This is a genomic window from Paenibacillus sp. FSL K6-2393, assembly GCF_038002545.1.
Classification (GTDB): Bacteria; Bacillota; Bacilli; order Paenibacillales; family Paenibacillaceae; genus Paenibacillus.
Map to the genome: position 1 here is coordinate 230,685 of NZ_JBBOCU010000001.1, position 115,343 is coordinate 346,027.

103 protein-coding genes and 1 pseudogene (2 of these 104 cut by a window edge) are annotated in these 115,343 nt (G+C 47.6%); 72 read left to right on the plus strand and 32 right to left on the minus strand.

The window, feature by feature from the left end:
• On the minus strand, positions 1-590 hold the 5' portion of the coding sequence (locus MHI14_RS01015; RefSeq protein WP_341129721.1) for a 4'-phosphopantetheinyl transferase family protein. 94 nt of this gene lie to the left of the window's left edge; only the first 590 of its 684 coding nucleotides appear in the window; its start codon is at positions 588-590; its stop codon lies beyond the left edge, outside the window.
• A 63-nt stretch (positions 591-653) separates the two neighbouring features.
• Complete coding sequence (locus tag MHI14_RS01020; protein WP_249913061.1) at positions 654-1,526, minus strand: arylamine N-acetyltransferase family protein; 873 nt, start codon at positions 1,524-1,526, stop codon at positions 654-656.
• A gap of 288 nt (positions 1,527-1,814) precedes the next feature.
• On the opposite strand from MHI14_RS01020, the gene greA reads away from it, so the two are divergent.
• The 3 genes from greA (at position 1,815) to rlmN (ending at position 5,204) form a co-directional block, all read left to right on the plus strand.
• Positions 1,815-2,291, plus strand: a complete 477-nt coding sequence (gene greA / locus MHI14_RS01025) for a transcription elongation factor GreA (RefSeq protein WP_062836673.1) — start codon at positions 1,815-1,817, stop codon at positions 2,289-2,291.
• Between the two features lie 283 nt (positions 2,292-2,574).
• A complete protein-coding gene (locus MHI14_RS01030) occupies positions 2,575-3,930 on the plus strand; it encodes a sodium-dependent transporter (RefSeq protein ID WP_091035609.1) in 1,356 nt (451 codons plus the stop codon).
• Positions 3,931-4,109: 179 nt separating this feature from the next.
• A complete protein-coding gene (gene rlmN / locus MHI14_RS01035) occupies positions 4,110-5,204 on the plus strand; it encodes a 23S rRNA (adenine(2503)-C(2))-methyltransferase RlmN (protein WP_339238704.1) in 1,095 nt (364 codons plus the stop codon).
• Positions 5,205-5,371: 167 nt separating this feature from the next.
• On the opposite strand, the gene MHI14_RS01040 is transcribed toward rlmN, so the two are convergent.
• Positions 5,372-5,812: a GNAT family N-acetyltransferase gene (locus MHI14_RS01040; RefSeq protein ID WP_221820041.1), complete on the minus strand. Its 441-nt coding sequence runs from the start codon at positions 5,810-5,812 to the stop codon at positions 5,372-5,374.
• Positions 5,813-6,024: 212 nt separating this feature from the next.
• On the opposite strand from MHI14_RS01040, the gene MHI14_RS01045 reads away from it, so the two are divergent.
• The 5 genes from MHI14_RS01045 (at position 6,025) to MHI14_RS01065 (ending at position 10,995) form a co-directional block, all read left to right on the plus strand.
• Positions 6,025-6,465, plus strand: coding sequence for a MarR family winged helix-turn-helix transcriptional regulator (locus MHI14_RS01045; RefSeq protein WP_133386437.1), 441 nt, complete (start codon positions 6,025-6,027; stop codon positions 6,463-6,465).
• Positions 6,466-6,566: 101 nt separating this feature from the next.
• Positions 6,567-7,676 carry a glycosyl hydrolase family 8 gene (locus MHI14_RS01050; RefSeq protein ID WP_341129722.1) on the plus strand — a complete coding sequence of 370 codons (1,110 nt, stop codon included), beginning with the start codon at positions 6,567-6,569 and terminating at the stop codon, positions 7,674-7,676.
• Between the two features lie 112 nt (positions 7,677-7,788).
• Positions 7,789-8,664: a diguanylate cyclase domain-containing protein gene (locus tag MHI14_RS01055; protein ID WP_338589329.1), complete on the plus strand. Its 876-nt coding sequence runs from the start codon at positions 7,789-7,791 to the stop codon at positions 8,662-8,664.
• A gap of 160 nt (positions 8,665-8,824) precedes the next feature.
• Positions 8,825-10,120: a glycosyltransferase family 2 protein gene (locus MHI14_RS01060; protein WP_036612238.1), complete on the plus strand. Its 1,296-nt coding sequence runs from the start codon at positions 8,825-8,827 to the stop codon at positions 10,118-10,120.
• Between the two features lie 146 nt (positions 10,121-10,266).
• Positions 10,267-10,995, plus strand: a complete 729-nt coding sequence (locus tag MHI14_RS01065) for a class I SAM-dependent DNA methyltransferase (protein ID WP_341129723.1) — start codon at positions 10,267-10,269, stop codon at positions 10,993-10,995.
• A gap of 199 nt (positions 10,996-11,194) precedes the next feature.
• On the opposite strand, the gene MHI14_RS01070 is transcribed toward MHI14_RS01065, so the two are convergent.
• A complete protein-coding gene (locus MHI14_RS01070; protein WP_341129724.1) occupies positions 11,195-11,977 on the minus strand; it encodes an ABC transporter ATP-binding protein in 783 nt (260 codons plus the stop codon).
• 79 nt (positions 11,978-12,056) lie between these two features.
• The gene (locus MHI14_RS01075; protein WP_341129725.1) at positions 12,057-13,280 is read right to left on the minus strand and encodes an MFS transporter; all 1,224 of its coding nucleotides are present in this window, start codon (positions 13,278-13,280) and stop codon (positions 12,057-12,059) included.
• A gap of 117 nt (positions 13,281-13,397) precedes the next feature.
• Between MHI14_RS01075 and MHI14_RS01080 the strand changes: the two genes are divergently transcribed.
• From MHI14_RS01080 to MHI14_RS01110, 7 genes are all read left to right on the plus strand, one after another.
• Positions 13,398-14,201, plus strand: coding sequence for an AraC family transcriptional regulator (locus tag MHI14_RS01080; protein WP_341129726.1), 804 nt, complete (start codon positions 13,398-13,400; stop codon positions 14,199-14,201).
• Positions 14,202-14,556: 355 nt separating this feature from the next.
• Positions 14,557-15,474, plus strand: a complete 918-nt coding sequence (locus tag MHI14_RS01085) for an ABC transporter permease (RefSeq protein WP_240768206.1) — start codon at positions 14,557-14,559, stop codon at positions 15,472-15,474.
• Positions 15,475-15,503: 29 nt separating this feature from the next.
• Positions 15,504-16,385, plus strand: coding sequence for a carbohydrate ABC transporter permease (locus tag MHI14_RS01090; RefSeq protein ID WP_091035631.1), 882 nt, complete (start codon positions 15,504-15,506; stop codon positions 16,383-16,385).
• A gap of 66 nt (positions 16,386-16,451) precedes the next feature.
• Positions 16,452-18,047 carry an extracellular solute-binding protein gene (locus MHI14_RS01095; RefSeq protein WP_341129727.1) on the plus strand — a complete coding sequence of 532 codons (1,596 nt, stop codon included), beginning with the start codon at positions 16,452-16,454 and terminating at the stop codon, positions 18,045-18,047.
• A 39-nt stretch (positions 18,048-18,086) separates the two neighbouring features.
• Positions 18,087-19,064 (plus strand): LacI family DNA-binding transcriptional regulator, encoded by a 978-nt coding sequence (locus tag MHI14_RS01100; RefSeq protein WP_339311399.1) that lies wholly within the window; start codon positions 18,087-18,089, stop codon positions 19,062-19,064.
• Between the two features lie 26 nt (positions 19,065-19,090).
• Positions 19,091-20,203, plus strand: a complete 1,113-nt coding sequence (locus tag MHI14_RS01105) for a glycoside hydrolase family 88/105 protein (protein WP_339311397.1) — start codon at positions 19,091-19,093, stop codon at positions 20,201-20,203.
• Complete coding sequence (locus tag MHI14_RS01110) at positions 20,200-21,264, plus strand: pectinesterase family protein (RefSeq protein ID WP_133386293.1); 1,065 nt, start codon at positions 20,200-20,202, stop codon at positions 21,262-21,264. Before MHI14_RS01105 ends, MHI14_RS01110 begins: the two co-directional genes overlap by 4 nt.
• Before the next feature lie 141 nt (positions 21,265-21,405).
• Here MHI14_RS01110 and MHI14_RS01115 read toward each other — a convergent pair whose 3' ends face one another.
• The gene (locus tag MHI14_RS01115; RefSeq protein WP_133386292.1) at positions 21,406-21,606 is read right to left on the minus strand and encodes a hypothetical protein; all 201 of its coding nucleotides are present in this window, start codon (positions 21,604-21,606) and stop codon (positions 21,406-21,408) included.
• Positions 21,607-21,640: 34 nt separating this feature from the next.
• On the opposite strand from MHI14_RS01115, the gene MHI14_RS01120 reads away from it, so the two are divergent.
• Both MHI14_RS01120 and MHI14_RS01125 read left to right on the plus strand, forming a co-directional pair.
• Positions 21,641-23,212, plus strand: a complete 1,572-nt coding sequence (locus tag MHI14_RS01120; RefSeq protein ID WP_091035645.1) for a chitinase — start codon at positions 21,641-21,643, stop codon at positions 23,210-23,212.
• Positions 23,213-25,312 (plus strand): glycosyl hydrolase family 18 protein, encoded by a 2,100-nt coding sequence (locus tag MHI14_RS01125; RefSeq protein ID WP_341129728.1) that lies wholly within the window; start codon positions 23,213-23,215, stop codon positions 25,310-25,312.
• 160 nt (positions 25,313-25,472) lie between these two features.
• On the opposite strand, the gene MHI14_RS01130 is transcribed toward MHI14_RS01125, so the two are convergent.
• Both MHI14_RS01130 and MHI14_RS01135 read right to left on the minus strand, forming a co-directional pair.
• Positions 25,473-26,330 (minus strand): aldo/keto reductase, encoded by an 858-nt coding sequence (locus tag MHI14_RS01130; protein WP_341129729.1) that lies wholly within the window; start codon positions 26,328-26,330, stop codon positions 25,473-25,475.
• Between the two features lie 195 nt (positions 26,331-26,525).
• Entirely contained in the window at positions 26,526-27,740 is a 1,215-nt protein-coding gene (locus MHI14_RS01135) for an MFS transporter (protein WP_341129730.1), read from the minus strand.
• Positions 27,741-27,904: 164 nt separating this feature from the next.
• On the opposite strand from MHI14_RS01135, the gene MHI14_RS01140 reads away from it, so the two are divergent.
• From MHI14_RS01140 to MHI14_RS01150, 3 genes are all read left to right on the plus strand, one after another.
• Positions 27,905-28,300 (plus strand): winged helix-turn-helix transcriptional regulator, encoded by a 396-nt coding sequence (locus tag MHI14_RS01140; RefSeq protein WP_017691613.1) that lies wholly within the window; start codon positions 27,905-27,907, stop codon positions 28,298-28,300.
• Positions 28,297-28,974, plus strand: a complete 678-nt coding sequence (locus MHI14_RS01145) for a TIGR00266 family protein (RefSeq protein ID WP_017691614.1) — start codon at positions 28,297-28,299, stop codon at positions 28,972-28,974. Before MHI14_RS01140 ends, MHI14_RS01145 begins: the two co-directional genes overlap by 4 nt.
• A 134-nt stretch (positions 28,975-29,108) precedes the next feature.
• A complete protein-coding gene (locus MHI14_RS01150) occupies positions 29,109-29,570 on the plus strand; it encodes a MarR family winged helix-turn-helix transcriptional regulator (RefSeq protein WP_091035655.1) in 462 nt (153 codons plus the stop codon).
• A gap of 145 nt (positions 29,571-29,715) precedes the next feature.
• Here the strand turns inward: MHI14_RS01150 and MHI14_RS01155 are convergent, their stop codons facing one another.
• The gene (locus MHI14_RS01155) at positions 29,716-30,690 is read right to left on the minus strand and encodes an aldo/keto reductase (RefSeq protein WP_341129731.1); all 975 of its coding nucleotides are present in this window, start codon (positions 30,688-30,690) and stop codon (positions 29,716-29,718) included.
• A 112-nt stretch (positions 30,691-30,802) separates the two neighbouring features.
• On the opposite strand from MHI14_RS01155, the gene MHI14_RS01160 reads away from it, so the two are divergent.
• Positions 30,803-31,846 (plus strand): LCP family protein, encoded by a 1,044-nt coding sequence (locus tag MHI14_RS01160; RefSeq protein ID WP_341129732.1) that lies wholly within the window; start codon positions 30,803-30,805, stop codon positions 31,844-31,846.
• A 252-nt stretch (positions 31,847-32,098) separates the two neighbouring features.
• On the plus strand, positions 32,099-34,684 hold the full coding sequence (locus tag MHI14_RS01165; protein WP_341129733.1) for a DUF2339 domain-containing protein: 2,586 nt from the start codon (positions 32,099-32,101) through the stop codon (positions 34,682-34,684).
• 412 nt (positions 34,685-35,096) lie between these two features.
• Here MHI14_RS01165 and MHI14_RS01170 read toward each other — a convergent pair whose 3' ends face one another.
• On the minus strand, positions 35,097-35,252 hold the full coding sequence (locus tag MHI14_RS01170) for a hypothetical protein (RefSeq protein ID WP_165980318.1): 156 nt from the start codon (positions 35,250-35,252) through the stop codon (positions 35,097-35,099).
• A 233-nt stretch (positions 35,253-35,485) separates the two neighbouring features.
• On the opposite strand from MHI14_RS01170, the gene MHI14_RS01175 reads away from it, so the two are divergent.
• From MHI14_RS01175 to MHI14_RS01190, 4 genes are all read left to right on the plus strand, one after another.
• On the plus strand, positions 35,486-36,157 hold the full coding sequence (locus tag MHI14_RS01175) for an FHA domain-containing protein (RefSeq protein WP_133386282.1): 672 nt from the start codon (positions 35,486-35,488) through the stop codon (positions 36,155-36,157).
• Between the two features lie 26 nt (positions 36,158-36,183).
• Entirely contained in the window at positions 36,184-36,774 is a 591-nt protein-coding gene (locus MHI14_RS01180) for a class I SAM-dependent methyltransferase (RefSeq protein WP_133386281.1), read from the plus strand.
• 104 nt (positions 36,775-36,878) lie between these two features.
• A complete protein-coding gene (locus tag MHI14_RS01185; protein WP_133386280.1) occupies positions 36,879-37,343 on the plus strand; it encodes a MarR family transcriptional regulator in 465 nt (154 codons plus the stop codon).
• 154 nt (positions 37,344-37,497) lie between these two features.
• Positions 37,498-38,907 (plus strand): MDR family MFS transporter, encoded by a 1,410-nt coding sequence (locus tag MHI14_RS01190; RefSeq protein ID WP_133386279.1) that lies wholly within the window; start codon positions 37,498-37,500, stop codon positions 38,905-38,907.
• A 121-nt stretch (positions 38,908-39,028) separates the two neighbouring features.
• Here the strand turns inward: MHI14_RS01190 and MHI14_RS01195 are convergent, their stop codons facing one another.
• From MHI14_RS01195 to MHI14_RS01205, 3 genes are read right to left on the minus strand one after another with little or no spacing between them, the layout of a single operon-like run.
• Positions 39,029-41,332, minus strand: a complete 2,304-nt coding sequence (locus MHI14_RS01195; RefSeq protein WP_341129734.1) for a carbohydrate-binding domain-containing protein — start codon at positions 41,330-41,332, stop codon at positions 39,029-39,031.
• A 27-nt stretch (positions 41,333-41,359) separates the two neighbouring features.
• Positions 41,360-42,040, minus strand: coding sequence for a DUF4956 domain-containing protein (locus MHI14_RS01200; RefSeq protein WP_036612177.1), 681 nt, complete (start codon positions 42,038-42,040; stop codon positions 41,360-41,362).
• Complete coding sequence (locus MHI14_RS01205; RefSeq protein WP_047841086.1) at positions 42,033-42,851, minus strand: polyphosphate polymerase domain-containing protein; 819 nt, start codon at positions 42,849-42,851, stop codon at positions 42,033-42,035. The genes MHI14_RS01200 and MHI14_RS01205 overlap by 8 nt, the downstream gene beginning before the upstream one ends.
• Before the next feature lie 254 nt (positions 42,852-43,105).
• On the opposite strand from MHI14_RS01205, the gene MHI14_RS01210 reads away from it, so the two are divergent.
• The 3 genes from MHI14_RS01210 (at position 43,106) to MHI14_RS01220 (ending at position 45,523) form a co-directional block, all read left to right on the plus strand.
• On the plus strand, positions 43,106-43,783 hold the full coding sequence (locus tag MHI14_RS01210) for a response regulator transcription factor (RefSeq protein WP_036612327.1): 678 nt from the start codon (positions 43,106-43,108) through the stop codon (positions 43,781-43,783).
• Entirely contained in the window at positions 43,783-45,096 is a 1,314-nt protein-coding gene (locus tag MHI14_RS01215) for a sensor histidine kinase (RefSeq protein WP_341129735.1), read from the plus strand. Before MHI14_RS01210 ends, MHI14_RS01215 begins: the two co-directional genes overlap by 1 nt.
• A 115-nt stretch (positions 45,097-45,211) precedes the next feature.
• Positions 45,212-45,523 carry a hypothetical protein gene (locus tag MHI14_RS01220; RefSeq protein WP_091036528.1) on the plus strand — a complete coding sequence of 104 codons (312 nt, stop codon included), beginning with the start codon at positions 45,212-45,214 and terminating at the stop codon, positions 45,521-45,523.
• A gap of 619 nt (positions 45,524-46,142) precedes the next feature.
• Here MHI14_RS01220 and MHI14_RS01225 read toward each other — a convergent pair.
• Positions 46,143-46,910, minus strand: a complete 768-nt coding sequence (locus MHI14_RS01225) for an SDR family NAD(P)-dependent oxidoreductase (RefSeq protein ID WP_091012476.1) — start codon at positions 46,908-46,910, stop codon at positions 46,143-46,145.
• 196 nt (positions 46,911-47,106) lie between these two features.
• Between MHI14_RS01225 and MHI14_RS01230 the strand changes: the two genes are divergently transcribed.
• Positions 47,107-47,745, plus strand: coding sequence for a TetR/AcrR family transcriptional regulator (locus MHI14_RS01230; RefSeq protein ID WP_091035675.1), 639 nt, complete (start codon positions 47,107-47,109; stop codon positions 47,743-47,745).
• Between the two features lie 6 nt (positions 47,746-47,751).
• Here the strand turns inward: MHI14_RS01230 and cobA are convergent, their stop codons facing one another.
• From cobA to nirB, 4 genes are read right to left on the minus strand one after another with little or no spacing between them, the layout of a single operon-like run.
• Positions 47,752-48,522: a uroporphyrinogen-III C-methyltransferase gene (cobA, locus tag MHI14_RS01235; protein WP_339311366.1), complete on the minus strand. Its 771-nt coding sequence runs from the start codon at positions 48,520-48,522 to the stop codon at positions 47,752-47,754.
• A complete protein-coding gene (locus MHI14_RS01240; protein WP_341129736.1) occupies positions 48,519-49,400 on the minus strand; it encodes a formate/nitrite transporter family protein in 882 nt (293 codons plus the stop codon). Before MHI14_RS01240 ends, cobA begins: the two co-directional genes overlap by 4 nt.
• A gap of 37 nt (positions 49,401-49,437) precedes the next feature.
• Positions 49,438-49,755 (minus strand): nitrite reductase small subunit NirD, encoded by a 318-nt coding sequence (gene nirD, locus MHI14_RS01245; RefSeq protein ID WP_074092734.1) that lies wholly within the window; start codon positions 49,753-49,755, stop codon positions 49,438-49,440.
• Positions 49,756-49,771: 16 nt separating this feature from the next.
• A complete protein-coding gene (nirB, locus tag MHI14_RS01250; protein ID WP_091035683.1) occupies positions 49,772-52,213 on the minus strand; it encodes a nitrite reductase large subunit NirB in 2,442 nt (813 codons plus the stop codon).
• 590 nt (positions 52,214-52,803) lie between these two features.
• Between nirB and MHI14_RS01255 the strand changes: the two genes are divergently transcribed.
• A complete protein-coding gene (locus tag MHI14_RS01255; protein WP_091035686.1) occupies positions 52,804-53,397 on the plus strand; it encodes an ANTAR domain-containing response regulator in 594 nt (197 codons plus the stop codon).
• An 18-nt stretch (positions 53,398-53,415) separates the two neighbouring features.
• Positions 53,416-54,492 carry an anthranilate phosphoribosyltransferase gene (locus tag MHI14_RS01260; RefSeq protein ID WP_091035688.1) on the plus strand — a complete coding sequence of 359 codons (1,077 nt, stop codon included), beginning with the start codon at positions 53,416-53,418 and terminating at the stop codon, positions 54,490-54,492.
• Between the two features lie 41 nt (positions 54,493-54,533).
• On the opposite strand, the gene MHI14_RS01265 is transcribed toward MHI14_RS01260, so the two are convergent.
• Both MHI14_RS01265 and MHI14_RS01270 read right to left on the minus strand, forming a co-directional pair.
• Positions 54,534-55,046, minus strand: coding sequence for an acyl-CoA thioesterase (locus MHI14_RS01265; RefSeq protein WP_026081401.1), 513 nt, complete (start codon positions 55,044-55,046; stop codon positions 54,534-54,536).
• A gap of 210 nt (positions 55,047-55,256) precedes the next feature.
• Entirely contained in the window at positions 55,257-55,880 is a 624-nt protein-coding gene (locus MHI14_RS01270) for an acetate uptake transporter (protein ID WP_091012490.1), read from the minus strand.
• 435 nt (positions 55,881-56,315) lie between these two features.
• Here MHI14_RS01270 and MHI14_RS01275 point away from each other — a divergent pair, with 435 nt between their 5' ends.
• Positions 56,316-56,492 (plus strand): aspartyl-phosphate phosphatase Spo0E family protein, encoded by a 177-nt coding sequence (locus MHI14_RS01275; protein ID WP_017691636.1) that lies wholly within the window; start codon positions 56,316-56,318, stop codon positions 56,490-56,492.
• Between the two features lie 173 nt (positions 56,493-56,665).
• Here the strand turns inward: MHI14_RS01275 and MHI14_RS01280 are convergent, their stop codons facing one another.
• Positions 56,666-57,595 (minus strand): response regulator, encoded by a 930-nt coding sequence (locus MHI14_RS01280; protein ID WP_091035691.1) that lies wholly within the window; start codon positions 57,593-57,595, stop codon positions 56,666-56,668.
• 329 nt (positions 57,596-57,924) lie between these two features.
• On the opposite strand from MHI14_RS01280, the gene MHI14_RS01285 reads away from it, so the two are divergent.
• Positions 57,925-59,361 carry an alanine/glycine:cation symporter family protein gene (locus tag MHI14_RS01285; protein ID WP_076251914.1) on the plus strand — a complete coding sequence of 479 codons (1,437 nt, stop codon included), beginning with the start codon at positions 57,925-57,927 and terminating at the stop codon, positions 59,359-59,361.
• Positions 59,362-59,506: 145 nt separating this feature from the next.
• On the opposite strand, the gene MHI14_RS01290 is transcribed toward MHI14_RS01285, so the two are convergent.
• The gene (locus MHI14_RS01290) at positions 59,507-60,346 is read right to left on the minus strand and encodes a methyl-accepting chemotaxis protein (protein WP_091035693.1); all 840 of its coding nucleotides are present in this window, start codon (positions 60,344-60,346) and stop codon (positions 59,507-59,509) included.
• Positions 60,347-60,629: 283 nt separating this feature from the next.
• On the opposite strand from MHI14_RS01290, the gene MHI14_RS01295 reads away from it, so the two are divergent.
• Complete coding sequence (locus MHI14_RS01295; protein ID WP_091035696.1) at positions 60,630-61,322, plus strand: Crp/Fnr family transcriptional regulator; 693 nt, start codon at positions 60,630-60,632, stop codon at positions 61,320-61,322.
• 135 nt (positions 61,323-61,457) lie between these two features.
• On the opposite strand, the gene pepT is transcribed toward MHI14_RS01295, so the two are convergent.
• Positions 61,458-62,696 carry a peptidase T gene (pepT, locus tag MHI14_RS01300; RefSeq protein ID WP_091035698.1) on the minus strand — a complete coding sequence of 413 codons (1,239 nt, stop codon included), beginning with the start codon at positions 62,694-62,696 and terminating at the stop codon, positions 61,458-61,460.
• A gap of 488 nt (positions 62,697-63,184) precedes the next feature.
• Between pepT and MHI14_RS01305 the strand changes: the two genes are divergently transcribed.
• Both MHI14_RS01305 and MHI14_RS01310 read left to right on the plus strand, forming a co-directional pair.
• A complete protein-coding gene (locus tag MHI14_RS01305; protein WP_017691642.1) occupies positions 63,185-63,376 on the plus strand; it encodes a tautomerase family protein in 192 nt (63 codons plus the stop codon).
• 48 nt (positions 63,377-63,424) lie between these two features.
• Positions 63,425-64,459, plus strand: coding sequence for an NADH:flavin oxidoreductase/NADH oxidase (locus MHI14_RS01310; protein ID WP_017691643.1), 1,035 nt, complete (start codon positions 63,425-63,427; stop codon positions 64,457-64,459).
• 275 nt (positions 64,460-64,734) lie between these two features.
• On the opposite strand, the gene MHI14_RS01315 is transcribed toward MHI14_RS01310, so the two are convergent.
• On the minus strand, positions 64,735-65,502 hold the full coding sequence (locus tag MHI14_RS01315) for a class I SAM-dependent methyltransferase (RefSeq protein ID WP_091035705.1): 768 nt from the start codon (positions 65,500-65,502) through the stop codon (positions 64,735-64,737).
• A 228-nt stretch (positions 65,503-65,730) separates the two neighbouring features.
• Between MHI14_RS01315 and MHI14_RS01320 the strand changes: the two genes are divergently transcribed.
• The 8 genes and pseudogenes from MHI14_RS01320 to MHI14_RS01355 all read left to right on the plus strand — a co-directional run bounded on the left by MHI14_RS01320 (position 65,731) and on the right by MHI14_RS01355 (position 77,695).
• Positions 65,731-66,159, plus strand: coding sequence for an SRPBCC family protein (locus MHI14_RS01320; protein ID WP_256332370.1), 429 nt, complete (start codon positions 65,731-65,733; stop codon positions 66,157-66,159).
• A 240-nt stretch (positions 66,160-66,399) separates the two neighbouring features.
• A complete protein-coding gene (locus tag MHI14_RS01325) occupies positions 66,400-69,495 on the plus strand; it encodes a hybrid sensor histidine kinase/response regulator (RefSeq protein ID WP_091035710.1) in 3,096 nt (1,031 codons plus the stop codon).
• Positions 69,496-69,594: 99 nt separating this feature from the next.
• Entirely contained in the window at positions 69,595-70,758 is a 1,164-nt protein-coding gene (locus MHI14_RS01330; RefSeq protein ID WP_091035712.1) for a response regulator, read from the plus strand.
• A 36-nt stretch (positions 70,759-70,794) separates the two neighbouring features.
• Positions 70,795-72,141 (plus strand): cryptochrome/photolyase family protein, encoded by a 1,347-nt coding sequence (locus tag MHI14_RS01335; protein ID WP_091035715.1) that lies wholly within the window; start codon positions 70,795-70,797, stop codon positions 72,139-72,141.
• 281 nt (positions 72,142-72,422) lie between these two features.
• Positions 72,423-73,598: an acyltransferase gene (locus MHI14_RS01340; protein WP_091035717.1), complete on the plus strand. Its 1,176-nt coding sequence runs from the start codon at positions 72,423-72,425 to the stop codon at positions 73,596-73,598.
• 1,583 nt (positions 73,599-75,181) lie between these two features.
• Positions 75,182-75,625 (plus strand): annotated as a pseudogene (locus MHI14_RS01345) (HNH endonuclease); the annotation flags it as partial.
• A 292-nt stretch (positions 75,626-75,917) separates the two neighbouring features.
• On the plus strand, positions 75,918-76,553 hold the full coding sequence (locus tag MHI14_RS01350) for a TVP38/TMEM64 family protein (protein ID WP_240768203.1): 636 nt from the start codon (positions 75,918-75,920) through the stop codon (positions 76,551-76,553).
• A 62-nt stretch (positions 76,554-76,615) separates the two neighbouring features.
• Positions 76,616-77,695 carry a DUF1835 domain-containing protein gene (locus MHI14_RS01355; protein ID WP_341129737.1) on the plus strand — a complete coding sequence of 360 codons (1,080 nt, stop codon included), beginning with the start codon at positions 76,616-76,618 and terminating at the stop codon, positions 77,693-77,695.
• 273 nt (positions 77,696-77,968) lie between these two features.
• Here the strand turns inward: MHI14_RS01355 and MHI14_RS01360 are convergent, their stop codons facing one another.
• The gene (locus tag MHI14_RS01360; RefSeq protein WP_341129738.1) at positions 77,969-78,487 is read right to left on the minus strand and encodes a cupin domain-containing protein; all 519 of its coding nucleotides are present in this window, start codon (positions 78,485-78,487) and stop codon (positions 77,969-77,971) included.
• A gap of 152 nt (positions 78,488-78,639) precedes the next feature.
• Here MHI14_RS01360 and MHI14_RS01365 point away from each other — a divergent pair, with 152 nt between their 5' ends.
• The gene (locus MHI14_RS01365; RefSeq protein ID WP_289390646.1) at positions 78,640-79,641 is read left to right on the plus strand and encodes an NAD-dependent epimerase/dehydratase family protein; all 1,002 of its coding nucleotides are present in this window, start codon (positions 78,640-78,642) and stop codon (positions 79,639-79,641) included.
• Between the two features lie 166 nt (positions 79,642-79,807).
• On the opposite strand, the gene MHI14_RS01370 is transcribed toward MHI14_RS01365, so the two are convergent.
• Positions 79,808-79,981, minus strand: coding sequence for a CsbD family protein (locus MHI14_RS01370; RefSeq protein WP_017691655.1), 174 nt, complete (start codon positions 79,979-79,981; stop codon positions 79,808-79,810).
• Between the two features lie 682 nt (positions 79,982-80,663).
• Here MHI14_RS01370 and MHI14_RS01375 point away from each other — a divergent pair.
• The 11 genes from MHI14_RS01375 (at position 80,664) to MHI14_RS01425 (ending at position 91,772) form a co-directional block, all read left to right on the plus strand.
• Positions 80,664-81,110: a DUF1641 domain-containing protein gene (locus MHI14_RS01375; RefSeq protein WP_017691658.1), complete on the plus strand. Its 447-nt coding sequence runs from the start codon at positions 80,664-80,666 to the stop codon at positions 81,108-81,110.
• A gap of 24 nt (positions 81,111-81,134) precedes the next feature.
• Positions 81,135-82,316, plus strand: coding sequence for an NAD(P)/FAD-dependent oxidoreductase (locus tag MHI14_RS01380; RefSeq protein ID WP_036606574.1), 1,182 nt, complete (start codon positions 81,135-81,137; stop codon positions 82,314-82,316).
• Positions 82,317-82,633: 317 nt separating this feature from the next.
• Positions 82,634-83,278 carry an SDR family oxidoreductase gene (locus tag MHI14_RS01385; protein WP_127550365.1) on the plus strand — a complete coding sequence of 215 codons (645 nt, stop codon included), beginning with the start codon at positions 82,634-82,636 and terminating at the stop codon, positions 83,276-83,278.
• 55 nt (positions 83,279-83,333) lie between these two features.
• Entirely contained in the window at positions 83,334-84,089 is a 756-nt protein-coding gene (locus MHI14_RS01390) for a response regulator transcription factor (RefSeq protein WP_339311339.1), read from the plus strand.
• Entirely contained in the window at positions 84,086-85,462 is a 1,377-nt protein-coding gene (locus MHI14_RS01395) for a sensor histidine kinase (RefSeq protein WP_127550369.1), read from the plus strand. Before MHI14_RS01390 ends, MHI14_RS01395 begins: the two co-directional genes overlap by 4 nt.
• A gap of 78 nt (positions 85,463-85,540) precedes the next feature.
• Complete coding sequence (locus MHI14_RS01400; protein WP_338589214.1) at positions 85,541-86,341, plus strand: PepSY domain-containing protein; 801 nt, start codon at positions 85,541-85,543, stop codon at positions 86,339-86,341.
• Between the two features lie 242 nt (positions 86,342-86,583).
• Entirely contained in the window at positions 86,584-87,213 is a 630-nt protein-coding gene (locus tag MHI14_RS01405) for a PepSY domain-containing protein (RefSeq protein ID WP_341129739.1), read from the plus strand.
• A 144-nt stretch (positions 87,214-87,357) separates the two neighbouring features.
• Positions 87,358-87,540, plus strand: a complete 183-nt coding sequence (locus MHI14_RS01410; protein WP_249913732.1) for a hypothetical protein — start codon at positions 87,358-87,360, stop codon at positions 87,538-87,540.
• A gap of 34 nt (positions 87,541-87,574) precedes the next feature.
• On the plus strand, positions 87,575-89,083 hold the full coding sequence (locus MHI14_RS01415; RefSeq protein ID WP_445670320.1) for an RICIN domain-containing protein: 1,509 nt from the start codon (positions 87,575-87,577) through the stop codon (positions 89,081-89,083).
• Between the two features lie 234 nt (positions 89,084-89,317).
• Positions 89,318-90,103: an ABC transporter ATP-binding protein gene (locus tag MHI14_RS01420; RefSeq protein ID WP_047840868.1), complete on the plus strand. Its 786-nt coding sequence runs from the start codon at positions 89,318-89,320 to the stop codon at positions 90,101-90,103.
• Between the two features lies 1 nt (position 90,104).
• On the plus strand, positions 90,105-91,772 hold the full coding sequence (locus MHI14_RS01425) for a hypothetical protein (protein ID WP_091035745.1): 1,668 nt from the start codon (positions 90,105-90,107) through the stop codon (positions 91,770-91,772).
• 706 nt (positions 91,773-92,478) lie between these two features.
• Here the strand turns inward: MHI14_RS01425 and MHI14_RS01430 are convergent.
• Positions 92,479-93,693 (minus strand): Leu/Phe/Val dehydrogenase, encoded by a 1,215-nt coding sequence (locus MHI14_RS01430; protein ID WP_341129740.1) that lies wholly within the window; start codon positions 93,691-93,693, stop codon positions 92,479-92,481.
• A 346-nt stretch (positions 93,694-94,039) separates the two neighbouring features.
• Here MHI14_RS01430 and MHI14_RS01435 point away from each other — a divergent pair, with 346 nt between their 5' ends.
• From MHI14_RS01435 to MHI14_RS01445, 3 genes are all read left to right on the plus strand, one after another.
• Complete coding sequence (locus tag MHI14_RS01435) at positions 94,040-94,555, plus strand: DUF2179 domain-containing protein (RefSeq protein ID WP_036671622.1); 516 nt, start codon at positions 94,040-94,042, stop codon at positions 94,553-94,555.
• A gap of 289 nt (positions 94,556-94,844) precedes the next feature.
• Complete coding sequence (locus MHI14_RS01440) at positions 94,845-96,272, plus strand: pectate lyase family protein (RefSeq protein ID WP_127551518.1); 1,428 nt, start codon at positions 94,845-94,847, stop codon at positions 96,270-96,272.
• A gap of 509 nt (positions 96,273-96,781) precedes the next feature.
• Positions 96,782-97,270 (plus strand): hypothetical protein, encoded by a 489-nt coding sequence (locus tag MHI14_RS01445; protein ID WP_341129741.1) that lies wholly within the window; start codon positions 96,782-96,784, stop codon positions 97,268-97,270.
• A 62-nt stretch (positions 97,271-97,332) separates the two neighbouring features.
• Here the strand turns inward: MHI14_RS01445 and MHI14_RS01450 are convergent, their stop codons facing one another.
• The 3 genes from MHI14_RS01450 to MHI14_RS01460 all read right to left on the minus strand — a co-directional run bounded on the left by MHI14_RS01450 (position 97,333) and on the right by MHI14_RS01460 (position 100,932).
• Positions 97,333-98,421: a substrate-binding domain-containing protein gene (locus tag MHI14_RS01450; protein ID WP_341129742.1), complete on the minus strand. Its 1,089-nt coding sequence runs from the start codon at positions 98,419-98,421 to the stop codon at positions 97,333-97,335.
• Positions 98,422-98,560: 139 nt separating this feature from the next.
• Positions 98,561-99,745, minus strand: a complete 1,185-nt coding sequence (locus tag MHI14_RS01455; protein ID WP_133386249.1) for a glycoside hydrolase family 130 protein — start codon at positions 99,743-99,745, stop codon at positions 98,561-98,563.
• Positions 99,742-100,932 carry an AGE family epimerase/isomerase gene (locus tag MHI14_RS01460; RefSeq protein ID WP_341129743.1) on the minus strand — a complete coding sequence of 397 codons (1,191 nt, stop codon included), beginning with the start codon at positions 100,930-100,932 and terminating at the stop codon, positions 99,742-99,744. Before MHI14_RS01460 ends, MHI14_RS01455 begins: the two co-directional genes overlap by 4 nt.
• Before the next feature lie 412 nt (positions 100,933-101,344).
• Between MHI14_RS01460 and MHI14_RS01465 the strand changes: the two genes are divergently transcribed.
• From MHI14_RS01465 to nikE, 10 genes are all read left to right on the plus strand, one after another.
• On the plus strand, positions 101,345-102,658 hold the full coding sequence (locus tag MHI14_RS01465) for an ABC transporter substrate-binding protein (RefSeq protein WP_341129744.1): 1,314 nt from the start codon (positions 101,345-101,347) through the stop codon (positions 102,656-102,658).
• A 195-nt stretch (positions 102,659-102,853) separates the two neighbouring features.
• A complete protein-coding gene (locus MHI14_RS01470; RefSeq protein ID WP_017691677.1) occupies positions 102,854-103,741 on the plus strand; it encodes a carbohydrate ABC transporter permease in 888 nt (295 codons plus the stop codon).
• 2 nt (positions 103,742-103,743) lie between these two features.
• Positions 103,744-104,577, plus strand: coding sequence for a carbohydrate ABC transporter permease (locus tag MHI14_RS01475; RefSeq protein ID WP_341129745.1), 834 nt, complete (start codon positions 103,744-103,746; stop codon positions 104,575-104,577).
• Positions 104,578-104,599: 22 nt separating this feature from the next.
• The gene (locus tag MHI14_RS01480) at positions 104,600-105,637 is read left to right on the plus strand and encodes a glycoside hydrolase family 130 protein (protein ID WP_341129746.1); all 1,038 of its coding nucleotides are present in this window, start codon (positions 104,600-104,602) and stop codon (positions 105,635-105,637) included.
• Positions 105,638-105,709: 72 nt separating this feature from the next.
• Entirely contained in the window at positions 105,710-106,651 is a 942-nt protein-coding gene (locus MHI14_RS01485; protein ID WP_091035774.1) for a glycoside hydrolase family 113, read from the plus strand.
• A 294-nt stretch (positions 106,652-106,945) separates the two neighbouring features.
• Positions 106,946-108,580, plus strand: coding sequence for a nickel ABC transporter substrate-binding protein (nikA, locus tag MHI14_RS01490; protein WP_341129747.1), 1,635 nt, complete (start codon positions 106,946-106,948; stop codon positions 108,578-108,580).
• Between the two features lie 75 nt (positions 108,581-108,655).
• Positions 108,656-109,600, plus strand: a complete 945-nt coding sequence (gene nikB / locus MHI14_RS01495; RefSeq protein WP_289390631.1) for a nickel ABC transporter permease subunit NikB — start codon at positions 108,656-108,658, stop codon at positions 109,598-109,600.
• Positions 109,597-110,427: a nickel ABC transporter permease subunit NikC gene (gene nikC / locus MHI14_RS01500; RefSeq protein WP_036671611.1), complete on the plus strand. Its 831-nt coding sequence runs from the start codon at positions 109,597-109,599 to the stop codon at positions 110,425-110,427. Before nikB ends, nikC begins: the two co-directional genes overlap by 4 nt.
• Before the next feature lie 38 nt (positions 110,428-110,465).
• Complete coding sequence (gene nikD, locus MHI14_RS01505; protein ID WP_133386432.1) at positions 110,466-111,272, plus strand: nickel import ATP-binding protein NikD; 807 nt, start codon at positions 110,466-110,468, stop codon at positions 111,270-111,272.
• A 161-nt stretch (positions 111,273-111,433) separates the two neighbouring features.
• Positions 111,434-112,234 carry a nickel import ATP-binding protein NikE gene (gene nikE, locus MHI14_RS01510; protein WP_341129748.1) on the plus strand — a complete coding sequence of 267 codons (801 nt, stop codon included), beginning with the start codon at positions 111,434-111,436 and terminating at the stop codon, positions 112,232-112,234.
• 478 nt (positions 112,235-112,712) lie between these two features.
• Here the strand turns inward: nikE and MHI14_RS01515 are convergent, their stop codons facing one another.
• Together MHI14_RS01515 and MHI14_RS01520 are read right to left on the minus strand one after the other, a co-directional pair.
• Positions 112,713-113,291 carry an NAD(P)H-dependent oxidoreductase gene (locus MHI14_RS01515; protein WP_133386242.1) on the minus strand — a complete coding sequence of 193 codons (579 nt, stop codon included), beginning with the start codon at positions 113,289-113,291 and terminating at the stop codon, positions 112,713-112,715.
• A gap of 190 nt (positions 113,292-113,481) precedes the next feature.
• Positions 113,482-114,072, minus strand: a complete 591-nt coding sequence (locus MHI14_RS01520; protein ID WP_133386241.1) for a TetR/AcrR family transcriptional regulator — start codon at positions 114,070-114,072, stop codon at positions 113,482-113,484.
• 134 nt (positions 114,073-114,206) lie between these two features.
• Between MHI14_RS01520 and MHI14_RS01525 the strand changes: the two genes are divergently transcribed.
• Together MHI14_RS01525 and MHI14_RS01530 are read left to right on the plus strand one after the other, a co-directional pair.
• Positions 114,207-115,217: a phosphotransferase family protein gene (locus MHI14_RS01525; protein WP_341129749.1), complete on the plus strand. Its 1,011-nt coding sequence runs from the start codon at positions 114,207-114,209 to the stop codon at positions 115,215-115,217.
• An 18-nt stretch (positions 115,218-115,235) separates the two neighbouring features.
• A protein-coding gene (locus MHI14_RS01530; RefSeq protein ID WP_215078711.1) for a glycosyltransferase crosses the window boundary here: on the plus strand, positions 115,236-115,343 show its start. It continues 891 nt past the right edge of the window; only the first 108 of its 999 coding nucleotides appear in the window; it begins with the start codon at positions 115,236-115,238; the stop codon falls past the right edge of the window.

Genomic DNA, 115,343 nt, shown 5'->3' on the forward strand with positions numbered 1-115,343 from the left:
TCATCCAGTCGCTGACTGAGAAAGAGATATGTCCCGGCCTGCTCGCAATGCCAATCTTCCCGCTCATTGGGAAGGATGGCGAAGGAATCCAGTGGTATGGACAGGCCCATACCGACTGCCTTGATATAACTTTCCTTCAGCGTCCATAGACGGTAGAAGGTCTCCAGCCGCCGATTGTCAGGCTTGGCCGCCAAGAACTGGCTCTCCTTAGAAGAGAAGAAACGCTCTGCAATCTGCATGTCAATTGGAGCTATTTTTTCCACATCCACGCCCAGTTCATCTGTACTGCCGAAGATCAGAGCAATCCAATCACCAGAATGGGAGACGTTGAATTGTACATCCGAATAGTGACTGAGTGAAGGTTTGCCGTAGGAATTACGGGTAAAAGAAAGCTCAGCAGGTCTCAGTCCAGTTAACTTGCTCAAAGTCACACGAGTCAATATCTCTCCCAGCACGGAGCGATACGCGTCAGCCTGACGCACAAAACGCGAAGCCTGGGCACGTCGCTCGGCAGAAACATGCGACAGCAATTGGTTCCAGTTCGCCTCGGGCAATACTTCTGGAACTTGGAGTACACGAATAGTTATCATCATTAATCACCTGAGTACGTATTCGGCGTGGATCAATAACTTTCCTTTATATGGAACGGACTCTCATGCTTCTTGCGCTTGTTTCCATTCCGTATGTGCAGACTGCACTCGCTGCCACATATCCTGGCATTCCAGTTCGCTGTAATTCACCAAGGGTTCATGGAATATTTCAGTTAATACGTTACGCCACTCGGTATAATTCCGGATCTCTATTTTCTGGATTCCTTCCAAATCATGTGTTCGAAGCATACATCCACGTAGTTCATGACTACGGATCTCATCCCGCTGACGAAGCAAAAATGCGTTATGCCAAGGTGATTCGACCGTTTGACTGTAGAATTCATGTTTGGGAATGAACTCCCCCAGATCGTGGACTACCTCGGGAGCATAGTCGACTCCTGCACTTGGCCCATTTGGCTCGTACTCAAGCCGCCATCCCCCAGCCACAACAGATGATGGCATCAATTGGTACGTGAACGGAGCTGAACCATAGGTTCCATAACGAAGTGGCAGAGGTTCAAAGGGCATTCCGCCCAGACCTACATCTACAATCCAGCGCTCAACTGTCGGGTCAGCATCCGGCAGAAGGACGGACAGACCGAGATGGAATGAGTTCACACGGGGTTGTTCCCCATGAGGCTGTACTCCCCCGCGATGCCAATCAACCGTATAACCCAGCGAGCGGAGAAGAACACTAAATGCACCATTTAGATGAAAGCAGTAGCCACTACGTCCCTGTAATATAAGTTGAATCGATTCTTGAAGACTGATTCCCGCAGGACGACCTGCAAAAATATCGACCGTTTGCCAGGATAAATATTGGACATGTGCTCGCTGGAGTTCAAATAAGAATTCCAATGTAGGTTCCTTTATATGATCTATGCCGATCCGTTTCAGATAGGCCTGTATTTCAGTTGTATTCAATAGTTCAATCATTCAGATCACCTCACGTCATATAGTGGACTGCAGGCGATGGTTATAAAACTTCTGCTGCCCTGAGTTCATTGTAAAATTCAACGGGTGAAAACAACATGATCAGTTGAACCAATTGTAACGGTACAATTCATAGGATAACCTTGAAAATCATCTCAAGAGATGGACATGGTTTTGATCTCATTGAAATACAATATATGGATGAGCTATTTCTTTTTCTGGGGTATGCTAACCCTTTGGAGTGGATATAGGTTAGAATATAGATAGATAGCAGGATTAGGAGATGGAAAAATGGCTAATGATGAAGTGATTTTGACACAGGAAGGCTTGGAAAAGCTGGAGGACGAACTGAGGGATTTGAAGACGGTGAAGCGTAAGGAACTGGCTGAGCGTCTGAAACTCGCGATCAGTTACGGTGACCTGAAGGAAAATAGTGAGTATCATTCAGCCAAAGATGATCAGGCCTTTATGGAGACACGGATTTTGATTCTGGAGAAGATGTTGACAAAAGCAAGAGTCATCTCTTCAGACAATATAGACTCCAACAAAGTGAGCATTGGATCGACGGTGTTGCTTAATGACATTGAGTTCGCCGAGAAGATTGAATATAAAGTGGTTGGCCCTGCCGAGGCCGATGTTGCGGATAATAAAATTTCGTACGAGAGCCCGCTGGGCAAGGAATTGATGGGCAAAGAAGTGGGCAGCGTCATTCATGTCAATGCTCCGATGGGCGTTATCAAGTACGAGTTACTTCAAATCAAAGTGTAATTCAAAAAGAGAGGTGCTCCGCAGTCATCCAAGTGGCTGAGGGGACACCTCTTTTTGATTCTATTGGGCTTTGAACGGTTGGGAATAGGGATTTGTTGAAACTTCATACGGTTGGACTAACGGACTTTATCACATACTGTGTTTAAGGAACTTATGAGATGAAGATTTCCGTGTGTTTTATATGTAAAAAAATAACATTTCGACAAATTTCGAATTTCGAATGACCTGACAAGGTGAGTAGTATATAATTACGGGAAAACTTTAAAGTGATGGAGTAGATACGATGAATTTTAGTAAGCCTAATCTAGATCAAGACAACGCTGGCAAAGGAGAACGTTTCTCCCAAGCTGGATTTATCCTGGCGGCCATTGGTAGTTCGGTTGGTCTGGGCAACATGTGGAAATTCCCGTACATTACGGGTGAGAACGGAGGGGCTGCGTTTTTCCTGCTCTTCATCGTCTGTTTGCTGCTGATTGGTCTGCCGGTGCTACTGGCGGAACTTGCGATTGGTCGCAGTGGCAGAGGTAGTGCAGCTACGGCTTTTATCAAAGCAGGTGGACATAAGGGTTGGCTCGCGGCCGGTTTGCTGCAAGTATTGACGCCGTTTATCATCCTGTCCTTTTACGTCATTATTGCGGGCTGGACATTGCAATATGCAATTACGTCATTTAGTGGAACATTGTTCAACAATCCGGATTATGCCGGACAGTTCAATTCCTTCATAGGCGGTTATATGCCGATCGTGTGGCAACTGGTTTCAGTTCTGATCACAGGCTGGATTGTTGCCAAAGGCGTATCTAACGGAATCGAGAAGTTTAACAAGGTACTGATTCCAGCGATGTTGGTACTGCTCATTATCCTGATGATTCGTGCAGTTACATTGCCGGGTGCAGGAGCTGGGGTATCCTTCTTCCTGAATCCGGACTTCTCGCAGCTTACAACGGAATCCGCACTGGTTGCGCTTGGACATGCCTTCTTCTCCCTGTCACTGGGGATGGGTATTCTTGTAACCTACGGTTCGTATGTAGATAAAAATCAATCCCTCGGTGCGGCAACCGTCGCCGTCGGCGCGGGTGACCTGATCTATGCATTCATTGCGGGTCTGATCATCTTCCCAACAACATTCTCGTTTGGTATTGCACCGGACCAAGGACCGTCACTGATCTTTGTGGCACTTCCGGCGGCCTTCTCGGCGATGCCACTTGGCTTCTTGTTTGGCGGACTGTTCTTCATCCTGTTGGCTATTGCGGCATTGACGTCAGCAGTATCCTTGCTGGAAGTTCCGGTGAAATATTTCATGGAACGTTTGTCCTGGAGCCGCAGTCGTGCGGTATGGGTTATTTCGCTAGCGGTCTTCATCGTGGGACTTCCTTCGGTATTGTCGCTCGGCTTGCAGCCTGAATGGACGATTGGATCGAAGAGTGTGTTCGACTGGATGGACTTTGTAGCATCCAACATCCTGCTGCCTGTAGGTGGATTGCTTGTGACGATTTTTGCCGGATACTTCTGGAAAACGGCTGCGGAAGCTTCCGGCCTGCGTTCCGGATGGTTCCGGGTGTGGCTGTTCATGCTGCGTTACGTAGCTCCGATCCTGGTTCTGCTGGTTCTACTGCACACATCCGGTATCATTCACTTCTAATGGTGAAGGCCCGATAGGGTGAAATATGGTCTGTTGTGCAGATTTACCATGGATAAAACCTCTTGGAAGAAATGCAAAAGCCCTTGTTTTCCCTCGTCAATTTTGGGACAATACGGAGTAGAGGTTTTTTGGGTAGGACCGATAAGCCATATGCTTTTTTGCGAAAAGAGGATTATACAATGAACAAATCATCCATATATGGATTAACATTAGAGCAATTACGTTCCTGGCTGCCGGAACATGGGCAGAAGAAATCCCGTGCATCCCGGATCTGGGAATGGTTATATCAAGAGCGTGTACACGATTTCCCGGCGATGTCCGATGTCCGTCAAGAATGTCTGGATGTACTTTCCGAGCATTTCACAATGAACTCGCTGAGCGAACATGTGAAGCAGGAATCGGCAGATGGTACCGTGAAGTTTCTGCTTCGGATGCAGGACGGCAACCTGATTGAGACAGTATTGATGCGGCAAAAATACGGGCTTACCGTCTGTGTGACCACACAAGTGGGCTGTAACATTGGTTGCAGCTTCTGTGCGAGCGGTCTGATCAAGAAGAGCCGAGACCTGACCGCTGGAGAGATTGTGGAACAGATTATGCATGTGCAGCGACATCTGGATGCAGCGGGTCAAGACGAGCGGGTAACCAACGTCGTTGTGATGGGGATTGGCGAACCATTCGACAACTTCCAACACATGAGTGATTTCATCGAAGTCATCAAGGATCGCAAAGGATTGGCGCTGGCGGCGAAACGGATTACTGTGTCCACGAGTGGCCTTCCGGACAAGATCAAGGAATTTGCAGACAGTAGTCTGCAGGTTAACCTGGCAATCTCTCTGCATGCACCTAATAATGAACTGCGTACACACATCATGAAGATCAACCGGGCTTTCCCGATTGAGCAATTGATGGATGCAGTGGATTATTATCTGGCTACAACGAACAAACGCATCATGTTTGAGTACATCCTGTTACGTGATGTTAACGATCAACGTGAGCATGCCGCGGAGCTCGCTGAACTGTTGTCCAGTCGCAGAAGTATGGTCAGTGTGAATCTGATCCCATACAACCCGGTGGATGAGCACAGTCAGTATCAACGGAGTACAGAAGAATCGATTCTGGGTTTCTATGATACGCTCAAAAAGAACAACATCAACTCCACTGTACGTATGGAACATGGTACGGATATCGATGCTGCTTGCGGACAGTTGCGCAGTAAACAAATGAAGAACAACACTGCCGAATCAGAGCCAGATCGTCTGGCACTGGGATAAGATACAATGCGGAGCTGGCAAGTAAAGTTAGGATACTCGGTTGCTCTAATGGGTGCCTCTACGTGCCATTTACCGTTGTTGGGTTGCGAATGCGTTGCCTGGTCTTAATGCAAAACGCCTCTGTATATCACTGAGAAGTGATAACGGAGGCGTTTTTTGGAGTTTCATTATTTCAGTTTTTTGGTCATCAACAGATGGGGGATGCCGTCTTCCATAAATACTTCCGAAGCGGGTGCATATCCGAGACGTTCGTAGAACCCGGAAGCTTGTACCTGTGCATGCAGCTTCGCTTTCTCAAGTCCTTCGGCAACAGCCATCTGCTCCAGCTTGTCGATCAGCACACGGCCCAGGCCGTGTTTGCGGTAATCGAGCATGACGCAGATCCGTTCCAATTTGGCGACCTGTTCCACAATGCGCAGTCTGGAGGAAGCAGCAGGCACACCGTCTACGTAGAGCAGAATGTGGCGTGCCTCCGCGTCTAATGTATCATAAGCATCGAATTCATCCGCTGCGGGTACGCCTTGTTCTTCGACAAAAATAGCAGTTCGAATGGCGAAGCAGGCATCGAGCAATTCCTGATTATTAACTTCAACAATCGTTGTATTCATGAATGTTTCTCCTTTGGACGATAGTAATCATATCCGGGCATGATAAACTGGTATATAGCATAATCATTGCAGCCGTTCCATGTGAGTATCTTGGTTAAAATTTAATCCAAGTTAACTGTAGTTATATCACTATTTATGTTGTGAATGCAACAATTTTATAAAAGGGCGTGAGCGCATTGACTGATAAAAAAGAAGTGTTGCGTGAAATTGGCATGATTGCCCGCTGTCTGGATTCGATCAGCAATGTCGAATTTCAACATCTGAACTTGTCCCGAGGCCAATATCTGTATCTTTATCGCATATGTGAGAATCCGGGCATTATTCCCAACCAGCTGGCTGAACTAATCAAAGTAGATCGAACGACAGCGGCCAGAGCGATTAGCAAACTCGAATCCGATGGATTTATTGTCAAACAGTCGGCAATAGACAATAAGAAGAACAAGTTGTTATATCCGACAGAAGCTGGCCTGAAAGCATGGGAATTCATTCGTAAAGAGGGCGAGCATTCCGACCAGGTGACGCTGGACGGCTTTACGGATGAAGATATAGAGACCGCGGTTAAGCTTCTCCGCCGAATGCGCCACAACATCGAGGTAGACTGGAAATTTGTCAAAAAGGGCGGACGGCGGTCCTACATGGATATCTTAGAATGAACAATACCTCTATCCTTGACCCCTACATCCCAGACCCTAGCCGAACCGATCTCAAGGAGCAGAGTCATTATCTCACAATAGCAAAAATACAGGAGGGAATCATGAAGAGAATGAACCGGAAAACAGTAACGTGGTTGGTCATGTTGGTGGTCAGTATTGCAGCAGCGTTCATTATTTTCATGAAGGAGCGGTTCGTGATGAATGAATTATCCCCTACAGTATCCTTTGTCCAAGATCATATGACCAATCCCAATGGTTTACTTGCGTCCTATTTGCAGGATGCCACATCCGAAAAAGCGGATATCGTAGCAGGCAGAGAGGTTTTATCTGAATCACTTGGTCTTTGGATGCAATATGCTGTAGCCAAGAACGATCAGGCGTTATTTGAGCAAAGCTATGAGCTGCTGACGACCTATTTCCTCATGCCGCAAAAATATATTGCCTGGAAGCTGGATGCTGAGGGAAAATCTCACGTGACCACTAACGCGCTCGGTGATGATTTCCGAATTGTAGGTGCCTTATTAAAGGCAGCAGATCAATGGCAACAGGGAAGAGAAGCCAAACTGGCAACGGCCTCGGATATTTCCCGTACACTGACGCAGTCGGTTCAGAATAAAGGATATTATGTTGATTTTCACGATTTTGGCAACGGTTACTCCGCGGATATGTTAAGCCTGGTTTATGTGGATCTACCGTCTCTCCAATTAATGGAGAAGCATGAAATGCTGGAGCCGGGCACATATGCCAAGTACGAATCCATGTTGAAGAGTATGCCGGATGACGGGATATTTTATCCGAAAACATTCAATGTGGGGACGAAAGAGTATACATATGATGACACAGTGAATCTGATTGATCAGCTGATCGTAGCGAACCATCTAACTGCGACCAGCCGCAAACCGGACAAGCTCATTGCTTTTTTGAAAAAAGAATTCAATACCCGTCATCAGCTGCCGGGACAATATAAGCGTAGTACTCGCACACCTGCGGTATCTTACCAATCTCCATCCGTATATGGACTCGCGATACTGCTTGCGGTTCAATCAGGTGATCCAAAATGGGCGAAACAGCTGTATAAGCATATGATCAGCATGCGTAGTCTGGATGCCAGTTATCCAGGCGGATATGTATTTAGTGGAAACACACATATGTTTGATAACCTGTTTCCTTTGCTTGGGGAGACTGAATTACAAAAGTTACTTAAAAAGTAATAAAAATGTCGTTTAATATATTCAACTATGTGTTAACATAATGTTTGTCTATTCATGTCATATATTGTTTACTCGAAATATCACTAACCAATCTACTGGAGAGAAGAAACCTATGAGGAATAAAGCACCCATCCTTCGTATTGCATGGGGATATGCGAGTTTGATTGGATTAGCCGTAATCCAGCAGCTCGTTGTCTATCTTAAGATTTATATGAATCAGAGTTATACTACACTGGATGTGGTGTTTAGCATTGTGTCGCTTGCAGCGCTGATCCTGGGTTTTGTGATACCTGTCGGGGTATCTGTCGTCGCCGGATTTATCTATCTGGTCTCTTATTTTGTATGGCTTGTTACCTACGCGGATGTAAGTGTACTTACGTTCTCTTGGTGGCTGCTCATTCCAGCCAATGTGGCTGTGGCTGCTTTTATCAAGGCAAGTCTTGTGCGCAATGCGCGTGTCATGGAGCGTCTGCAGGAGCTTCAGGAGCGTAATCCGGAGATTGATCTGGATACCTCTCTGGGCAATAAGGATGCACTTGCGGATACGCTTGTTAAGCAAAGTAATCTAGCCAGACGTTATTCGGAGCAATATGGATTCAGCATGGCGATGTTCAAGATCGAGTTTTTGCCGTTGGTACTGGAATCTCTCGGTTCCGTACGTTATGCACAGTTCCTTCTTGAACTATCCACTACCATACAGAAGCAGATTCGGTTTGAGGATTATAAATTTTTTGTGGATCGAGGACGTTTTGTGATTATCTGTCCAATGACCAATGTGGAGTACTTGCCCATCCTGACACAACGGATCAAAAAAGCCATGATGGATCTGCAAATCATCGATAAAAAGGGAAATGAGTTGCAGACGGTTATTCGATCGGGTGCACTGGTATTCCAGAAGGAACAATTCAGTAAGTATGAGGATATCGATGCTGTTATTGCGGCACTGGAACGGAACACAGAGACAGATCTCATTGGTGAATACATCTAGATGCTATGGGGGAGGAGTATTTCTGTGAATTATTTAACATGGTTTGTTCCATTATGTATTGTAGTTAGCAGTTTCTTTGCCATTACGATTCTTATATTAACCTTTGCGACTCTTCGTTTTCGAGGGAAAATTAACAGGAAATATGATCGGAGGAAATTGAATGGCTGATTTCCTGCTGTTGATGTCCATCCTCAGTATTTGGATATCCGTCACCGAGTCGATTGTCATTATGGCTGGAGCTATCCGTTTCATTAACAAACAAGAAAAAAAGGGAATTCAAATTCCTGAAAGTATGGATGATTACCCCACTGTGACTGTCATGGTGCCTGCGCATAATGAAGGGGTAGTTATCGTGTCTACCGTTGAGCATATATTGCGTCTGAACTACCCTGAGCATAAAGTTCAAGTTATTGTTATTGCAGATAATTGTACAGATAATACAGCAGAGCGCCTGAAGGAACTCAAGGCCAAGACGAGTTATGCAGATCGTGACTTTACCATTCTGGAGCGTACCGGTACAGGTGGGAAGTCGGGAGCTTTGAATGATGGCCTTGAACTGGCGTGGGGAGAATGGATATGTATCTATGACGCAGATGCGGCGCCTGAGCGGAATGCATTAATGTTTTTGACACAAAAAGCATTGGAAAACCCGGAGAAGTATGGTGCTGTATTTGGTCGAAACAAAGCTCGTAATCGGGGTCAGAATTTTCTCTCCCGTTGCATTAATCTGGAACTTGTAACGGTCCAACGTGTTCACCATACGGGGCTATGGGAGTTATTCAAACTGGGCACGATTCCTGGTACGAACTATATTATCAAGGCAGCACTGATCCGTGAGATTGGTGGATGGGACCCTGATGCGATCACGGAAGATACGGCCGTGTCGTTTGATATTCTTACTCGGGGTCAGCTTATTGCATTAGCGCCACAAGCAGAGGCTTACCAGCAGGAACCTGAGCAATTATCGGTATATATGAAACAGCGCCAGCGCTGGTCCAAGGGAAATTACCAGGTTGTTATCGACAATGTGAAGCATTTATTTGACCGTACTAGCTGGAGAATTAAACTGCATGTTCTGTACTATGCTGCAAGTTATTTCTGGTTTATGATCGCTATTATTGTATCGGATATTATTTTTGTCTCGAATCTAGTGTATCAGGTTATTGCATTATTTAATCCGAATGTCATTTCTCCCTTCCAGTTCTCAGGGGATGTTTACGTGTATCTCGTAATAGCATGGGCATTAATGTACTACATTTATGTACTACAAATTAATCTCGCACTCTCAGCAGACATTGGGCAAAGCAATACGCAGAATTTTATTGTGGCCTGCCTCTCCTATTTCACATATGCCCAGTTATTTCTGGTCATATCCGTCAAAGCATTTATCTCGCTTATTGGAGATAAGCTATTCCGGAGAGAAACCAAATGGTACAAAACGCAGCGTTTTGGCTGAGAAACATCAACTTATAAACGAAGGGCTGTTTTCTGGATTCGTTCAGAAGGCAGTCTTTTTTACTATGGAAAGATTGGTTGGCATTATGTATACTCTTTCAGGCTGTACATATTGAACGTTGCATAAAGGAAACGGAGGCGTGTGGAATGGGCTACAGGGGACCTGAGTTTTACGATAATGAGGAAAACTTTGAGAAGTATATGGAACGCCGCCAGTGGCAGGAGAATGCCAATGATACGTTAGAGAAACCCGTTATGCTAGAGCTGATCGGAGACGTTGCGGGCAAGAGCATACTGGATCTTGGCTGCGGGGATGCGAGGTTTGGCGTAGAATTGCTCCGTTCTGGTCAAGAGGGTACAACTTACACGGGAGTTGAAGGTTCACTGAATATGGTGCGGGCAGCTAACGAATCGGTTAAAGGCACGAATGCACAGATTGAACAGGCATTCATGGAAGACTGGACCTATCCGGCAGGTACATACGATCTGGTTATATCCCGACTGGCTGTTCACTACATCGAGGATGTGGAGAGCCTATTCCACAAGATATATAACACGTTAAATGAAAATGGCACATTCATATTTTCGGTAGAACATCCTGTGATCACGTCCACACTGCAACCTTCCGGGACGCAAACGGATTGGGTGGTTGATCAGTATTTTGTAGAAGGATATCGTGAGCAGCAGTGGCTGGGCGGTTCTGTGAAAAAGATGCATCGTTCCATTGAATCGTACTTTATGGCATTGCAGCGGGCAGGGTTCCATGTAGAACATTTACGTGAGTCAGCACCACAACGTGCTTATTTTGTAAACGAGGAAACCTATCTGCGCAGGCAGCGTATTCCATTGTTTCTGTTCCTGGCAGCCCGGAAATAGATCGTGGAGAAGAATATAGATAAATAGAAGGACATAACTAAGTTATACTCATAAATTAGAAAGTTCTACACAGAAAACGGTGGATAACACTAGATATAGCAGTTAAAAGCCCGAAATCTATCCACATGTGGATAAGATATTGGGCTTTTACTGTTAAGTTTCTTCACCTATGTTACGTTTGCTGTGTATAACCCCGCAATTATGAATCCGCCGCTGCTCTGACATAGACACGATCCCCGTGCCGATCAACTTCCACAGGTGCCTCGAAGAAGTTACTCAGCACTTCGGTGTTCATCAGATTGTTAGTTAATCCGCTATGGACTATTTCACCCCGGCGAAGCAGGAGGCTGTGACTAAAGACAGGCAATATTTCCTCGGTATGATGGGTGACATAGATGAGTGATGGGGTATCTGGACGCTGTGATAATTCACGGATGCTCTCCAGCAATCGCTCTCTTGAGAACAGATCCAGTCCATTGCAAGGTTCGTCCAGAATGAGTACGCGCGGATTGGCCATCAGTGCTCGGGCAATAAGAAGTTTCTGTTTCTCCCCTTGAGAACAGGTACGATATTCCCGATCCCACAGGTGCTGACAGCCCAGCGTTTGCATCAATTGTTTTGCCTGTTCCAGATCATCATCTGACAGCTTGTCATACAGGCCAATGGTGGCGTGTTTACCACTGATCACGACATACTGTGTGCGATCCGTACCGTACAATTTCTCTTGCAGAGACGAACTGACCCAGCCGATGGATTTGCGGAGCTGCCTCAGATCCACATCACCATATTCATGGCCTAACACGGATATCTTGCCTTCAGTCGGCCAGAGATATCCGGTGACCATGTTCAGGAGTGTTGTTTTGCCGGAGCCATTCAGGCCAAGCAACGCCCAGTGTTCACCGTCTTTAACCTGCCAGCTTACATCGTTCAGCAGGGTAAGAGGTCCCCTTTTCCAAGTGACATGCTGTACATCAATTATCATGGGTTATTCCTTCCTTCTGTTATCCTCGATTGTCCTAGGTGTATTGTAGTCACAAAATCAGTGAGGTTTCAACGGGTTATCACGCTGTTCTTGGTTGATCCCTGCGCAAAAATACAGCACACACACCAAGCAGTGGCAAAAACGAACATAACTTGATAACAAACGCAATGCTGGTCACGTCAATTAAGGAACCTAACACAACCGAGCCCAGTCCAGCCATGCCAAACGACAGGCCAAAAAACAATCCGGATACCGTTCCAATATGACGAGGAAGCAATTCCTGTGCATAAACAATGATGACGCTGAAGCCGGACATCAGGATGAGTCCAATCATTCCGCATAATACCATGGACAAGACGGGTCCCGCATAAGGTAGCAACAGGGAAAACGGTGCAGTGCCTGCAATGGAGAACCAGATCATCGGTTTGCGTCCGTAGCGGTCAGCGAGTGGGCCGCCGAGCAAGGTTCCGACCATGCCTGCAAATTGCAAAATAAACAGACAGATCTGTGCTTGGGAGAGAGGCAAGTCATATGCATCGGCGTAATAGAAGGCGTAGTACCCGGTCATGCCTGCAATATATACGAATTTGGAGAACAGCAGCAGGATGAGGATACCCATGGTAAAAGCGATGAATCCTCTGCTCACAGGCCGAGTTACTGGCTCTGCGCCGCTTGATTTTAGAGGCTGCTGCTGACGAATGCGAGTCTCGGCAAGCTTGTCTCTGTACCAACGACTGACAAAAGACTGAATGAAGATGCCGATCAGGGCAAAGCCCATCAGCCATAGAAAACTACGCTGCCCATGTGGCAGCAGGGTGAAGGCGACCAGTAATGGAGCAATAGCCTGTCCTGTGTTGCCTCCCACCTGGAAGATCGACTGCGCCATTCCACGTCCACGGCCGGCTGCCATATGAGCCACGCGTGAGGATTCGGGGTGGAGGATGGATGAGCCTATGCCAATCAATGCTGCCGCAACAAGCAGCATCCATAACTCGGAAGACAAGGCTAAGCCGAGAACACCGATCAGGGAGAATAACATACCTCCGGGAAGCAGGATCGGCATTGGCTTGCGGTCTGACATATAACCGACCAGTGGCTGAAGGACGGATGCGGTAATATTCAGGGTGAAGGCAATCCAGCCCATCTGGGCGAAACTGAGCTGCATGGTCTGCTGGAATAGCGGGAATGCAGACGGAACGACTGTCTGCATCGCATCATTTAGCAGATGGGCGAAGCTGACTCCGGCGAGTGCCCAATTGGCGGAGGAGTTGATTTGCATTTTGCTTAAAGTGGCCTGAGCCATGGGAGATCACCTCGAATTATTTTTTTCAATGATAAAAGATGGGGGCAGATCGTGTCTTTGTGAAAAGTGCTTGGAAAGTGAGCACGATTTGCTATAATGTCTGCAGGTGAGCAAACGATGGAATTAAACATGACGCTAAATGGGTTGGAATTATGGAAAGCTACCGGAGGGTTTGCGAATGAGCCGCATGTACATGACGACTGGTATCAGCTAACGCTGCCGGTCAGAGGTCAATGTCATCTGGTACAGGAACGGCATGCATACCCGCTAAAAGCAGGCATAGGGATTATTGCTCATCCCCAGACTGAGCATTATTTTGAGATAGGGTCGGATTCGGCTGTCATTGTGATCAAGTTCCGTAAACCGCCATTAGGCAGTTTCGGAGGTGCGGAGTTAAGTGGGGAACGAGCTGAGTTTAGACCTACCCAGACATTTGATCCTGCTGAGATCAGCAGTCTGTTTCGAGGCTGGAATTCCATTTTGTTAGATGATGTGCCCGAAATGCTGCAAGTGCAGGAAACAGAACTGGCGATCGAAACGTATCTAAGACGTATGTTGACGGGGCAGGAAAATGAAAAAAGGACTGTAAATCCCGGTACATTCATTGACCCTCATCTCCAACGAGTGCTGGATTACATTCACAGTGCCTATACAGGCCCAATGGATATTGATTCGATGGCGATGGTCGCGCATCAGAGCCGGTATCATTTTATGCGTTCTTTTAAGGCTCTTACGGGAACAACACCGTATCAATATTTGCTGAATTTGCGCGTAGAAGAAGCGTCCAAGAGGCTTCGCCATACAACGGATTCAGTAACCACAATCAGTTATGAACTGGGATTTTCCAGCGTCAGTCAGTTTTACAGAGCCTTTCAGCGAGTGTATGTTATGACACCGATGGAATATCGGAATCACGTGTAGATTTTAACGGGCAGTCTCGCATATGCGAGACTGTATTTTGAATGTTATAACATGACACTGATTTTTGTTGTTGCCAAACGATGGAGACTTTGCTAAGATGGGAAAAAGTTTATGTAAGCGTATACATTTAAGTTAAAATTACAACGTTGTAATTATGGTTTTGAAAATTATTACAAAGACAGAACTATGGTGTGAGGAGGACTATTTCAAGTAATTATCTCGTTAGTACGCAGAATAATATAGGTTGTTACAAAATGTGAATGAGATGAATAACAAATACGTCAGTGAAATGACAGTTCTTTTTTATTTAAAAATTCAAACGTTGTAATTATATAGCGAAGGGGAGTGTTTCACGTTGAAAAAACGCATGTCCACGCTGTTCAGCCTGATCAGACGGGATAAGTATTTGCTACTGATGTTTTCGCCTATCTTTCTGTATTACCTCATCTTCATGTACCTTCCGATGCCTGGCGTGCTGTTGGCATTTCGTAATTTCTTGCCGGGGCAGGGCATGCTCAGCGGGGAGTGGGTGGGACTGCGCTGGTTCGAACAGTTTGTGAATTCCATTTACTTCTGGCGACTGCTGCGTAACACATTTCTGCTTGCCTTCCTGCCACTCCTGTTTGGTTTCTCTATTCCGATTTTATTCGCTGTCTGCATCGTAGAGATCAAGAACCGGACATTCAAGCGATTTGCCCAGACCGTTACGTACCTTCCTCACTTCATCTCCACTGTTGTTGTAGCCGGCATGATTATTAACTTCCTTTCACCAACAGACGGTATTGTGAACACCCTCATCGCGAGTCTTGGCATGGAAAAAGTGAACTTCATGATGGATGCCAGCTGGTTCCGCACCATCTTCACCAGTTCCGACATCTGGCAGAGCTTTGGCTTCAGCTCCATCATCTACATTGCAGCCATTATGGGGATCGACCCCGAGATGTATGATTCCGGCAAAATCGACGGCGTCAACAAATTCCAGGAGCTATGGCACCTGACCCTTCCCAGTATCAAACCAACCATTGTCATTCTTCTGCTTCTGTCGCTTGGCGGCATTATGAGTGTAGGTTTCGAGAAAGTATATCTGCTCTACAACGGAGCCACCTACGAAACGGCTGATGTCCTGTCCACCTATGTATACCGGATGGGGATTGAGGGCCAGAATTACGGCTTCGCCACAGCGGTCGGCTTGTTCAACTCCGTTATCACCTTTGTCCTTGTGTTTGCTGCCAATTCCATGACCCGCCGCCTGACCAAGATGTCACTCTGGTAAGACTATAACCCGGACCAAAGGAGATCTGTATGCAAAAATCGAGAAGTGACCGTTTGTTCTACGGATGTGTCTACCTGCTGACCATACTGGCGGTTGTTGTCACGTTGTATCCCTTTCTGTACGTCATTAGCATTTCATTCAGCTCGGTGGATGCCATCGACAAACAAAAAGTGGTATTGTGGCCCGTTGGATTTACCCTGTCAGGTTATCAAATGGTACTGCAATACAAGGAGTTATGGGTTTCGTTCTACAACACTCTCTGGTACACCGTGGTAGGCACACTGTTAAACATTGTGGCAACTTGTCTTGCCGCGTTTCCATTATCCAGACAGCAGTTTTTCTTACGTCGCAAGCTGAATTTTTTCATCGCTTTCACCATGTATTTCTCGGGTGGGCTCATTCCGGTCTACATGTTGATTACCTCGCTTGGGCTATACAATACCCGCTGGGTTATGGTGCTGCCTGTGCTGGTGATTACGTTTAACGTCATGATCTGCCGCTCAGCGTTCGAAGGTATTCCGAATGAAATATTCGAAAGTGCCAGTATAGACGGGGCCAACGAGATGACGATGCTGTATCGTCTGGCGGTTCCGATCATCAAGCCAACACTGGCTGTGCTCACGCTGTACTATGCGGTATTCCACTGGAACAACTTTTTCACGGCCCTATTATATCTGGGCAAACAGGATATGCAGCCCTTACAGATGTTCCTGCGAAGAGTGCTGATCATGGCTTCGCCGGAAGTGATGCAGAAGATGGGCGGCACGATGACATCCGGTGCGCTGGCGGTATCGACCCTTCAAGTTCGTTATGTATCCATTGTGGTCAGCATTCTGCCTATTGTTACGATCTACCCGTTTATCCAACGGTACTTCGTTAAGGGAATTACCCTCGGAGCCGTGAAAGGATAGCTTTTAAGCTTAGTGTCATGTCATTCAAGGGAGTTCAAAAGGGTTCATACCAAGGAGGAATGATGGATGAGATTTAAAGGGGCAGGAAGAAAAAGCGTAATGGCAGCGATACTGGCAATCAGCCTGGCAGGGTGCAGCGGCGGAACGGGAGCGGGAACTGATGCGGGAAGTACACCAACCAGTTCGGAACCTGCATTTAATTACACAGGTGCAGGACCGGTAACGGATCAGCCGGATGCCAAGTTGTCTGTTCTCGGCACCAATGCCTGGACGACCAATGTGGATCTGTCTACCGCCGCTATTGTGAAGAAAATCGAGAGCAATGCCGGCGTTACAGTAGACTGGGATCTGATTCCACCGCAAAACTATGCAGATGCCGTAAATCCGAGGCTGGCTGCCGGTACCGGCTTGCCCGATATCGTGTACCTGCCGGATCAGGATCAATTGATGAAGTACATCAATAGTGGCCTGTTTATCCCGATTGACGAGCTGGTAGAGAAGTACGGCGTGAATCTCAAAAAAATATATGAAAAGTCCCCTTCGGTTAAAGCCAGTTTAACAACGCCAGATGGTAAAATGTATTATATTCCGCAGCAAACGCTAACCCGCAACTACATGCCGGTATTTATGGTCAATGTGCGCTGGCTTGATAAGCTGGGATTAAGCGAGCCGACCACGCTGGATGAATTTACGGCGATGCTGCGCAAGTTCAAGACAGATGACCCGAACGGCAACGGAAAAGCTGATGAGATTCCGCTGTCCATGGAAGCCAAATTTGTGTCCATGGCCTTTGGCCCGGCATTTGGACTTGATCTGTCCAATCAGTTTTATGCAGACGATCAGGGCAAGGTACATTTCAGCTATTATGAGCCGGCGTACAAGGAGTACCTGACCTATCTGAACGGACTGTACAAGGAAGGTCTGCTTGGGGTGGATTATGCGAGCACCACGAGTGATCAGGTCACATCGCGCATCTCTCAGGATGTAACCGGCGCAACGTTTAATTTTAGCTGGTACATGTCGATGGTCTACAGCCCGTTGTTCAAGGATTACAATCCGGAAGAGCCAATCATCAAAGGCATTTTGCCACTAAAAGGACCGCATGGGGATCAGTTCTACATCGGTCGTACCCCGGTTAGCGGCATCTTCGGCATCACGCGGGACAGTAAAAATCCGGAGCTGGCTTTCCGCTTCCTGGATTATGCGGTAAGTGAGGAAGCACAGACGTATTATACGTGGGGCATCAAGGATGACACGTATACGGAAGAGAACGGCGTGAAGACATTTACGGACAAAGGCAAAGACAATGAATACATTCAGAAGCTCGGCATTGGTCCGGTGAATCTGCCGAACATCCAATCGACCGATTCTGCCGATTCCGTCGTAGCCCCTTGGCATGCAAAGATGGATAAAGAACTGGAGCCGTATGTGCGCGAACCGTTCCCATTTGTCTATGCGCTGCCAGATGAAGCGAGTGTGGAAAGCATGGCGATGCCTGACATCACCACATATGTGGAAGAGATGAACTTCAAGTTTATTAGCGGTGATGCCAGTCTGGACCAGTTTGACAGTTATATTGAGACGTTGAAGAAGATGAATATAGAGCAGGTTATTGCGGGCAGACAGGCACAATATGATCGTTATAAGGCTGCACAGAAATAGGAAATAGGGTTTCAGGCGTATGAGAGGTGTTGATTGATTTTGATAACCATTAAAGACATTGCCAAACTGGCGGGGGTGAGCTATAGCACGGTATCAAAGGCGCTGAATGATGATCCCCGAATCAAACCGGCAACAAAGCAGAAGGTGCTTGCGGTCGCTGAGAAACATCAGTATCGAAAAAACATGCTGGCCCGGCAACTCTCCACCGGCAGGAGCAACATTATCGGTTTTGTGCTGGATGAGCTGAGCAATCCGTTATTCTCAAACATCTCTGGCCGTCTGCACACCGAGCTGAAGAAGCGGGGATATCAGATGATCCTGGTTGTGGCGGATGATGGTGTGGATGTCTTCAGCCAGCTGCGCGTGGACGGATGTATTCTGTGGGACTATGCACTGGACAATCGGGAGATGTTCTGGAAAAAGTTCGCCACACTCAACATGCCATGTTTTGTGCTCGGTACAGATGAAGCCCCGAACTCTCCTTACATCAAGATTGATCGCAAAGAAGGGTTGTTCAAAGCAGTGGAGCATCTGAAATCGCTGGGCCACAGCCGAATCGGATTCATCGGCAACTCCCAGCACGTCAAGCTGGAGGGATATCGGGAAGCGTTGCACCGTACGGGTCTGGCTTTTAACGAAGACCATGTGCTGCCTGCGTATTCCTCTTGGGAGGATGGGTATTTTGCCATACGTAATCATGTGTTTGGACCGGAGTCGCCAACAGCTTTTATCGGACTGAACAATCTGGTCACCCGAGGGGCGCTCCGGGCTTTGCTTGAGGCAGGTTACAGTGTTCCACGCGATATCTCGTTAATTGGGTATGATGATCTGCCGGATATGCAGTATGCCGAAGTAGCCTTGACGACGATTGGCCCATCTCTGGATGAACTGGCTGTGCAGGCAGCAGAGTTGATTGTATCGTTAATCCGTGATGAACAGGTTGATGTTCCGGTAGTCATTCAGCCCAAGTTGAACCTTCGCAATTCAACAGCAGTTAGTCATACATCTATTAGGTGAGTACAACATTCAAGGAGGAATTGCTTATGCAGGTACAGACGCAGTTATCCTGGTCTGAGCGAATTGCAGCAACGATCATCCAGCAATGTGACGGGGACGGTTATCATGCGTTCCCTTCGGGACGATGGGCATACGTGGAAGGCATGACCTTGATGGCGATGGCACGAACCGGGCAGTATTATGGCAAGCAGGAGTATATTGATTTTATGAAAAAACATATGGACCTGTATATTCAGCCAGACGGTTCTATTGGCACGTATACTTTGGAAGAATATAATCTGGATCAGATTAATCAGGGGAAAAACCTGTTTGCATTACTGGATGGTGCTGAAGATCAGCGTTACGCAGAAGCGGCACATCTCTTGGCAGCACAGCTCGCGGGGCAACCCCGCACGTCGGAAGGCGGCTTCTGGCACAAAAAAATCTATCCATTCCAGATGTGGCTGGACGGCCTGTATATGTCCTCTCCCTTTCTGTCCGAGTATGCGAAGACATTTCATCAACCCGAGTTATGGGATGAAGTAGCACATCAGATTCTGCTGATCGAACGCCAGACCCGTGATCCGCGGACCGGGCTGCTCTATCATGGCTGGGATGAATCGAAGGAGCAGGTCTGGGCGGATTCATCGACAGGGTGCTCGCCACACTTCTGGAGCCGGGCGATGGGTTGGTATGCCATGGCGATTGTAGACAGCGTGGAGCATTTCCCCGTGAATCATCCAAAGCGCGGAACGATCATCGGTATCTTCGAACGGATGTGCCACGCTTTGGTACGCGTGCAGGAGCAGGAGAGTGGATTATGGTTCCAGGTGCTCGATCAGGGCTTCCGCAAAGGCAATTATCTGGAAGCATCCGGGTCAAGCATGTTTGTATATGCACTTGCGAAGGGTGTGCGGCTGAGATATCTTGAGCCGCATTTCAGAGCTGCGGCGGAGAAAGGATGGCAGGGACTTTCCTCCAGGCTAGTGGAGGAGACGGCTGACGGCGTTCGGTTAAACGGGATCTGTCATGGCGCAGGACTAAGTCTGGACCGGGATGGCTCGTACAGCTACTATGTAAGCGAAGCAGTTGTAAGCGATTCCTTTATGGGAATGGCTCCTCTCCTTCTGGCAGCGCTGGAAATGGAGCGATTGCCATGACGCAACAGAGATTACCAAATACAGCATTAGAATCATCGGCTCCCTGTCTGACGGTTGCTTCAGACGGGACGGGGGATTATGTGACGATCCAGGCTGCAGTTGATGCGCTGCCGGAGAATGGCATCGGAACCGTTCCAATTCGCGTGAAGGCTGGTGTATATCATGAGAAGCTGCATATGGAGAAGCCGGGCATCCACCTGATTGGTGAAGGGGCGGAGCAGACGATCATTACGTATGATGATCATGCACTCAAGAAGTTCCCGGATGGGTCGCCATATCATACGTTTCATTCCTATACGGCTTTCATTGGTGCTGATGATTTCACGGCAGAGGGGATTTCCTTCGTAAATGCTGCTGGGCCGGGCAAGCAAGTTGGTCAGGCGCTGGCCGTTTATGTGGATGGAGATCGGGCGGTATTTCGCCGCTGTCGTTTGATCGGTCACCAGGATACGATCTTCACCGGCCCGCTACCGGAGCAGCCCATGGATCGCAGTTACTTTGGCGGACCACGCGATGGTGCTGAGCGGCGCAAACTGCGGCAGTACTTCGAGGACTGTTACATCGAAGGTGATATCGATTTTATTTTTGGCTCGGCTACGGTGGTGTTTAAAGGCTGCGAGATCTTTACGAAGAATCGCCTGACTGAAGCGGAGGCTGCAGATGGACAAGTGAACGGTTGGATTACCGCAGCCTCTACGCCGGAGGATGTGCGTTACGGCTATGTGTTTCTGGACTGTGATCTGACCAGCAATGCACCGCCGCAGTCGGTGTATCTGGGCAGACCGTGGCGTCATCATGCCAAAGTCTGTTTTCTGAACTGCTGGATCGGCGCTCATGTGAAGCGGGAGGGATGGCACAACTGGAACAAGACAGATGCAGAGCAGACCGTTCAGTATGCGGAATACAACAGCGCAGGGCCTGGTGCCGGATGTGCTGCTGATCGTGTGGCTTGGGCCAAAATACTGACCGAACAGGAAGCGGCCGAGTACACTGTACCTCTGATTCTGTCCGGCGTGGATGGATGGCAGCCTTTGGAAGGGAGAGGGGAGCAGCGGCAGTAAGATACGCCCTCTTCTCTGCGCAATATCTAACACAGGTTTTCTTTCAAGTCTCCTAAGGAGTTGAAAGAAAACCTTTTTTGTGCGCTATATTACATTTTTCGCCCCCAATAGAACTATTTTATCCCTTATCTCTTTTGCATTTTACTGATTAAATACAGGGTGAGGATCTGTAAATTCCCTGTAAAATTTGGATGGTGCCTGCAAAAAGAGAACACGAGAGGGAAGGTCCATTTTGGTAAGGGAAGGGAGTGAAGTGACACGCAGCATCAGATGGCTGAATGAGGTTGGCTCTAATCGATCACAGATCAGATGCAGGTGGACTATTAAAGCTTTTGTTTGCAAGGTGAACGTATCCTTAGTACAGGAGGGATTTTGCTTGAATCAAGCTGTTCGATTCCGCCCGGTCATTACATTTGCTTTGGCATTTCTTCTACTTATTTCGTGGTTTGCACCGAGAGCCGATGCCGCCGCCCAGTGGCAGGCAGGCACCGCATACAAGAAAGGAGACCTCGTAACATATCAAAATAAAGATTATGAGTGTATTCAGGCCCACACGGCGTTGACCGGATGGGAGCCCTCTGTTGTGCCCGCGTTGTGGAAATACGTCGGGGAAGGTTCGGGAGGGGAAACGCCAACGCCAGATACGGCACCACCTTCTGTTCCTGCGGGTCTGACTTCATCCTCCATCACGGACACCTCCGTGAGTCTTTCCTGGAATGCATCCACGGATAATGTGGGCGTAGCGGGGTATGAGGTGTACCGGAACGGCGTTCTTGTGACAAGTACTTCAACTACAACAGCTGTAGTCACTGGACTGACAGCCAGCACGACTTATGCTTTTACGGTAAAAGCCAAAGATGCCGCAGGCAATATATCCGCTGCGAGCACCTCCCTCAGTGTGACAACTTCCAATGGATCTTCCAATCCGGGGCCAACCGGCAGCAAATGGCTGATTGGCTACTGGCACAACTTCGATAATGGTTCAACGAATATCAGACTTCGTAACGTATCAACAGCCTATGACGTCATTAATGTCTCCTTTGCCGAACCGATTTCACATGGCAGCGGAACGCTTGCTTTTACTCCATATAATGCAACGGTAGCCGAATTCAAATCCGATATTGTCTATCTACAAAGCCAGGGGAAAAAAGTACTTCTTTCCATGGGGGGAGCCAACGGTACCATTGAGCTCACCGACGCGACCAAGAGACAGCAATTCGAAGATTCGTTAAAATCAATCATTTCCACGTATGGTTTCAATGGTCTAGATATCGATCTGGAAGGAAGTTCCCTGTCTCTGAATGCAGGGGATACCGATTTCCGTAGTCCAACTACACCGAAAATTATTAACCTCATCCAAGGCGTGAAAGCGGTTAAGTCACACTTCGGCGCCAATTTCATCCTGACGGCTGCGCCGGAGACGGCCTATGTACAGGGTGGATATCTGAGCTACGGCGGTCCTTGGGGAGCTTACCTGCCAGTCATCCATGCCTTGCGTAATGACCTGACCCTGCTTCATGTGCAGCACTATAACACGGGCTCCATGGTGGGGCTGGATGGGCGCTCTTACGCTCAAGGAACAGCTGATTTCCATGTGGCTATGGCGGAGATGTTGCTTCAAGGCTTTCATGTAGGCGGTAGCACAGGCCCTTTCTTTAGCCCCTTACGACCGGACCAGATTGCCATCGGCGTACCGGCTTCCCAGCAGGCTGCGGGAGGTGGTTATACAACGCCTGCCGATCTGCAGAAGGCACTGAATTATCTAATCAAAGGTGTGTCATACGGCGGTTCCTACACTTTGCGCCAGTCTACGGGCTATGCGGGGATAAAAGGGATTATGACCTGGTCCATCAACTGGGACGCATATACAAATAACCAGTTTTCGAGCGCACATCGTCCGTTTCTGAACGGGCTGAGTACGCAAACGACAAAGGAGGTTGTGTATTAGATGATACATTTAAATAAACACACTGCTTTCAAGAAAACCGCAAAGTTTCTCCTGGGTCTATCCCTGTTCTTATCCGTCATTGTTCCTTCTTTTGTGCTCCAACCCGCTACGGCAGCAGCTGCAGATTCTTATAAAATTGTTGGTTACTACCCGTCCTGGGCTGCGTACGGGAGAAACTATAATGTAACGGATATCGACCCGACCAAAGTCACGCATATCAACTATGCTTTTGCCGATATTTGCTGGAACGGTATTCATGGAAATCCGGACCCTTCGGGCCCTAACCCGGTGACTTGGACATGTCAGAATGAGAAGAGCCAGACAATCAATGTACCGAATGGAACGATCGTGCTTGGCGATCCATGGATTGATACCGGCAAGACATTTGCAGGGGATACGTGGGATCAGCCCATTGCAGGTAATATCAATCAGCTTAACAAGTTGAAACAGATCAATCCTAATCTGAAGACAATCATCTCGGTGGGAGGATGGACGTGGTCCAATCGCTTCTCTGATGTAGCTGCGACTGCGGCAACGCGAGAGGTATTTGCAAACTCTGCCGTCGACTTCCTGCGGAAATACAATTTTGACGGGGTAGATCTCGACTGGGAGTATCCGGTATCAGGCGGACTTGATGGTAACAGCAAACGTCCTGAGGATAAGCAGAATTACACACTGCTTCTGAGCAAAATTCGTGAGAAGCTGGATGCTGCCGGAGCTGTGGACGGCAAGAAGTATCTGCTTACGATTGCAAGCGGTGCATCGACGACCTATGCTGCGAATACAGAGCTTGCCAATATAGCTGCCATCGTCGACTGGATTAACATTATGACATATGATTTTAACGGGGCTTGGCAAAAAGTCAGCGCGCATAACGCGCCGTTGAACTATGACCCTGCGGCTTCAGCTGCTGGGGTGCCGGATGCCAATACATTTAACGTAGCTGCCGGAGCGCAAGGGCATCTGAATGCTGGGGTACCGGCAGCCAAACTTGTGCTTGGTGTTCCATTCTACGGCCGCGGCTGGGATGGATGCGCACAGGCGGGCAATGGCCAGTATCAGACCTGCGCGGGAGGTTCTTCCGTTGGAACTTGGGAAGCAGGCTCCTTTGATTTCTATGATCTGGAGACCAATTACATTAACAAAAACGGGTACACGCGTTACTGGAATGACACGGCCAAGGTGCCATATCTCTATAATGCGACCAACAAGCGATTTATTAGCTATGACGATGCGGAGTCTATTGGATATAAAACCGCTTATATCAAAAGCAAAGGACTCGGCGGAGCGATGTTCTGGGAGCTTAGCGGTGACCGGAACAAAACACTTCAAAATAAACTGAAAGCCGATCTGCCTACCGGAGGTACAGTGCCTCCAGCAGATACGACGGCGCCAAGCGTACCCGGTAATGCCCGTTCGACAGGTGTGACGGCTACCTCGGTGACGCTGGCTTGGAATGCTTCAACAGATAATGTGGGTGTTACCGGTTATAACGTCTATAATGGCAATAATCTTGCAACATCCGTCACCGGAACGACAGCAACGATCAATGGACTTACCGCAGGTACTTCTTATACCTTCACGATCATTGCAAAAGATGCGGCAGGCAATCTGTCTGCAGCCAGTAATGTTGTAACCGTGAGCACTACGACTCAACCAGGAGGTGATACGCAGGCGCCAACTGCGCCAACGAACCTCGCATCAACCGCGCAAACAACATCCAGCATAACGCTGAGCTGGGCGGCATCCACGGATAATGTGGGTGTAACGGGTTATGATGTGTACAACGGAACGGCACTGGCGACATCCGTGACCGGAACAACAGCAACGATCAGTGGGCTTGTAGCGGATACCTCGTATACATTTACGGTAAAAGCAAAGGATGCGGCGGGTAATGGTTCTGCTGCGAGCAATGCGGTGACCGTGAAAACAACAGCAGGAACGACAAATCCGGGCATTTCCGCCTGGCAGGCGAATACAGCCTATACTGTAGGACAGCTGGTCACCTATAGCGGCAAGACGTATAAATGTTTGCAGGCCCACACTTCCTTGCCTGGGTGGGAACCATCCAATGTCCCTGCATTGTGGCAGATTCAATAGTTAAAAAATGGATTACCACATTTTGAATTGAAACGTGCAGTGTTAGCGGCTCTTGGCTAAAGTGAAGAGAATATAACAAAAAACCACCGGCTCCTGGTCCGGTGGTTTTTCGCTATGCTATGTCAATGTCAAACAAAGCAGCCTCCAAAAAGGCTATCTATTAGAAATCGAAGTTGTCCGGGTCAGGTCCAACGCGTACATCTTCGTTCAGAGCACTGATCTGATCCATCTCTTCATTTGAAAGTTCAAAGTCGAAGATGGAGGAGTTCTCGATAATCCGCTGTTCCTTAGTGGACTTTGGAATAGTAATGACTCCATTTTGCAGATCCCAACGCAGGATGACTTGTGCAACCGATTTGCCTTTGGCTGAAGCAATCGCCGTGAGCACTGGGTTGTCCAACAGCTGACCTTGCATCAGAGGCGACCAAGCTTCAAGCTGGATACCATGTTTTTCACAGAAAGCCTTAAGCTCAACCTGAGTCAGGCGAGGGTGGTATTCCACCTGATTGATCATCGGTTTCACTTTGGCATCCTGCATCAGGTCTTCGAGATGATGAATCTGGAAGTTGCTTACGCCAATGGCCTTAATGCGGCCAGCTGCGTACAGTTCCTCGATTGCTTTCCAGGCTGCTTTGTATTTGCCTGCCTTAGGCCAGTGAATCAGATACAGGTCCAGGTATTCCAGTCCCAGTTTGTTCAATGTGGTATCAAAAGCCGCAAGAGTCTCTTCATATCCGAGGTCTGCATTCCACACTTTAGATGTAACAAACAGTTCTTCGCGTTTCAGGTTGTTTTCTTGCAAAGCTTCTGCAATCGCTTGGCCAACACCGGCTTCATTTCCGTATATTGCAGCAGTATCAATGCTGCGGTAGCCATGTTTAATCGCATTTTTCACGGCTTCAATCAGTTCAGATCCTTCTTCTACCTTAAATACACCAAGTCCGAACCAAGGCATAGAAACACCGTTATGCAGAGTTACTGTGGATTGTAAATGTTGTGCGGTTTGAGCTGTTGTCATGAAATTTCCTCCTTAAAGTGTGTAAAAATCAGTGATTTTAAGCTGAATTTTCGTTTTTTCATCATACAAAATTAAATCATAGTAGATCAAATTGTATTCAACGTATATAGTATAATAAAATACAACGTGAAACCGGTTCCCCTCAAAGGCTGGAACTGATATATATAAGAGTGAGACCCATGGTCGGAATGGAACTTAGAACGAAACTTTCTCCATTTCGACTGATGCATGTTGATCCTTGCTTTCCAGCATTTTAGCCCATGCAGTCAGGATTACAGCTACGAGAACCATCAGGGCTCCGACCCATGTCGTGTGAATCAAACCAATGGAGTCATTGATCACTCCACCCAAATAGGCACCTATAGCGATCCCTGCATTAAATGCGGCGATGTTAAAGGCTGAGGCTACATCCTTGGCCTGTGGTGCATATCGTTCAGCCAAGGTTACAACGTACATCTGAAGACCAGGCACATTCATGAAGGCGAGCAGACCCATACCCATAATGGTGAGCAGTGCTGCCAACTTAAACGGGACGGTGAAGTACATCACGCCGAGAATGATGGTCTGAATGATGAACATGTAGAAGAGCGCCTTGAGCGGGTTGCGATTGGCTGCTCTGCCGCCGATGATGTTGCCAACAGCGATGGCTATTCCGTACAACAACAGAATGAACGCTACTGTTTTCTCAGAATAACCGCTAATATCATGCAACAACGGGGACAAATACGTAAACACAACAAATGTTCCTCCGTACCCAACAGCAGTGATGGCAAAAGCAAGCAGCAAGCGTCCACCTGTAACGAGCTTCAGCTGATCCCGAAATGCCGTCCGTGTTCCTCGCTTCAACGTGGATGGCACGAGTATCAGGTTTCCGATCATCGCAACGATGCCAACCACAACAATCAGGATAAAGGCAGCGCGCCAGCCCCAATGTTGGCCAATGAGTGTACCGAGAGGTACACCGGTTACTGTGGCAATGGTTAGACCGGAGAACATGATGGCAATGGCACTCGCCCTGCGGTTAGCAGGTACCAGATCCGCTGCAATGGTGGAACCGATGGACATGAACACCCCGTGTGCCAGAGCGGATACTACTCGTGCAATGAGTAACATGGTGATTCCCGTCGATAGTGCAGCCATCGTGTTACCCGCAATGAAGACAATCATGATGGCAAGCAGTAGCGTTTTGCGTGATATGGTAGACGTCAGTGAGGTCAGAACAGGAGCCCCAAAGGTAACGCCTAATGCATATAAAGTAACGGTCAGTCCCGCTGAAGTTACGGAAATGCCCAGGTCATCTGCAATGAGGGGCAGTAGCCCAACGCTGATAAATTCTGTGGTACCGATCGCGAAGGCACTAATGGCCAGTGCCAGCAGTGCCCACGTGCTGCGTTTTGAATCTTGTAACATTTCTTGCTCAACTCCCCCGAATGTAGATTTACGTACCGGCAAATGCTATTATGAGTTATTCGGTATAGATTGAATAGTACGTACTTTTTAGTACCCTACGTACTTTTTGGTGCCTATACAGCATGCGACGGATGTAATTCAATTCATCAGGGAGGAAGCAAGTTATGGTTAGAAAAAAATATAACATCTCGGTTGAAGCTACCTTAGAGGTGATCGGTGGCAAGTGGAAATGCGTCATTCTCTGTCATCTGACACATGGGAAAAGACGAACCAGTGATCTTAAGCGTATTATGCCCGCAATCACACAAAAAATGTTAACACAGCAACTGAGAGAGCTTGAAAACGACGGGATCGTGAATCGAATCGTATATAATCAGGTCCCTCCCAAAGTAGAATACGAATTGAGTGATTACGGGAGAAGTCTTGAACCGATTCTCAATGCGCTATGTAATTGGGGAGATCAACATATTGTGAAGGAATACGGAGACAAATCAGCAGTTCTGGAAGATAATGGACTCAATGATTTTAACTCTGACAATAGGGAGCTGGTGCAACCGTGAACTATGAGATTTTATATGATGGTGCTTTTGCGATGCTTAAGGTACATTTGCAGCGGGGAGAGCGGTTCAAGGCCGAGAGTGGTGCGATGGTCTCTATGACTCCTACGGTTGAACTGAAGGGTTCAGCAGAAGGTGGGATGTTTGCCGGGTTCGGTCGGATGCTGAGCGGGGAGAAGTTTTTCTTTCAGGAACTGACGGCTGCGGGCGGGTCGGCAGAGATTCTGCTCTCACCTTCCAGTATGGGCGATGTAGAAGCTGTTGAATTGGACGGTTCCTATTCACTCTATGTGCAGAAAGACGGATTTCTGGCAGGAACCGAGGGCATTCAGGTGAATACCAAAATGCAAAACCTGAAAAAAGGTCTCTTTTCGGGAGAAGGTTTCTTCATTATTGAGATCAGCGGACGTGGAACTGTATTTCTGTCTTCCTATGGTGCCATTCATGCGATTAATCTGGCAGCAGGTGAAGAAATGATCGTGGATAACGCCCATTTGGTGGCATGGCCTCATTATGTAGATTACCGTATTGAGAAAGCTTCACAGGGCTGGTTATCCAGTGTTACAAGTGGGGAAGGACTGGTATGTCGGTTCCGGGGAGAAGGAACCATTCTTATACAGAGCCGCAATCCTCAAGGATTCGGACAATGGGTGAAGCAGTTTATCCCTGCGCGCTAATTATTTTTTTGAGAAAGAACACACAGAGTTGCAACGGATATGTTTCCAACATCGTTATATGAATAATGGATTTACTTCATTGACTGACGGGTACATATTCTGTTGCATAAGGTCGCACATCATGGAGGTATGAGATGACAAGCTCACGGTATAAAAACGCACAAGAAAGCCCGGGATATCTGTTATGGCAGGTTACAGCCATGTGGCAAAAGGAAGTACGCAGGGTGCTGGAGCCCCTCGAACTGACACAACCTCAATTTGTATTGTTGCACGCCTGTTTGTGGCTCAATGAACACGATGAGGAAGGCAAAGGAGTTACTCAGGTTCAAATTGCTCAGTTTGCCAAGGTGGATGTTAACGTGACTTCTCAGGTTCTACGTGCGCTTGAAAAAAGGGGATTAATTACCCGCGCTCGTCATCAGACAGATACGCGTGCCAATATTATCACAACAACGGAAGAAGGAACCCGATTGGCTGTGGAGGGAATTCATCTGGTCGAGGAATCGGACAAGGCATTTTTCGAAACTTTGGATGATCGTAAGGAAGAGTATATGGAGATTATGCAAGAGTTTCTTCGCCAAAAAACAGAGAGTTGATCCGTAATATATCTTTTTTTAATGTATTAAACTACAGAATGTAGTGGAATTGGAAATTTTTCTGATTATTAATAATTATAGCACCTCTGCAAAAATCCAAATAGACCTCCTGACTTCATCTTGTCGGGAGGTCTATTTGGGTTGCTCAATCGATTCGGTAGGATGCAAACGGCTCGCGGCGACGGAAAGAGTCACTGATCTGGTCCAGATCGGCCAACAGCTCATCGGGCAGTGACATGTCCATACTAGCCAGATTATGCTCCAGCTGTTCGGTGCGTGTAGCGCCCACAATCACTGTGGATACAGCTGGACGTGTCAGTAGCCATGCGAGCGACAGCACACTCGGGGAGCATCCATATGAGGCAGCTTTAGCACTCACTTGTTCACTCAGTTGGATATTATGCTCCAGCAGGAAACGGTTGAAGGACGGATCGGTGTCTGCTCTGGAACCAGAAGGCACACTGGTCTGTCCGTTATATTTACCGGTCAGAATACCACCTGCCAGCGGGAAATACGGAATAATGCCTACACCCTGATCCAGACACATCGGTACCAGTTCCAACTCAGGCGTACGGTCTGCCAGGGAGTAGCTGGTTTGGGTGGAGATGTAGCGCACATAACCTTTCTGTTCACTGATACCTAAAGCTTTCATCAGCTCCCAAGCTGCATAGTTGGAGGCACCGATGTAACGGACTTTGCCGGAAGTGACCATATCATCCAGTGTGCGCAGTGTCTCATCCAGCGGTGTATGCGGATCAAAAGTATGGATCTGGTACAGATCCACATAATCCGTTTGCAGACGCCGCAGGCTATGTTCGAGCTCTTGTTGCAGATGGTAGCGGGAGGAACCCCGCCCATGAGGACCATCATGCCGGGGTAATCCGGCTTTGGTGGCAAGCACCGCGTTTTCCCGTCGACCTGTGAGAGCCTGTCCAATGATGCGTTCCGATTCCGTGCCTGCGTAGATATTGGCGGTATCGATAAAGTTGATGCCCTGATCCATCGCTGCATGAATAATGCGGGTAGAAGCTGCTTCATCCGCGCGTTTGCCAAACGCATTGGTGCCGAGCCCCAGTGCCGACACACGCAAACCACTATTGCCCAAACGTCGATATTCCATCTTTCATCGCTCCCTTTATGTAGATTTATGTAATGCAGATTATAACCTAATCTATTGAAAACGTGTTATTAATATAGTTAAATGATTCTAAGAACCCGTTATTAAAGGAGATATGATGGAAAACAGTGCTGCACATTTAACAAGACGGAAGCCCAAGAAACCGAAGAAGAAATGGAAGAAGCCATTGATCATCACCCTGAGTGTGCTGCTTGTGCTCGGAGGACTCGGATTTATGTATCACAAGCAACTCGTCGTGTTTGCCTTTAATATGTTCGCCTCAGCTCCAATAAAGGAAGCCTTGGATGATTCCTTTAAACCAGCTGGCGATAAGGATGCCCCTGTCGTGCAACATACGGACCCATTCTCGTTGCTGCTGCTCGGGATTGACCAACGCGATAACGAACCAAGCCGTTCGGATACGATCATCTATTCCGTCGTGCGTCCAGAAGACAATAAAGTGCTGCTGCTGTCTATTCCACGTGATTCCTACACCGAAATTGTCGGGCGGGATGTGAAGTCGAAGATCAACTCAGCGTACGCCCACGGTGAAGCCAAGATGGCGATGGATACGGTGGAGAAACTGCTGGGGAACAAAGTGGATTTCTATGCTGCGATTAACTTCAATGGGCTCAAGGACATTGTCGATGCGGTGGGCGGTGTTGAACTGCCGATCAAAAAGAATATTGAGAACAAGCTCAAAATTCATGAGAAGCTGTTTGTTGAAGCGAATAAACCGATCTATAGCGGCGAAGAAGCGCTTGGTTATGTGCGTTACCGAGAGGATTCCGATTTCAATCGGACGATGCGTCACCGGATTTTCCTAAGTGCTTTCATGAATCGTGCACTCGAAGTCAAAAATCTGACCAAGATCCCGGACGTAATTCAGATTGCCGGATCGAATTTTACAACCAACATGACCTCGGACTTTATCGTGAAATTTGCCGAGTCCTTATATATGAAAGATAGCATACCAGCGATCAGCAATTACATGCTGAAGGGTGAGGGTGCAACGCGCAGTGGCACATGGTACTACGATCTGTCGGAGGACGATCTGCAATATGTGCGTGGCATGATCGCCAGCTGGCTGGACCCGGATGCTACCGAGATTATTGAACCGGAGTCAGCGGACCAGGCAGATACACCTGATGCAGCATAAGCATCGATTCATGTGCAGGAGAAGCTTGCGTATCTCGCTAACAGCGAAAATGAATCAGAGATTGTGCCAATTGTACCTGTAATGCTCATATGATTAAAAGTCCGGAGAAGCGGTTGCTTCCCGGCTTTTTTGCGTTCGTGATCCTTCGGATGAAATATTGTACGGATATATCTAATGGTTAAACCTCTTTTTATGGCATATATATAGTAAAATATAGGGAAAAGATTAAACATCAACCAACGGAGGAAGCTCATGAAGGAGTTTAAGGATCGGCTTCAGCAGGTTCAGGAGCAGCAGAAACAGCTGGCGAAGGAGTATCAAGCCTTGCTCCAGGAATACCAGTCTGATGATCTGATCGTTCAGAATGAACAGTTACAGGAACAGTATGAAGCCCACAAGCTCAAGCTGCGCCAGCTTGAACTTCGCTCGCGCAAGATGGAAGAAGAGAATGCCCGTCTTCGTATGGCTTTATCTGAACAGATGCTGGATGAGAAGCTGAATCTGATCAGGGTATCGCGGGAGAAGATGGAGACCTATTTTCAAGGGAAAACAGCGGTACATAATGATCGAATTGCATTCCATGAACATCGAACCAAATCCAATCTGAACGCGCTGTACAACCAGGCCGCACAGGAGTTGCAAGAGGATTCCGATGAGGTAAAGGAGAGGATTGCTTACCTTGCGGCAGAGGTGAATGAGCGCATTGAATCGCACAGACGAGCCGTATGGGATAGAGAAGAGGCTCTGCGTGGGCACATGGAACGTGGATATGAGCATATGGCTGAGGAAGGGTTGAGCGAAGAGACTATTCAACGCCGGATCAAGCAGAATCGCATGGAGATGAAGATTGGACTCAACTGGATCAACAAAGTAGCCATCTTGCTCCTCATTTTGGGGGTTGGAGCAGCGTTTCAATACTCGTACTCGACCTGGTTCAATGACGAGATGAAGAGCGGAGCCTTTTTCCTGCTCGGTGCACTGATGCTTGCTGGAGGAGAGTTGCTGTTCCGCCGCAAAAGGCAGACGTTTGCGATGGGGCTGCTCGGCGGCGGGATCTCCGTGTTATTCGGGTCCATCTTCTATAGTTACTTTTTACTGCATATTATCGGGTTATATACGGGACTTGCCCTGTCTGTATTGGTATCGGCAATCTCCGTATTGTTGTCCCTTAGGTACCAGTCGAAGACCATCTGTTCATTGGGTCTGGTAGGCGGATATCTTCCGCTATTCTCGTATATGTTCTCGTTCGGGCTTGAGGGCACTGCTGTCTATGTAGCCATGATCTATCTGCTGCTCTTAAACGGCATTATTGTGTTCATTTCGTTTGGCAAACGGTGGCCGGTTGTGCACTATATCAGTTTCCTGTTCAACACACCATCCATGCTTATCCTCTTATGGCTGTCACCAAGTGAGAAGATTGGCATGTTGTATTCCATTGTGACGTTTGCATTATATCTGGGCATTACACTGGCGTATCCGTTCAAACACCGGATGAAGTTAACCTGGTGGGATTTCGCTCTACTCGCTATGAATACAAGCATTAGTTGTCTGATGTTATACGTGTTATTTGATGTGGCGAATTGGAATGATGCTCAGGGCTTGCTGGCGTTAATCTTCTGCGCGGTGTATCTGGGCCTCGCACGATTCGTTCAGCGTAATATGGCTCAGGAGAAACAGACGATTCTGCTCTTCTATGTCACTTCCCTGACCTTTGCCATTCTGATTATTCCGTTCCAGTTCGGGGCCAAGTGGTTATCGATGGGCTGGTTAATTGAAGGTGTTCTGTTGGTTATGCTTGGACATCTGAAACGGCTCAAGTCGGTGGAACGTGCCGGATGGGGCATTGTGCTTCTATGTCTAATCACTTTTGTGTACTACGATCTGCTGGCGTTATTCTTCATCGGGGAACGTTCTTACTTTATGTTAAAATACACCAGCATTACGCTGGGAACTTTGCTTATTACACTGTATTATGCCTGGGCAGTTCACAGCAACTCATCTTCCAGAGAGAGATTCAATTACAGCCCGCTGGAACTGGGTTTCCTGAACGGATTCAAGTATGTGACACTTGCGAATCTGTGGTTATACGTGCTTTATGAGTCGAATGAATTGTATACCAGAGCTGTCGATGGGACTTTCCTGTTATACATGTTCTACAAGTTACTCATGTTCGCAGCGCTCACCATTGCATTGGCCTATGGACTGAACAAGGTGAAGCTGCTGCATGATCGATACGTGCAGTGGTATACCACCTTCTTGCATGCTATTGGCTGCTGTATTGCACTGGCCGTAACCTTAACGATGCCAGCCCTTCAGCCGGAAGTTCAGCAGCATACAGCGGCAGAAATTGTTGGTTTACTGGTGCTGATTATCTTTAACGTAGGGGTATTCTTTGCAGGAAGGGATCTGCTGATAGCAGGTATCCGTGGGCAGTTCAAGAGCATTGAATGGTACCCGGTTATCGCAGGGGTATACCTGCTAGGGGTCATCACCGTATTCCTGACGATCCAGTTCCAGTGGGGTGATGTGGGGCTGATGTTCAGCCTGATCTATCTGCTGCTGGCGATTCTCTATATTGCCTATGGATTCCGAAGAAAATATGTCATGATTCGGCGTCTGGGCCTGGGTCTCACGTTGTTCACTACGGGTAAGATGGTTTTCTATGATGTGGGGATGCTTACCTCGGGCAGCAAAATCTTTGCCTATTTCAGCTTCGGCGTACTATTGCTTGGGATCTCTTACCTGTATCAGAAGGTGTCCAGCCGAATGGAGGAAATACAGTCCAGAGAGACAGCGAAGATTGGCGACGAACCGACTGTGCCGGAGGAAGAAGACTGACTTTGATTCTGAACGACCGAAGTTGCATTTGCGGTTATATGGGGAGGGATTCTTGAAATGGGATTCGATATGAAAATCATGCTTTGGCAACTGTTATGGCTTGCTGGCCCTGTAGCTCTTATCGTGTATGCGTGGAGGAAATTCGGTGTGAGAAAGAAACGGCGTTAAGGTGAGTGTGGATGTCCATTGTCCACTTCGTTTCGCTTTGGGAAATAAGTCGTTATCTCTGTTGATCGAACGGATAGACGATCTTGCGTGTAACATAGATTTTTTGGTTTGAAATAAGGCTCCGGGCTGCTGTGACCAGCAATCCGGGGCCTTATTGATCTGTTTTAATTTGGATTCGATCCCATAGCCTAATATGACATTCGTGAAACGTTTTGCGCAGAGATCGCGTTATAATAGAGTAGACTTAAGGTTGGATCTTCATTTGTAACCATGAGGTTTCGGAAGCCGATGTGCCTTTCAGTGATTCTCCGCCATCATCATTCATACGGGAGAGCACGGTTAATGTCATGGACAGGGCAAAGGCGAGCAATACGTATATGAAAATGTTTTTTTTGTTCATCAGAAGGTACCTCTCTTGTTGAATGAGCTAAAGTAGACATCCGGCCGTCATGAGAAAAAAAGCACAACGTCTGGTATAGTAGAGTGAGTAGAACCGAACTTCATTCGTTCCTGTATACCACTATATTGAACTATAGCGGTGCAAACAATGGAACAAATCTGATGAATTTATCATTATTGTTATGAAATGTTTATAGAGATCGAGTGAGTGATCATTGAAGGTGGGAGAATAACATGCGGGAGACGGCAAAAATCGTCATTCGTACGCCAGGACAGGAAAGTGACGGCTCATTCGCTTATGTAAGCCAGGGTCGCTCCATTACGGTGGGACGTTACACAGGCGGTAGTGAATTGGACTTGTCTGTTTATAATCAGATGATATCGAAGCGGCATTGCCGCATTCATTATGATGTACAGCAACAGTTATGGATCGAAGATCTGGATAGCAAAAATGGAACCGAACTGAACGGGCAGCGCCTCGTTCCCTATGAGAAATATCCGTTTAGTGAGGGAGACAGCCTGACGTTGGTCAACGGCCTGATCCAGCTTCGCGCTGAAGGTGATCTTGGAGAGACGAGGGAATATCGGTTGTCGGATCTGCTGGGTGAGGGCGTACGCTTGCAGGATCACCTGCAAACCGTGCAGATCGGTGAAGTGGAGATTCCGCTGTCCAAGAAGGAGTATCAGCTGTTCAAATTGCTGTATAGTCAACTGGACCATTTTGTGACCCGAGAGCAGATTGTGGCTCAGGTGTGGCCGGAGCGGAGCATGCTGGAGAGTGAAGCTGTAGGGATCGACGAGATTAACTCGCTCATCTATCGGACGAATCGTAAGCTGGGTGTACACTTTACCATCAAGTCCGTTTATAAAAAGGGTGTATATATGAAGTCTCATGTGCCAGAATGAATGAGTGATAACAAAGGGATGAGTTCATGTTCATCATTTACCTGATTCCATGGCTGATTCCATGGCTGATTGCCGTGGTGACATTGATCGGTGTCATATCCATCGTACTTGTCAGTTGGAAAAACGGGATTTCCCCGATGCCCACATCCGGCCGCGTCAGGCAGGTGGTCATTCAAGAGGTAAACCGCATTCCAGGGTACGGCGATGTGCTCGAAGCCGGCTCCGGATGGGGCACACTGGGAATGGATGTTGTAAGGCATTGCCCTGGTAAAAGGCTGACCGGGATTGAGAATTCTATCATTCCCTTATGGTCTTCCCAAATCATTGCCTATCTCAGTGTTCGCTTACGCCGAGCGAAGGGAAACAAGCACTCTCTCAAGGGCAGACTGCGCTTCATGCGCGGGGATATCTACACCAGTTCCTATGAACATGCGGATTGTGTGATCTGTTATCTGTTTCCGGGAGCGATGACCCGACTTCTGGACAAGTTCAGTCGGGAGCTTCCGCCGGGTGCCAAGGTGATTAGCGTCTGTTTTGCCCTGCCGGGCAAGGAACCGCTACGCACAATAACATGTCGAGATGCCCTACGTACCAAGGTGTATGTGTATGCTTTTTAATGAAGAAGCTTATGATTGGAGACAGGAGAAACCGGAGGAATGAGCCCCTCATGTTTCTGCTTTTTTTCAATGCATGTTATAACTCACGTGGGGTGTATATAGCTATGAATAAACAAGAACAAGTGACTGATCATTTCAGAGAATTATTTAATAAAATGGTCTGGATTAACAAGTCGAAGATGGAAGCCAGTCTTCGTGGTTATAAATCTTCCGAAGTTCATTGCATTGAATATATTGGAAAGAATATCGATCCCAATGTGACAAAGCTTGCAGAGTCGCTGTATATGACCAAGGGTGCCATAAGTAAATTGACGAAGAAACTTATCGAAAAAAAACTGATCGAAGTCTACCAGAAGCCGGAGAACAAGAAAGAAGTCTATTTCAGACTGACCGAGAAAGGGAACGTTGTATTCGGTATTCACGAGGAACTTCACCAAGAATTTCAAAAGCGGGATCAGGCTGTGTTTGAGCAGGTAACCGAAGCGCAATTGGAGGGCATGCTCAGGTTTATGGAGCAATACAGCAAACATTTGGACGCAGAGATAAAGAAACAGGGTTTGGACATTTAGATAAATGTGTGTAATGAAGGGTAACACAAAAAAGCAACTTACTCTAATCGAGGGTAGGTTGCTTTTTTATTTGAATAATTATTGTTGACAAGGAAACTAAAAAGAGTTACATTTTTTGTTGAATAGGAAACAATAATACAAAGAGGAGACACATATGACTAAAGAAAACGTCAAAACCACTGAATTACCAAAAGAGGTGCTCATTGCAGCCTGGGCTATAGCTCTTGGAGCCATTGCACCTTTGCTTGACTCTACCATGGTGAATATTGCCATAGATCAATTAACACATGATTTCAATACAACCTTGACCATTATTCAATGGGCCATTACAGGCTATATTCTCGCTCTTGCCATGGCAGTTCCCATCTCCGGTTGGCTTATGAACAAGTTTAATAGCAAGAAGATTTTCATTGGTGCTGTTATCCTATTTGGAGTGATTTCTATTTTAGTAGGTGTTAGCTGGAACATTTCGAGTTTTATCTTTTTCCGTTTACTTCAAGGGTTCAGCGCAGGGGTGATTACGACCCTCATGTTTACCCTCTTGGTGAAAACGGCAGGGAAAGATCACTTGGGAAAAGTGATGGCCATCGTAAGTACGCCTATGATCTTCGGCCCTATTCTGGGTCCGGTCCTTGGAGGATTCATCGTTCAGGTGGCATCCTGGCAATGGATTTTCTTCATTAACGTGTTTATCGTGTTGATTGCTGCGCCAGTAATGATGAAAACAATTCCTGACTTTGAACCTTTCAACAAAGAGAATAAGCTTGATCTGTTTGGCATTATTAATTTGTCTTCCATGAGCGGGGCTTTAATCTACGGGATAACGAGAGCTGCGGAACATGCTACGTTTAACAATAATGAAACGATCTTATGGGTGGGTATTGGTGTGGGTTTGGCTGTCATATATATGGCTTATAATCTCATTCGCAAGAATCAAACGGTCCTGCCCATGAGTTTGTTTACTTATAAAAGTTTTGCTGCTTCAAGCGCGGGCTTGTTTATGGCAAATATTGCTCTCATGGGCCCGATGTTAATCCTCCCGCTATTCTTTCAAAACTTTCGCCATTTTACGGCGATTGAAACAGCAGTTGCTCTTATCCCCCAAGGGGTTGGGATGCTTGTTACTCGGCCTTTACTTGGAAAAATGATTGATAAAATTGGACCCAAATATGTAGTGATTGTCAGTTTATTTCTTTCTCTCATTGGTTCAATTCCGCTTATTTTCATCTCTGATAAAACAAGTATGATCTGGATTTCCGTTATATTGTTAATTCGTGGTGCGAGTATTGGAGGGATTAGCCTGCCGTTAACAAGTGAAGCATACACTGGGCTTGATAGCACGCAGCTCCCCGAAGCGAGTGTGGGCATTAATATGATTGAGAATCTTGGTTCAAGCTTTGGCTCAGCTATTATCGCAACGGTTGTTGCAACGGTCATACAAGGGTTGCAACCAACGGTCATAAATGAGTTGAAAGGGTACCATGCCGGATTTCTATTATCCAGCGTTATTCTTGTAATTATTCTAATCCCTAGTTTGTATCTTACAAATAAAAGGAACGCATGAGGAACGCATGAACAGTTACTCATGTTCTTCCTGAAAAAATGAAAGCACTAGGTCCCGAATTCACTGTTATCGTGATTTCGGGACCTAGTGCTTCTAATTATAACTTAACTACAAATTATGATTATTTTGCAGAATCGGTAGTGCCTGTGCTGTCCGATGTTGTACCGGATTGCGAACGATTCCGTCCGCCTCCGAATCCGCCTTGTCCACCTCCACCAGGACCGCCCATACCTGTATTGGCTGTGGTTACACCAGATTCATTCACCCAAGTCACATTACTGGTCGATTGGAATGCAACCACCTGGGTTCCGCCACTGTAGGTACCGTCTGTGTAGAGTCCATCCACCGCTTTACCTGTAGACGTACCACCGGAGTAGATCACGTAGGAACCATCTTTTTTCAGATCCGGGGAGCTGACAACGACAGTTTGATAATCTTTTGCCGGAGCGAATGTCAGAATGTTGTTGCCTTCGCTATCTTGTACATGTACAAGTGTTCCAGCTTTTTGCGTTGCAGGGAATGTCATCACAATGGTATTTTGCGTAGACGCATCGGATGTTCCTTGTGCCATACCAGAGCTTCCGGCAGCCACGAGGTATCCACCGCTGATTTCAAATGTACCGTCATAATCCAATGCTCCGTTACCGTTATCCGTCGGTCCGTTCACAATAACCGTTCCGCCAGTCATATTAATGGAACCATTGGAATCCAGTCCGTCACCACCTGCGTTCACAGTGAGGAAGCCGCCGTTAATGTGGAACTCGTTATTGCTTGCTGCTGCACCACCCATACCGCCCGGTCCACGTCCTTGCTGATTAGCAGTTGTACCTTGGGATGCCTGATCGGTAGTTGATGTTGTACCTGTCGTTTCGGTTACAGAGATGTTCGATGTCGTTGTTGCATCGGTTGCTGTAGTAGCGCTACCTGTACTTGCCGTTGTATTCGCAGCTGTTTCCGTCTCGCCACCTGCAGCATTTACGCCATCATCGGATGCCGTTACATCTACATCCCCATCGTTCAGGGTGATGATTGCTCCTTCAAGTCCTTCATAACTCTTCGCAATCGTGATGGTTCCGCCGTTAATCGTCAGGGCCTGATCGGCATGAATGCCGTCATCACCAGATTCAATGTTGAATGTTCCGTCGTTAACTGTCACGTTATTGTTGCTGTGCAGGGAATCATCCATGGAATCTATGGTATACGTACCGCCATTAACCGTAAGATCTGTACCTGCTTTGAGTGCTTTGGCACTTGTGGACTCGGTTGCTGTTGTTGCTGTGTCAGCATCGGCATTAGAATCCGTTGTTGCTGTTGCATTGGCAGAGCTGGATGCTGCTGCGCCGTTTGTATTAGCACCTGCATTGGTACCGCCGTTATTAGGCATCTCCGGCATATCCGCAGGAGGTTCGCCATCTGGTGGTGTGCCCATATCGGTTGGAGGTGTGCCGCCACCCCATCCACCGCCACCGCCGCCAAATGGACCTTCTTCTACTTTGGCTGGTGCATTGGCGCTACCGCCGCCCGTTACAATGTTGTATGTGCCGCCATCTGCCACGAGTGCGGTTTCGGCTTGAATACCATCATTGCCACTTTGGATATCGAAGGTACCCCCTGCGATAGCAACGAAGCCTTTAGTGGTGTCCGTGTCATTGGTTGATTTAATACCGTCGCCTTCGGCTTCAATGGTAATGGTGCCCGCTTGAATTGCGACCATATCTTTACCTTTGATGCCGTCATCGGCTGCTTTGACGCTGATGCTACCACTAATGATTTTCAGATCATCCTTGCTCGTAATGCCTTCATTATAGTTACCTGTGACGGTCAATTGACCTGCACCATTGAATGTAAGATCTGCTTTGCTGAAGATTGCAGCATCGGGCTCGTCTGTCGTAGCATCGGCGTACACATATGTTTTACCATCGGAAACGGTATTCTTGGTTCCTTTTTCGAGCGTAATTACCGCTTTACCAGCCTTCTGAATATAGATCGCGGCACTGTCATTATCATGGATGGTAGCTCCGTTTAATACGAGATGTACGGTACCCTTATCGGCAACGTTGACCACGATCTGGCCATCCGTTAGCTCACCGCTAAGTACATAAGTGCCTGCTTCGGAGATGGTTACCGAACCATTCGCTGCTTTTGCGCCCGAACCGGTCACCGTTGCAGTTGTTCCGTTCAGCTTAATCGCTGTGGAATCTGCCTCACTCCAGCTAATATTGGTATCGTCAGCATCCAGAGAGACCAGATCCGCGTATTTTACAGAAGTTTGCTCGCTGACGGATACCGTTTTGGTTGTTCCTGTCGTTGATGTTGCGGCATTGGCCGTTGTGCTTGTGGTTGCTGGTGAACTGCATGCGGCGAGTAGGCTGGTAATCATGGCGATGGACCAAAGTTTGCTGCCTGTTATCATGTTTTTCTTCATATTAGATCGTTCCCTTCGAATTAAAAATTAATATTCCGTGGTTGGACTCATGGTTAACGAGATATCCAGGTTGCCGTTCCGTGTGCGGATCGCATCGAGGAATTCCTTTTGGCTAACACTTTCGTGAATGGTTACACTGTAGACCAGCTCATACAGACTGCCGAGTTCGGTCGTTCTGATTTTTTTCAAATCAAAAGGTACATTGAATGTATGGAACACTTCATTAAGTGCTTCTTCATAGCTCAAGTTTTCAGGGATGGTGACTTTTAGCGTTTTCAGCTGACTCTTCTTGCCGCCGAAGTTGAAGCGACTCAGGACAAACATCAGTACACACAGGATAATTGTGAACAGAACCGCGTATCCAAAAGCGCCTACACCACAGGCAAGACCGGAAGCCATCGTGAACAATACATAAGCAATGTCCTTTGGATCACCAGGGGCACTTCGGAATCGGATGATGGAGAAGGCACCTGCCAAGCTGAATGCTCGAGCGATGTTGCTGCCGATAAGCAGGATGATGATGGCGACAATGACGGGCAGGACAACCATCGTTAAGGTAAAGCTTTGCGAGTATGTGCTTTGGTTAGTCTTCATGTAGGTGAGGCTGATGACCAATCCGAGAATGATGGCAAGACCAATGGTAATGACTGCGTTGTTAAACGTCAGGTTGGTATCGGTTAGGGCTGAACTGAACAGTGAATCAAGCATATAGGACACGCTCTCTTTCTATAATCGTTTTATCTTGTTCTATGGATGGGTTGAAATCGGTACCTGGTACAAGGATGCGCTCCGTCTGGTAATTCAGGTTGGTTGTTCTCGCCAGATGTCTGAACTCGTTGCCGTATTTCGAAAATCCGGTGCGATATAGACCATGCTCACAGAGCAGTTGCGACAGCCATAGCGGAACGGTTTTCTCGGCTTTTACTTCCATCAGCCATCGACCGTCCTTCACCAGCGGTTCACCGTAATCGCCTTGTTCGAGCTTCAGATCATATCTGCGGCTACGAATGTTGGTGTCAAAGGTAATGCGGAGATCGCGGCTGTTCTTGTCGAAGAGCGCTTTGCGTTCGTATGCCAGATACACTTTCGGTTCCAGATCGTATACCCGAAGGAAATATTTGATCTCTTCGACAACTTGTTTGTTCATGTAATCGGCGAGCTCCGGCGCCTGTCCCGAACGGACGAATTCGTAAGCTTCATCCAGCTTCAAGGCGGTTCTGCGCTTGTTCACCAGGCCAAAGACTTTCTTTTTGATCTCCAGATATACTTTTGCGTTCTCTTCAGGTATTCCATAAGCCCGTAGTCTCAGCTTCTCCTTGTATTTTGGTTTGGAGAGACTGGCGCGAATCAGCGAATCCTGTGGAGTGTCGAAGTACAGGTTACTGATGGAGTAATACTCGTGTTTCTTGTTGTAGGCATCCAGCTCCATGTATTTCAGCAGGTCATTGTAGAAATGGGCGTACTGCTCATCCGTCAGAAGGTACTTGCTCTCATATCGGTTGAATACTTCAATCGCCATGTGGGACTCATTCCTTTCATTTGCGAGTTGTATGTTTTTTTCCATCGTGTATTGCTTCCATGTCTGTATCTTAGAGCCCCAACCTTGAATGAATCTTAAATGGTTTTACATTGCGTTAACATTTTTTTACCTTCCTATAATAGTGCGCATACACAAAATGAATTAAGATTGATTCAAGGTTTGATTGATAGAATAGGTGATATCATAAAGAGTTAATTGAAGACGAATAATTCAAGCAGAGGAATGAATAGAGCATGAGAATATTAATTGCGGAAGATGAGGTTCATTTGGCAGAGGCTGTATCGCAGATTTTGAAAAAAAACAACTACTCCGTGGACATGGTCCACGACGGCAGATCAGGACTCGATTATGCGCAGAGCGGCATCTACGACCTGTTACTACTCGACATCATGATGCCGGAGATGGACGGTATCACCGTCCTGAAGAAACTCCGCAGTGAAGGGAATCATACGCCTGTCATTCTGCTCACGGCCAAAGGTGAACTGTCAGACAAAGTCACAGGCCTCGATTATGGTGCCGATGATTATATCGCCAAGCCCTTTGCCACAGAGGAATTACTGGCAAGGATTCGTGCAGCCTTACGACGGAAGGGCGAAGTGGTCCCGGAGGATGGGTTGAAGTTTGGCGACATTGAGCTGAACACAACTCAGTTAAAGCTGAGTGTTCAGGGTAAGGAGATCAAGCTGAATCTGAAGGAGAATGAACTGCTGGAGCTGTTGATTGCCCGCAAACAGGCGATTACCTCCAAAGAGCAGATTATTGAGAAGTTATGGGGATTTGATTCGGAAGTGGAGTATAACAATGTGGAGGTGTACATCTCGTTTTTGCGCAAAAAATTAACCTTCCTGAACTCTGCTGTCCGCATTAACACGATTCGGGGTGTCGGGTATGTACTTGAGGTGACGTCCTGATGTTCAAGAAACTTCGAAATCGGTTCCTGATCGTGAATCTGGTGTCCATATCCATTATGATGCTGGTGGCATTTGCGACGATCTATACAATTACTTATCAGAATGTGCAGCGTGAGACAAATATGGAGCTCTACAAGGTGTCTGATTTCTATCACAGTCCTTATAATTCATCCAAGATGCCGCGCGGGGAAGGGCAGGGTTCCGGTACAGATTCGTTTCCCTCCGATGCCATGGGTGGTGATAATGGAGGACCGGGGGGTGATCCCAACTCACCACCGGCACGTTCCGTTTCGTTCATGATTAAGACGGATGATCAGTGGAAGATTACGGATACACATTCCCGATTTGATATGGAAGATACGTTCTATACCGAGGCGCTGCAAAAGGTTGACCAGAATAAAGTTGGTGATTCGGAACGGCAGACGGGGCAATTTGCGCTGGATGGAACGGACTGGGCCTATGTAGTTGATCCGAGCGGTGACGGGCATATGATCGTATTTATTGATGTGACGGCACAACAGGGCATTCTGACGAACCTGATTTATACATTTGCTGTTGTTGGACTGGTCATGTTGATTGTGATCTACTTCCTGAGCCGTTATTTTGCCAATCGTTCCATTGCACCAGTCAGAGAAGCGTTTGAGAAGCAAAAACAATTCATCGGTGATGCTTCACATGAGCTGAAGACACCTCTGGCGATCATCAATACCAATGCTGACGTACTGCTTGCGAATCAGGAGGATACTATAGCAAACCAGGCGAAGTGGCTGCACTATATCAAGTCGGAAACTGAGCGCATGACCGGACTTACGAATGATCTGCTCTATCTGACTCAGATGGATGACTCGCGCTCCACGATGATTCATGCGAAGTTTAATATGAGTGATGCGGTAGAAAGTATTATTTTGCCAATGGAGGCCGTTATTTTTGAGAAAAACATCTCCCTCGATTACAACATTGAGCCGAATCTTACGGTCCATGGGAATAGTGAGCAGATCAAACAGGTCATTCTGATCCTGCTTGATAATGCTGTGAAATATTCCGGTCCAAAAGGCGCCGTAAACGTCACCCTCCAGAAACAGAATAATGATGTCATGCTGGCCGTATCCAACACAGGTGAAGGCATTGCACCGGAACATCTGGATCGGATCTTCGATCGATTCTATCGTACGGATTCGTCAAGAGCCCGCAAACATGGTGGGCATGGTCTGGGGCTGGCGATTGCTCGTTCCATTGTGGATCAGCACAAAGGTGAGGTGTACGCTCGAAGTGTAGTCGGTGAGGGTGCTACATTTTACGTGCGGTTGTCGTAGGGGGGGAGTGATGAGCGGGCACCACACTAATCCTTCGCTCCCGCTCTATAATTGTTCTTCAGGCATAAGTTCTGCCTGTAGTGGGTTAACCTATGCTACAATGGCAACAGTATGTATGAATCAAGGAGATGAACTGAACGTGGCAGAAGCAAACGCAATTAATGAACAAGAAATGATGCAATATATTGCAGATAAAACAAAGGCAAGCCAAGCGAACATCGCTCTTGTGTTGAAGCATGAGCAAGCGTACATCAACAAGGCGCACGAAAATGCCAAAGGTAACGATGTGGATATTGACGGCGATGATCTGGCAGACTATATCCTTAGTCGCAAAGATGTGAAGCTGGATGAGTTGACCGTGGAAAGCATCCTGGATGCTGAGATGGACTACTTGATGGACAAGGGTCACGCGGGATACATCGATTAAGTTAAGCGTAGGCAAAATCTAACGAACCTGACACGACTTATTCGGGTATTTCTCGCTCGATTGGGAATGTAACGAATCTGAGATGTGTTATTCTCTGGATTTTAGGACTTTTCGATGCAATTGCAGCATTTCCGCGGAATTAGCGTGTTTGAGATTCGTTAGTTCGGGAAATAAGCGCTTTTTGCCGAAATAAGGTGCCTTAGGTTCGTTAGAGTAATCACAAGGTGCAACGAGGTGTTAAATGGCTGTTTCAAAAGTACATTTTCACAGATACAGCCTTATGCATGGCAAGTGTAGTACTATAAAAAAGACCTCAACTCCACAATACTGTGGTGTTGAGGCCTTTTTTAGATTGTAGCGACCAGGCATCCCTTCGGGAACACCTGTCGGTATAACTTTTCTAAGGATGGACTTGAAGTTCTATCGGACCGGATAACTATATCGGATCATTTGTCGAGTCTCGCTATGAGTACAGCTGGATGAGTGTTGACCTATCGGACAGCCTCATTGAGCTGTACTCATCTGTTTGCATCCGTTTTGCCTACAGTCATCCTTATTGGACATCGCTGTAAGGTGAGATTTTTAGGCAATCCCTATCAATCCTACCGTTTACAGCTTCTTATTGACCCATCATACCGCCATCTACGGTGTAGAGGGAAGCTGTTACATAGGATGCTTCTTCAGACAACAGGAAGTTCATTACCGCAGCAACTTCTTCCGGTTCACCGTAACGGCCCATTGGAATGGCAGATACCGTAGCAGATTGGTAATCTTCCACGTTGCCGGAGTTAGCTTCGATCTGACGCATCATACGGGTATTGATTGTGCCTGGCAATACAGCGTTAACCCGGATATTATAAGGTGCCAGTTCATTGGCAGCGGTACGCGTGAGGCCAACTACTGCATGTTTGGACATAATATATGGAGATACGGCAGGTGCACCCATCAGACCCGCGAGGGAAGAGGTATTTAGAATCGCACCGGATTTTTGTTTTTTCATAACCGGAATGACATTTTGCAGACCCAGGAATACCCCGCGAATGTTGACGTTATATACCGTATCCAGTGCTTCAACACTCAGGTCTTCGATCAGCCCTGTTGGACCTTCAATTCCGGCGTTGTTAGCAAAATAATCGATTCGGCCAAACGCATCCAATGCTTTTTGCACATAGTTTTTCACGTCTGCTTCTTGAGATACGTTCGCTTTTACTGCGATGACGTGCTCTTTGTCGAGGTTCAGATCAGTAATCGTCTGCTGGATGGCTTCTTCATTCAGGTCGACCAGAACTAGATTGATTTTGCGCTCTGCAAGGCGGCGTGCCAATTCTTTACCAATGCCTCCGGCTGCTCCTGTAATTACGGCTGTATGTGTATACGTTGTACTCATGATATATTCGCTCCTTATTCATTATTGGCAGGTATTTCTCAAAAAAAAGTTTCAACCTGTCGTCTATCTTTCCTGTCTCAATGTTAAGATATACATAGCAATGTGACAATAATCATTGACAGCGCATATGTCAGCTATCGGACAGAGGTGTAAGCGGTGTTTATTTATATTACAATAATGAACAAAGGAGGCGAGAATGTTGATCATTGAACATCCTCAGGATCGGAGAGCACGAAGAACACAGGATGCGATCATCGCTGCGGCGGTTTCTTTGATATTGGAGAAGGGAGCAGACGCTTTAACCATTCGGGATATTACGGAGCGGGCGGATTACAACCGTGGAACCTTTTATTTACATTTTCCCGGCAAACCGGAGTTGTTGCAGTTCATTCTGGATGATTTCATGCAGGGAGTGGGGCGAGCTTATGCAGAACCATACGCACAGCTCAAAGAAGTGGACATGACTGTATTGCTGCCATCCACGATGCCTGTATTCGAATATATTGAAGCCCATCAGGATATCTTTCGTGCATTAATAACGATGCATTCGGATATGGGTTCCCGGCTGTGCAATATGTTTAGAATGTATCTAACCGAAGATTTTGTATTGGTGACCGAGGATAGTGAGTGGACGATTAATTACGACATTATGTTAAGTTATCTGGTATCTGCTACGGTAGGTGTAATCATGCATTGGGCGGAGATTGGATTCAAGTATTCTGCGCATTATATGGGAGAGCAGCTTACGGCGCTGATTAACATCAAACCGACCCGTCTGCTGATTGAACCAGGGCAGAAGGGCCGGACTATTCACGAGCGTATGCTATTGGATTAAGTCAGATTATCCGGTCATGGAGGCGTTCGCGGCCTGTTGCATCTGAAGCAGCTGTTCGCGAATCAGGACCGACTCTCCGATCATGATCAATGCCGGGTTATTCACTTGATGTGACAGGGCGAGGGAATGGAGTTCGGCAAGTGTGCCGGTAATAATCCGTTCCTCCGAAGTGGTTCCTCGTTCGATTAAAGCCGCAGGAGTGTGTCCGCTTTTGCCATTGTGAAGCAATTCATGTTGGATCTGGGGCAGTTGGCTAATACCCATGTAGATGACCAGTGTGTCCACACTATGAGCGAGTAGATCCCAGCGAACCGATGATACACTTCCGTCACTGCCGGTTCCCGTAACACATGCGAAGGATGAAGCAACCCCGCGATGCGTTAACGGAATAAGGGAGGAAGCGGATGTACCTACAGCTGAAGTGATGCCAGGAATGATCTCAAATGCAATCCCTGCTTCCGCCAGCACAAGGGCTTCTTCACCGCCACGGCCAAAGATAAACGGATCGCCACCCTTGAGTCGTACAACTTGTTTGCCTTCCGCTGCATGGGCAGCAAGCATCCTTCCAATCATCTCCTGACTCATGGAGTGAAGGCCTGGCGCCTTGCCGCAGTAGATGCGGAGTGCTCCTTCACGAGCCTCAGCGAGCAATTGATCATTCACAAGCCGATCATACATAATGACATCTGCGGACTGAATGCGTTTCAGGGCTTTTACCGTAATCAGATCCGGATCTCCAGGACCAGCGCCAACAATACTAACCAGGCCCCGACTCATGATCGTGTCCCCAATTTCGTTGCAACATCGGAACTTGCCAATCCTGAACGACCACCCTGAATGGTTGCCAGTTTCGTCGATAGCTTCACCGGATTTCCCCAGTGGTGTGCAGCATATAGACCGAGGCCTGTAAATACAGCTCCGCCAATGAGGTTACCCAACAACACCGGGATCTGATTCCACAGCCACCAGTCAGCGATAGTAACCTGTGCGCCGAGCATCATGCCTGCCGGAATGACGAACATATTTACCACAGCATGCTCAAATCCTTGAGCGAAAAATATGGTAATGGGCAGCCACATCGCTACGATTTTGCCCAGTGTAGAAGTGGACGTCATTGCCATCACTGCCCCGAGTGTGACCATCCAGTTACATAGAATGGCTTTGATGATGACCAGTACAATGCCAGCCCCGCCCAAGTGCTGATATCCCAATGTTTTGGTTTCACTGGTCTGGATCAGCGTTTGTATTAGAGGGTTGCTCATATCCGTACCCATCTTGGTAATGGTCAGGCCGTATAACAGAGCATAGAATGCACATCCGAGCAGATGACCTGTGATCACCCAGAAATAATTTTGGAGCATATCCATCCATGTAATTCTACGTTTCAACACCGCGAGTGGAAGCATCGCAAAGTTTCCTGTCACCAATTCGAGACCCAGCAGAATAATGATGACAAATCCCGCCGGGAATATCAGTGCACCTGCCAAACCAACGGAAGTTTGAGATACAGCGGTATATGCCAGTGTGGTTGCAAAAGCAAGAATAGCCCCTGCCAGAAAACCGCGGATCAGCATCTGTACCCGATTCATTCTGGCTTTGCTCTCACCAGCTTCGACCATCGATTGCAGCACTTCTGCAGGTTTAACAAAATCCATAGCGCACGCCTCCTTGATGTCAGGGTATCTCTAGCCTTTAACCCGCAATTGTGATGTAGATTTCTCCGCTGTTGCCGTCCACTTCTGTTTTGTAGGTATTCAAGCAGCCTTCATCCGGCTCGTGTACCTTACCGTTACGCAGATCAATCTTCCAATCATGCAAAGGACAATGAACGGCTGTCCCGCATACCATACCCTCCGACAGTTTCCCGCCCTTGTGAGGGCAACGATTCTCGACGGCGTGCAGACTTCCGTCGCTCAGTTTGAAGACTGCAATTTCGGTATCCTGTATCAGGAAGGTCCGTGCTCCCTTTTCATCAATATCTGCAAGGTGTCCAATTCGGAATTTGTTCATCGCTGTTCCTCCTCTTCTAGTGGGTTACCGGCTCGGCACCGGACAGTGGGGTGAAGTTTTTGCGTAATTTCTCGTCTTGAATGATTTCTTTCCAAGGATCAACCGTGTGGCCCAGTGTAACTTCCAGACGTTCAACCAGAGCGAGACGTACATCCCGATCCGCCAATGCTTCCTTCACATGATCCAGACCTACCCGTTCAATCCAAGCCGCTGTTCTCTCATTCCATTTTGCATTCTCTCTATAATATTGCAGGTAAGAGTAAGTCCACTCTTCCACTTCCGCATCGGTCTTCACCGTACAGAGCAACTCGGCTGCACGAACCTTAACTCCGGCGTTACCGCCAACATGAATCTCCCAAGCACCATCAATGGCGACAACACCCAGATCCTTGATGGTCGCTTCAGCACAGTTCCGCGGACATCCGGAGACAGCGAGTTTCACTTTGGCTGGAGCTACCATCTTGTCGAGTTTTTTCTCCAGTCGAATCCCCATCTCGATGGAGTCCTGTGTACCGAATCGGCAGAATGTGTTGCCTACACAAGTTTTCACCGTACGCAGCGCCTTACCATAACCGAAACCGGAAGGCATATCGAGCTCTTCCCAGATCTTCGGCAGGTTCTCCTTCTGTACACCAAGCAGATCGAGTCGTTGTCCACCCGTGAATTTCACCAAAGGAACATCGTATTTCTCCGCGACAGTCGCAATCTTGATCAATTCCGCCGGGGAAGTGACACCACCATAGATCCGTGGAATAACGGAGTAGGTACCGTCCTTCTGGATGTTGGCGTGATAACGTTCATTGGTGAATTTGGATACACGCTCATCTGTGTATTCAGCCGGCCAGATCATACCGAGATAATAGTTGAGTGAAGGACGACACTTGGAACAACCTTCCGGCTCATTCCAACCGAGAACGTTCATAACTTCCTTCACGCTTTTGAGTCCCATTTCCTTGATCTGGGCAACAATCTCATCCCGATCATAGGAGGTGCAGCCACAGATGCCTTCTTTGGTCTGTTCGCCTACATTATCACCTGCGTAATACGTGAGCAGGTTTTCGATGATAGGCTTGCACCCACCGCAAGAAGCGGAGGCTTTGGTGCAGGATTTGATTGCACCGAGGGTGTTGCAGCCTTTGTTCAGAACGGCGTCCCCGATGGAAGCTTTGGTAACACCATTACAACCACACACGATCTCGTCATCCGGCATACTCGCCATGCGTTCTGCGACAGATGGACCCGAGCCTGAACCACCAGAGGGTACACCGAGCAAAATTTCTTTCTCCCGACCACTGATGTTCTCTCCACTCTTAATGAGAGAAAACAGCGATGCGCCATCCGTGGTATCCCCGAACAATACAGCTCCAATGAGCTGCCCATCCTTGATCACCATCTTTTTGTATACACCATCGACATCATCCTGAATACGAATGCTGCGAGTGTTCGCAGCGTCTTTGAATTGTCCGGCAGAGAATACGTCAACACCGGATACTTTCAGCTTGGTAGAAGTGACCGAACCTTCGTATCCTTCAGTTGTCGCGCCCGCAAGACGTTTAGCGAGTACCATACCTTGTTCATATAATGGAGCAACCAGTCCATAGGCAATACCGCGGTGTTCTGCACATTCGCCGACGGCAGAGATGCCAGGAATGCTGGTATGCATATAATCATCTACAATGACTCCACGATTCACATCGAGGCCGGTATTACGAGCCAGTTCAATCTGAGGGCGAATCCCGACAGCCATGACAACCAGATCTGCTTCAAGTACCGTTTGATCAGTGAAACGAATGGCTTTTACTCGATGTTTGCCTGTGATTTCTTCGGTATGTTTGTTCAAAAGGAACTTCATGCCTTGTTCTTCAAGCTCACGCTGGAGCATCAGGCCTGCCGGCAAATCCAGGTTCCGGTCCATCAGATGGCCGTTAATATGGATGACCGTGACGTCCATGCCCAGATTGAGCAGCCCCCGCGCTGCTTCCAGTCCTAGCAATCCGCCTCCAATGACGGCAGCTTTGCGATACTTTTGCGATGCTGCCATCATGGTCTCGCAGTCTTTAATATCGCGGAAACCGATCACGCCTTCTTTGTTAGCGCCGGGGAGCGGGAGGATGAACGCTTGTGAACCAGTTGCCATAATCAGCTCATCATAGGCTGCGCGTACACCATTTTGAGATACAACTTCCTTGCGCTTGGTATCGATCTGAACGACCGGATCACCCGGGTACACCCGAATGCCGTTATCTTCGTACCAGCTCCACTCATTGATTACGATATCTTCGATGGATGTTCCGCCAGCCAGTACAGAGGATAGCATGATCCGGTTGTAGTTGGGATGCGGCTCTGCGCCGAAGACTGTAATTTCATAAGCGTGCGGAGCAAGCTTAAGGATATGTTCAATTGTGCGGATTCCCGCCATGCCATTGCCGACCAGCACCAGTTTTTTCGTTGTACTCATTATGATTAGCCCCCTTAGGTCCATTCTGCAAACTGCCTCGAAACCTTGTCTCTAAAATCGAAAAAGCCTGTTATGCCTCGGAGGACTGCGCATATACATACGCATCCCTTGCTCCGAGATTGCAAAACAGGCTTCATTGCCGTTTCAACCAGCTACGCCGTTGTAACTGTGATCGATTCAAATATGGAGTTGTTATGGCTTAACTATAAAAGATTGATCTAACCATGTCAATATAGTTGACATAAAAAAGTATTTGAAATTTAAAGTTAATTATGTTTACATGAGTTTATTGGAATATCAAATGGACGACGACGTTTTACGCACATATCTTCATAAATTGAAGAATTTAACTGAATTTAGCATGCCTTATACAATAAATACTGTAGAAAAGGTGCCATGTGTATGGTGTCCCCCTTTTTTTATACAGTATGATGAGGCATGAAAAGATCATTCTAATGTTGAAATCAAGACGTATAATCATCACTACTTGGTTTTTTGTTAGGTAATATAACACGTTTATCGCTTTGATGTATTAACGTCTTAAATGTTGTGGACTCTGACTATACGCCATAGGGAGGGATTGATCCATCATGCGATCTTTATTGGTCATCCGTGTTCAACCAACGATAGCTGCCTCATCCGATGCAATCCCTCTGACACCGGAGAGGCTGCTGGGAGCAAACGGGTACCATGTACAGGTGGCGGGCAGTGAAACGGAAGCGTTGAAGCTGGCTCGGGCAGCGGAAGCGTCCATCTTGCATCTGTCGCTGGCTGATGTGGAGTACTGGGTGAACTGCCTGGGAAAGGGGAAGTCGGATTCCCCGTTGCTCTGGTGGTGCGCGCCAGATACGGCTTCTTCCTCCGCAGAATCCTGCGAGGTCGAAACTTCATTTGATGGAATACTTACACCATCCATGACCGGGCCTGAGATCCACTGGACTCTTCACTTTGCAGCTCGGCGTTACATGGAACGCAAACAGTGGGAGCAGGAACGGAAGCAGCTGCAATCCAGGCTGGAGGATCGGAAGTGGATTGATATGGCGAAGGCCATCCTTAGTGATCTGAAGCAGATCTCCGAGGCCGAAGCCTATGACCTGTTACGCAAGAAAGCGATGGATGAACGCAAACGGATGGTCGATGTAGCCACAGCGATTGTGAAGGCCCATCAACTGCTCCAGTCTTAATTGGAAGGAGGATTCTCCATGGATATGTCTCAGATACTCCGAGAGGTCGGACGTGGGAAACGAGGCTCACGTGATCTGAATTATACAGAGGCACTGACCGTAGCAGAGAAAATCCTGAAACAGGAGGTTTCCCCTGCCCAGACGGCCGCATTTCTAATGGCTGAACGAATGAAAATGGAAAACGTTGAGGAACTGGAAGCTTTTGTTCATGCATGTCGTAACAGTGCGGAACGTTTCTCTATATTTCAGGATGGATTGGACTGCGCGGGTCCTTATGATGGACGGACGAAGTCGTTCATGGCCACGTTTCCGGTTGCATTTGTACTCGCGGCGGCCGGGTTGCCGGTGACTTTGCACGGGAGTGATCCTTTACCACCCAAGTGGGGCGTCACGTTGTCGGTACTTTTGAAGGAAGTGGGTATTAATACACACAAGATGGATCGGGAAGATGCCCGGAGCGCTGCATTGCGTTCGGGTGTCATGTACGTGTCCTCCGAGGATTGGTGCGCACCTCTTCGTAAGCTTCGTCCGTTACGGGAAGAGTTGGGTTTTCGAACCGTGTTTAACACAGCAGAGAAACTGATTGATTATAACCATTCACCGTATTTGGTGTTTGGTGTGTTTCACAATACCTTTCTGGATCGGATTGCGAAGTTGCTCACCCGGTTTAACTATCGCCGTGCTTACGTTGTACAGGGGATGGAAGGTTCTGAGGATCTGTATATTGATCGGCCAACCCGCGTATACGCCGTGGAAGACGGTGATATGAAGCTGGAATTGGTTGATCCTGCAGCCTATGAACTGGATATGCCCGTGCCGGAACTGGTCTGGACGGCTGCGAAGCAGCTTGAAGTGGCGGAAAGTGTGTTAAGCGGTGAGGGTCATATTGCTTTTGTGAATCAGGTCTTGTTAAATGGAGGTTTCCGCTTGTACGCGGCGGGGCGTGTCAATTCCATCGAAGAGGGCATATACACTTGTCAGGGGTTGCTGGAGAGTGGTGCAGCGTATCGCATCTATCAGCAGTGGTGTGTCTCCATGGGTGGCGAACTGCCGGATAACAGAGCGGTGTCCATCTATCCGGCATCGTCCAGATAATGTGATGCCAGTGTTCAATCTTGTTATGGTTTAGCGTGTTTTTATTCCCAAGGATAAGTAACGGTCAGGAAGTCAGCGAATTTCTTGCTCTCTTCCCGCCGTTGTTTCCGCATGGCCGCCCGATCCGGAGCGGTCTCGTATAATTTCTTCTCTTCTTCCGTCTCCGGAATAATGCGAGGTACGATCAGTTTGCGATTATTTTCGTCCAGGGCCACAAAGGTCAGAAATGCCGTCGCCGCAATTTTCTTCTCTCCGGTCTTCAGATCCTCTCGAATCACCTTCACAAAAATCTCCATGGAACTTCGTCCTGTCCAGGACGCGAACGATTCAAGTGTAACGGAGTCTGTTGGGTTGATCGGGTACAGGAAATCGACAGAGTCGGTTGAAGCTGTTACAGTATTGACCCGACATAGCTTGGAAGCGGCGATGGATGCAATATCATCGATGTAGGACATAAGCTTGCCGCCGAATAGCGTATTATGATTGTTGACATCGGTTGGGAACACCCGTGCCGTCTTGAAACAACGTGTTTCGCGTACATATTTTTTCTCCACCTGATCCATCTCCGTTGGTTTCGGTATCTCTCTCATGTTTTTTCCTCCTGACAGTATGGCTGCTGTGACATTTCATTTCAGGTGTTGCAGGGTCTATTTCTGATCTATTATCCCTAGTATAGGTGTCGGTCAGATACATATTCAAATGAAGTTGGACTGCAAAAAAACCGCCAGGCGCGGACCGGCGCGCTGGCGGTTTACTGCTGTATATTAAGCCTTGGGTTTGAAAATGCCGGACGGTTTGCCGATCGGCAAGAACGCATAACCGAAGTGAGCATTCAGTACCGAAGCACCTGTACCATACAGGGACACAATTCCGATAGCCATTTCAGCGTATGCTGCAATAGTGTGGAAAATGTGAGGAGCTACGCCGAAAGCGTCAAAGGTCAAGCCAAGGAACAGGAAGTCAATCAGAATGAAGATGATAAGCAATACTTTATTCGCTTCAATCGCACCGATTGTCATGAACAGGGTGAATACAAGGTATCCGGCAAAAGCAAATCCGAGCTGCTTGCCATCGGCCTGTTCAGCGAGAGTGGAGCCAAATACGCCCATTTTGATCATCCAGTTGGCAGCCATGGCAAACCAGAAGAATGCGTACGCGCCAAAAGCTGTTGTGCCAAAGGTATTGTTGCGTTTGGAATCTTGAATACATGCGAATAGCTGGGCAAATGCACCCAGGAAGATCGCCCAAGGAATAGCGTAGCTAAGTCCATCCGTAATGCCAAGCTTTTGGGAAGAAGCGACCAGGGTTACGATAGCCAACCCAAATAATCCCATTGCGCTGGGATCGGCGTTAACAATTTTGACTTTAGTCTGTGAATCGGTCTGCATGGTGATGATAAGCCTCCAATAATATCAAATCAGGATCCATGGCCGTTGTTGGCCGTCCTCTAAATTACATCATTTGTATCCGCCGGGTCCGGACACACACATCGCCCTATTGTACCTGAATGACCCCGTTATGGAAAGGGATTTTATTACCTTTTGAACCAATAGACTTTTTGTTTTTTCAATATACACATTTACGACACAATCCGTTCTGGCCGTGAATGATGAGGCCAGACGCTAGAATCCAACTCTCGATAATACCACTAAAATTGCGTCATATCAGCCATTTTCGGATAAGCTCTTGTGTGATAAAATAATCTTTATCAAAAAATGGAGAAGAATACAAAACATCCTTGTCTCCTATGCCATATGTTAATCCAACTATAGATTGACAGGAAAAACTAAAATGGTTCACAGAATAAGGAGGTATCAGGGGTCATGGTTATGAGTTTGGATTTGAAAAATAAAATAGAGAAGGCCAGACATAACCTTCATATGCTGGTAGAGCATAACAAGGGTGGTCTTGGGCATCCCGATGTGATTCGGCAGTCTATGGCATTGGACGAATTGATTAATGAGTATAACCGAATTAGCCGAAACCATTCACGGGCCTGAACCCAAAGCGATTTTAATTTTATACACGGAACAAATCACATAGATTGTAACGCTTGATCGTACAGACGGGCATGAATATAGCCGGTGTGGACAGCCTCAGTTGAAGAGGCGGTATCCTACCGGCGTAATATTCATGCCCGTTTGTTTTTGCATCGTATCCATCATGCATCTGTTTAATGCAGCAATCGTTTGGCTTCCAAATATAACACCTGTACGAATTTTTTCGTATTAATGCGTGTCTGGGACAAGGAAGGCTCCACATTGTTTTGCAGCTCCAGCATTTTCTTGCGAATTTCGGTGAAATCGAAAAATTTGGATGCATAATTCTCGAACTTGGGATGTGTATAATCTGTTAATCCCAGAGAAACCACATGGCTCAGCGTCTGGAAGATGGCCCTGCGAACACGTTGTTCCGATGCCTTGATCTCCTTGTTCACCTCTGCGAGAGAGGCGTCTTCTCCCAGTTTACGTATCGCTACATTCTGGAAGATGTCTTTGAGGGATGGGAACGTATAGGGGGACAGCTTATGCTCATCTGTCTCTACCTGCTCCAGATATTCCAGCATGTCCAGCAGATCTCTGCTGCCTGCTTCGCCGATCATGCCCATCTCGGATAGCAGGAAATGTCCTGCTGTCGTGATTGTTTTGTCCGGAACCGGAGCTGCGGTACGTTCGATAGAATTCAAACTGGACAATCCCTGCAATGTCCGCTGAATATCTGCGATGGATTGCTGCATCCGAAGCCTTTCGCTCACCAGCCGCAGAACAGATAGAATCTCTAACCGGTTAATCGGCTTCGTAATATAATATTCAATGCCTAGTGAATAGGCTTCTCCGATCATATTTTTCGACTCGATCTGGGAGATCATGACGATCTTACCCTCGAACCTTCCTTCAAGCGCCCGCACGGTCTGAATCCCGTCTCGTTGTGGCATCAGCAGATCAATCAGCAGGACATCCACCTTATGCAATTCCAACAGTTCCGCGTGAATATGTGCTCCGTCCTCAGCTTCCCCGGCAATATCGCCAAGGCCTTCATCCTCAATAATATCCATCAACATGGAACGAACGCCAGGATCATCATCCACGATAAAATAACGCATGTCAGTCATTCCCTTTCTCTGCGAATGGTGTGATTGATAAATCTATGGTAAAGGCGGCTAACTCCGCCATGAACTCTCGTTCCAGTGTAATCGTTCCTTTCCTTCTTGCATAGAACCTGACATGTCAGGTTAAATGACAATGATTGGGCGATCAAAGCCCATTTTTAAAATAAATGTAGAAATTACATGTAGGTATTTGTCGATTTCCGTAGATGCCCTTGTAGTATAAGTAACATCCCGAAGTCTGGGGCTAGTGTTGTGCAGAATGGTACAAACTTTTCCCGTAACCATCTCTGTGCTTGAAATACACCATAAAAAGGGGCATACCGATGGAGCAAACAATACAAGATATTGTCGTCATTTTCAATGATTTTCTATGGTCCAAAGTGTTAATTATACTATTGGTAGTATGTGGTATATACTTCACCACCAAGACCCGATTCATGCAATTCCGCATGATTGGAGATATGGTGAAGGTGCTTCGAGAGCCAAAAAGCAAGGAACCAGGCAAAATTTCACCTTTTCAGGCGTTCTGTATTAGTATGGCGGCCCGTGTAGGTACAGGGAATATTACCGGTATCGCACTGGCTATTGCACTGGGTGGACCTGGGGCTATATTCTGGATGTGGATCATTGCAATAATCGGGTCAGCCTCCAGTTTTGTGGAGAGTACGTTGGCTCAGATCTATAAAGTGAAGGATAAGGGCGGATTCCGCGGGGGTCCGGCGTATTATATGGAACGTGGGCTGGGGAAGCGCTGGATGGGGATTTTATTTGCCATTCTCATTACACTTTCATTCGGGTTGGTCTTTAATGCGGTGCAATCGAATACGATTACTGTCGCATTTGAGAACTCATTTGGCACGGATCGGTTAACCGTGGGTATCATTATGGCTGTGATATTTGCAGGAATTATCATGGGCGGTGTCAAACGGATTGCAAAAGCATCGGAATACATCGTTGTTGTACTGGCCGTATTGTACATTGGGGTAGCGGCTTTTGTGGTGCTGGCGAATATTACCCAGCTTCCGGCCATGATTGCGTTGATCGTCAAAAATGCCTTCGGCATCGAACAGGTGGCTGGCGGAACGTTGGGCGCTGCACTGATGAACGGTGTGAAACGCGGATTGTTCTCCAATGAGGCGGGGATGGGTAGCGCCCCGAATGCTGCTGCAACGGCGGATACAACACATCCAGTGAAACAGGGACTTATCCAGGCATTTGGCGTGCTGACAGATACGTTAGTGATATGTACAAGCACTGCCATGATTATTTTGCTATCCGGGGTATACAAAGGTTCCAATCTGGGTGGCATTGAATTAACTCAGGCTGCATTAAGTGTACATATTGGTTCATGGGCATCGGGATTCCTGGCGGTTATGGTGTTCCTGTTTGCTTTCAGTACACTAATTGGAAATTATTACTATGGAGAAACCAACATTGAGTTTATCAAATCCAACAAAGTCTGGCTGTGGGTATACCGTATTTGCGTTATCGCGATGGTGGTGTTTGGTGCGGTAGCCAAAGTGCAGCTGGTATGGGATTTGGCTGACCTGTTCATGGGGCTCATGGTGGTGGTGAACCTGATTGCAATTCTGATGCTGTCCAAGGTGACTTTCGAAGCGTTGAAGGACTACAAGAAACAAAAGGCTGAAGGACGTGATCCCGTCTTTACCCGGGACCGAATTCATATTCCGGGTGAAGTGGAATGCTGGCAGTCGGAAGAAGAAGTTATTGGAGATAAATCAATACATGTAGCCAATTAAGATTTTATCTGAATGTAGTTGGTTATATAAAATGGACACAACAAACAACAGGACTTGGATTATCCATCATGGGCAACCCAAGTCCTGTTTGTTGCATATAAAATGTATCTTTGCACTAACAAATTTCATCAAAGATATATTTTGATTAATTTTTAACGGAATAACTGATCAGTTGTTCGGACAGAGCTTTCATTCGCTCGCCTGTTTCATTAAGCTGCTCAATCACATCCGTAAAGGAGGATACAAGCGTTGCTTGTTCCTGTGAAGAGGCTGCAATCTGGGAGACTTCAACTTCCATCTGTTTGATGACCTGTTGTACATCTCTCAGACTGGTATCGATATCACTTGTAGCTTGTTTGGCATCCACAGAGAGTTTGCGTACTTCGGAAGCAACCACTCCGAAGCCGGCACCGGCTTCACCAACGCGAGCGGCTTCAATAGCGGCATTCAGGCCAAGCAAGTTGGTTTGCTCAGAGATTTCACGAATGAACCCGGCTACTTTGTTGATTTGGGAAGAGTTCTGAACAGCAAGTCTTGTGTTCTGCAAGATCTGTTCACTGGTTGCTTGCAATTCTTCGGCATGAGCGGCGACATGTTGCACCATATCAACGAGGTTACCATTGATGGTTTGATTTTCTTGTATAATGTCTTCAAGTTGGTTCTGGTTAGACTGGTCGTAAGATACACAGAAAACAGCAACAACTTTTTGGTGATCATCAAAGATCGGAATGTTCAGAATATCCAGTTCGATACCATAAACTTCCTTGGAGAGAGTAGCGAGAGTAGCTTCTCTTCCGTTTTTTAAGATGGCAAAGTTTTGATACGATTCCAAGAGTGGCATTCCTTTTTCAAAACCAAGGTCAAACTTGTCGGTGGTAACAACCTCCAATACCTTTTCGTGATCATATACAGTTAAACTAGCTGGTTCTCTAAGGATCATGCTGATATAAGGCATTACTTTAAGCAGGGCATCTACAACGTTCATGGAAGAGGACCATCCTTTCAATATTTGAATGTATTATTTTTAACGATCTATGGAATGCTCTATCTTTCATCGGATAGAAATGGATTTTCGTGAACGGCATTTTGCATGAAAGAATGAACATTTTATGATTAAATTTTAAAATATTTCCCAGTTGAACTGTTTTACTGGATATAAGTGTTAGTTGTAACTATTTTTATATCAAGATATTTGTACGGATGTATATTAATTATGGGACATATGTCCTTTTGCATACGTTATATACGACAACGGAGGGGAAGTCGGAATGAAAGAAATCATGGACTTTGGACTTGTGCGGCAACTCGCTCGTGAGAATGGGTTGGATCAGGTGCTGGACGAGCCTGCACTCGCTGAGTTGCGACTACTTGAGGCTGCGAAGGGCGAGATGATATGTGCCAAAGGTGAACGACCCGAGCGATTGTATTTCCTCGTGCAGGGCAAGCTCAAGATCTATACCACCTTGCCTAACGGGAAGTCTCTGTTGCTTCGTTTCAGTACACCACTTGCGCTTGTGGGAGATTTGGAACTGGTGAATGGCAAGGAGGCTATGAATACGGTAGAGTCTGTGAGCAAAAGCCTGCTGCTGGGTATCAGCTACCGCGCTCTCCAGAATACGTATGCAGAGAACCCTAAGTTTCTTCACTTTATGCTCGGTCAAGTTACACACAAATTGTATACCTTTTCCAACCTGTCGAGTCTGAATATGTTATATCCGGTCGAGAGCCGATTTGCCAGCTATCTGTTGTCCACAATGGGCCAGGACGAGTCTTCTTCCGAAGAGATCCAGACCTCGAAGCTCACCGAACTGGCGGATATGCTGGGCACCAGCTATAGACATCTTAATAGAGTTGTTCAAGATCTGTGTAATCGAGATATTATTCGTAAAGTGCAGCGAAAGCTAGTGATCTGTGATCTGGAACAGTTGCGTGTCATCGCAGGAGGCAATATATATGAGTGATGGCATTTTAAAATAAAGACCAAGCCTGTTTATCTATGCGACATGACGCGACACAATAAAATACAATATGGCACAACAAAGAGCACCCTCCCGAATATACCAAGGGGTGCCCTTTTTACTCTGCATTTAAGTGAATTAGATATCTCCGCGTTGCTCGAACAATTGAGCGATCTCTATAATAACACGGGTGGCCTTCACCATATTGTCTACCGATACATATTCGAATTTACCGTGGTAGTTCTCACCACCAGTGAAGATATTTGGTGTTGGCATACCCATATAGGATAGCTGGGAACCATCTGTTCCTCCCCGGATGGGGCGAATAACAGGTTCGATGTCCAGTCGGGTCATGGCTTCATGGGCAATGTCGACGATCTGGCGTACGGGTTCAATTTTCTCGCGCATGTTATAGTACTGGTCATTCAATTCAATCGTGATGCTTTTCTCTCCATACTTGGTCTTCAGTTCGTTCGCGATATTCAATAGATTTGTTTTGCGCTCTTCAAACTTCGCCCGGTCGAAATCACGGATGATGTAACTCATCTTTGTCAGCTCAACATCACCCTCCAGAGACAACAGATGATAGAATCCATCATAACCGTCCGTGAATTCAGGAGCTTCCTCCACAGGCAGGCGTCGATTCAATTCCATCGCAATTTTCAGGGAGTTCACCATCTTATCCTTCGCAGTTCCAGGATGTACATTGGTGCCTCGTACGGTAATTTTAGCGGCAGCTGCGTTAAAGCTCTCGTATTCCAGCTCACCAAGTGGTCCACCGTCGACTGTGTAAGCATATTTGGCTCCAAAAGCAGCTACATCGAACTTGTGCGGTCCACGGCCAATCTCTTCATCCGGGGTAAAAGCAACCCGAATCTTACCGTGTTTCACTTCCGGGTGTTCAATCAGATAGGCCATCGCCGTAATGATCTCGGCAATGCCTGCCTTATTATCTGCACCAAGCAACGTTGTACCATCGGTTGTGATCAGGGTGTGGCCTTTATACTCGTGCAGCTCCGGGAAATCCTTGTTGGACAGTACTACATCCAGCTCCGAGTTCAGCACAATGTCAGCACCATCATAGTTATCGATAACCTGTGGTTTGACATTTTTGCCAGTAAAGTCGGTCGCTGTATCGAGGTGAGCCAGGAAACCAATTACAGGAACATCCTTGTCGGTATTGGATGGCAGTGTAGCCATGACATAACCATTCTCATCCATCGTCACATCTTGCAGACCAATGGAGGTACATTCTTCAACGAGCAGTTTGCCCAAGGCCAGTTGGCCGGGTGTGGAAGGGCAGGTCTCACTATTTTCATCGGATTGGGTATCCATTTGAACATAAGTACTCAGTCTTTGAATTAATACATCTTTCATCTATAATCGCTCCCTAGCTTGAGTAGTATATAAGTTGAGCTACTTGTTTTACACTGATCCACTACAGGCCAGAATAACCTTCTGATCGCTGTTATCCCCAGATTTTTTTGATCCACTTTTACAAAGGTGAAAATCTGAGGATAGCGTATGCTTTCGATGCAGCTTTCTTTCAGAAAGCTTTTAGGCGAAGTGTATGCTTTCGAAGTAGCTTTCTTGCAGAAAGCTTTTAGCTCCGCTTCTACAGGTTATTTCTGCCCTCTCCGTTATCGTGTAACCTTTAGTCACAACTTATGTAAATTGGGTATAGTAATTATTGTGGTTCTCTACGGTTATCATATCATGTTTTGCAGTCATTTCCAGAATGGGGCTGAACCGAAATATGAGGATGACTAGGTATCAAAAAGGGTACTAGGTCACAAAAATGTACGTACTTGTATTTCTGTAACTGAGGTTCATAATAAATGATGAAGAAAGGATGAGTCCTAGACATGCCATTTATCACTGTTAAGGTATTGGAAGGCAAGTCGGTTGAGCAGAAACGTCAGTTGATTGAACGTATGACTCAGGTGGCTTGTGAGACACTGGATGTTGATCCGAGCAAAGTCTTTATCTTCATTGAGGATTTGGAGAAGGACAATTACGGCAAGAACGGAAAACTGTTTTCGGACTTAGACAAATAAGTAAGGCTTCATATATATCATGATCATGGAACAGGAGATGTAGAATTAATGACTGAACAATTATTTTCCCCTTATCAATTCAAGAGTCTGCAATTAAATAACCGTGTCGTCATGGCACCGATGTGCCAATATTCTGTCACTGCGAAGGACGGCATTCCGAACGATTGGCATCAGGTTCACTATGTGAGCCGTGCGGTTGGAGGAACAGGACTGATTGTAATCGAGATGACCGATGTAGATCCGGATGGACGTATTACCGATAATGACTTGGGTATATGGTCAGATGAGCATGTGCCTGCCTTCACCAAACTTGTAGATGGAATCCATGCCTACGGCTCCAAAGTAGCTATTCAGATCGCACACGCCGGACGAAAAGCAGAGGATGCACCGCAGCCGGTTGCCCCATCGGTAGTTACATTCCCGGGAGAAAAGTACAAGGAACCACGCGCGTTAAGTACCGAAGAGGTAGAAGCTATGGTGCAGAAGTTCGCAGACGGTGTTCGCCGTGCAGTACAGGCTGGAGTGGATACTATTGAGCTGCACGGTGCACATGGATACCTGATCCACCAGTTCCATTCCCCGCTGATGAACCATCGTGAGGATGTATACGGCCAGGATCTGTCCCGTTTTGGCGTTGAAGTCATTCGGGCAGTGAAAAAAGAAATGCCAGCAGATATGCCGCTGATTTTGCGGATTTCGGCTGTAGAATACGCTGATGGTGGATACGACATCGACCACACGATTAATATTGCCCGTGCTTACCAAGATGCAGGTGTGGACATGTTCCATATCAGTTCAGGTGGCGAAGGTCCTTCTGGACAGCGGAAACCGGGGAACTATCCGGGGTATCAGGTACCATTTGCCCGTCGCTTCCGTGAAGAACTGAACGTTCCTGTAATCGCAGTGGGTATGCTGGAGGATGCAGCCTTGGCTCAGGCGGTGATTGGAAACGGTGATGCGGATCTGGTTGCCGTTGGCAGAGGTATGCTGCGTGATCCGTACTGGGCGAACCATGCCGCTCTGGAACTGGGTGTGAGTAAGGATCAAGCTGCCATTGCAGAGCAATATTCTCGTGGATACTAATTTGCTCTAAATTATACTTACACTTGCCACTCCGATGACAGAATAACCTTCCGATCGCTGTTATCCCCAGATTTTTTTGATTCACTTTTTCAAAGGTGGAAATCTGAGGATAAAGGCGAACGCTTTTCTTCTTCAGGCTATTTCTGTCCTCTGCGTTCTCGTGTAAATGTTTATTGCAAATCTTATATAGTAAAAAAAGGCCACAGCATGGGTTAAACCTCATGCTGTGGCCTGATTTTGGATATTGAGAAGCATATGCATCCAATTATCGATGACTACGTTCTTCGAGTTGCTTCGTATACGAATTTTTGATTGGACTGTGTAGGTGGCTGATTCGGGTTAAAGTCGGCGTATACTTTAATATCAGAGAAACCAATGTGTTCGAGAATTAGGCGTAACTCTTCTATGCCGTACCAACGCAGGGTAAGTTGTTGCAGCTCCGTAGCAACAAGAGCACCCTGATGCCATTGTTCGTAGCGAATTAGACTCACTTTGTACTGTTGAAGAAGGTTCACTTCAATGGTTGTCACTTCTACCGTGATCGTATCACCATCGGGTAATGGAACGGTTGATGTTTCTACAGAAGAGGGTTGTGTCACATCGGGCAGAAACAGATCAAACACGAGCTTGCCGCCAGGTTCTAAATGCTGAAATAGATTACGTAATACGCTAATCGATGCCTGTCTGTCTTGAATGAGGAGCAGAGAACCTCCGGGAATGATAATTGCCTCGTATCGATATGGAAGGTCAAGCTTCTCCAGATCGACAACGAACAGCTCAGGCATGGGTAATGCCCGCTCCATACAACGAGAAAGGCAAGAGTCAATCATATCCATTGAATAATCAATTCCATCCACCGTCAAGCCTGCTTCAAGCAAAGGAATGAGCACTCGGCCTGAACCAGACATGGCTTCAAGGATACGTCCTTTGCAGCGCTGAAGATAACGGAGATAAAATTCAATGTCTCCTCCCAAGGAGTGTCCCACAGGTTTCGTTAGATCATAAACGGCGGTGCATAATGGACCGTAATAACTGAATGACATAGTATAGGTGTCCCCCACATTTTGATATAATGAATTGCAAATGTGGAAGGGAAGTGAGCGGGATTATCCCTTCCGGCAACGGTTGGAAATGGATTTTTCAGAGCAGACTATCATAGGAATCACGCACCTTTTATGGAATATGTTCCAATTATAGGGTGGGTACAAAGCGGAGGTCAAACTTTTTAACCAGTAATTATACGAACAGATATGTCTAAGGAGATGATACGAATGGATACATCATCAAGTTCATCAAGTGCACTGCCGGATATCCGACAGGAACTAGTGCTCCATGCACCTGTAGAGGAAGTGTGGGAGATGGTCTCAACTGCGCAAGGACTGAAGGCCTGGTTCATGCCAGGTAATCTGGAACCCGTGGAAGGTCATGAGTTTATATTGGAAGCAGGCCCCTTCGGCCAATCACCCTGTCAGGTGACGGAAGTTCTTCCGCTGCAGAAGCTGTCATTTCGCTGGGGTAAGGACTGGACGTTGACGTTCCAACTGAATGAACAGCCCGAAGGTACGGATTTCACACTGATTCACAGCGGTTGGGATGCGGATAAACTGACCGAGTTTGGACAGGCCCACGCTATCGTACGCGAACGTATGGAACAGGGATGGGCCGGAATCGTTCAGAAGCTTGCCCAAGTTGTTAAATAAATCTTCATTCAATCAACCCCAGGCCATTTCGCCCGTTCATTCCGGTGAAATTCGGCCTGGGGTTTCTTGGTGTACCAGGAGCTGGCGATAACAGATAGAGATCCTTAAAATTATAAGGAAGTTGACCGATTATGAGACGGAAACTATTTCCGTGAGCACCAGAAACGTGTAACATGAATTATAGTTATAAATCGACAGAATTAGACGTCTCTCGCCATTGTGGATGGAAGGAATACATAGATGAGAAAACACTGGATTATGCTGACCATAAGTTTCATATGCATTGTCATTGTTCCGCTGGGCTGGATCGCCCAGACGTTAATTAGCGAGCGGAGTAACCCCCAGGCTACGGATGGAAAAATTGACCTGACCCAATGGGACTTTGATCGCAAGGGTGCAGCGTCTCTAAAGGGTGTCTGGGATTTCTACCCTGGGCAGTTGCTGAGCCCGGCAGATATTGAAGCAAGTGTATCCGGTCGCAAGCCATTGCCGGCTTCGTCGGGCACTCAAGTTCCTGCCCGATGGAACAAATCTTTGGGGCAGGCCCATGGGTATGGAACCTATCATTTGCAAGTTCAGCTTACACCCCGGACGATGAAAAACGATTATGGTATACGCACGCAGAATATACGCATGGCCCACCGGGTATTTATTGATGGTAAAGAGATTGGCGGCAAAGGCCTGCCAGGAAAGACCAAGGCGACAGATATACAATTAAATCTGCCCTTTACAGGATTCACGTCCATTGAGGGCAACACGGCTGACATTATCATTCAGGTATCAAATTATAGTTACTCGTCTGGGGGCATTGTAGCGCCCATTTTGTTTGGAGACGAGCATAGTATTCTGAAAAGCCAGCAACAAGGTTGGCTCAAGGATCTGATGGCCTTATTCGGTTTTATCTTGCCAGCCGCCTTTTTTCTACTTCTGTTCAGATTACGACGTACGGAGAAGGAACTTCGTTTTCTCGGATTATTCAGCCTTTCTGGTGCGGTGTACGCTCTGACACATGGGGAGAAGTTACTGGGTACGTTTGTACCGTTCCTGACCAATAATGAGATACTTCGTATTCAGCTCCTTAGTTCAGCCTTTGCCTATTACTTTTTGCTTCGGTATATGGATGCCCGTGTGCCAGGAGCAATTCATCAGTGGTTTGTTCGTTTGGCTGTAGTGTTAATCGTTACCCAGGCCATTGTAGGTCTTACGCTCCCTCCAACACTTTTCTCGTCTCTTGAGCTTCCCATGTTACTGATCTCGCTTGTTGTCATGTTTTATACGCTGCGAGCGATGTTCTATTGGTTGAAAGGACGGCCGAATGACAGCCACTTTGCACTGGTGAGCATGATGAGCATACTCATGGTTGTTGTCTTGTATACGCTTGGTGCGTTCACTACCCTAGACACAGCGTTCTTTGCGCTGATTGAACTTTTATTATTTGTATTTGCCCAGATGATTGTGACCGCAATCCGCTTCGCACAATCATTCCGAGACGTGGAAGCCCTGTCGGAGCGTTTGCTGGCCATCGACAGCCTGAAGGACGAGTTCATGGCGAACACGTCTCATGAGTTGCGAACGCCCCTGCACGGCATCATTAATATTGCGCAATCCATGTTGGAAGGGGCGGCCGGAGCAGTCACGCCCAAGCAAGCCAAAAATCTGTCCATGATTACTTCAACCGGCAAGCGCCTTTCACTGCTGGTTAACGATATTTTGGATTTTTCCAAATTAAAAAATAGTGAGATCGAGTTGAAACGGGTACCTGTTGATCTGGAATCCGTTGCTCGTACTGTGGTTGAAGTCTCAGGTTTCACGTTTGAGGATAAGCCAGTTATATTGATTCAGCAATGGCCCCAGTCGTTGCCACTTGTTGAGGCAGACGAAGATCGCCTCCGACAAGTTCTGTATAACTTGCTGGGTAACGCGTATAAGTACACTGAGCAGGGTGAGATTCGATTGTACGCCAGTGTTGAAGGGGATTGGGTGAAGGTATCGGTTGCTGATACAGGGGTAGGCATTGCCTTGGACAAACAGGAGGATATCTTCCAGGCGTATGAGCAGAGTAACGGCACGATCGAGCGATTGAATAATGGAACCGGACTGGGTCTGAGTATTACGCGAAAACTCGTTGAGCTTGGCGGTGGTGAGATCTGGGTTGAATCGGAGCCGGGGCAAGGTTCGACCTTTCATTTCACTCTGCCTGTTATGAAGTTGCCGCTGCTGCAAACTCATTCGAAACCAGCTGCCGCCCGATATGTTGCTTCACAGGGGGCAGGGGCGAAGGAGCTTGTGACAAGAGAGTCAGATGAGCAGGATGATCTTACGGAAGCGGAGCATACGATTCTGATTGTAGACGATGATCCCGTCAATCGACAGGTATTGCTGAATCTGTTATCGACGGAACGATATCGCGTGCTCGCAGCGGACAGCGGGTCCACTGCATTGAAACTCCGTGAGGAGTTCCCGTCCATTGATCTTGTTATTACGGACTGGATGATGCCTAAGATGTCCGGGCTTGAGTTATGTCGCAAACTGCGCGAGCACAGTTCCTTGTCGGAGTTACCGATTCTGATGCTGACCGCCCGCGGGTTGCCTGAGGATATCAAACACGGATTCCAGGCGGGAGCCAATGACTTCCTGAGCAAACCGGTGGATGCTGGTGAATTGCGCGCCAGAGTTCGGACATTAATTGAGATGCGGAGTTCTGTGCAGGAAGCTATTCGTACCGAAATGGCCTTTTTGCAGGCCCAGATTAAGCCGCACTTTCTATATAATGCACTCAATGTCATTATTGCGACCTGTGCAGTGAATCCGGACAAAGCAACCGATCTGCTGATTGAATTGAGTCATTACCTGCGCGGAAGTTTTGACTTCCAGAACAGGGAGCAGCTTGTTCCTTTGACCAAAGAGCTGGAATTGGTGGAGTCATATGTGCATCTGGAACAGGCCAGATTTGAGGAAAGACTGGTGGTCGAGTATGAGGTGGAATCGGACGTGCATCTATATCTGCCACCTCTCAGTATTCAGCCGCTTGTGGAGAATGCCATTCGCCACGGCGTGATGGAGCGGGCAGCCGGCGGGACAGTTCACCTTAGGGTTTTCAAAGAGAGCGAGCATGTAGTCGTACAGGTTCAAGATGATGGAGTAGGTATCCCTCCTGAGCGTATGGCTCAGGTCAAGTCTGGGCGCACCGAAGGTCCGGGGGGTGTCGGGCTGCAAAATATAAACCGTCGCCTGATGTCACTCTATGGTCAGGGACTGGAGATTCATAGCCATGTGGGTAAAGGCACGCAGATCCGATTCCGTATCCCTGTGCAAAAGGTGGATTATTCCAATTAGTGTGCCGAGTTAAGCAATTATGGTTAACAGACTAATAAGCGGATGCCGATAAAATCGGTATTCCTATTGAATCTTTCATAGCAGGAGGCTAAAAGAACGGTGAGAGCCATTGTGATCGATGATGAGAAGCCAGCGCAGCTTCATCTGGAGCGACTACTACGAACGGACGGAAGAATTACACCCGTGCAATGTTTTTCAACAGCTCGTGATGGTCTGCATTTTCTGGCAAAGGAACGTGTAGATGTTGTATTTTTGGACATTGGAATGCCCGAGATGAATGGCCTGGAAGCGGCTGAATATATACAGCAATTGGATCAGAGTATTCGTATTATCTTTGTTACGGCATATGCGGACCATGCAGTGGAAGCATTTGAGCTGCATGCACTGGATTATGTACTGAAACCGGTAAGCTCCGCCCGATTGGCCAAAACCGTTGATCGAATCGCGGGCATAATGTCGCATCATTCCCAAGTTGCAGCCACCGTCGAGGTAAAGGGATCGGAACCCGTACCTGTGGAGTTGGATACTGAAGTTCCGGGGCTGCTCACGTTCAAACATCTGGATATCTACAGAAGTTTGGATCAGGGTGCCAAGAAACATAAGTGGCGCACAACCAAATCACAGGAATTGTTTGCTTTTTTGTTCCATCACAGGGAAGAATGGGTAAGCAAGGAGATTTTGTTGGATAAGTTATGGGGTGATGTTTCCCAGGAAAAGGGATTAACCCATCTACATACATCCGTGTACCAGATTCGAAAGCTGCTTAAGGAATGGAACATGACGGGCAAGCTGGAGTACAATATGAACCGTTATCGTCTGTTAGCAGGCAATCTGGTAAGTGATGTGGACCAATTTGAAAAATCCATGGTCTACAACGTCATCACATCAGACAATATCGATGACTTGAGGCATATGATTCCGCTTTATCGTGGCGATTATCTGGAAGAGCATGACTATCGTTGGGCACAGGCCAAAGCAAGGGAACTCAGACGCAAGTATACAGGGCTGGTTATGGATATCGCGAGATGGGACATGGAGCATGGTCGTGGCAAGGAAGCGATTGAGCAATTAACGATATTGCAGGAACGGGAGCCTTATTCGGAAGAAATCTGCCGACTCATGATGGAAGTGTATGCATCCATGGATGATCAGCAAGGCATACTTCGTTTATATCATACATTTACATTGACATTAATTGAGGATCTGGGGTATCAGCCCGAGCCCGAAACAAGCAGGTTATATCAGAACCTGACGGACAAATAAACGTATGTAACGTAAGTTCAGACAGGAGGGTGAGGCATGAAGCTATTCATACACCGCAAAGACTTGCGTACGGATGATCTGGCCGCATTCGATTATTTGCGGGAAAACCAAGAAGAGAGTGTGCATGTTCTCATCTATGATGCATTCCTCCTGCGGCAAGGCCGAGAGAAGGAACACAGCGGTGTGAATTTCAGGCAGCATGCAGCGGAATTAGGCAGACGTTATCTTGAAGCCAAAAGAAAACTGCATGTTGCTTATGGCAATCCAGCTGAAGTGGTTGAATTCATCTTGAACGAATTCAAAGGTGAGATTAACGAGATTGTGGTCCATCGGGATATGACGCCATATGCAATCGAGCGGGATAGGGCCATACGCAAAGTCAGTGAGGCGCACGAGGTTTCGTTCACACAACTGACGGATCATCTGCTGATGGATCTGAATGGATTTGCCAATTTTACAGGCAAGTCGGAGCCATATAAGGTATTTGCGGCTTTCCATCGGCGGTGGGTGGAATTCATGAATGAACATCCCAACCCTCCTTCGGCAACAACGGTTGCAGAGTTGAAGGTGAGTGATCGTCAGATTGAATGGCCGGATGCAATGCAGGTACCTCCGGAGTTGCTGGAGGGCAGTGGTTCGAATGACGAGGACCCGCATCTGCTATTGGATCAATTTTTGTCGGATCGAATTGCTGAATATGGGGATCATCGGGATGAATATGAGGCTTACGAGCCGAGTCATCTCAGTTCTTACGTGGCTGTGGGGGCTGTATCCATTCGCAAGATGTATGATGCGGCGAGTCGCACGGCAGAAGCGGGGGAATGGATCAGGCAGTTGTGCTTCCGCGACTTCTATCTGTATCGTGCAGTTTATGAGAGTCACTATTTTACATATGAAAAGGTGTACGATCTCTCGGCTCTCCATAATGATCACTTTGAACGGTGGTGCAAGGCGGAGACAGGCATTCCGATTATTGATGCAGCGATGACGGAACTGAATGAGACCGGACATATGCCAAACCGGCTGCGAATTCTCACGGCGATGTTTCTCACCAAAAACCTGCAATGCCCGTTCACCTTGGGTGAAGCCTATTTCAGGCGCAAGCTGCGTGACTATGATAACATTCAAAACCGTGGTAACTGGTTATGGTGTGCCTCGCTTGGTGAGAATGCGGCTCCGTATTTTCGCGTGAATAATCCGGTAACACAATCCGAGAAGTATGATCCGCAAGGTGATTATATTCGCAAGTGGTTGCCTGAATTGAAGGATCTGCACAGCAAGGACATCCATCAGCCGCGCAAGGATGCCATTGTTGATCTGAAGGCATCGAGACAGGCAGCTATTGACGTGTATAAACAGATTCTGGCGAGTCGTGGGAAGTAGACTCGGTCAGGGGCGTGATCATGCCCAAACCCAAATTCACCATTTTCATCCTGTTGATCCAATATTCATTTGGTTGAGAGCAGGATGTCCCACAGACCGCGTACTCGCGGTCTTTTTTACATATATAGACATGAAAATAGTGTGAAATGTGTTGAAAATTTAGGAATTGTTAAGAAAATGGACTATCCATCTTAAGCATTATGGCTTTTAATAGATAGAGAGCTTTATTGTATTAAGTCATATCTGACATATTGACGAACACATTAAGGAGAAACGTAAACATGAGTGAAACACTGAAAAGAGAGCGAATTCCAGAGCTGAATCTGGTGCGTGCCATGGCAATTATCGGCGTACTCTGCGTGCATTCCACGTCTTATGCGACGGTGGACATGACGGGTTCAGGCTACTACTGGCTGTACAACTTTATTAATATCTTTATGAAATATGGTACGCCAACCTTTATTTTTATGAGCAGTTTCGTACTGTTCTATAACTATTATTCCCGTCCGCTGGATAAGAAACTCGTAAGTAACTTCTACAAGAAAAGATTTGTGTATATTTTGCTTCCGTATTTCCTGTTCTCATTAATGTATTTTGTGTTGCTGCATTTCACGCATTATCAGGGCCGACCTTTCGGCGAATCGGCAGTAAGTTTTATCACGAAATTGTTTACAGGCAAGGCTTATACACATCTGTACTTTGTATTTATTAACATGCAATTTTATCTGTTATTCCCATTGGTGTTATGGTTGCTTAAGAAGTATCCTTCTGTGGTGAAATGGTCTGTACCGATTGGACTATTGATTCAATGGGCATTTATCGTAAGTAATAAATATGGATTCCAGGTACCCAACAAGGGAAGCTGGGCGTTCTCATACTTCTCTTATTTCATGCTGGGTGCTTTTATCGGGGTATATTTCCCTAAAATCAAGCAATGGTTTGTCATCAGTCGGGCCAATGCAACCAAAGGACGCGTAGCTTCATGGATTCTGCTCTGGGCGGTATGGATCATTGCCGGACTTGGCCATGTGTATATCTATTACCTGCTGCGTCTGAAGATCGCAACGTATAACACACTGTGGTATGAATTCTTCTGGAATGTGCATACCTTTGCTTGTGCGCTGGTACTTATCCAGATTGCCTATCTGCTCTATCGCAAAGGGCCTTCACTCATCGTCAAGCCGCTGAATCGGCTTGGGGCATTGTCCTTTGGCATCTATCTGATTCATCCATTCTTCCTGCTGGTGTATCGGAATTATCCACCTCAAACAGGAGTATCGTGGTTAGTGCATCTGTGGTATGCCGGAGGATTCGGTGTAGCTCTAATCGCTTCGTGGATCGTCGTTGGATTGACGGCAAGGTTTGTTCCATATGCATGGGTCATCTTTGGCAATCTGCCAAAACCCAAACCACGTCTCGTCCCACAACAGAACTCGGGCCAACTGGACGTTCGTTAAGATGGTTTTCCAACACAGGAATAATAAACCGTTTCTTGGTCGACCTTAGGGGAGAGCAGGGAGCGGTTTTTTTTGTATATAAAGATATGCGTGATATGGGGAACGAGTGTTTCTTTTTCCTATATGAGGGGTAATCATAAGGCGGAACGATAATACATTATGGATAACAGGATTAAGGTGAATATAATGACAACATGCGAAAAATGCGGGAGACCGATGCAGGATATATTGGAATATGTGGAACACATTCTTCACGAATGCAGTGAACAGACACAGGAGTATAACTCGAAAGATTATCAGGCCTATGGCCATGAGGGTGTTCACGAGCAGATGTGATACAATAGAAAGAAACCGGATTCATACGGAACCGAGGTGACAACATGGAGACGGGTCCAGCCCCTTTCCGGCAAGGAAAGACGGAACAAGAAGCGCGACTGAGCAAAACGTGTATGTATTGCGGACAACAGCGGCCGATGTCCGAATTCCGGCGCAGAACCGGAAAGCGGGCAGGTCCTGGAGCCAGGCGGGGAGCCTGCCGCAGCTGTCGTCAGCTCGGTGGACAGGCTGACCACGATGCAGGTTCAAGCGTGAGCGGGCAAACGAATGAACGGATCGGGCATCAACGGGATGGCTTGGAGACACGTGCTGTTACTGCCAGACCCTCTGCATCTGCAAGAAATGAGGCAGGTCGTACCTCTCATGTTATGGAGCAGGGAACTGCTACGTTGGCTGAGTCTGACAGAAGTCTGGTGTCTCAACCGTCAGTAGACTCGTCATCTTCGAATGACGATGAACGTGCTGACTTGGTTACTTCCTCTCCCTCTTCTTCGGGTATTCGGAAGAAGAGGAGAAGACGGAGGAAGAGCAAGCGATCAGAGAGCATAACGGGCAATGAGCTGAGAGAGACGAGTCTGGAGCAGGATGGTTTGGCAAGTGAGGTAGGACATGAGCCACAGCCAGGCGAGCGCTGGCGTGGGGAAGAAGGGCATTCGCAGGAGGGTCATGCTGCTGCGAATGATAAGGGCACTGCACAGCGGGCTGGCGCGCGAGCAGCTGCTGCAGGGCAGGCCGCCGAGCAGACTGCGGCGGCCCACCAAGCTCTGCTGCCGGCTGAGCCGCAAGGCCCGGCAGCAGAGCCCATGGCTGCGGATCAACCGACCGCAGCCAAACGCAAGCGCAAGCGGCGCCGCAAGCGTGCTGCCGCGCTCGCGCCCGGCGCAGGGCAGGCCCGCAGCATAGCTGCTGAGGCCCATGCGCCGGCCCTGAGCGACCGTGGCGATGCTACCACGGTCGCTGCACCTACGGCGGCGGAGGCACAGCCTGCCGCCACCGGGCGCGAGCCCGGGCAAGCGCCGGGGGCTGCTGCGGAGGCAGGGCCTCCTGCGCCCGTGCGCCAGCCTGGCTCGCCAGGGGCCAAGCCGCGCCAGGCGCGCAAGGAGCGTGCGCCCAAGGCGAGCGGCGAAGACGCTGCCCGCGGTGCATCCGGGCAGCGACCCGCCCATGCCAGCCGTAGTCACGGTGCTGGCACGGATGGCCGCCCCCGCCGCCAGACGCCGTCGGCCCCGGTCGCTATCGACCCGGAAGATCCGGCTTCGCTCCGGACCAACCGGCAAGGCATGGTACGGATGCGAGGCAAGACAGACAAGGGTAGGCGCTGGCATCAGGAAGTGGACATGGAGCTTGCGGTCACGCTGGTGAAGGAAAAAGCCGCTGTGGTGGTCAATCGGTACACGATTCGCCGATTGTTCAGCAACAAGGATTTCAAGCGGTATATTTTAACCCGGGATCACTACACTTGTTACTTCTGTGGATCATATGGAGATACGATTGACCATCTGCTGCCGCGTGCCAAAGGTGGACATACCACCCCGCTCAACTGTGTCTGCGCCTGTAATCTGTGCAACCAGTCCAAAGCAGCGATGGATGCCGAAGAGTTCATGCGTTCCGGTATTCCCGAATGGAATGCTGCACATCAGGCAGAACTGATTGAACTGGCAATGCAGGAAGCGCAGCTGGAAGAAGGATAAATACCCCCAAAGAAGGATCGGGGTTTCGATATGAAGAGCACACCAAGACCACAAGAGGTCGAGGTGTGCTTTTTTGATTCAATTTTGATTTGGGTGGGAAGTGAGTTTGCTGTGCAATAATTTCTTCAAATTGACAACGGTGTTCATCGAAGATGTACGTTATACTGGGAGGGAGTTACTAAAGAAGCTTCATCATCCATATGAATGATGAAATGTATAGTGAACATCAAGCCTAAGAACTTAGACTGTATAGATTGGATGGATGCAGATGACCCCGGCAGCATTAGACATTATGTCATATATTACGGAAGAAAATATTCGTTTCTGGCTGGAGAAGTTTCGCTCCCTGGGCCCGTTACCGGGAATTTTGCTTACGTTTATGAAATCATTTGTACCGCCGCTTCCCACGCTGTTGATTGTGGGCGTGAACGGTGCGGTATATGGTCTGTGGGCAGGGTTTATATATTCATGGATCGGCATGGTGCTCGGTTGTACCGTTACGTTCCTGATTGTGCGGGAGATTGGGAAATCCGCCTTTGTAGAGCGATGGGCACGCAAACCTCGTGTGCAACGCAGCATGGTATGGATTCGAAGGAATGCATTCAGTTATGTTTTTCTGCTGAGTATCTTCCCGGTAGGTCCGTTCGTTATTATTAATGTGGCGGCAGGTATCGCGCGAATGCGATTGTTATCCTTCCTGCTTGCGGTGGGCTGTGGTAAAGCGATCATGATTTTCTCTGTTACGTATATCGGTTCCAATGTGGAACAATTTCTGGAGCACCCTGTACGCTGGGTAGGCGTATTACTGTTCATCGCGGTGTCCCTGTGGGCAAGCCGCAAACTGGAGCGACACTTTACCCGGTCATCGTCAGATGGAGAAGATCTACATGATCTGAATCAACCCTCTGGAAAATCGATTTCCTCATAAAAAATGATCAGTACGCAGATATAGGATGTCAGTAATCCCGTTAGATCGAAGGAGGACCCAGCATGAATGATAATATCTATGCATTCAGCCGAACGATAAATCGTATGAGTGAAGATGAACTTCGTTCAGTACTGCGTGTGCTCTATATGAAATCAGCACACGTGGTCAAGCGGCAGGAAGAGCAAGGCGAAAAGGTCGATTTTGCGGAAGCGGTACAGTCACTGTTTCGGAATATGGGTACCCCTTTTGATCTGGGGCGTCTGGAACAACAAGCTCTTGCCGAGGTCGACAAGCCAAATGAAATTCATATCACGTTTGGAGATTCACCTCTAAGTAGTCTGAAAATGGGGATGAGTACATTACCTGATCAGGAAAAACGGAGTTTTTTCTCCATGGATGATGATTATGCTGTGGGTCCGTTAGGTGATCTGACCCATCGTGCAGCTTTGCAACGCAGGCATCTCTGGCTGACCGAACGAATGTGTCTCAATGACCGTGAGGCATATGCCTTGCATGAACTGGAATCATTATTTGAGCTCAACGCCACAATACAGTCCTTTGATTCCAAAACGTCAATTATCATATGGTATTCGAATAATGCACATGAGAAGACGGGACTGCTCTATGCCATACATCTATTGCGGAGCAGTGAGAGCCCCATATATCTTATCGAAACGAGTGGCTTATACCAGCAATTATTCAATACACCTGACGCTCAATACGATGTGCTCCACACAGGCGAGATCCTTCCCGAAAAGCTTTTGGCGATGTGGCACGTATGCTCTGAGCAAGAGCCGTTGTCCAAGCAAGAGCGCCGCCAACTGGAGCAGGATTGGCTGGAGCTTTCGGCGCAGCCTGGGCTATTACGTATGATGGAGAATGACGTGATTCGGAGTCTGCCTGAAGATGCGTTGGATGAGTACATCATGCAGAAGGTGAGTGAACTGACACCGAACTGGGAGCCAGGACAATATATACGAGCAGCTCGTATTGTGGGCGAAGTGATTGGTACGAGCAGTCAGCATATTACTGCTGCATTCGTGGAATACCGGCTGCGACAACTGGTGCTGCAAGGCCAACTTGAAATGGATGGGAAGCCACTTGCAATGAGGTATTACAGTGTTCGGCTTGCCGAGCGCTGAAAGTGACAAGGTATGAAGCGCACAGATAGAAAGTAAGCGACGAGATCGCAAAGTTTGAACTAAGACGGAAGATTTGAGCAGTTCCTTGCACAGACAGGAATATGATCACGAAGTATCTCTGTTACCAGCTGTTCAGATTTAACACTTAAATAGACTGTTCCCGATGAGTAACTCCTACTTGTCCGGGGAACAGTCTATTTTTCATCCTTGATTACTGAACCAGCTTCGCTTGTGCATTGTCCAATAACATTCATCTTTATGATCATCATTGTATTAAGATTTCTTCCCATTCCAGATTTCTAGTAGCGGTCCGTGATGCCCATAGACCGGATCGGTATTCGGGATCGGAACCTCTCGGATTTCCTGAATAACCTTGGCACGATCGTCTTCTTCACCTGTGCATGTGTTGTAACTCATACCGCCCGGATAGGCACCGGCAATACGAAAATCAGTGCTGGACTCCAGACGTGTATGCCCTGTTCCAGCGGGAAGCACGACAACGTCGCCTGTTTGAAGGTAAACTTTCTGACCATTTTCTCCGCCTAAAATCAGTTTCACGAATCCACTCACCACAGCAAGAGCCTCATGAGCATTACTATGATAATGATGATAATTGAACACACCATTCAACCAGCTATTTCCCCATCCATTACGGTTCAGCAACGATTCTGCATGAAGAGCCTCTTCAGCCCATACATTCTTATACAAAAGCACAGGCAGGGTCGGATGATTGGGAATTACACCGTCATCCTGAAGGAATAACGTCTCTATGTCCTTTTTCCGTTCATTCATCTCACATCACCTCACTATAAATTACCCTATAAACTCAAAGACGAACAAAAAACAATTGTAAAGTGATACAAAATGTATCATTTTAAGGTTATACTCAGTACATATACTCTCTTCAATGCACTCGTTGTATAAATCGCAAGGGGGAATCGTGTGTGAACATTGTTATTACAGGGGCTTCTGGATTTGTGGGATTTAATCTTTCACAGTATTTGGCGCAAAAGGGGCATCGAATTACCCTTCTGGATCGGGATGATTATTGTCAGAGGCTTGTTCATATCTCTCCTCTGCACGAGATGCCGTTCATCTGTTGTGACCTTGCATCGGACCGGATTCATCTACCTCCAGGAACAGATTACATAATTCATCTGGCGGCCATGCCACACGTGGATTATTCGTATCATCAGCCAGGGGAAGTTTTCCGCAATAATACACTCAGCACACAGGCTATCCTGCAATATGCTACGGAACATCACATTCCAGTCTTGCTGGCTTCGTCCGTTGAAGTGTATGGCGGCGATTGGGGCAGAGTCTATCACGAATCAGATCCATATGCGCCCGTCTCTCCTTATTCCGCGTCCAAAGTCGCGTGTGAAATGCTTGCTCACTCTTACGCTCAATGTTACCAGCTTCCAGTCAAACTTTTTCGTTTGACCAACCTCTATGGTCCATGGCAATTACCAGACCGTATTATTCCCCGAAATTTTGGTCGGATGTTGGACGGACTGCCTCTGGATATCCAGGGATCGGCAGTGCGTGATTTCTTGTATGTAGATGATGCCCTCCGGGCCATTGAACAGATCATGTTGAAAGGCAAAGACGGACAGGTCTACAATATATCGACAGGACTTGGAACAACCATGCAGGAGATCGGGGAGATATTGAAACCAATGGATCGATCCTTAGCTGCTGTAGAGATTCGGGAGCAAGAACCAACCCAGTCCAGAGGGTCCAGTCTGGTCGTGCATTCAGGCAGATTACGGGCGGAATTGGGATGGTTACCTCAAACCACATTGGAAAAAGGATTGGAAAAAACCTTCCGTTGGTATCAGGAACACCCCGAATGGGTCAGACAGTTCAGCCGTGAATACCATACAACAAGGGAAACGCGCAGTTTCATTATCGATATGGCAAGATACGCAGTTCCAGCCGTATAAAATACACAAAAAAAGCCAGGGAAGGGTGTATTGAGTAACACCTTCCTTGGCTTTTTTGCGCCTCCGTCTCATTTTCGGATAGCTTTCGAACACGGACGGTCAGGCTATTTTAAAACAATCTATTGCACGAAATCTTCGTGCTTTCTGACTTTTGCATCAAAAGGATCTAGTGATCTCTTTTAACGTCGGCAATTTTATCCTGTACAGCACCTTTGGCTTTGTCTTTTTTACCCTCAGCCTGAAGGGATCTGTTATTGGTTGCATTACCGATCTGATCCTTCACTTCGCCTTTGGCCTTGTTTACGCCTGCTTTGATTTTATCGCTAGTTGAATTACTCATATCAAACATCTCCTTCGTTTCTGGTGTAGTCCTTATTAACCGGGATGTCTGCATTCTAAACGCATAGGGTGTGTTCCAAGTTTTGCATTCGTGACGCAAGAGGTTCATACTTGAACAAGAAATGATGTCATTTCAGGAATAAGGCTGCACCCCTAGCTGCATAATAACGACAGTGACCAATTTCGTTGCATGAAATTCATGGTTTTGGAAAACAATTCCTGAATCATTAGTTGAAAAAATCCTTCCTTGTGTACATATCGCACATATGGTCATATGGGATCTTGTCTTCATACCACATGTGGTAGGATGACCGATCTGGGACAGGAGAATAATCGATTTAATCCGACCGCAATGCTTGACAAAAAAATCGATTTTGCTACAATGTTCACAATATCTTCACAAGTGTAAAAAATTTCTTTTTCATGTTCATGTGTAAGAGGTGTAATATAAGGGTATAGAGTTCGGTTTCGGCCTGCTTGTCGTTTTGTGCGTCAACACATGTTGTCCGCAATAGATCCAAGATACAATGCATGATATGGGAGTGGCCCTGAGCTACGCTCATCCTATTGTGTGAAATTTGGTACATTTAGATGTATTCGATGTATTTTTTGGTTCGGCTCTGCTTGACAGGCATCATGAAAGTCGCGGACTTCTATCCCAAAGTAAAGGAGGACTTTCTCTTATGTCACAATCGCCTACTCAACAAGAGGTGCCAGTTACAGAAGGTGCCAACGTTTCCGAGCGCCAGTCCTTGGACGTTCTGGATCAACTGATGAAGCCTGAGGTACAGGAGTCTTTAACCGTTCTGGTGGAGAACCTGCCTAAATTGGCTGAAATGGTTACTGCTATGACGAAAGCTTATGACTTTGCACAAAGTGTAGCAACAGACAAAGTTCTGATCAGCGACACAATGAGCGCAATGGGCGAGTTCGCTAAGCCTGTTGTAGACAAAGCTAAAGGTGTAGCTTCTGCTGCTATCGAAGCCAATGACCGTGCGCAAACAGAGCAAACTTCAGTTGGCTTGTTCGCTATGCTGAAAATGCTTAAAGATCCAAACGTACAACAATCGCTTCGTTTTGCTCAATCTTTCTTGAGCATCCTGAACGAGCGTCAACAACCGAAACGTTAAGACTTAGAAGAACGGAGGATGGATATGTCGAAGCAAATTTTGATCTTGGGTGGAGGATACGGCGGTCTGTTGACTGCATTGACTGCACGTCAATACTTGTCTCCGGAAGAAGCGACAATTACTGTCGTGAACCGTTACCCTACACACCAAATTATCACGGAACTGCACCGTCTTGCAGCGGGAAGCATTGCTGAACAAGCGGTTGCTCTTCCACTCGAAAAATTGCTGCGTGGCAAAAACGTGAACTTGAAAATCGATACGGTGGATACAATCAAGCCGGACGAGAAGAAAGTTCTGATGACCAGCGGCTCCACATACTCTTACGATGCACTTGTCGTTGCCTTGGGCAGCGAAACGGCATTCTTCGGAATTCCAGGATTGCAAGAGTACAGCTTCACGCTCAAATCGGTTAGCGATGCAAACCGTATTCGTGCACACGTTGAAGCACGTCTTGATGCTTACAAACAGTCCGGCAACAAAGCAGACGCTACGTTTGTTATTGGTGGCGGCGGCTTGACAGGTATTGAGCTTGTTGGCGAATTCGCTGACCTGCTTCCTGCAGTATGTCAAGAAAAAGGCATCGACTTCAAAGAAGTATCCCTGTACACAGTTGAAGCAGGTCCTTCCATCCTGGCAGGATTCCCGCCGGAGCTGGTTGAGCGTGCTAAATCAAGTCTTGAGAAACGTGGCGTTAACTTCATCGTTGGCGTAGCGATTACCGAGATGAAAGAAAACGAAGTTCTGCTGAAAGACGGCAGCTCCATCCCTACGAACACACTCGTATGGACAGGTGGCGTACAAGGCAACGCTGTTGTTGCTAACAGCGGAATTGAAGTGGATCGTGGCCGTGCGAAAGTTACGGAAGTTCTGCAATCTACTTCTCACAAAGACGTGTTTGTTGCTGGTGACAGCGCAGTGGTCTTCCCTAGCGAAGGCGCTCGCCCTTACCCTCCAACAGCACAATTGGCTTGGCAAATGGGTGAGACTATTGGTCACAACTTGGGCGTTATGTTCAAAGGTGGCGCAATGGAATCCTTCACACCAGTATTCTCCGGTACGCTGGGAAGTCTGGGTCGTAAAGATGCTGTCGGCATGATCGGTGGCAACCAGACTCGTCTGAAAGGTCTGCCTGCAACCATGATGAAAGAAGCAAGTAACATCCGTTACCTGGCTCATATTCACGGTTTGTTCGCACTGGCTTACTAATCTTCATGCCATTCAAGGGCGCCCTTTTGGGCGTCCTTTTTGGTTGTCACCATTACAAAGAATAACAGATAATCAGATGGAAAAAAGGTGCGACAGAAGTGGTCGATGTGAGGTGGCGTATAAACCACCTAGGGTATATGGCATATTAATGGGACAACGGAAGACGTCACATTTCATAGAGGTACTGAACGGGCATGGACATGAAGCCGGCGCTTAGAAGCGCCGGCTTTCGTTTAAATTATAGGATGAGCATCTTTAAATAAAAGGAACGGGGAGCAACAACAAGCCATCCGTTCAACTGAGAGGAGAAATGACGTATGAACGTTTTAGTTATAGGAGCGAATGGGCAAATCGGTAAGTTTGTGGTGGAGCAGCTGGCACAGGAAGGCAAACATAAAGTAACGGCTATGATCCGCAAACCGGAGCAGGCGGATGCACTGAAGGAACTTGGTGCAGATGTGGTGATCGGTGATCTGGAGGGTAGTGTGGAGGACTTGGCTGAGGCAATGAAGGATCATAATGCCATTGTGTTTACGGCGGGTTCTGGCGGATCTACCGGTCAGGACAAAACACTGCTGATTGATCTCGACGGTGCGGTGAAAACGATGGAAGCCGCAGAGCAGCAAGGAATCTCCAGATATATTCTGGTCAGTGCGTATGGCGCAGATCAACGGGAGAAATGGTCGGAGTCCATCAAGCCTTATTACGTGGCGAAACATTATGCGGATCGTGTGTTGTTTGCAAGTGATCTGAATTACACAATTATTCGCCCGGGTGGTCTGAAGAATGAACCGGGCACAGGCAAGATTGCAGTTGGAACCGATCTGGAGCCGGGAAGCATCCCGCGTGAAGATGTAGCCCGCGTAATCGTGGCTTCTTTGCAGGAAGAGAAGACGTACCGAATGGCCTTTGATCTGATTGCCGGGGAGCATCCGGTTGAAGATGCCTTGGGCAAATTGTAGATGTTATTGTAAGATAACGGGAGAATGAAATGATGGGGATGAGGGGGAGCGCTGCATGAACGAAGCCGTGCTGGTCATAGAGGATGAGCCCAAAATAGCACGTCTGCTGGAACTGGAACTACAGTATGAGGGCTATCAGGTAGGCAAGGCTGGTAGTGGAACAGAAGGACTGGAGAAGTATGCAGAAGGACAGTGGGATCTGATTCTGCTTGATGTGATGTTGCCTGGTCTGAGTGGCATTGAGGTGTTGCGTCGAGTTCGGGCCAAAGACGCTACAGTACCGATCATTATGCTCACTGCCAAAGATTCGGTAGAAGACAAAGTATCTGGCCTGGATCTCGGAGCCAATGATTACATCACCAAGCCGTTCCAGATTGAAGAGCTGCTTGCCCGAGTTCGAGCTGCATTGCGGCTTAGTGCAGTGGCGTCGGTTGCTTCTTCCGCTTCTTCGTCTACACCTGCTGATACGGGGAATGACTCTTCTGGGCATCAGGATGAAGCTGAGGCGGGCTGGTTGACGGCTGCCGGGTTGAAACTAAATGAAGGAACGCGAGAGGTATCCCGAGATGGTGTGGCCATTGAGCTTACTCCACGTGAGTTCGACCTGCTCGTGTATCTGCTGCAGAATCAACGTCAGGTGCTCAGTCGTGACCAGATTGTGCAGGCCGTGTGGGGATACGATTATTATGGAGATACCAATGTGGTGGATGTGTACATCCGTTATGTGCGCAAAAAGGTGGATAACGGATTCACACCACCCTTAATACATACCGTACGGGGCGTAGGATACGTCCTGAAGGAACAGTTATGAGCCTGCGCAGTAAAATCTACGGGTATTCGTCTGTATTATTTGCTGTGCTGTTAATCGCGGTGAACTTGTCGGTCTACATCGTGTTTGAACGGATGTCGATTGATAACGAGGTTAATCGGGTGGAAGCGGAAGCGGAATCTATTGTCAAAGGAGTGCGTCAGTCTGCCGGCTCCATTCCGCCGGATGACTTGTTGCGGGCCTACGCGCCTGTGAACGGCATGCTTCGGATCGTTAATGAAGACGGCACCAGTTCCCCGGTGACAACAACAGCAGCTTCCGAGCAGCTGAGCAAGCTACCTTATAAGTACGAAAGTGAGAAGAAATCCGAGTATACCCAAGTAGAACAGATTGGTTATGTGTGGGTATCAGTCCCGGTCATCTGGCCTGATGGCGAGGTGGTGAATGTACAGGTCACTGAGAGCATTGCAGAGACGGAGAATCGTCTGTCTGTACTTCGGACTGTGCTTGTGGCGGTCACGATTATTGCTCTGATTCCAGCCATTATCTCCAGCCGGATTCTGGCGAATCGGATGACCAGACCGATTCAGCAGATGACACGCACGATGAGTGACATTCAGTCCAGCGGCCAATTCAAGCGTCTTCCACTGGAGGAAGGGTCGAAGGATGAACTGAAAACGATGGGACAGACGTTTAACCGGATGATGGATCTACTCGAATCCAACTTTGAACGACAAGAACGGTTTGTATCCGATGCATCACATGAGCTCAAAACACCGCTGACCATTATTGAAAGCTATGCCAGTCTGCTACAGCGGCGAGGGAAAGAGCGGCCCGAGGTATTTGATGAAGCGGTGGAAGCGATTCTGTCCGAATCGGTTCGCATGCGAGAGATGACCGAGCAACTGCTACTGCTCGCGAAGCAGCCAGAGCAGTGGAATGTACAGTTGGAGCGTGTGGATATCACGAGACTGGCTACAGACTCCACACGTGCGTTTCGCGAAGCCTATCACCGCGAAGTCCGGTGTGAAGATCCAGGTTCAATCTGGGCGATCAGCGATGAGAGCAAGCTGAAGCAACTGTTATTTATTTTGCTGGATAATGCCCGGAAGTATAGTGAAGATGCAATTGAAGTCAGGCTGGAAGCCAAGGGGCAAGAGTGCCGTATTCGGATCGTGGATACCGGGATTGGTATGCGGGAGGACGAGCTGGAGAAGGTATTTGACCGATTCTACCGGGTTGATCCGGCCAGAACACGCAGTTTAGGCGCAAGCGGTTCAGGTCTGGGATTGTCACTTGCCAAAGAGCTTGCAGGAGCAGTTGGAGCACGGATCGAACTGACCAGCACCGAGGGTGAAGGCACCGAGGCTTCGATTATTTTGCCTTTATCGGTTCAGAACGGGCCGCTCTCATGAAATTCTCATTCTTCTCTTATATACTGATAAGCATCAGATCAACTGGGGATGATAAGAGAGTGCATAGGGGGAAACGTGATGACAGAGCATGAGCAGCGACCACCGGAGATGAAACGGCATGAACAAGGGAACAGCGGATGGGCCAAATCGCGAAGATCACTTTGGTGGGGTTCAGGGCTTCTCGTTGTGCTGATTGTGGCGGCTGTTGTGTGGTGGAAGCCGTGGCAATCGACTGGTGCGGTACTTACGGCGGATGCGGCGGCCCAATCCGTGCTGGATCAATATCCAGGTGAGATTGTGAATTCCACGTTGAAGGACGGCACGTATATCATGCAGCTCCGTTCGGAGACCGGACTGTATGACGTGCAGGTGGATGCCGTCACGGCTACCGTGAATTCCATCAAACGGCTGGAGTCGAACCCACAAGCGGAAGAGAAGACGTTATGGAGCCGCGAGCAGATCAAGACGGCGTTGTTAAAACAACAAACAGATAACCAATTGGTCTCGCTTGAACTTGTGGAGCAGCAAGGCAGTCCGGTATACACCGCGGTCGTGAAGGCGAAGGATAACAGTCGTGAAGAACTCACGATTGATCCATACACGGGAGAGACGATAGCTTCCAAAACAATAGCAGCCCCGACAACTGAACCAACCAAGGATGATCCCAAACCTCAGTTTCTGAGCGAGAAACAAGCCAAGCAGAAGGCACTTGCGGAGGTCCCGGGAGAAGTGGACGACATCGAACTGCGTGGAACCAACAGTGGGAATCCATATTATCTGGTTGAAATTGATCTGGAGGATGGCCGAGAGGCTATTGTGCAGGTGAATGCCATCTCAGGAGCAATTCGTTCGGTGACTTGGGATGAGGACGATGATTAACCTTTTGCAAAGAACCCATTAAATATAGTTATAGTGTTAAACTGCTTTAGAGAGATGATTCCTAGTTTAGGGGTCATCTTTTTCATTTCTTTTAGATTACATACATAATGAACACTCATTAAATGAGCATTCTCTTCATTTTCTCATCAAATTCTAATCTAACTCTCGCTGATCTCTCATTCCTGCAGGTTATTCTATAAATGTAGACGAGAACGAAAACAACAACGAGGAGATGAATGATGATGATGAACAAACATAAACTATGGATTGGTAGCTTGTCAGCAGCAGTATTACTTGGTGGATCAGCCGTAGCGGCTAGCGGGAATGTGAACGGACAATCGGTGCAAACTACACCAACGTCAACAACACAATCTGCAACACAGAATCAGAACAGCACAGGTAAAATGCTGAATGCATCACAAGCAAAAGCGTTGGCGTTAAAAGCAGCCGATGGTAAAGTGGATGACGTGGATCTGGAGCGTAGAAACGGCCAAACGTTCTATGAAGTTGAGATCGACAGAAAAGGAACCAATGATGTTGTCGTTCGTCTGGATGCTTATACAGGCAAAATTCTTGCGGTCGTGAATGATGAAGACTACGATGATGACGACGATTATAAAGATAATGTGACAGGCAACACATCTAACAACTCTGCTTCCAAGCAGGTCAAATTGACGGCATCCCAAGCTTCAAACATTGCGCTGAAACAAGTTACGGGTGGTAAAGTAACCAAAGTCGAGCTGGATCATGATGATGGTCGCTATGTGTATGAGATCGAACTGAGAACCGCTCAAGGTGAAGCAGATGTAGATATCGATGCCAACACAGGTAAAGTGTTATCGTTCGACCAGGATTTTGACGACCAAGACTAAGCAATAAGGGCGAGAGTACGCCGATAAAACATCATATAAAAACCTGCCTATCAACAGCCGCACACAGCTAGAGATCGTTACATCATGGAGGGGCAGGGCAGGTATAGCAGAGGACGCTTCGGGGGAAGCGTCTTTTTGCTGTTGATGAAGAGAATGGAGTATGAAATTGTACATCTTCCGCCGGATTGTTCACTATCCGAGCAGGAACGTGGCGGATACAATCGGAATCAAGGAGGTGAATGCCCAGCCAATCTTGCCAAGAATTCTATTGCTAAAATGCATCATCGATCGGAGGCAGATGAGACATATCGATTTTATTTTATGTAAGCGCTTCACAAAAAATATGGAGGTGCATTACGATATGGCTATGAACGATGGATGGTTGAAAAAGAATACACATTCACGTCGCTTTACCCACCGCTTAAGTTATTTGCTTGTGTTGGTTTTGGCGCTGCAATCAATAGGTATGCTGCTCGCACCCGGACCGAATGCTTCAGCTGCTCCGCTCAGTGTAACGAACGGGATACAGTTCAAGGATACCAATGGCAATGTCGTTCATGCTCATGGGGGCGGGATGATCAAGGCAAATGGGTATTATTACTGGTTTGGGGAGAATCGTAATACGAATGGAACGTTCAAGGCGGTATCGGTGTATCGTTCATCGGATCTGAAGAACTGGGAGTATCGCAATGATGTGCTCACCAGCAGCTCGGCAGCCGAGTTAAATATCTCCAACATTGAACGCCCGAAGGTCATCTATAACAGTTCGACTGGCAAATATGTGCTGTGGATGCACAAGGAGAATGGTCTGGATTATGGCGAGGCCCGAGTGGCCGTAGCTACTTCGAATACGGTTGATGGCAACTACACGTATGTGGGCAGCTATCGTCCACTTGGGAATGATTCCAGAGACATGACGGTGTATAACGATAACGGAACCGCTTATCTGATCTCCGCGACCCGAGTGAATGCAGATCTGAATATATATAAGCTGACCCCGGATTTCCTCGGTGTGGAATCCCTTGTCACAACACTGTGGCCCGGACAATATCGTGAAGCACCTGCCCTATTCAAAAAAGACGGCGTCTACTTCCTGATCACCTCGGGTGCCACTGGCTGGAATCCGAATCAGGCGAAATATGCGACAGCCTCCAGCATTACAGGCACATGGAGCGGTCTCAGTAACTTTGGAGACAGTACAACGTATGGTTCCCAATCCACCTATGTTGTTCCGGTAGAGGGTTCACAAACAACCTCCTATCTCTACATGGGTGATCGCTGGGCTGGAGCGTGGAGCGGACCTGTGCAGGATTCCAAGTATGTCTGGCTGCCACTTTCATTCCCAAGCGCAACCAGTCTGGCGATGAACTGGGCCAGCAGTATTACGATTGATACAGCAACAGGGATCGTGACCGGAGTGAATACACCGGATGTATGGGACCCGAATGCTTCATATCAGCTGATTAGTCGTAAAAGTAACAAGTTGCTTAATGTCATCGGGGGTTCTTCCGCCAACGGTGCGGATCTGGAGCAGCGAGCAGATGGGGGAACAACAAGTCAACAGTGGCAGATTACCGATGCGGGTGGCGGCTATGTCAAAATCATCAACCGTTCCAGTGGTAAGCTAATCGGTGTGGAAAATGGTGCCACGACCGATGGGGCTGTCATTGAACAGTGGAATGATGGCGGCTGGGCCAGTCAGCAATGGCAGCTCGTCCATGTAGGTGGTGGTTATTATAAACTGAAGAACCGCAGTACAGGCAAGGTCTTGGACATCTCCGGTCAATCTTTGGCAGATGGTGCTGCGGCCATCCAGTGGACGGATAATGGGGGTACGAATCAGCATTTTCAGATTGTTAAGGTGCAGTAAGACGTTTTAAATATTATAAAATAAGGTTCAACATAAAGTGGAAGCCCCTGTCTCTTACCATAAGGTGGGACAGGGGCTTTGTGATGTATTAGAGCTTGTTACGTGATGCTCTTACTCGAAAGGGATATCCAGTTGATGGCTCATATCGTGACCTATTTCCGATCATTACCATCCCAATCTGTGGTAAACTAGTAGAATTGTAGAAAAAGATAGAGACAGGAGCTGGATAACGAAGTGAGTGAACAACAAGTGCTATCCATTGAAAGCTTACGTATGAGATACAACGGACGTTATGTGCTGAACGGCATCGATCTGGAAGTGAATCGCGGTGAGATGATTGGATATATTGGTCCGAATGGGGCTGGCAAAAGTACAACGGTTAAGATTTTACTCGGGCTGGTTGAAGGATATGTAGGCACGGTGCGAATCTTTGGTAAAGATATTGCGGATGGGGATGTAGAGTATAAGCGCAGAATCGGTTATGTTCCGGAGGTCGCGGAATTGTACGAACAATTAACGCCTGCGGAGTATCTGACTTTTACGGGGGAGTTATACGGCATGTCCTATGAAGATGCAGATTACAAAGCCAAGCTATTGATGGATTGTTTTGGACTGGAAAAATCATATCATTCCCGCATTGCATCCTTTTCCAAAGGTATGCGTCAGAAAGTGCTGTTAATCTCTGCGCTGCTGCATGACCCGGATCTGTTGTTCCTGGATGAACCACTCAGCGGATTGGATGCCAACAGTGTGATGGTGGTCAAAGAGATTTTGTCACAATTGTCAGCCAAAGGCACAACGATCTTCTATTCGTCACACATCATGGATGTGGTGGAGAAGATCAGCAGTCGAATTGTACTGATCGCTGAAGGACGCGTGGTGGCAGACGGTACGTTCAAGCAGCTCCAACAGCAGTCCATGGAAGGGACGTTGGAGGAAGTATTCAATCAATTGACGGGCTTCAATGAGCATAAAGCCATTGCGGAGCGTTTTGTATCGATTGTGCAGGAGGTGTACTGATATGGAGGAATCCTCCGACTTCCGCACACTCAAGATTCTGGATCGCTTTCGTCCGATCATCGCCAGAACAGGGGCGGATTATGATGTGCTGCGCCTGATTTTGCGGGTGAAATTCCAGATGGATCAACGCAGAGTACCTACCATTTTGTCCAACAATTCAGGGAAAAAAGAGCGCAAGGAAGGGAATCAGTTTCTTCGTTCCCTGTGGTTGTATGGATTAATGGGACTGATGATGCTCCCCTTCATCGTCTGGGATACGGGGCATTTCATGCTTCAGATGGGTCTTGTGTTTGGTATCTTAATGTTTATGATCATGACGTCCATGATCTCGGATTTTTCCTCCGTACTGCTGGACATTCGGGATCGTAATATTATTATGACTAAGCCTGTTAATGGGCGAACGGTAGGTATGGCCCGAGCCATCCATGCAGGCGTTTATCTGCTATTGCTGACGGGTTCATTAACCGGTATACCGCTAATTGCCGCGTTAGTGACGCATGGGATCGGATTCTTTCTGATTTTCCTTGTAGAACTGATTCTGATCAATATGCTGATTCTGGTGACAACGTCTCTGATCTATCTGTTCATGATGAAGTTTCTGGATGGCGAGAAGCTGAAGGATATGATCAATATGGTACAGATTTTGCTTTCCGTGGGGATTGCGATTGGTTATCAGCTGGTGATTCGTTCGTTCAGTATTATTGACTTTGGTATGGTATTTACCCCGGCTTGGTGGCAGTTGCTGCTGCCTCCGTTATGGTATGCGGCTGCCTATGAATGGTTATTCGCAGGGGGCGGGAATGTGTGGATATATACCTTCACAGCATTGGCAGTCTTGGTTCCGGTGGTAAGTCTGATCATATATGTGAAGCTTATGCCTTCCTTTGAGTTGTATTTGGAAAAAATGGCACATTCGGGTCAGTCCTCCGGACGCAGACGCGGAAGATGGGATCGTTTGATCTCCAAGGTGGTCAGTCGTTCCAGAGAGGAGCAAGCTTGCTTCCGTCTGTCAGCCAGCATGATGCGCAACGAACGGGAATTCAAGCTGAAGGTGTATCCATCGCTTGGTTTATCATTTGTTTTACCTTATGTATTTTGGTTTACCGAATTACAATCTTCTACCTGGGCGGAGTTTAGGCAAAGTTCGTTTGTATACACCTTTTACATTGTGCTGATGCTGGTTGTAACGGTTGTGGTCATGTTGAAATTTTCGGGACAATATAAGGCGTTCTGGACCTTTCGCGCTGCACCGATGGCGAACGATAGCGCGTTATACAAAGGCGCTCTGAAGGCGTTCTTGTGCAACATGTTCCTGCCTATATTTCTGGCAAATGCCATTCTGTTCACCTGGGCATTTGGATCACGGATACTGCCGGATATTGCGATAATTTTGTTGACGGCGACCGCCCTTGTCCCACTGGCAGGCAAGTTGTTGCTGCGTAAGCCACCGTTCTCCCAATCCTTCAGTATGGCGCAGCAAAGTGATGGTTGGTATGTATTTGCCGCCCTTCCTGTGCTTGCCATGTTATGGGGAGTCCATGTCTTTTTCCGTTCGGTATCGGGGGGCATCTGGATCTACGGTGCGCTACTGATCGTAGCGAATGTGTTACTATGGACGCTGCTGTATCGAGAGAAGAAGACAGCGAAGAAGATGCCGGTTGCAGTTTGAGAATAGAGTAGTAGAGAAAGAGAGTAAGAGGACTAAACAATAAGAGAGGGTAAAAGAGCTAACCTGGACACGGATGTCGGGGTTAGCTCTTTTTGATAGGTGATACTACCCCATAGAACCCTCGTCCGCAGCGCTAACGAACCTGAGACAACCTATTCAGGGTAAAATTCTGAAATATAAATTCTAACGAACCTCAGGAACGCTATTCTTCGGAAAAGTAGTTATTTAGCTTGAAAAAGGACCAAACTAGGCACAATAACGTGTCTGAGATTCGTTAAATATTAGATCCATGCTAAAAGGGGCTTATAACGTGTATCAGGTTCGTTAAAATGGAGTGAAGCAGTGGAGGCTCTCTTTCGGTACGTCGAAATATCTAAATCGAGTGAAGCCCATAATGAGTTCCAGGTAATACTATAACTTTGAATCAATAGGGAGACGGCCGATGTGTTGGCGGTGTGAATATACTTAGGTGGCAGGGTGTTTGTATATAGAAGCTGTATCCAATTTAGTAATAAGGACTAGCAGTAACGTCGCGCCCAGCAAGCAAATATTAGGTTCAGGTATGTGGGGACACATGAGTACGCAATCACCCGCGTGAATTGTGGTAGAAGTGAGTAATCTAACGGATGGTTCTGGACTTGTTTACGGCTAGGGGTCTGCTATTGGAACGGTTCTTGATCTGTATCTTTGGGCAGAGTGGGGTGCCCTATTTCTTATAGCCTGATCGAAGGATGGATTCCGCCAGCCGATCGGCTGCATCCGCTGTGGAGATCGCAGATTGCGTAGCTTCTGCGTATACCTTGCTCAGCGTGCCTGCAATCCCCGCCACCTTTTGGCGGATCAGGTCAGGCCCCGCGCCTTCCAGCTCGTAGGCGGTGGAGATGATCCCGCCTGCGTTGAGCACATAATCAGGCGCGTACAGGATACTGCGCGCCTGCATGCGGCCTGCAACCAGCTGTCGTTCACTCAGCTGGTTGTTGGCCGCCCCGGCAACGATGGAGCAGCGCAGCTCCTCCACCGTTGCCGGGGTCAGTACGCCCCCTAAGGCACAGGGGGCGAAGACCTTGCAGTCAGCGGCGTGGATATGGGCCGGATCGGCCGGGATGGCGCCGCTGAACTGCACAAGGGCACGTTGTACACGCTCCGGTACAACGTCTGCCACAATGAGCCGTGCCCCGGCTACATGCAGGTAACGGCACAGGGCATACCCGACCTTGCCCAGTCCCTGGACAGCAACGGGAATGCCCTGCAAAGATGCAATGCCTTGCTGGCGCAGCGAGGTCACAATGCCGATGTGTACACCGTAGGCGGTCATCTCGGCAGTGAAGTCATCCTGCGCCCCAAGCGAACCGGTGGTGTCCGTCACATGTGCGGTCTCCAATCGGATCTCGTCCATGTCTGACGACGTGGTCCCCAGATCAAGACCGGTCACGTACCGTCCATTTAGCCGCTCCAGACAACGACCCAGTGCACGAAAGCGCTGCGCCCGCTTGGATACGTCCGTATCTAGGCTTTTATCTATACGATCCGCAACCTGATCGGCGACGACTTCCCGTTCAGCGGCAGCGCCCTTTTGCTGCTCTACCCCTAGATCTCCAGCGCCCTGCTCACCACTATGAGATCCGCAACCATCCTCATCCGGTTTTGCATTTTTCGCAATAGGCACATTCCATATGACCACTTTCCCGCCACCATACGGCAGTCCGGAGATTGCATTTTTGTACGTCATGCCTCTGGCAAGTTTCACAGCATCCCGAACAGCTTCTTCCTCGGACGCATACGTCCAGTAGCGGCATCCGCCGAGCGCAGGTCCAAGGACCGTGTTATGAATGGCAATGACCGCCCGCAATCCACTATCTGCATCATGGCAAAAAATGAGTTCCTCCATGCCTTCCTGCTCCATCTCCTGCCATAGCTGCATGACGGCACCCCCTTTTTGTTTTGACCCATCCATCCTGGTTCTGACCTGATATCCTGTGCCAGCGTGCTTGGCTTTATGATGATACAGCATATTCAAAGACCCCCGTTTTCGACCCTGGGACCTCCGCCGGGTTGATAATCGGTACAAACGGTTCTATAATGGCAGTTCCGGCATGCCAGAGAGCAGAAAATGCCTACGGATTTACATCCAACCGTTTAGAATGAGGGCATAACGTCCAATGATGGAGATAGAGCGAACATACAGGAAGCATAGATGAAACGAAATCGTCGAGGATATGCAGCAGAGGGCCAATTTCGTTGTGAAGGCCAGGAAAGAGGGATTACGATTGTTTAAAATATTGGTATTTATCTTTTTGATCCAGATTGTATATGTATCGGCTTATACACTCCGGATGATTCTGACACTCAAAGGACAGAAATATATCGCCGCACTGATCAGCATGGGTGAGATTGTGATCTATGTGCTCGGTCTGAATCTGGTGTTAAACTATCTGAAACAACCGGAGGCCCTGATTGTATATGCGGTAGGTTACGGATTGGGTGTGCTGCTCGGAGCGTGGATTGAAGAAAAGATTGCGCTCGGTTATATCACCGTTAAAGTAATCTGTAATCAGCTGGATGGAAGCGTCGCGAATGCCCTGCGGGATAAAGGGTACGGTGTTACTGCGTGGGTGGGTAGTGGACGTGATGGAGATCGGCTCGTGATGGAGATTCTGGCGAAACGAAAAAACCAGAAACTGCTCTATCAGACGATTCTCAGTCTGGACCCGAAAGCATTTGTCATTACTGTGGAGCCCAAACAGTTCCATGGTGGCTTCTGGACACGTTCCATCAAAAAGTAAAATCGAGCAGGTCTGCGGCAGATGCAGTCCTGCTTTTTTGGTTTCATTTAACCGATATCTTCTTGCTGCCACGATATATCCCTGAAACCTTACTCCCCAAGTTAACTCCGTACGATTCAAGGTTGCTTACAGTACAAACCCTTGCCATACCAGCCTTTCCTAACCACATGTGAGATACGGATTATTGTTGTAATCGCTTTCAACATTTACATTGAGAACATGTCCTTCGTAACTTGGCATGGCAGCGATGGACGAATATCATCATCATATATTGGGAGGAATGGAATCGATGAAATCTAAATTTCGAAGTTTATGCAGCACAGCCTTGGCTCTAACGTTGGGGTTAACTTTATTGTCCGGCCCGGCAAGTGTGCAGGCAGCGGGTAACGCAGACTACAATCTAACAGGCTTCTCCCAAGGGAACGCGGGCGGCGGCATCATTAGCGAATCAAACACAGCCACGTATAAGAAAGTGTATAATGCGACCGATCTGGCATTGGCGTTGAAAAAGAACTCCGGTGTCAAAGTTGTTGAGATCATGAACGATCTGAATCTGGGATGGAATGAAATTCCGAGCGCAGCGCAGACTTCTCCTTTTGCCAAGCATAATGATGCGCTGACGCATCCCGTATTAAAACAGACCGGTGTTAGCAAGCTCACGATTGATGGTTTTAATGGACTCACCATTTTCTCCGCCAACGGTTCCAAGATCAAACACGCTGCGATCAGCGTGAAACGAAGCTCAAATGTCATCATCCGCAACCTGGAATTTGATGAGTTATGGGAATGGGATGAATCCACCAAAGGTGATTACGACAAGAACGATTGGGATTACATCACCCTGGAGGAGAACAGCAACGTATGGATTGATCACTGCACATTTAATAAAGCCTATGACGGACTCGTCGATTCGAAAAAAGGAACCAGTGGCGTGACCATCTCCTGGTCCCTCTTCAAAGGGGATGACGGCAGCTCGAACAGCTGGGTTACCCAGCAGATTAACGAATTGGAAGCAAATAAGGCTTCCTATCCCATGTACAACTACCTGCGCAGCAGTGCTGTAGGTCTCAGCAAAGCCGATATTATCGCCATCTCAGGACCCCAAAAGAAAGGACATCTGGTCGGTTCGACCAGCCTGGAATCAGCTAACGCCAACCTGTCCATGACCCTGCACCATAATCTGTACAAAGATATTCAGGATCGGATGCCACGCCTGCGTGGAGGCAATGCACATGCATACAACATCGTGATGGATTCGACTGGGGCACGTGCCGCTAAAGCCAAAATTACAACGGCGATGGCAACAGCGATTGCGTCCAAAGGTTATAAGTTCGATATCATTGGCAATGGGGCAATCTCTACGGAGAGCGGGGCCGTCTTGGTTGAGAAATCAGTCATTAAGGACGTGCTATATCCTGTTCGTAACAATCAGACCGATCCGGCAGATCCAACCTATACCGGCAAAATCAGAGTGACCGATACCATGTACTCTTTGGATGGAAGCTCATTCCGGGGCAGCAGTGATACGTCTGGCAGTCCACTGGCGCCAATTCCGGCCGTGGTAAAATCGTTCTCCTGGAACGGTTTCTCGACACTTCCTTACAGCTACACCACGGATGATCCATCCACGTTGAATGCACGCCTCACGGCTTCCAATGGCGCGGGTTCGGGTAAACTGACCTGGTCCAAGGATAATTGGTTGAAGACAAGTTATTGATATCAGAGTAACCTGTTGCTTTTACGTTCTTCAAATAAGGAAAAGAGTGCTCCTGCAGCTACGATAGCCGGGGGTGCTCTTTTTATATAATTTAGCTCCATATACAGTTTGGCGGGCCGCTTGAAAAGTGACTCCTTGTAAGGGTGGATCATCTACAGCATGTTTTGGTCTCCCCGGTGATCGTTGTAAATCTTTATTTATCTTCATTACCTTTGTGAGTAATTTATGACAAATTAACCATTTATACAAGTACGCCTTGTAATTTTACTTACCGGTAAATATAATTTATTAGAATTGACCAATAAGGATGGTGAAGCAGCTTGGATGTATGGATATACTCCGCACTTACTCTTGTTTATTTGATACTTGTTGTTTGGATGGCCGTCGATTTAACCCAGAGGAAGCAATGGCTCGCGTATTCCAGTTTTCAGCTATTTGTAGCGTTCAGCTTGGCATATGATAATGGAATTATTGCTGTAGGTAATTTGATAGGGGAGGGGGAAGTGTTAATGTTTCTCAGTAGCCTTCGATTTTGGCTGCATGCCTTTGCTACCCCTACCCTTATTCTTGTTGGCTACCATATCTTGCGCAGCTCAGGCGCCAAGTTTGCAAATAGAAGTATAACGAGTGTGGTAGCATGGCTGATAACTTTAGGTTTGGTTATCTACCAGATTGTAGGTTTTACTTTATCCGAGGTTAAAAATCTCAAGGTTATAGAAGAGTATGGAGTACTGAGATATATGGCAGAAGGTCATGGAGGTCCGCCGATGATGGTGATCATCGTGGGGATTGTACTCTTGTTTGTTAGCCTGATCGTTCTTTTCAAACATAAATGGGTATGGCTGTTTGTTGGGACTGCATTATTGTTTGTAGGGCAGTTGATCTCCCTGCCAGTGGAAAGTGGAGCTTTAACCAATGTGTATGAGCTGATCCTCATCCTCTCGATTTGGAGAACGACTACATTTTTGAAGGATTCAACAGATCGTCGCCGTCGTTAAGCTCCGATGCATCAGAAAAGACTGGCCAGTAAGATAAAGGCCAGTCATCTGTGTTCGTTTATTTAATTCTTTAATTCAGAACCCATAGTATCTGATGATTCAGACACAGCACTCACCGAGTCACGATAGATGATGTTGCCTTTCACGTGTACACGGCCGAAACTACGGTTCGGGTTGTCGACCTTTTTTAGCATGGACTGAACTGCCGTGCGGGCCATCTGCTCTACATCTACTTCAACGGTTGTCAGCTTGGGATCGGAGAGCATCGCATAGATATCATTATCAAAACCAACAACAGAGCATTGGCCAGGCACCTGAATATCCATGGAAGTCAGTTTTTGGACGAGCAGATGAGCGACCTGATCACAGTTGCATACAAAGGCGGTTGGCAGCTGTTCCGGCAGATCAATCTCAATAAACGTACCTCGTTCATCCCGATCATTCAGAACCAGCTCTGGATTCATCGGCAACCGATGTTCCAGCAAGGATTTGTAATACCCGAGGAATCGGTCCTGGATGCTGCTCGTGGAATACAGGTTCCCCACATAAGCAATGTTACGGTGGCCCTGCTGAACCAGATAGTTCGTCAGCTCATAGGCAGCGTAGAAGTTATCGGTAACGACGGAATCGATGTCCGAATGTTCATCGTAGAAGTCGAGAAACATTTTGGGAACCTCCATCGATCGCACCAGTTCAATATACTCTTTGCTGATCTGTCCGAGCACGATGAAACCATCGACCTTGTTGTCGCTGTACAGCTTGGGCAGTGTTAATTCCTCCTCATCCTCCACATTCAGAATGTGTAGAATGCCGTAGTAGCCCTGTTCCTCCAGATGTTTCGTAATGCGTTGGAACACGCGTACATAGAACGACTGCGTAGGCCCGGTAAAACGCTCCGGGATAATTACGCCAATATTATGGGTTAAGCCTTCCTTCATGGAACGGGCAGCAGCATTATACCGATAGCCCATTTCAACAGCAAGCACTTTAATTTTTTCCTTTAATTCGCCACTCACGCCATCTTTATCATTCAATGCTTTCGAGACGGTCACACTGCTGACCCCGAGCCTGTCGGCGATATCCCGCATGGTGATATTGTTCTTCAGTATGGTCGCCTCCTTCAAGCCGGTATAGGCACAATGTGCTGTCATTATGATGAGTGCTTTCTCCGCACATAATAACAATCCATATCAGTATACATCGTTACCAACTTGGAATAAAGCCATTCTGACTGTTGTTTCGCTATTTTCAGCATATTTTAGGCTTGCTTGAAAGGTTGTTATAGCGATGTTATGTCAATTGTTTCTGTAAAAGCTTCTCATTCTGTTCTATCAGCTGACCCCGCTGGCTGGCACAGTCCAGGGAACGATACGGATCAGCCGGTGTATTGAACGTATAATCGACCAGTTTCTCCAGAGTCGTTGTTGCCACATGACAGCGGGTATCACTGGAAGCGTAATAGATAAAGACTTCTTCCTTCTCATTGACCACAGCACCATTGCAGAAAATAACATTGGATACATCGCCTACACGCTCGTCGTCATAAGGGGCAATGAAGTGGCCGCCCGGCTTGGCAATAATACGCGCCGGATCATTCAGATCCGTAGCGAAGGTGTATAACACATAACGCAGGCCTGCTGCGGTGTTCCGAACTCCGTGAGCAATGTGAATCCAGCCACGATCCGTCTTGAGTGGAGCAGGGCCTTGACCGTTTTTGACCTCATATACCGTATGATATTGCCGTTCGTCGATAATGGTCTCTTCATGAATGACAGGGTTCAAGATATCCTCACACAGACCAAAGGCGATTCCGCCGCCGCTGCCTGTCGAGATGAATCCGTCCTGTGGACGGGTGTAGAAGGCATACTTTCCATCCACGAATTCCGGGTGCAATACGACATTGCGCTGTTGAGGGGAATTGGTCGTGATGTTGGGCAACCGTTCCCAGCTTGTAAGATCCCGTGTCCGAACCAGTCCTGCCTGTGCAACTGCGCTGGACGTATCAAATGCAGGAGCCTCCGGGTCTTTGCGTTCCGAGCAATAGATGCCATAGATCCAGCCATCTTCATGTTGAACAAGGCGCATATCATACTGATTGGTTTCATCCGCATCGATATCATCCCAGACCAATGGTTTACCCGTGAAACGGAATCCATCGATGCCATTGTCACTCTCGGCGAGCGCAAAGATTGATTTGCGATCTAATCCTTCCGTACGAATAACCATGACGTATTTGCCATTGAAATAGATGGCTCCCGGATTCAACGTCGCATTAATGCCCAGACGCTCCATAAAATGCGGGTTCGTCGTCTCATCCAGATCGAATCTCCAATGCAGCGGTACATGATGGCGAGTGATTACCGGATATTGATACCGATCATATACGCCATTGTAGAAGGAAGAATTGATCTCATTGGGGCGACTAAGTAGCTGCTCCTGTTTCTCCAGTAACTCCTTGTATTTCGGGTGTATCATTCTGATCCCATCCTCTCGATTAGTTCAATACAGAATCTGCTATTGTGATACGGGCATTTCCACGGTCCAGCAATCTCGCTCTGATCCGGTGTACCGTTCCCATCAACCGACCAGTACCATTCCCCACCAGCGCGCTGATCAATGATGTTTTCTTTTGTATAGGTCCACAAGCGTTCCACTCTCTCCAGAAACAAGGGATCGCCTGTACGCTGATACGCGTTATAGAAACCGACCATCGCCTCAGCTTGAACCCACCAGATTCGCTTCTCATCGATATGTTCACCTTCTTGTTCATTTAACAGGGAACCATCGGCATTCACGGCTACATTGGAGATGTTATAGGCGATATCCGTTACCATCGCTGCATACTCCGGATGTTGTTCCATCCCCAGAACTTTCAGTGCTTCGTCAATCAGCCAGCTGGCTTCAATGTCATGTCCGAACGAGCGCAGATCGATGATGGATTCCCACTGTTTGTTGAAAAATACCCCGAGAAACTTGGTGTCTTGGTCATACACGCGTTCATACAAAATTCCGAGCAGGCGTTCCAGCGCCGCCTTCACTTGTTGATCCGGCCACACTCTATAGAGCGTGGTGTAGGCCTCCAGCACATGGATATGCGTATTCATTGTGTAGTCCGCAATAACCCCATTTTCGCTCAGCAGTTCATTGGGCTGTTCCTTCCATGTGCGATCAAATTGTTCCTTATACGCAGGTAGTTCGGCATCCAGACCTTTGTCCTCGATTAGAGCAAAAAGCGTTTTCGCAAGTTCCAATGCAGAAGCATCCCCGGTTGCACGATAGTACTCACTGAGTGAATACACACCGAATGATTGCGTATACACATGTTTGCTCGTGTCCAGCGCTTCCCCTGTGTAATCTACCATCCAGTACATACCGCCATATTCGGTATCCATCACATGGTCTGCGAGAAAACGATAGGCGTGCTCCGCGTGATCGCGCCATCTTTCGTTTCCGGTAACCCGATACGCCGCTGCAAAAGACCAGAGTTGTCGTGCCGTGGCGATCCCGCCTTTGGGGGCCTGTGGATTCACCTGAAGATCATTGCCAACCCAGCCGTAGAATCCACCGTGGGTTGCATCTTTAAGGTTGGACCAGAAGGGTAAAATCTGCTTCTCCCAATGGGCCTTAATTTCAGATTGGAGTTCGGTTGTTTTTGTATTCATAAGTGAGCGCTCCTTCAACGTGTTACATAAATCTTAATATATAAATTGAATTAAAGAATATTTACACTGGCCACTCCGATGACAGAATAACCTTCCGATCGCTGTTATCCCCAGATTTTTTTGATTCCTTGTTATAAGGGGGAAATCCGGGGATAAAGGCGAACGCTCCGCTTCTTCAGGTTCTTTCTGTCCTCTACGTTTCGTGTAAATGTTTAATCAATTCATATAATTAAGTTAACGGTAACTTTATTAAATAATATTAGTGCTCTGAAAAACAGATGTCAACGAAATGCATCGCAATTTTTCTTGTTAAGTTATAAATAATTTAATTGACAGGTAAGCGTTACCATAATAGAATTCATTTTGTAACCTTAACGATAACTTAATTAACTTAAGAGAGGGGTCGAAACAATTGAGAAAAAACAAAGGTTGGATGATGTTGCTGACGATGCTGCTCATCACTTCACTACTTGCTGCATGTTCATCCGGAGGTGGATCTTCGCAGGCAGGGGAGGAGATCAGTACAGATCCGGCAGATATCAAGGGTGAGATTACTGTCCTTACACAACGTACAGATATTGTTGATACCGTATTCAAAGACTACGCTGCTGAGTTCAATAAGGAATACCCGGAAGTCAAAGTGAACTTTCAGGCACTAGCCGACTACGAAGGACAAGTGAAGATCCGTATGAGCACCAAGGATTATGGTGATGTACTGATGATCCCGACCAGTGTTCCGATCGCGGATATCCCGGACTTTTTCGAGCCGCTCGGCACGTATGATGAATTGAAAGACAAGTACACCGCCATTGAAGAACGCATGGTGGATGGTCAGGTCTACGGTATCCCTACCGTGATCACGTTCTCCGGAATCATTTATAACAAACAGGTCTTCAAAGACGCAGGCATTATGGAAGTTCCAAAAACACCGGAGCAATTCCAGGCTGCGCTTCAACTGGTCAAAGACAATACAGATGCGGTTCCGCTCTACACCAACTATGCATCCGGCTGGGCCCTCACCCAATGGGAATCGGACCTGCCAACTGTTGCAGGCAGTGTGGATTACGTTAACGTGGACCAACCGAATACAGATGAGAACTTTGTGCCTGGTCAGCCGCACTATGAACTATATAAAGTGCTCTATGATGCAGCCAAGAACGGTCTAATCGAGAAAGATCCAACAACAACCGACTGGGAAAGCTCCAAAGCGGATCTCGCCAAAGGCAAAATTGCTACGATGGCACTTGGATCTTGGGCGATCACACAGATCCAAGGCATGACGGATACTCCCGACGACATTGGTTTCTTACCTTTCCCAACCAATGCAAGTGAGGTTGTGGTTCCGCTCTCCGCAGACTATAACATCGGCATGAACGTGAACAGTGAGAACAAACCTGCTGCCAAAGCCTGGATTGACTGGTTCCTGGCGAAATCAAACTACGCGGTTGAACAGGGTGGCGGTATGGATGCAGACAAGAATGCTGAATTACCACCCATTTTGGATCAATATAAAGATGTGAAATTCTCCACGCTTACACCTGCCAAAGAAGGTCAGGAAGGTCTGGTCGACAAGATTGATAACGAAGGCGAAATCGGTCTCTGGCAGCCTGACTTCAAGAAACGCATTATCGAAGCAGGTATTGGGAACCGCAAGGAATCGTATGACGACATTATGAAAGATCTGAACGACAAGTGGGTCAAAGCAAGAGCAGAACTCACGAAATAATTGGATTAACGTAAGTGGATCAGGTGATGAATGGACTGCGGGGATAAAGGAATCCATTTATGAATGGAGCATGGAGTATGTGGTATTTGAAAGCATGATACCCATGCTCTTCCCCCGGCAGTTATTCCGCAGGAATTCCATTGGACGGAGTCTTTCGATATATAGGCGGGAGAACCGCTTGGAGGTGTGGAGAGCATGAAGTACTTAAAACTTTCGAATTGGGGCTACTCAGCGCAACGCATATTTATCATCTGTGCCTTCTCAATTATTCCGCTGGCGTTGCTGTTTACATTTGCATACTTGCCAGTCATCAACATGTTCAAATACAGTTTCACCGATTGGAACGGATATAGTAAAAGGTTCGATTATGTTGGCTTTGAGAACTACACTCGCATATTCAGTGATCCCGAATACTTCAAAGTATTTATTGTCAGCTTGTATTACTTCGTGGCTACGTTCTTACAGATGGGCTTGGCGCTTTACTTTGCCACCATTCTGAGTTTCAAAGTTCGAGGCAAAAACTTCTTCAAAGGCATACTGTTTTTTCCTTATTTGCTGAATGGGGTAGCCATCGGTTTTATCTTCCTCTTTTTCTTCAAACCAGACGGTACACTCGATATGCTCATGCATGCTGTAGGGCTGGGACAATACACGCAGCTCTGGCTCGGTAATCCCAATATTATTAACGTGTCTCTCGCAGGTGCATCGGTATGGAGATACATGGGCTTCAACTTTATCATTTTCCTGGGTGCAATCTCCTCCATTCCGAAGGATGTGTATGAAGCATCCGATATTGATGGTGCCAATCGCTGGCAGCAATTCCGCCACATCATCCTGCCAAGCATTACACGCATCCTGCAGCTCAACCTGATCTTGGCGATTAGCGGCGCAATTAGTGCGTTCGATATTCCATATATCATGACCGATGGTTCCAACGGCAGTATGACATTTGTAATCCAGACGGTTCATTTGGCGTTTAAATACGGCAAGCTGGGACTGGCATCCGCCATGGCTGTGGTGCTGCTCTTGATCGTTATTCTCGTTACGCTTGTGCAGCGCGTCACCATGAAAGGGGAGGAATAAACGTGACACAACTCAAATGCACCCTTGCGAGCGTGGTTAAATATGCTTCCCTGGTGCTTGCGGCGTTTATCGCACTGTTACCTATCGTGGTCATCCTGTTTGCATCTCTCAAAACGAATGCGGAATACGCTACCAGCAGCCCGCTTGCCCCGCCAGCCAACTGGCTGAACTTTGCGAACTATGCGAAGGCTTTTGTGGATGGCAACATGCTGGTTGGTTTCAAAAATACCATTATTATCTTGGTCATCTCCATTATAGGGGCGACCTTAACGGGTTCCATGATCGCGTATGTGCTGGATCGGTTCAAATTCAAAGGCAAGAAAATCATGGTCGCGGCATTCCTGCTCGCTACCCTGATTCCAAGTGTTACGACACAGGTCGCCACATTCCAGATCATCAACGCGCTCGACCTGTTTAACACACGCTGGGCGGCCATCGTGATGTACCTGGGTACAGATATCATTGCGGTTTATATCTTCCTGCAGTTCCTTGGCTCTATCTCCAGTGCATTGGATGAATCCGCTATGCTGGACGGCGCGTCGTACTTCACGATCTACTGGAAAATCATTCTGCCATTGCTGAAACCGGCCATTGTAACGGTCATTATTGTGAAGGGCGTGAACATCTATAACGACTTCTACACACCGTTCCTGTACATGCCAAAGACCGATCTACAGGTCATATCCACCGCCTTGTTCAAATTCAAGGGACCGTTTGGATCGCAGTGGGAAGTCATCAGCGCTGGCATCATGATCGCCATTATTCCAACCATGATCATCTTCCTGTTGTTACAGAAGTACATCTACAACGGCTTCGCGCAAGGCTCTGTTAAATAAAATCCGAAGGGAGAAATGAAAAATGTCAGTTGCTGAAACGAAAAACGTACACATTGTTGGGGATGCTTTGCCGAATATGCCATGGGAAGCCAAACCGGAGGGAACGGAAGGCCCGGTATGGAGACATTCGGCGAATCCGGTGGTTCCGCGTAACCCGGTCAAGGGTGTTGCCCGTATTTTCAACAGTGCTGTTATACCGTATGAAGGAAAATTCATTGGTGTATTCCGCGCCGAAACCGTTAATGGCCGTCCACACCTTCACATGGGCGCAAGCGAAGATGGTCTGGAGTGGACAATTGAAGAAGAGCGCATTGCATTTGTAGATGAAAATGGCGATCCGTTTATGCCGAACTATGCGTACGATCCACGTTTGGTCAAAGTCGAAGACACGTATTACATCATCTGGTGTACAGACTTCTATGGCGCAGCACTGGGTCTGGCCAAAACAGATGACTTCAAAACATTTGTCCGCCTCGAAAATCCAATGCTGCCGTTCAACCGTAATGGCGTATTGTTCCCGCGCAAAATCAAGGATAACTATGTGATGTTGTCCAGACCGAGCGACAGTGGACATACCCCATTCGGAGACATTTTCCTGAGTGAAAGCCCGGATCTCGTGTACTGGGGCAAGCACCGTCATGTGATGAGCAAAGGCGGCCAAGGCTGGTGGCAATCGGTCAAAATTGGCGGCGGGCCCGCTCCAATCGAAACGTCTGAAGGCTGGCTGATGTTCTACCACGGCGTAACTGGAACCTGTAACGGCTTGGTATATAGCATGGGGGCAGTTATTCTGGATCTGGATGAGCCGTCCAAAGTAAAATATCGTTCCTCCAACTTCGTACTGACACCGGAAAAGTGGTACGAAGAGCAAGGATTTGTCGATAACGTCATCTTCCCGTGTGCAACACTGCATGATGCTGATACCGGACGTATCGCCATCTATTACGGCGCTGCCGACACGTATGTGGGCGTGGCTTACACGACCATTGAAGAGATCGTGAATTATGTGATCGAGACGGATGAAGTCATCGCTGGAGACCATGAAGAGGGCAAGCTGTAATTGAAGTGAAAGTGTATATATTCGGTCATTGTATTTACATTAAGTTAACAGGAACACTGGGGAGCAATGCATATGGATTATATTAAGGGATTTACATTTGGCTGGATGAGTGGTAAGGACGACTTCCGCAAGCCGGAAGCCAAAGAATCCTTGCGCCTGATGGCTGAACGTACAGGCAGTTCACATGTTATTTTTGCACTGGCTGCACATCAGGATCATCCGCAGGCGGTAGAGGTCAAGTATCGGGGTGAACATCTGGTGGAGGATGATGAACTGATCGACATGATTCGTTATGCCCGTACACTCGGGCTGCGTATCATTCTGAAACCAACCGTTAACTGCACCGACGGCACATGGCGTGCACACATTAACTTTTTTGATATCGATGTGCCTTGTGAGCCGAAGTGGAAGGATTGGTTCTGCAGTTACACGGCATTTCAGAAGCATTATGCAGGGATTGCAGAGCAGGAAAAGTGTGAGATGTTCATCGTAGGCTGTGAGATGGTGCAATCCGAGCGTCGGGATCAGGAATGGCGCGAGGTAATCGCTGGTGTGCGTGAAGTGTACACGGGACCGGTGTCATACAATACGGACAAATATCAGGAAGGTCATGTGAAATGGTGGGATGCTGTGGACGTCATCTCTTCCAGTGGGTATTATCCCATCGGAGATTGGGAGGCACAGCTGGATCGAATTGAGCAGGCGATTGCTCCCTACGGCAAACCTTTCTTCTTCGCAGAAGCAGGCTGTCCCAGCCGCAGTGGATCAGCCCAGGTACCGAACGATTGGGGACTGGAAGGCGAAGTAAGTGCGGAGGAACAGGAGCGTTTCTATGAGGCCATGTTCCGGCATGTCAGTCAGCGTGACTGGGTACGGGGCTTCGGTCTGTGGGATTGGAGCGCACATCTGCACGCGGAGAATGATGCGCTGACCGATGACGGATATGGAGTTTACGGCAAGCCAGCGGAGCAGGTGATTCGTCGGTTCTATGAGGGCATCGCTGTAGAAGTTTAAACGAAAAACAAGAAGGCGTATGAAGATGGATTTCAGTAATATATCTGCATATGTACTTTCGTGATTTCCATGTTATAAGCAAAGAATGGCAGATTATTGTGGAACTTATTTTTGCAGTTGCGATTTATATTCAGGTCGAGAGGCTCTTCCTCCTATTGGAAGGGCTTTTTTGGCTATTTTAATAACAACACATACTATGTCGAATTTTGTTGACAAAAGGAGGGCTCCTGCCTATTCTTAATGGATGAATATGATAATCATTATCATAAAATAGAGAAAAGGGGTTCAACATCCATGTCTGTTCAACATCGCAAATCTTCGGCCCTCACGCTGGCAACTATGCTCTTGTTGTTATTCGTTATTGTGGGTTGCAGCAATACAGGAAGTGGAGATGAATCCTCATCTGCTGCTTCGGATCAAACATCTACGAAGTCGATTACGATGTCATGGCCACGTGATATCGGTACAATGAATCCGCATACGTACAATCCTTCGCAATTATTTGCCCAATCGATGCTCTATGAGCCACTGATCAGTTACCAGAAGGACGGAAAACTGGAACCTGCACTGGCAGAATCATGGACAATCTCCGATGACGGCAAAGTATATACATTCAAGCTTCGCCAAGGTGTGAAATTCTCAGATGGTACACCATTTAATGCTGAGATTGTGAAAAAGAACTTTGATGCTGTAATGAAAAATAAAGATACACATAGCTGGCTGGGCATTGTAGGTGTGCTCGACAAGACGGAGGTTGTGGACGATCAGACTTTCCGGTTGACACTCACCGAGCCATATTATCCTGTTCTTCAGGACTTGTCTGTGGTCCGTCCGTTCCGCTTCCTGGGTGAAGCCGGATTCCCGGATGACGGAGATACATCCCAAGGTATCAAAGAGCCGGTTGGAACGGGCCCGTGGATGCTGGCTGAATACAAGCAGGACGAATATGCTGTTTTCAAACGCAACCCGAATTATTGGGGAACAGCACCAAAGGTGGATCAGATTACGGTCAAAATCATTCCTGACGGTGAAACTCGTGTCCTTGCTTTTGAAAAAGGCGATCTCGATCTGATCTATGGTGAAGGTATGATCAGTCTGGACGCGTTCCAGGAGCTGCGTGACAATGATAAATATGTGACCCAATTGTCTGATCCAGTAGGTACTCGCAGCTTGCTGCTGAACTCTTCCAATCCAAAGCTGTCCGATGTCAGAGTACGGATGGCGCTTCAGCAAGGGTTTAACAAACAGGCGATGGTGGAAGGCGTGACTTCCGGTTTGGAAGAACCAGCTGATACCGTATTGTCCAAAAACTATCCATACACCAATGTAGACCTGGAACCGATCACGTATGACGTGGAGAAATCCAAAGCTTTACTGGATGAAGCAGGTTGGAAGTTGCCGGCTGGTGGTACGGTTCGTGAGAAAGACGGTCAGCAGCTTGATTTCGAGATGATTTTTGACAAAACGGACCCGATTCAGAAAGCGATGGCTGAGACCATTCAGGCGGAATGGAGCGAACTTGGGGTTAAAGTGAACCTCACTGGGCTGGAACTTACGGTACAGATCAAACGTTTGAAAGCCAATGATTTCGACCTGTATTTCTGGTACAACTATGGCGCACCGTATGATCCTCATTCCTTCATTAACGTTGTGGCGAGCCCTGGATTCGGGATTTCCGAGACCTTGAGTGCGTTGCCGATGAAAAAGGAACTGGACGATCAGGTGCATGCAGCACTGTCATCTACAGACGAGACGAAACGCCAGGAGTTATATGGCTCTATCCTGAAAACACTTCAGGAGCAATCGGCGATCGTACCGATCTCTTATATTAAGAAAACGGCTGTATATCAGAAGAAAATCTCCAACTTTATTTTCCCGGCAAACCGTGATGAAAATCCGTTTGTAGGAATCGAATTGGGCAATCAATAAGTAGTAATTACTTTAATTTCGGAGTGGTAAGGCCTTTGTAAGGTCATGTAGCTTGATAAAAGGGAGGAACGTTTGGTGATCAGTTATATCGGTAAACGAATGATCGCGATCATTCCTATCGTTTTTATCGCTACACTTGTTACCTTTGCGCTTATTCATATTTCACCGGTTGATCCAGCCGAAGCTTATCTGACAGCCGCTCATATCTATCCAACACCGGAGCTGCTTGCGCAAAAACGGCATGAATTCGGTCTGGATCAGCCCTTGTTAACCCAATATGCGCATACGATTCAGAAGATTGCCAAGCTCGACTTCGGCACCTCGTATCTCACCAATAAACCCGTATGGGATGAAGTGAAATTAAGGCTTCCGGCTACGGCTGAATTAGCCTTCTGGAGTATATTGTTATCGGCTTTGGTAAGTATTCCTTTGGGAATACTGGCGGCGGTGTACAAGAATAGCTGGATTGACATGGTCAGCCGTGCGATTTCCTATTTTGGAGCATCTATTCCGCAATTCTGGCTCGGTTACCTGCTGATCTTCTTTTTCTCGGTGAAATTGGACTGGCTACCTGTGGAGGGGCGTGGATCGTGGGAGAATCTGGTTCTGCCTACGATTACACTCTCCTTGATTCTTATTGCGGTCTACACCCGATTGTTGCGTTCCAGTGTACTGGAGCAATTGCAGGAGACATATGTACAGTACGCGAGAACACGCGGGATTCGCGAACGAGTCATTATGCTGAAACATGTCCTGAAGATCGCCATATCGCCCCTCATTACGGGGATGGGAATGAGTATGGGCAAGCTGCTCACAGGCACCATTATTGTGGAGCAGGTGTTTTCCTGGCCTGGGTTCGGACGATACTTTGTTGATGCGATATTTAACCGGGATATTCCCGTTATTCAATGTTATGTCTTCTTGGCGGCCTGCCTGTTCATCGTATGCAATCTGCTCGTTGATCTGGTGCAGCTCGTTATGGACCCACGGATTTCAGCGAAAGGACGGGCAGAACATTGATAAACAAATGGCGTGCGGTATTTAAAGGACAGAGAGCCATCCAGATCTGCTCGGTGATCATATTGCTTTTCTTCGTGATCGCGTTATTAGCCCCATGGATTGCTCCTCATGACCCGGTGAAGGTGAATCTGTTGCAGAAGCTGGCGAGTCCATCGCTTGAGCATTGGCTCGGAACGGATCATCTGGGACGCGACAATCTCACTAGGCTGATGTATGGAGCGAGAGTGTCGCTTGGATTTGCTACCCTGATCTTCCTGTCATCTTTGCTCATAGGTGTCATTGTAGGCTCCATCTCCGGTTACCTTGGTGGCTGGGTTGACAGTCTGCTGATGCGCTTGTGTGAAGGCATTATGGCGTTTCCGAATCTAGTACTGGTGCTGGGCATTGTGGGGATTTTCGGCCCAGGTCTGATGCAGGTGCTTCTGGCCCTCATGATGGTGCAGTGGGTGTATTATGCACGCATCTGTAGGAATATGGTCGTCAGTCTGAAGGAACGGAACTTCATCGCAGCGGCGCGGATTAGCGGCTCGTCTTCGTGGACGATTATCCGTAGACATATCATCCCCAACGTGCAGCGTCCCATTGTTGTGATGGGCACACTGGAGATGGGCTGGGCGATTATGGATATATCCGCTCTGTCCTTCTTGGGGCTTGGTATTCAACCCCCGAATGCAGAATGGGGGGCCATGATTCATGAAGGAACAGGTTACATTCGCAGTCATCCGGAGTTGATGATCTACCCGGGTGCATTGATTCTGCTGGTAGTCATTACGTTCAACATCTTGGGTGAAGCGTTATCCGAGCGTTATGGCATTGCAAAAAGGTAGTGGTTCGAGACCGAAGGCATATGGAGGTGAACGTAACGATGGATGATGCAGCGAAGGTACTCGAAGTTCGTGGTCTGCAAGTGAATCTTAGAACAGCGAAGGGTTCAGTCCCGTTACTGGAGCCCATAGATTTTGAATTAAAAAAAGGTCGTGTCTTCGGTCTAGTCGGCGAGAGTGGCAGCGGCAAGACCGTTACATGTAATGCCTTGCTCCATCTGCTTGATCCACGCAGGATGGAAGTGTCGGGCAGCATCCGTCTGAATGGACGGGAGCTTGGCTCGTTGTCAGGTGAGGAGATGCGGCGCATCCGGGGCAAGGACATCGGATTTATTATGCAGAATCCGATGAATGCTTTTACACCTGTATATACGATTGGATCTCAATTCATTGAAACCTTGCGTACGCATACGGGAATGTCCAAAGCAGCTGCCAGGGAGCGGGCCATTGCTGCCTTGGCAGATATGAACCTGCCCGAACCAGCTAAACTGATGAAGCGATATCCCTTCCAACTGAGTGGCGGTATGTTGCAGCGGGTGATGATTGCCATATCGATGTGCCTGCGACCCGCCTTGGTTATTGCTGATGAACCAACGACGGCACTGGATGTCGTGAATCAGTTCAAGGTGCTTCAGGAATTGGATCGTTTACGTACGGAATACGGCACATCCATCTTACTCATCTCTCACGATCTGGGCGTGATCTCACAAATGGCAGATGAAGTCGCGGTTATGCAGAAGGGGCGAATTGTGGAGCAGGCGGATGTGTATCAACTGTTCGATCACCCGCAGCATGAGTATACCCGGATGTTGTTAAATGCCAGACCCAGTATGTCTTTGGGACGATAGCGAATGACATGTGGGATGGATCGTTCAATGAGAGTATCTGTAGAGCGGGTATGAACTGTATTTTGAGTGGGCAGTCGTAGAGATGGAATTGGCATGGTGATGTGTAATTTCATTTTCTACAGAGATTGTTTCTGCCAAGTACAAGAGAGGAGGATGACCTGATGCTTCAGGTACGTGAAGTAAGCCATAGCTATGGCAAACGTAATTGGCTGGATCGTACGGGAGCGCGTCCTCCTGTGCTGGCAGACATCTCACTTACGATTGAAAAGGGTGTTTGTCTGGGACTGCTGGGTACGAGCGGGGCAGGTAAAAGTACCTTGGGCAAAATCATTCTTGGTCTGGAGAAGCCCAGACAGGGTCAGGTTTTATTTCAAGGACAGGATATCTATCGATCTAGCAAACCCGTGCTTAAGGAATTACGACGTGATCTGCAAGTCGTGTTCCAGGACTGTTATTCGGCTGTGAATCCACTCATGACTGCCGCGCAGATCATTGGGGAGCCGCTGGATAATTACGAACGATTGTCGGCAAAAGAACAACTTCGTGTGGTTGGACAACTGCTCGAGCAGGTTGGACTTACACCAGAGGATGCAAATAAGCTTCCGCACCAGTTCAGCGGTGGCCAATTACAGCGAATTAATATCGCACGAGCTATCGCGCTCAAGCCAAAGTTAATCGTACTGGACGAATCGATCAGCAGCCTGGATATGGTGCACCAGACGCAAATCTTATCTCTATTGGCTGAGCTAAGAGCGTCCTACGGGTTATCGTACCTTTTTATCACGCATGATATTCGTGCCGCCATGACGATCTGTGACCGCATTGCCGTGATGGATCAGGGGAAGCTGGTCTATAGCGGTGATGCTGGGGGTTCGGTAATGCAGTCGGATCATCCGGCTGTGCAGCAGTTGGTTACAGCTATTTTGCCTGAGCATCCATCAGGTCGTATTTCGTTTGGGTAATGCGTTGTTTGTATGGTTGTAGATGGGCACGTCGCTAACGAACCGAGTGAGCGTTAATTGGCGATTTAGCAAGGAATGCAAAATGTAACGAACCTCAGTGAAGTTATTCCGGTGCAAACTAGTTTAAAACCGCCAAATGATACACAGATCGAGGAACTAACGCGTCTAAGATTCGTTAAACCTCAGACTTATCGGAAATGGCGCTAATAGCGTGTTTACGGTTCGTTAGATCATAATGAATGCTAAAAGGGTTGTCTCCTGCGTCTTGAACAAGACGTAGGGACAACCCTTTTTTTGTAACTGGGAGTAAGCACATTTCCTGCTTTCTGATATAAATTAAACTAAAATTACACTGCGCCACTCGGATTACAGGAATACCTTTGAATTACGCTTATCCCCAGATTTCTGATTTAACTTATAAGATGAACATCTGGAGAGAAGCATCTACTTCCGATGAAGGCTTTCTTGCAGAAATCTTTTACCCCATCTTCCGCCCAAGCTGTTCAATCTTATCAAGCCAATTCTTTCTCTGTTCATCTGACTTCTTCCCAACTTGATCTACGGTTGTTATCCGCACAGGTTTGATGCCGGTGAGTCCAAATGTGGAGATTTTCATCATTTTATGTGCAGGCTCACCTTGGAACCATTTGAAGTACCAGCTCGGACCATCCATCGTGGTGATCATGCGGGCGGTACGGCCTTTGAGTAGTTGATCCGGGAAAGGTTTTCCTTTTTGATACTTGAAGGCGTAACCTGGCATGAAGATTCGGTCAACGAAACCTTTCAACAGGGCAGGCGGTCCTCCCCACCATATTGGGAACACCCATACGAGATGTTCGGCCCACTTGATTGCTTCTTGGGCCTCCAGCAAATCTGGTTCAAGTGGAAGTTTATTACGATATCCTCCTTCCAGATTCATGTTGAACGCCAACTCGTTCAAGGTGATCATGCGGACGTCAGCACCAGCTTGCACCGCACCTTTGCGGTAAGCCTCGGCGATTGCGCCGTTGTAACTGGGTGAGACGGGATTGCCTTGAATAATTAATATTTTTTTCATGGAAAATGACACATCCTGACTATTTTAGTTAATGAACACTAACCTCATGTGCAAAAAGAAAAGGTCACGTATGACCCGATAATCCATCTGGTATATCCTGATGGTATGTTGACGATTCTCTTTTTATAACGTGTAGCCCCGAGCCTTACTTGGTGTTCTGCGAGGTCAGAATGGCTACCACTCTCCCTCGCTACTCCTGGGGTACCTGCCCCAACATCGATGCAAGACGGTGAACCGTTTCCCCCGTATAAGGTACTAACAGCTCTGGTAGCTCACCTTGCATACTGGAGACCGCCATACGTGTAATTGCACCGATCACCAGAACGGCTGTGAGCCGTGAATCCTGCTGAGGCAGTTCACCCCGCATCATTCCCTGATCGATCAGATCCATCAACGCATCCAATGGCTGACGGTAATCCTCGCTGCTTCCGGCTTCAATGAATATTTCATGATTCTGTGAAATCAGCAGCAGCCCGTAGGGATCTTCATCATGCAGATGGAGAACCTCGGTAACCAGTTGCTTGAAGCGTTCCAGCACCGAACCTTCCTGTCGAACATACCCGTCAATCAGTGAAGTATAGTCCGCGCAGTATTGGGTGAAGGCTTCCAGGGCAACGGCATCTTTGTTTTTAAAATGTTTGTAGATCGCCGCATCGGTTACTCCGGCGGCGTCACCGATCTCTTTGACGGATATGCCGTCAACGCCTTTGGTTGCGAACAAGCGCATCGCCGCTTGTAGGATATCTTTCTTTTTGCTGTCCACATGAGATTTGTTCTTCATGATTGTATAGTAAGTGATTACTAACCAAAATGCAACAAGCAATTTTGAAACGCTAAATTAAGACACTGAATAAGCGCTTACGACCAAAGCTTGCAGGCTTGTGAACGGCAACGTATGATGAATAGAAATCATAATTGGGAGCAGCAGCGAGAACGAAACGGATGGTGGATAGCGTGAAAGAAGAGATGGATGCATACAGCTGGGTGACACCCGAAGGAATGCTGAATGATCACTATATAACAAGCCGCGAACAGTTGTATAAAGGAATGAACGGACGATATGTGGAGCGATTCACTGTTCCTACCGGTGGCAGTTATATTTTCAAACCACTGACGAATCCTGCGCAGCATGGACGGGAACGATGGATGTACGAACGTGTGATGTCTGGCTTACCACCGATCTATCCGCAGCTCATTGCAGCGTCGGATCTTACCATTGCTCCAGCACAGAGCTGGATGATCTATGAAGATCTGGGTCAATTGGTGCACGATTCGCAAGAAGCGACCATGCTTAACACAGCGGTACATATGGCAGCGTGGCATGCGTTGTCTGTTACGGATTGGAGCGAGCTGCCTCGCGTGGGCCAGAAACCGTCTATTCACACCATGTTGGATGAGTTGCAAATGCACAGACAACCTACGGATGACCTGTTGTCCAGACTGGATATGCAGCTGTCTGCATCCGATTGGGACAAAGTCACCAGGTTGATCCTCACGGCAGAGGAAGAACTTCCTACTGTTTTGTGTCACGGAGACCTGCATCCAGGTAACATGGCGGAGGTGGACGGCAGACTGGTCATCTTGGATTGGGAGCATGCCCATCTGAATACGCCGCTGTGGGACGTAGTTCATCTGGTGGATCTCTCGCATCCGCTGTTTCCCAGAACGGTTACGCCTGCATTGCGAGAGCGGGTTATGGATGTTTATTTGGACAAACTGGGGAGCTTGGGTGTACAGATTGAACGGGTTTCTTTTGCAGAATGGTACAACGCCTATGCTATTGTATTTTCGCTCTGGATGCTTCGTTTGATTGACGGTGACCTGAGAAGTGAGGAATGTGTGTGGCCGAAGGAACAGTTGCGTAACCAGTGGCATGAGACGGCAGCAACGCTGGAACAGTGCATGAAGCACTTGGGTGAGGAATAGAAATGAGGGGTGAGAAGCTTGCGTAAAGTCGGACTTGTTATGCGTAAAATTCAATTCACGGAAGCACAAGGGCCACGCGTATTTGCGGATCGGCTGAAGCAGATTGGTCTGGAGCTGGGTGTGGAT

Coding starts and splice junctions, on each gene's coding strand:
- MHI14_RS01460 (WP_341129743.1), bottom strand. CDS start 100,932: ATGAATACAAAAACAACCGAACTCCAATCTGAAATTAAGGCCCATTGG.
- MHI14_RS01260 (WP_091035688.1), top strand. CDS start 53,416: ATGGATATGTCTCAGATACTCCGAGAGGTCGGACGTGGGAAACGAGGC.
- MHI14_RS01445 (WP_341129741.1), top strand. CDS start 96,782: ATGTTTCTCAGTAGCCTTCGATTTTGGCTGCATGCCTTTGCTACCCCT.
- MHI14_RS01390 (WP_339311339.1), top strand. CDS start 83,334: ATGAACGAAGCCGTGCTGGTCATAGAGGATGAGCCCAAAATAGCACGT.
- MHI14_RS01230 (WP_091035675.1), top strand. CDS start 47,107: ATGTTGATCATTGAACATCCTCAGGATCGGAGAGCACGAAGAACACAG.
- MHI14_RS01405 (WP_341129739.1), top strand. CDS start 86,584: ATGATGAACAAACATAAACTATGGATTGGTAGCTTGTCAGCAGCAGTA.
- MHI14_RS01375 (WP_017691658.1), top strand. CDS start 80,664: ATGTCACAATCGCCTACTCAACAAGAGGTGCCAGTTACAGAAGGTGCC.
- MHI14_RS01385 (WP_127550365.1), top strand. CDS start 82,634: ATGAACGTTTTAGTTATAGGAGCGAATGGGCAAATCGGTAAGTTTGTG.
- MHI14_RS01340 (WP_091035717.1), top strand. CDS start 72,423: ATGAGTGAAACACTGAAAAGAGAGCGAATTCCAGAGCTGAATCTGGTG.
- MHI14_RS01310 (WP_017691643.1), top strand. CDS start 63,425: ATGACTGAACAATTATTTTCCCCTTATCAATTCAAGAGTCTGCAATTA.
- MHI14_RS01480 (WP_341129746.1), top strand. CDS start 104,600: ATGTCAGTTGCTGAAACGAAAAACGTACACATTGTTGGGGATGCTTTG.
- MHI14_RS01425 (WP_091035745.1), top strand. CDS start 90,105: ATGGAGGAATCCTCCGACTTCCGCACACTCAAGATTCTGGATCGCTTT.
- nikE (WP_341129748.1), top strand. CDS start 111,434: ATGCTTCAGGTACGTGAAGTAAGCCATAGCTATGGCAAACGTAATTGG.
- MHI14_RS01070 (WP_341129724.1), bottom strand. CDS start 11,977: ATGATAATTGATGTACAGCATGTCACTTGGAAAAGGGGACCTCTTACC.
- MHI14_RS01290 (WP_091035693.1), bottom strand. CDS start 60,346: ATGAACGTTGTAGATGCCCTGCTTAAAGTAATGCCTTATATCAGCATG.
- MHI14_RS01190 (WP_133386279.1), top strand. CDS start 37,498: ATGACTAAAGAAAACGTCAAAACCACTGAATTACCAAAAGAGGTGCTC.
- MHI14_RS01020 (WP_249913061.1), bottom strand. CDS start 1,526: ATGATTGAACTATTGAATACAACTGAAATACAGGCCTATCTGAAACGG.
- MHI14_RS01325 (WP_091035710.1), top strand. CDS start 66,400: ATGAGAAAACACTGGATTATGCTGACCATAAGTTTCATATGCATTGTC.
- MHI14_RS01275 (WP_017691636.1), top strand. CDS start 56,316: ATGGTTATGAGTTTGGATTTGAAAAATAAAATAGAGAAGGCCAGACAT.
- MHI14_RS01175 (WP_133386282.1), top strand. CDS start 35,486: ATGCGGGAGACGGCAAAAATCGTCATTCGTACGCCAGGACAGGAAAGT.
- MHI14_RS01415 (WP_445670320.1), top strand. CDS start 87,575: ATGGCTATGAACGATGGATGGTTGAAAAAGAATACACATTCACGTCGC.
- MHI14_RS01095 (WP_341129727.1), top strand. CDS start 16,452: ATGAGATTTAAAGGGGCAGGAAGAAAAAGCGTAATGGCAGCGATACTG.
- MHI14_RS01045 (WP_133386437.1), top strand. CDS start 6,025: ATGATTGCCCGCTGTCTGGATTCGATCAGCAATGTCGAATTTCAACAT.
- MHI14_RS01515 (WP_133386242.1), bottom strand. CDS start 113,291: ATGAAAAAAATATTAATTATTCAAGGCAATCCCGTCTCACCCAGTTAC.
- MHI14_RS01040 (WP_221820041.1), bottom strand. CDS start 5,812: ATGAATACAACGATTGTTGAAGTTAATAATCAGGAATTGCTCGATGCC.
- MHI14_RS01350 (WP_240768203.1), top strand. CDS start 75,918: ATGTCATATATTACGGAAGAAAATATTCGTTTCTGGCTGGAGAAGTTT.
- MHI14_RS01030 (WP_091035609.1), top strand. CDS start 2,575: ATGAATTTTAGTAAGCCTAATCTAGATCAAGACAACGCTGGCAAAGGA.
- MHI14_RS01295 (WP_091035696.1), top strand. CDS start 60,630: ATGAAAGAAATCATGGACTTTGGACTTGTGCGGCAACTCGCTCGTGAG.
- MHI14_RS01195 (WP_341129734.1), bottom strand. CDS start 41,332: ATGAAGAAAAACATGATAACAGGCAGCAAACTTTGGTCCATCGCCATG.
- MHI14_RS01270 (WP_091012490.1), bottom strand. CDS start 55,880: ATGCAGACCGATTCACAGACTAAAGTCAAAATTGTTAACGCCGATCCC.
- MHI14_RS01305 (WP_017691642.1), top strand. CDS start 63,185: ATGCCATTTATCACTGTTAAGGTATTGGAAGGCAAGTCGGTTGAGCAG.
- MHI14_RS01240 (WP_341129736.1), bottom strand. CDS start 49,400: ATGGATTTTGTTAAACCTGCAGAAGTGCTGCAATCGATGGTCGAAGCT.
- MHI14_RS01110 (WP_133386293.1), top strand. CDS start 20,200: ATGACGCAACAGAGATTACCAAATACAGCATTAGAATCATCGGCTCCC.
- MHI14_RS01055 (WP_338589329.1), top strand. CDS start 7,789: ATGAGGAATAAAGCACCCATCCTTCGTATTGCATGGGGATATGCGAGT.
- MHI14_RS01155 (WP_341129731.1), bottom strand. CDS start 30,690: ATGGAATATCGACGTTTGGGCAATAGTGGTTTGCGTGTGTCGGCACTG.
- MHI14_RS01080 (WP_341129726.1), top strand. CDS start 13,398: ATGGAATTAAACATGACGCTAAATGGGTTGGAATTATGGAAAGCTACC.
- MHI14_RS01060 (WP_036612238.1), top strand. CDS start 8,825: ATGGCTGATTTCCTGCTGTTGATGTCCATCCTCAGTATTTGGATATCC.
- greA (WP_062836673.1), top strand. CDS start 1,815: ATGGCTAATGATGAAGTGATTTTGACACAGGAAGGCTTGGAAAAGCTG.
- pepT (WP_091035698.1), bottom strand. CDS start 62,696: ATGAAAGATGTATTAATTCAAAGACTGAGTACTTATGTTCAAATGGAT.
- MHI14_RS01280 (WP_091035691.1), bottom strand. CDS start 57,595: ATGCGTTATTTTATCGTGGATGATGATCCTGGCGTTCGTTCCATGTTG.
- nirB (WP_091035683.1), bottom strand. CDS start 52,213: ATGAGTACAACGAAAAAACTGGTGCTGGTCGGCAATGGCATGGCGGGA.
- MHI14_RS01135 (WP_341129730.1), bottom strand. CDS start 27,740: ATGTTACAAGATTCAAAACGCAGCACGTGGGCACTGCTGGCACTGGCC.
- nikA (WP_341129747.1), top strand. CDS start 106,946: ATGTCTGTTCAACATCGCAAATCTTCGGCCCTCACGCTGGCAACTATG.
- MHI14_RS01455 (WP_133386249.1), bottom strand. CDS start 99,745: ATGATACACCCGAAATACAAGGAGTTACTGGAGAAACAGGAGCAGCTA.
- MHI14_RS01205 (WP_047841086.1), bottom strand. CDS start 42,851: ATGGCGATTGAAGTATTCAACCGATATGAGAGCAAGTACCTTCTGACG.
- MHI14_RS01315 (WP_091035705.1), bottom strand. CDS start 65,502: ATGTCATTCAGTTATTACGGTCCATTATGCACCGCCGTTTATGATCTA.
- MHI14_RS01050 (WP_341129722.1), top strand. CDS start 6,567: ATGAAGAGAATGAACCGGAAAACAGTAACGTGGTTGGTCATGTTGGTG.
- MHI14_RS01355 (WP_341129737.1), top strand. CDS start 76,616: ATGAATGATAATATCTATGCATTCAGCCGAACGATAAATCGTATGAGT.
- MHI14_RS01065 (WP_341129723.1), top strand. CDS start 10,267: ATGGGCTACAGGGGACCTGAGTTTTACGATAATGAGGAAAACTTTGAG.
- MHI14_RS01395 (WP_127550369.1), top strand. CDS start 84,086: ATGAGCCTGCGCAGTAAAATCTACGGGTATTCGTCTGTATTATTTGCT.
- MHI14_RS01485 (WP_091035774.1), top strand. CDS start 105,710: ATGGATTATATTAAGGGATTTACATTTGGCTGGATGAGTGGTAAGGAC.
- MHI14_RS01400 (WP_338589214.1), top strand. CDS start 85,541: ATGACAGAGCATGAGCAGCGACCACCGGAGATGAAACGGCATGAACAA.
- MHI14_RS01440 (WP_127551518.1), top strand. CDS start 94,845: ATGAAATCTAAATTTCGAAGTTTATGCAGCACAGCCTTGGCTCTAACG.
- MHI14_RS01165 (WP_341129733.1), top strand. CDS start 32,099: ATGAAGGAGTTTAAGGATCGGCTTCAGCAGGTTCAGGAGCAGCAGAAA.
- cobA (WP_339311366.1), bottom strand. CDS start 48,522: ATGAGTCGGGGCCTGGTTAGTATTGTTGGCGCTGGTCCTGGAGATCCG.
- MHI14_RS01285 (WP_076251914.1), top strand. CDS start 57,925: ATGGAGCAAACAATACAAGATATTGTCGTCATTTTCAATGATTTTCTA.
- MHI14_RS01215 (WP_341129735.1), top strand. CDS start 43,783: ATGTTCAAGAAACTTCGAAATCGGTTCCTGATCGTGAATCTGGTGTCC.
- MHI14_RS01410 (WP_249913732.1), top strand. CDS start 87,358: ATGAAGAGAATGGAGTATGAAATTGTACATCTTCCGCCGGATTGTTCA.
- MHI14_RS01170 (WP_165980318.1), bottom strand. CDS start 35,252: ATGAACAAAAAAAACATTTTCATATACGTATTGCTCGCCTTTGCCCTG.
- MHI14_RS01200 (WP_036612177.1), bottom strand. CDS start 42,040: ATGCTTGATTCACTGTTCAGTTCAGCCCTAACCGATACCAACCTGACG.
- MHI14_RS01360 (WP_341129738.1), bottom strand. CDS start 78,487: ATGAATGAACGGAAAAAGGACATAGAGACGTTATTCCTTCAGGATGAC.
- MHI14_RS01370 (WP_017691655.1), bottom strand. CDS start 79,981: ATGAGTAATTCAACTAGCGATAAAATCAAAGCAGGCGTAAACAAGGCC.
- MHI14_RS01450 (WP_341129742.1), bottom strand. CDS start 98,421: ATGACAGCACATTGTGCCTATACCGGCTTGAAGGAGGCGACCATACTG.
- MHI14_RS01225 (WP_091012476.1), bottom strand. CDS start 46,910: ATGAGTACAACGTATACACATACAGCCGTAATTACAGGAGCAGCCGGA.
- MHI14_RS01255 (WP_091035686.1), top strand. CDS start 52,804: ATGCGATCTTTATTGGTCATCCGTGTTCAACCAACGATAGCTGCCTCA.
- MHI14_RS01140 (WP_017691613.1), top strand. CDS start 27,905: ATGGTTAGAAAAAAATATAACATCTCGGTTGAAGCTACCTTAGAGGTG.
- MHI14_RS01430 (WP_341129740.1), bottom strand. CDS start 93,693: ATGCAGCTATGGCAGGAGATGGAGCAGGAAGGCATGGAGGAACTCATT.
- MHI14_RS01130 (WP_341129729.1), bottom strand. CDS start 26,330: ATGACAACAGCTCAAACCGCACAACATTTACAATCCACAGTAACTCTG.
- MHI14_RS01090 (WP_091035631.1), top strand. CDS start 15,504: ATGCAAAAATCGAGAAGTGACCGTTTGTTCTACGGATGTGTCTACCTG.
- MHI14_RS01105 (WP_339311397.1), top strand. CDS start 19,091: ATGCAGGTACAGACGCAGTTATCCTGGTCTGAGCGAATTGCAGCAACG.
- MHI14_RS01380 (WP_036606574.1), top strand. CDS start 81,135: ATGTCGAAGCAAATTTTGATCTTGGGTGGAGGATACGGCGGTCTGTTG.
- MHI14_RS01520 (WP_133386241.1), bottom strand. CDS start 114,072: ATGAAGAACAAATCTCATGTGGACAGCAAAAAGAAAGATATCCTACAA.
- MHI14_RS01185 (WP_133386280.1), top strand. CDS start 36,879: ATGAATAAACAAGAACAAGTGACTGATCATTTCAGAGAATTATTTAAT.
- MHI14_RS01470 (WP_017691677.1), top strand. CDS start 102,854: ATGAAGTACTTAAAACTTTCGAATTGGGGCTACTCAGCGCAACGCATA.
- MHI14_RS01335 (WP_091035715.1), top strand. CDS start 70,795: ATGAAGCTATTCATACACCGCAAAGACTTGCGTACGGATGATCTGGCC.
- MHI14_RS01180 (WP_133386281.1), top strand. CDS start 36,184: ATGTTCATCATTTACCTGATTCCATGGCTGATTCCATGGCTGATTGCC.
- MHI14_RS01125 (WP_341129728.1), top strand. CDS start 23,213: ATGATACATTTAAATAAACACACTGCTTTCAAGAAAACCGCAAAGTTT.
- MHI14_RS01320 (WP_256332370.1), top strand. CDS start 65,731: ATGGATACATCATCAAGTTCATCAAGTGCACTGCCGGATATCCGACAG.
- nirD (WP_074092734.1), bottom strand. CDS start 49,755: ATGAACAAATTCCGAATTGGACACCTTGCAGATATTGATGAAAAGGGA.
- nikD (WP_133386432.1), top strand. CDS start 110,466: ATGGATGATGCAGCGAAGGTACTCGAAGTTCGTGGTCTGCAAGTGAAT.
- rlmN (WP_339238704.1), top strand. CDS start 4,110: ATGAACAAATCATCCATATATGGATTAACATTAGAGCAATTACGTTCC.
- MHI14_RS01075 (WP_341129725.1), bottom strand. CDS start 13,280: ATGGCTCAGGCCACTTTAAGCAAAATGCAAATCAACTCCTCCGCCAAT.
- MHI14_RS01160 (WP_341129732.1), top strand. CDS start 30,803: ATGATGGAAAACAGTGCTGCACATTTAACAAGACGGAAGCCCAAGAAA.
- MHI14_RS01220 (WP_091036528.1), top strand. CDS start 45,212: ATGAATCAAGGAGATGAACTGAACGTGGCAGAAGCAAACGCAATTAAT.
- MHI14_RS01150 (WP_091035655.1), top strand. CDS start 29,109: ATGACAAGCTCACGGTATAAAAACGCACAAGAAAGCCCGGGATATCTG.
- MHI14_RS01210 (WP_036612327.1), top strand. CDS start 43,106: ATGAGAATATTAATTGCGGAAGATGAGGTTCATTTGGCAGAGGCTGTA.